General features: G+C 57.2%; 105 protein-coding genes and 2 tRNA genes (1 of these 107 only partly in view). 57 read left to right on the top strand and 50 right to left on the bottom strand.

What is annotated here, in order from left to right; all coding sequences use genetic code 11:
• The 3 genes from E0486_RS03855 to E0486_RS03865 all read right to left on the bottom strand — a co-directional run.
• On the bottom strand, window positions 1-750 hold a 750-nt coding region (locus E0486_RS03855), incomplete at its 3' end, for an IS3 family transposase (RefSeq protein ID WP_131850825.1).
• The gene (locus tag E0486_RS03860) at window positions 729-1019 is read right to left on the bottom strand and encodes a transposase (protein ID WP_131850826.1); all 291 of its coding nucleotides are present in this window, start codon (window positions 1017-1019) and stop codon (window positions 729-731) included. The genes E0486_RS03860 and E0486_RS03855, both read right to left, overlap by 22 nt.
• 51 nt (window positions 1020-1070) lie before the next feature.
• Complete coding sequence (locus E0486_RS03865) at window positions 1071-1940, bottom strand: hypothetical protein (RefSeq protein ID WP_131850827.1); 870 nt, start codon at window positions 1938-1940, stop codon at window positions 1071-1073.
• Window positions 1941-2271: 331 nt separating this feature from the next.
• Between E0486_RS03865 and E0486_RS03870 the strand changes: the two genes are divergently transcribed.
• Window positions 2272-2832 (top strand): recombinase family protein, encoded by a 561-nt coding sequence (locus tag E0486_RS03870; RefSeq protein ID WP_131850828.1) that lies wholly within the window; start codon window positions 2272-2274, stop codon window positions 2830-2832.
• 305 nt (window positions 2833-3137) lie between these two features.
• Here the strand turns inward: E0486_RS03870 and E0486_RS03875 are convergent, their stop codons facing one another.
• From E0486_RS03875 to E0486_RS03890, 4 genes are all read right to left on the bottom strand, one after another.
• Window positions 3138-5330 (bottom strand): DUF3987 domain-containing protein, encoded by a 2193-nt coding sequence (locus tag E0486_RS03875; RefSeq protein WP_131850829.1) that lies wholly within the window; start codon window positions 5328-5330, stop codon window positions 3138-3140.
• 192 nt (window positions 5331-5522) lie between these two features.
• The gene (locus E0486_RS18740) at window positions 5523-5837 is read right to left on the bottom strand and encodes a hypothetical protein (RefSeq protein WP_165917182.1); all 315 of its coding nucleotides are present in this window, start codon (window positions 5835-5837) and stop codon (window positions 5523-5525) included.
• Between the two features lie 864 nt (window positions 5838-6701).
• The gene (locus tag E0486_RS03885) at window positions 6702-7859 is read right to left on the bottom strand and encodes a site-specific integrase (protein WP_131850831.1); all 1158 of its coding nucleotides are present in this window, start codon (window positions 7857-7859) and stop codon (window positions 6702-6704) included.
• A 115-nt stretch (window positions 7860-7974) separates the two neighbouring features.
• Window positions 7975-8048: transfer RNA gene (locus tag E0486_RS03890), tRNA-Pro, on the bottom strand.
• A 106-nt stretch (window positions 8049-8154) separates the two neighbouring features.
• On the opposite strand from E0486_RS03890, the gene E0486_RS03895 reads away from it, so the two are divergent.
• The gene (locus E0486_RS03895) at window positions 8155-8751 is read left to right on the top strand and encodes a TrmH family RNA methyltransferase (RefSeq protein ID WP_131850832.1); all 597 of its coding nucleotides are present in this window, start codon (window positions 8155-8157) and stop codon (window positions 8749-8751) included.
• Window positions 8744-9226 carry a TlpA family protein disulfide reductase gene (locus E0486_RS03900; protein WP_165917183.1) on the top strand — a complete coding sequence of 161 codons (483 nt, stop codon included), beginning with the start codon at window positions 8744-8746 and terminating at the stop codon, window positions 9224-9226. Before E0486_RS03895 ends, E0486_RS03900 begins: the two co-directional genes overlap by 8 nt.
• A 47-nt stretch (window positions 9227-9273) precedes the next feature.
• Here the strand turns inward: E0486_RS03900 and E0486_RS03905 are convergent, their stop codons facing one another.
• The 10 genes from E0486_RS03905 to E0486_RS03950 all read right to left on the bottom strand — a co-directional run bounded on the left by E0486_RS03905 (window position 9274) and on the right by E0486_RS03950 (window position 18421).
• On the bottom strand, window positions 9274-9873 hold the full coding sequence (locus E0486_RS03905) for a thioredoxin family protein (RefSeq protein ID WP_131850834.1): 600 nt from the start codon (window positions 9871-9873) through the stop codon (window positions 9274-9276).
• Window positions 9874-9942: 69 nt separating this feature from the next.
• Window positions 9943-10908 (bottom strand): YihY/virulence factor BrkB family protein, encoded by a 966-nt coding sequence (locus tag E0486_RS03910; RefSeq protein ID WP_131850835.1) that lies wholly within the window; start codon window positions 10906-10908, stop codon window positions 9943-9945.
• The gene (gene mltG, locus E0486_RS03915; RefSeq protein WP_131850836.1) at window positions 10908-11942 is read right to left on the bottom strand and encodes an endolytic transglycosylase MltG; all 1035 of its coding nucleotides are present in this window, start codon (window positions 11940-11942) and stop codon (window positions 10908-10910) included. The genes E0486_RS03910 and mltG overlap by 1 nt, the downstream gene beginning before the upstream one ends.
• A gap of 70 nt (window positions 11943-12012) precedes the next feature.
• Window positions 12013-12336, bottom strand: a complete 324-nt coding sequence (gene secG / locus E0486_RS03920) for a preprotein translocase subunit SecG (protein ID WP_131850837.1) — start codon at window positions 12334-12336, stop codon at window positions 12013-12015.
• Window positions 12337-12345: 9 nt separating this feature from the next.
• Window positions 12346-13209 carry a hypothetical protein gene (locus tag E0486_RS03925; protein ID WP_131850838.1) on the bottom strand — a complete coding sequence of 288 codons (864 nt, stop codon included), beginning with the start codon at window positions 13207-13209 and terminating at the stop codon, window positions 12346-12348.
• A 19-nt stretch (window positions 13210-13228) separates the two neighbouring features.
• Window positions 13229-13762 carry an LPS assembly lipoprotein LptE gene (gene lptE / locus E0486_RS03930; RefSeq protein WP_131850839.1) on the bottom strand — a complete coding sequence of 178 codons (534 nt, stop codon included), beginning with the start codon at window positions 13760-13762 and terminating at the stop codon, window positions 13229-13231.
• Between the two features lie 131 nt (window positions 13763-13893).
• The gene (locus tag E0486_RS03935; RefSeq protein ID WP_131850840.1) at window positions 13894-15156 is read right to left on the bottom strand and encodes a sigma-54 interaction domain-containing protein; all 1263 of its coding nucleotides are present in this window, start codon (window positions 15154-15156) and stop codon (window positions 13894-13896) included.
• A 9-nt stretch (window positions 15157-15165) separates the two neighbouring features.
• Window positions 15166-16578, bottom strand: coding sequence for a tRNA (N6-isopentenyl adenosine(37)-C2)-methylthiotransferase MiaB (miaB, locus tag E0486_RS03940; RefSeq protein ID WP_131850841.1), 1413 nt, complete (start codon window positions 16576-16578; stop codon window positions 15166-15168).
• Between the two features lie 396 nt (window positions 16579-16974).
• Window positions 16975-17487 (bottom strand): hypothetical protein, encoded by a 513-nt coding sequence (locus E0486_RS03945; protein WP_131850842.1) that lies wholly within the window; start codon window positions 17485-17487, stop codon window positions 16975-16977.
• Between the two features lie 157 nt (window positions 17488-17644).
• The gene (locus tag E0486_RS03950) at window positions 17645-18421 is read right to left on the bottom strand and encodes a (Fe-S)-binding protein (protein WP_131850843.1); all 777 of its coding nucleotides are present in this window, start codon (window positions 18419-18421) and stop codon (window positions 17645-17647) included.
• A 233-nt stretch (window positions 18422-18654) separates the two neighbouring features.
• Here E0486_RS03950 and E0486_RS03955 point away from each other — a divergent pair, with 233 nt between their 5' ends.
• From E0486_RS03955 to E0486_RS03975, 5 genes are all read left to right on the top strand, one after another.
• A complete protein-coding gene (locus E0486_RS03955; RefSeq protein ID WP_131850844.1) occupies window positions 18655-19695 on the top strand; it encodes an ATP-grasp domain-containing protein in 1041 nt (346 codons plus the stop codon).
• An 18-nt stretch (window positions 19696-19713) separates the two neighbouring features.
• Complete coding sequence (locus tag E0486_RS03960) at window positions 19714-20433, top strand: LysE family translocator (protein WP_131850845.1); 720 nt, start codon at window positions 19714-19716, stop codon at window positions 20431-20433.
• 10 nt (window positions 20434-20443) lie between these two features.
• The gene (locus tag E0486_RS03965; RefSeq protein ID WP_131850846.1) at window positions 20444-20938 is read left to right on the top strand and encodes a DinB family protein; all 495 of its coding nucleotides are present in this window, start codon (window positions 20444-20446) and stop codon (window positions 20936-20938) included.
• A 108-nt stretch (window positions 20939-21046) separates the two neighbouring features.
• Window positions 21047-21478, top strand: coding sequence for a hypothetical protein (locus E0486_RS03970; RefSeq protein ID WP_131850847.1), 432 nt, complete (start codon window positions 21047-21049; stop codon window positions 21476-21478).
• A gap of 101 nt (window positions 21479-21579) precedes the next feature.
• Window positions 21580-21867: a DUF2752 domain-containing protein gene (locus tag E0486_RS03975; protein ID WP_165917184.1), complete on the top strand. Its 288-nt coding sequence runs from the start codon at window positions 21580-21582 to the stop codon at window positions 21865-21867.
• Window positions 21868-21977: 110 nt separating this feature from the next.
• On the opposite strand, the gene E0486_RS03980 is transcribed toward E0486_RS03975, so the two are convergent.
• Window positions 21978-23321: a 4Fe-4S dicluster domain-containing protein gene (locus E0486_RS03980; RefSeq protein WP_207906194.1), complete on the bottom strand. Its 1344-nt coding sequence runs from the start codon at window positions 23319-23321 to the stop codon at window positions 21978-21980.
• A gap of 44 nt (window positions 23322-23365) precedes the next feature.
• Between E0486_RS03980 and E0486_RS03985 the strand changes: the two genes are divergently transcribed.
• Window positions 23366-23875: a phosphoribosyltransferase family protein gene (locus E0486_RS03985; protein ID WP_131850849.1), complete on the top strand. Its 510-nt coding sequence runs from the start codon at window positions 23366-23368 to the stop codon at window positions 23873-23875.
• A gap of 325 nt (window positions 23876-24200) precedes the next feature.
• On the opposite strand, the gene E0486_RS03990 is transcribed toward E0486_RS03985, so the two are convergent.
• Window positions 24201-25190: a DUF2279 domain-containing protein gene (locus E0486_RS03990; RefSeq protein ID WP_165917185.1), complete on the bottom strand. Its 990-nt coding sequence runs from the start codon at window positions 25188-25190 to the stop codon at window positions 24201-24203.
• 86 nt (window positions 25191-25276) lie between these two features.
• Here E0486_RS03990 and E0486_RS03995 point away from each other — a divergent pair, with 86 nt between their 5' ends.
• Window positions 25277-27001, top strand: a complete 1725-nt coding sequence (locus E0486_RS03995) for a phospho-sugar mutase (RefSeq protein WP_131850851.1) — start codon at window positions 25277-25279, stop codon at window positions 26999-27001.
• Between the two features lie 59 nt (window positions 27002-27060).
• Here E0486_RS03995 and E0486_RS04000 read toward each other — a convergent pair whose 3' ends face one another.
• Together E0486_RS04000 and E0486_RS04005 are read right to left on the bottom strand one after the other, a co-directional pair.
• Window positions 27061-27999: a toxin-antitoxin system YwqK family antitoxin gene (locus E0486_RS04000; protein WP_131850852.1), complete on the bottom strand. Its 939-nt coding sequence runs from the start codon at window positions 27997-27999 to the stop codon at window positions 27061-27063.
• Window positions 28000-28136: 137 nt separating this feature from the next.
• Window positions 28137-28733: a methyltransferase family protein gene (locus tag E0486_RS04005; protein ID WP_131850853.1), complete on the bottom strand. Its 597-nt coding sequence runs from the start codon at window positions 28731-28733 to the stop codon at window positions 28137-28139.
• A gap of 63 nt (window positions 28734-28796) precedes the next feature.
• On the opposite strand from E0486_RS04005, the gene E0486_RS04010 reads away from it, so the two are divergent.
• The 12 genes from E0486_RS04010 to E0486_RS04065 all read left to right on the top strand — a co-directional run bounded on the left by E0486_RS04010 (window position 28797) and on the right by E0486_RS04065 (window position 43365).
• Window positions 28797-29453, top strand: coding sequence for a protein-L-isoaspartate(D-aspartate) O-methyltransferase (locus E0486_RS04010; RefSeq protein ID WP_131850854.1), 657 nt, complete (start codon window positions 28797-28799; stop codon window positions 29451-29453).
• A 127-nt stretch (window positions 29454-29580) separates the two neighbouring features.
• Entirely contained in the window at window positions 29581-30621 is a 1041-nt protein-coding gene (locus E0486_RS04015; RefSeq protein WP_131850855.1) for an RtcB family protein, read from the top strand.
• Window positions 30622-30783: 162 nt separating this feature from the next.
• On the top strand, window positions 30784-33222 hold the full coding sequence (locus E0486_RS04020; protein WP_131850856.1) for a penicillin acylase family protein: 2439 nt from the start codon (window positions 30784-30786) through the stop codon (window positions 33220-33222).
• Window positions 33223-33229: 7 nt separating this feature from the next.
• Window positions 33230-33592 (top strand): hypothetical protein, encoded by a 363-nt coding sequence (locus E0486_RS04025; RefSeq protein WP_131850857.1) that lies wholly within the window; start codon window positions 33230-33232, stop codon window positions 33590-33592.
• Window positions 33593-33604: 12 nt separating this feature from the next.
• A complete protein-coding gene (locus tag E0486_RS04030; protein ID WP_131850858.1) occupies window positions 33605-36073 on the top strand; it encodes a DUF5686 and carboxypeptidase regulatory-like domain-containing protein in 2469 nt (822 codons plus the stop codon).
• Window positions 36074-36106: 33 nt separating this feature from the next.
• Complete coding sequence (locus tag E0486_RS04035) at window positions 36107-36442, top strand: hypothetical protein (protein WP_131850859.1); 336 nt, start codon at window positions 36107-36109, stop codon at window positions 36440-36442.
• 98 nt (window positions 36443-36540) lie between these two features.
• Entirely contained in the window at window positions 36541-37596 is a 1056-nt protein-coding gene (gene trhO, locus E0486_RS04040) for an oxygen-dependent tRNA uridine(34) hydroxylase TrhO (protein WP_131850860.1), read from the top strand.
• A gap of 56 nt (window positions 37597-37652) precedes the next feature.
• Window positions 37653-38183 carry a hypothetical protein gene (locus E0486_RS04045; RefSeq protein ID WP_131850861.1) on the top strand — a complete coding sequence of 177 codons (531 nt, stop codon included), beginning with the start codon at window positions 37653-37655 and terminating at the stop codon, window positions 38181-38183.
• Window positions 38184-38219: 36 nt separating this feature from the next.
• Complete coding sequence (locus E0486_RS04050) at window positions 38220-40637, top strand: TonB-dependent receptor (protein ID WP_131850862.1); 2418 nt, start codon at window positions 38220-38222, stop codon at window positions 40635-40637.
• A 43-nt stretch (window positions 40638-40680) separates the two neighbouring features.
• Window positions 40681-41535 carry a heme/hemin ABC transporter substrate-binding protein gene (locus tag E0486_RS04055; protein WP_131850863.1) on the top strand — a complete coding sequence of 285 codons (855 nt, stop codon included), beginning with the start codon at window positions 40681-40683 and terminating at the stop codon, window positions 41533-41535.
• Window positions 41535-42599, top strand: coding sequence for a FecCD family ABC transporter permease (locus E0486_RS04060; RefSeq protein ID WP_131850864.1), 1065 nt, complete (start codon window positions 41535-41537; stop codon window positions 42597-42599). Before E0486_RS04055 ends, E0486_RS04060 begins: the two co-directional genes overlap by 1 nt.
• Entirely contained in the window at window positions 42592-43365 is a 774-nt protein-coding gene (locus tag E0486_RS04065) for a heme ABC transporter ATP-binding protein (RefSeq protein WP_131850865.1), read from the top strand. The genes E0486_RS04060 and E0486_RS04065 overlap by 8 nt, the downstream gene beginning before the upstream one ends.
• Before the next feature lie 51 nt (window positions 43366-43416).
• On the opposite strand, the gene E0486_RS04070 is transcribed toward E0486_RS04065, so the two are convergent.
• Entirely contained in the window at window positions 43417-44340 is a 924-nt protein-coding gene (locus E0486_RS04070; RefSeq protein ID WP_131850866.1) for a phosphoribosylaminoimidazolesuccinocarboxamide synthase, read from the bottom strand.
• 202 nt (window positions 44341-44542) lie between these two features.
• On the opposite strand from E0486_RS04070, the gene E0486_RS04075 reads away from it, so the two are divergent.
• Window positions 44543-47476 carry a TonB-dependent receptor gene (locus E0486_RS04075; RefSeq protein ID WP_131850867.1) on the top strand — a complete coding sequence of 978 codons (2934 nt, stop codon included), beginning with the start codon at window positions 44543-44545 and terminating at the stop codon, window positions 47474-47476.
• 384 nt (window positions 47477-47860) lie between these two features.
• Here E0486_RS04075 and E0486_RS04080 read toward each other — a convergent pair whose 3' ends face one another.
• Complete coding sequence (locus tag E0486_RS04080) at window positions 47861-48850, bottom strand: hypothetical protein (protein WP_131850868.1); 990 nt, start codon at window positions 48848-48850, stop codon at window positions 47861-47863.
• A gap of 118 nt (window positions 48851-48968) precedes the next feature.
• Here E0486_RS04080 and holA point away from each other — a divergent pair, with 118 nt between their 5' ends.
• The gene (holA, locus tag E0486_RS04085) at window positions 48969-49973 is read left to right on the top strand and encodes a DNA polymerase III subunit delta (RefSeq protein WP_131850869.1); all 1005 of its coding nucleotides are present in this window, start codon (window positions 48969-48971) and stop codon (window positions 49971-49973) included.
• A gap of 23 nt (window positions 49974-49996) precedes the next feature.
• On the opposite strand, the gene ribF is transcribed toward holA, so the two are convergent.
• The gene (ribF, locus tag E0486_RS04090) at window positions 49997-50923 is read right to left on the bottom strand and encodes a riboflavin biosynthesis protein RibF (protein WP_131850870.1); all 927 of its coding nucleotides are present in this window, start codon (window positions 50921-50923) and stop codon (window positions 49997-49999) included.
• A gap of 152 nt (window positions 50924-51075) precedes the next feature.
• Here ribF and E0486_RS04095 point away from each other — a divergent pair, with 152 nt between their 5' ends.
• Together E0486_RS04095 and E0486_RS04100 are read left to right on the top strand one after the other, a co-directional pair.
• Entirely contained in the window at window positions 51076-52242 is a 1167-nt protein-coding gene (locus E0486_RS04095; RefSeq protein ID WP_131850871.1) for an AIR synthase-related protein, read from the top strand.
• Between the two features lie 21 nt (window positions 52243-52263).
• Window positions 52264-52953 carry a cell division ATP-binding protein FtsE gene (locus tag E0486_RS04100; protein ID WP_131850872.1) on the top strand — a complete coding sequence of 230 codons (690 nt, stop codon included), beginning with the start codon at window positions 52264-52266 and terminating at the stop codon, window positions 52951-52953.
• Here the strand turns inward: E0486_RS04100 and E0486_RS04105 are convergent.
• The 5 genes from E0486_RS04105 to E0486_RS04125 form a co-directional block, all read right to left on the bottom strand.
• Complete coding sequence (locus tag E0486_RS04105) at window positions 52937-54052, bottom strand: glycosyltransferase (protein WP_131850873.1); 1116 nt, start codon at window positions 54050-54052, stop codon at window positions 52937-52939. The two genes, E0486_RS04100 and E0486_RS04105, sit on opposite strands and share 17 nt — an antisense overlap.
• The gene (locus tag E0486_RS04110) at window positions 54042-55142 is read right to left on the bottom strand and encodes a glycosyltransferase family 4 protein (RefSeq protein WP_131850874.1); all 1101 of its coding nucleotides are present in this window, start codon (window positions 55140-55142) and stop codon (window positions 54042-54044) included. The genes E0486_RS04105 and E0486_RS04110 overlap by 11 nt, the downstream gene beginning before the upstream one ends.
• On the bottom strand, window positions 55139-56011 hold the full coding sequence (locus E0486_RS04115) for a Gfo/Idh/MocA family protein (RefSeq protein ID WP_131850875.1): 873 nt from the start codon (window positions 56009-56011) through the stop codon (window positions 55139-55141). Before E0486_RS04115 ends, E0486_RS04110 begins: the two co-directional genes overlap by 4 nt.
• Before the next feature lie 77 nt (window positions 56012-56088).
• On the bottom strand, window positions 56089-58680 hold the full coding sequence (locus tag E0486_RS04120) for an outer membrane beta-barrel protein (protein WP_243697369.1): 2592 nt from the start codon (window positions 58678-58680) through the stop codon (window positions 56089-56091).
• Window positions 58681-58831: 151 nt separating this feature from the next.
• A tRNA-His gene (locus tag E0486_RS04125) sits at window positions 58832-58908 on the bottom strand.
• A gap of 27 nt (window positions 58909-58935) precedes the next feature.
• Between E0486_RS04125 and E0486_RS18745 the strand changes: the two genes are divergently transcribed.
• Both E0486_RS18745 and E0486_RS04130 read left to right on the top strand, forming a co-directional pair.
• A complete protein-coding gene (locus E0486_RS18745; protein WP_165917186.1) occupies window positions 58936-59097 on the top strand; it encodes a hypothetical protein in 162 nt (53 codons plus the stop codon).
• A gap of 41 nt (window positions 59098-59138) precedes the next feature.
• Window positions 59139-61292 (top strand): carboxy terminal-processing peptidase, encoded by a 2154-nt coding sequence (locus E0486_RS04130; protein WP_131850876.1) that lies wholly within the window; start codon window positions 59139-59141, stop codon window positions 61290-61292.
• Window positions 61293-61418: 126 nt separating this feature from the next.
• Here E0486_RS04130 and E0486_RS04135 read toward each other — a convergent pair whose 3' ends face one another.
• Together E0486_RS04135 and E0486_RS04140 are read right to left on the bottom strand one after the other, a co-directional pair.
• Entirely contained in the window at window positions 61419-61943 is a 525-nt protein-coding gene (locus tag E0486_RS04135; protein WP_131850877.1) for a DinB family protein, read from the bottom strand.
• Between the two features lie 72 nt (window positions 61944-62015).
• Entirely contained in the window at window positions 62016-63746 is a 1731-nt protein-coding gene (locus tag E0486_RS04140) for a S8 family peptidase (protein WP_131850878.1), read from the bottom strand.
• Between the two features lie 85 nt (window positions 63747-63831).
• Between E0486_RS04140 and E0486_RS04145 the strand changes: the two genes are divergently transcribed.
• Window positions 63832-64281, top strand: coding sequence for a YciI family protein (locus E0486_RS04145; RefSeq protein ID WP_131850879.1), 450 nt, complete (start codon window positions 63832-63834; stop codon window positions 64279-64281).
• A gap of 84 nt (window positions 64282-64365) precedes the next feature.
• Entirely contained in the window at window positions 64366-64503 is a 138-nt protein-coding gene (locus E0486_RS18750) for a hypothetical protein (protein ID WP_165917187.1), read from the top strand.
• Between the two features lie 128 nt (window positions 64504-64631).
• Here the strand turns inward: E0486_RS18750 and amaB are convergent, their stop codons facing one another.
• The 9 genes from amaB to panC form a co-directional block, all read right to left on the bottom strand.
• Window positions 64632-66158 carry an L-piperidine-6-carboxylate dehydrogenase gene (gene amaB / locus E0486_RS04150; protein ID WP_131850880.1) on the bottom strand — a complete coding sequence of 509 codons (1527 nt, stop codon included), beginning with the start codon at window positions 66156-66158 and terminating at the stop codon, window positions 64632-64634.
• A 12-nt stretch (window positions 66159-66170) separates the two neighbouring features.
• Window positions 66171-68093, bottom strand: a complete 1923-nt coding sequence (locus tag E0486_RS04155) for a TonB-dependent receptor plug domain-containing protein (protein WP_131850881.1) — start codon at window positions 68091-68093, stop codon at window positions 66171-66173.
• A 522-nt stretch (window positions 68094-68615) separates the two neighbouring features.
• Entirely contained in the window at window positions 68616-69431 is an 816-nt protein-coding gene (panB, locus tag E0486_RS04160) for a 3-methyl-2-oxobutanoate hydroxymethyltransferase (RefSeq protein ID WP_131850882.1), read from the bottom strand.
• Window positions 69432-69558: 127 nt separating this feature from the next.
• On the bottom strand, window positions 69559-70461 hold the full coding sequence (locus E0486_RS04165) for a Ppx/GppA phosphatase family protein (RefSeq protein WP_131850883.1): 903 nt from the start codon (window positions 70459-70461) through the stop codon (window positions 69559-69561).
• The gene (gene ppk1, locus E0486_RS04170; protein ID WP_131850884.1) at window positions 70442-72535 is read right to left on the bottom strand and encodes a polyphosphate kinase 1; all 2094 of its coding nucleotides are present in this window, start codon (window positions 72533-72535) and stop codon (window positions 70442-70444) included. The genes E0486_RS04165 and ppk1 overlap by 20 nt, the downstream gene beginning before the upstream one ends.
• A gap of 20 nt (window positions 72536-72555) precedes the next feature.
• On the bottom strand, window positions 72556-73044 hold the full coding sequence (rfaE2, locus tag E0486_RS04175) for a D-glycero-beta-D-manno-heptose 1-phosphate adenylyltransferase (protein ID WP_207906195.1): 489 nt from the start codon (window positions 73042-73044) through the stop codon (window positions 72556-72558).
• On the bottom strand, window positions 73001-74047 hold the full coding sequence (locus E0486_RS19065) for a lysylphosphatidylglycerol synthase transmembrane domain-containing protein (protein ID WP_131850886.1): 1047 nt from the start codon (window positions 74045-74047) through the stop codon (window positions 73001-73003). Before E0486_RS19065 ends, rfaE2 begins: the two co-directional genes overlap by 44 nt.
• A gap of 49 nt (window positions 74048-74096) precedes the next feature.
• Window positions 74097-74441: an aspartate 1-decarboxylase gene (gene panD, locus E0486_RS04185; protein ID WP_131850887.1), complete on the bottom strand. Its 345-nt coding sequence runs from the start codon at window positions 74439-74441 to the stop codon at window positions 74097-74099.
• Window positions 74442-74535: 94 nt separating this feature from the next.
• Complete coding sequence (gene panC / locus E0486_RS04190; protein WP_131850888.1) at window positions 74536-75378, bottom strand: pantoate--beta-alanine ligase; 843 nt, start codon at window positions 75376-75378, stop codon at window positions 74536-74538.
• Window positions 75379-75468: 90 nt separating this feature from the next.
• Between panC and E0486_RS04195 the strand changes: the two genes are divergently transcribed.
• The 7 genes from E0486_RS04195 to E0486_RS04225 all read left to right on the top strand — a co-directional run bounded on the left by E0486_RS04195 (window position 75469) and on the right by E0486_RS04225 (window position 82364).
• A complete protein-coding gene (locus tag E0486_RS04195) occupies window positions 75469-76284 on the top strand; it encodes a glycogen/starch synthase (protein WP_131850889.1) in 816 nt (271 codons plus the stop codon).
• Between the two features lie 28 nt (window positions 76285-76312).
• Window positions 76313-77815 carry a DUF4270 family protein gene (locus E0486_RS04200; protein ID WP_131850890.1) on the top strand — a complete coding sequence of 501 codons (1503 nt, stop codon included), beginning with the start codon at window positions 76313-76315 and terminating at the stop codon, window positions 77813-77815.
• A gap of 73 nt (window positions 77816-77888) precedes the next feature.
• Window positions 77889-79139: a methionine adenosyltransferase gene (gene metK / locus E0486_RS04205; RefSeq protein ID WP_131850891.1), complete on the top strand. Its 1251-nt coding sequence runs from the start codon at window positions 77889-77891 to the stop codon at window positions 79137-79139.
• 59 nt (window positions 79140-79198) lie between these two features.
• On the top strand, window positions 79199-79690 hold the full coding sequence (locus tag E0486_RS04210) for a hypothetical protein (protein WP_131850892.1): 492 nt from the start codon (window positions 79199-79201) through the stop codon (window positions 79688-79690).
• Between the two features lie 20 nt (window positions 79691-79710).
• Entirely contained in the window at window positions 79711-80478 is a 768-nt protein-coding gene (rlmB, locus tag E0486_RS04215) for a 23S rRNA (guanosine(2251)-2'-O)-methyltransferase RlmB (protein WP_243697370.1), read from the top strand.
• Window positions 80475-81338, top strand: coding sequence for a hydroxymethylglutaryl-CoA lyase (locus E0486_RS04220; RefSeq protein ID WP_131850893.1), 864 nt, complete (start codon window positions 80475-80477; stop codon window positions 81336-81338). The genes rlmB and E0486_RS04220 overlap by 4 nt, the downstream gene beginning before the upstream one ends.
• Window positions 81339-82364: a GSCFA domain-containing protein gene (locus tag E0486_RS04225; protein WP_131850894.1), complete on the top strand. Its 1026-nt coding sequence runs from the start codon at window positions 81339-81341 to the stop codon at window positions 82362-82364.
• A 38-nt stretch (window positions 82365-82402) separates the two neighbouring features.
• Here the strand turns inward: E0486_RS04225 and E0486_RS04230 are convergent, their stop codons facing one another.
• Window positions 82403-83014: a MiaE family protein gene (locus E0486_RS04230; RefSeq protein WP_131850895.1), complete on the bottom strand. Its 612-nt coding sequence runs from the start codon at window positions 83012-83014 to the stop codon at window positions 82403-82405.
• Between the two features lie 201 nt (window positions 83015-83215).
• Between E0486_RS04230 and rpsO the strand changes: the two genes are divergently transcribed.
• The 9 genes from rpsO to E0486_RS04275 all read left to right on the top strand — a co-directional run bounded on the left by rpsO (window position 83216) and on the right by E0486_RS04275 (window position 93956).
• Window positions 83216-83485, top strand: a complete 270-nt coding sequence (gene rpsO / locus E0486_RS04235) for a 30S ribosomal protein S15 (protein ID WP_131850896.1) — start codon at window positions 83216-83218, stop codon at window positions 83483-83485.
• Window positions 83486-83636: 151 nt separating this feature from the next.
• Window positions 83637-86081 (top strand): polyribonucleotide nucleotidyltransferase, encoded by a 2445-nt coding sequence (pnp, locus tag E0486_RS04240; protein WP_131850897.1) that lies wholly within the window; start codon window positions 83637-83639, stop codon window positions 86079-86081.
• A gap of 105 nt (window positions 86082-86186) precedes the next feature.
• On the top strand, window positions 86187-86993 hold the full coding sequence (prmA, locus tag E0486_RS04245; RefSeq protein WP_131850898.1) for a 50S ribosomal protein L11 methyltransferase: 807 nt from the start codon (window positions 86187-86189) through the stop codon (window positions 86991-86993).
• 75 nt (window positions 86994-87068) lie between these two features.
• Window positions 87069-87716: a glycerol-3-phosphate 1-O-acyltransferase PlsY gene (gene plsY, locus E0486_RS04250; RefSeq protein WP_131850899.1), complete on the top strand. Its 648-nt coding sequence runs from the start codon at window positions 87069-87071 to the stop codon at window positions 87714-87716.
• A gap of 91 nt (window positions 87717-87807) precedes the next feature.
• Window positions 87808-88623, top strand: a complete 816-nt coding sequence (locus E0486_RS04255; protein ID WP_131850900.1) for a M48 family metallopeptidase — start codon at window positions 87808-87810, stop codon at window positions 88621-88623.
• A 187-nt stretch (window positions 88624-88810) separates the two neighbouring features.
• Window positions 88811-89275, top strand: a complete 465-nt coding sequence (locus E0486_RS04260) for a hypothetical protein (protein WP_207906196.1) — start codon at window positions 88811-88813, stop codon at window positions 89273-89275.
• Window positions 89276-89447: 172 nt separating this feature from the next.
• Window positions 89448-90638, top strand: a complete 1191-nt coding sequence (locus E0486_RS04265) for a glycosyltransferase family 1 protein (RefSeq protein ID WP_207906197.1) — start codon at window positions 89448-89450, stop codon at window positions 90636-90638.
• Between the two features lie 31 nt (window positions 90639-90669).
• Window positions 90670-92859 (top strand): sugar nucleotide-binding protein, encoded by a 2190-nt coding sequence (locus E0486_RS04270; protein ID WP_131850902.1) that lies wholly within the window; start codon window positions 90670-90672, stop codon window positions 92857-92859.
• A gap of 14 nt (window positions 92860-92873) precedes the next feature.
• Window positions 92874-93956 (top strand): aldose epimerase family protein, encoded by a 1083-nt coding sequence (locus tag E0486_RS04275; RefSeq protein WP_131850903.1) that lies wholly within the window; start codon window positions 92874-92876, stop codon window positions 93954-93956.
• A 57-nt stretch (window positions 93957-94013) separates the two neighbouring features.
• On the opposite strand, the gene galK is transcribed toward E0486_RS04275, so the two are convergent.
• Window positions 94014-95180, bottom strand: a complete 1167-nt coding sequence (gene galK / locus E0486_RS04280) for a galactokinase (protein WP_131850904.1) — start codon at window positions 95178-95180, stop codon at window positions 94014-94016.
• Window positions 95181-95390: 210 nt separating this feature from the next.
• On the opposite strand from galK, the gene E0486_RS04285 reads away from it, so the two are divergent.
• Entirely contained in the window at window positions 95391-96536 is a 1146-nt protein-coding gene (locus tag E0486_RS04285; RefSeq protein WP_131850905.1) for a cellulase family glycosylhydrolase, read from the top strand.
• Window positions 96537-96918: 382 nt separating this feature from the next.
• On the opposite strand, the gene E0486_RS04290 is transcribed toward E0486_RS04285, so the two are convergent.
• From E0486_RS04290 to E0486_RS04300, 3 genes are all read right to left on the bottom strand, one after another.
• Entirely contained in the window at window positions 96919-97170 is a 252-nt protein-coding gene (locus E0486_RS04290; RefSeq protein WP_131850906.1) for a hypothetical protein, read from the bottom strand.
• Between the two features lie 139 nt (window positions 97171-97309).
• Entirely contained in the window at window positions 97310-99445 is a 2136-nt protein-coding gene (locus E0486_RS04295) for an elongation factor G (protein WP_131850907.1), read from the bottom strand.
• Between the two features lie 82 nt (window positions 99446-99527).
• Complete coding sequence (locus E0486_RS04300) at window positions 99528-99905, bottom strand: hypothetical protein (protein WP_131850908.1); 378 nt, start codon at window positions 99903-99905, stop codon at window positions 99528-99530.
• Between the two features lie 219 nt (window positions 99906-100124).
• Here E0486_RS04300 and dnaG point away from each other — a divergent pair, with 219 nt between their 5' ends.
• The 4 genes from dnaG (at window position 100125) to E0486_RS04320 (ending at window position 103707) form a co-directional block, all read left to right on the top strand.
• Window positions 100125-102149 (top strand): DNA primase, encoded by a 2025-nt coding sequence (gene dnaG, locus E0486_RS04305; protein WP_131850909.1) that lies wholly within the window; start codon window positions 100125-100127, stop codon window positions 102147-102149.
• A 249-nt stretch (window positions 102150-102398) separates the two neighbouring features.
• Window positions 102399-102872, top strand: a complete 474-nt coding sequence (locus E0486_RS04310; protein WP_207906198.1) for a hypothetical protein — start codon at window positions 102399-102401, stop codon at window positions 102870-102872.
• A 16-nt stretch (window positions 102873-102888) separates the two neighbouring features.
• Complete coding sequence (locus E0486_RS04315; protein WP_131850910.1) at window positions 102889-103095, top strand: hypothetical protein; 207 nt, start codon at window positions 102889-102891, stop codon at window positions 103093-103095.
• Between the two features lie 81 nt (window positions 103096-103176).
• Window positions 103177-103707, top strand: coding sequence for a YceI family protein (locus E0486_RS04320; RefSeq protein ID WP_131850911.1), 531 nt, complete (start codon window positions 103177-103179; stop codon window positions 103705-103707).
• 62 nt (window positions 103708-103769) lie between these two features.
• Here the strand turns inward: E0486_RS04320 and E0486_RS04325 are convergent, their stop codons facing one another.
• Genes E0486_RS04325 through E0486_RS04335 form a run of 3 tightly spaced genes read right to left on the bottom strand, consistent with a single transcriptional unit; the run spans window position 103770 to window position 107418 of the window.
• Window positions 103770-104750 carry a YpdA family putative bacillithiol disulfide reductase gene (locus E0486_RS04325; protein WP_131850912.1) on the bottom strand — a complete coding sequence of 327 codons (981 nt, stop codon included), beginning with the start codon at window positions 104748-104750 and terminating at the stop codon, window positions 103770-103772.
• A 9-nt stretch (window positions 104751-104759) separates the two neighbouring features.
• A complete protein-coding gene (locus E0486_RS04330; protein WP_131850913.1) occupies window positions 104760-105491 on the bottom strand; it encodes a YqjF family protein in 732 nt (243 codons plus the stop codon).
• A gap of 37 nt (window positions 105492-105528) precedes the next feature.
• Window positions 105529-107418, bottom strand: coding sequence for a PKD domain-containing protein (locus E0486_RS04335; RefSeq protein ID WP_131850914.1), 1890 nt, complete (start codon window positions 107416-107418; stop codon window positions 105529-105531).
• 66 nt (window positions 107419-107484) lie between these two features.
• On the opposite strand from E0486_RS04335, the gene E0486_RS04340 reads away from it, so the two are divergent.
• On the top strand, window positions 107485-108672 hold the full coding sequence (locus tag E0486_RS04340; RefSeq protein WP_131850915.1) for an acetyl-CoA C-acyltransferase: 1188 nt from the start codon (window positions 107485-107487) through the stop codon (window positions 108670-108672).
• A 105-nt stretch (window positions 108673-108777) separates the two neighbouring features.
• Here E0486_RS04340 and E0486_RS04345 read toward each other — a convergent pair whose 3' ends face one another.
• A complete protein-coding gene (locus tag E0486_RS04345; RefSeq protein ID WP_131850916.1) occupies window positions 108778-109104 on the bottom strand; it encodes a SemiSWEET family sugar transporter in 327 nt (108 codons plus the stop codon).
• 65 nt (window positions 109105-109169) lie between these two features.
• Here E0486_RS04345 and E0486_RS04350 point away from each other — a divergent pair, with 65 nt between their 5' ends.
• The gene (locus E0486_RS04350; protein ID WP_131850917.1) at window positions 109170-110156 is read left to right on the top strand and encodes a pyruvate dehydrogenase complex E1 component subunit beta; all 987 of its coding nucleotides are present in this window, start codon (window positions 109170-109172) and stop codon (window positions 110154-110156) included.
• Between the two features lie 398 nt (window positions 110157-110554).
• The gene (locus E0486_RS04355) at window positions 110555-111718 is read left to right on the top strand and encodes a sigma-54-dependent transcriptional regulator (RefSeq protein WP_131850918.1); all 1164 of its coding nucleotides are present in this window, start codon (window positions 110555-110557) and stop codon (window positions 111716-111718) included.
• Here the strand turns inward: E0486_RS04355 and E0486_RS04360 are convergent.
• On the bottom strand, window positions 111715-112590 hold the full coding sequence (locus E0486_RS04360) for a MerR family transcriptional regulator (RefSeq protein ID WP_131850919.1): 876 nt from the start codon (window positions 112588-112590) through the stop codon (window positions 111715-111717). The genes E0486_RS04355 and E0486_RS04360 overlap by 4 nt on opposite strands.
• A gap of 96 nt (window positions 112591-112686) precedes the next feature.
• On the opposite strand from E0486_RS04360, the gene lepB reads away from it, so the two are divergent.
• The 3 genes from lepB to E0486_RS04375 form a co-directional block, all read left to right on the top strand.
• Window positions 112687-114237: a signal peptidase I gene (gene lepB, locus E0486_RS04365; protein WP_131850920.1), complete on the top strand. Its 1551-nt coding sequence runs from the start codon at window positions 112687-112689 to the stop codon at window positions 114235-114237.
• A 103-nt stretch (window positions 114238-114340) separates the two neighbouring features.
• Window positions 114341-114826, top strand: a complete 486-nt coding sequence (locus E0486_RS04370; protein ID WP_131850921.1) for a cytidine deaminase — start codon at window positions 114341-114343, stop codon at window positions 114824-114826.
• Between the two features lie 83 nt (window positions 114827-114909).
• Window positions 114910-115098: the start of a DUF1444 domain-containing protein gene (locus tag E0486_RS04375; protein WP_131850922.1), read on the top strand. Its footprint extends 792 nt past the window's final position; only the first 189 of its 981 coding nucleotides appear in the window; its start codon is at window positions 114910-114912; its stop codon lies beyond the right edge, outside the window.

The following is a 115098-nucleotide window of genomic DNA, read 5'->3' on the forward strand; positions in this document are numbered from 1 at the left end:
TACAAGTTCATTTCCATCTTCTGCAGGGTTCAGATAAACGTGATTATACTTCAGTGACTTCCAGAACCGCTCGATCCAGATGTTGTCCGTTGCCCGTCCTTTTCCATCCATGGATATATTGATTCTGTTCTTTTCCAGGTACTGAGTCCAGCCGGCGCAGGTGTACTGAACGCCCTGATCAGAGTTGATGATCTCCGGCGCTCCATGCTCCGCGATCGCCTCCTGCAGCACCTCCAGGCACCAGCGCGCCGCCAGTGAGTTGGAGATGCCCCATCCGACGATCTTGCGGCTATACACGTCGATGATAGCCGTCAGGTACATGAAGCCCCGCCGCATCGGGATATAGGTGATGTCGGTAGACCATACCTGGTTGGGCCGGCTGATATCCAGCCCGCGCAGCAAATACGGCTTTATGAACACCTTCTGGCCCATTTTAGTGAGGTTTCGTCTGCGGTAGATGGTTTGGTGACCCAGGAGTCGGAACAGCCGCCGGACGCGCTTTGGACCAACCGGATAGCCACGGTCGCGCAGCAGGTGCACCACCGATAAGACCCCTTCGGTTGGGTGTTCCAAGAGGTGGTGGTCCATGAGCTGCATCATTTTCAGATTCTCGGGCTTCTCCGGGCGCGGCTTGTAATAGATCCGGCTGCGGTTCACCGCCAGCAGGGCGCACTGCCGGCGTACCGACAGCTTCCTGGAGCGGGGCTGCACCAGTGAGGCACGCGTCGTCAGATCCCCAGTTTCCTGCAACTTTTTTTTAGAAACTCATTTTCGACGCGGAGCTGCCCGATCTGGGCATAGAGCTCGCGGGTGTCTACGGGCTCGCCTTCCGTGTCGGAAGACTTTTCAAAAACAGCGCTCATGTTTTCCAGGAACTCCGACTTCCAGCGCGAGATCATCACGGCGGATACTTCAAATTTTTTGGAGAGCTCAGCGAGGGTTTGCTGGTTCTTGATGGCTTCCAGTGCTACTTTAGCCTTGAACGCGGGGGTGAATTTGCGGCGGGTCTGCTTCTTCATTTGAGGTAGTTAAAAGTACATCCTTTCTTAACTTAACCTCTGGTTTCAAATTCAGGGAGCATTATAATCATCATTGTAGTAATCGTTACCTAATAGGCTTACAGGGTTTTCATAAACAGACGGCTTTCTATCGAATAAACGCAAATACCCTTCATAGAACTTATTGATATGCACAGCCGCGTTATTTCGGAAAAAAGCCACCGCTTCTACTTCTGAAATAGCTCTGTACTCTTTCTGCAGCTCCTGCTGCTTCATCCAATTTTCATTAAATGGCACCCATGGCCCAAGAATAGCCTTTTTTGAGTAACCATGGATTACAAGTTCTCTTCCACAATGTTCGCATATATAGCAACTATGCTCTTCTTCTTTTCGTTGAATAACATCGTTTCGTTGTGTAGCTAAACATCCATGTATGTATAGTTTATAACGTTCTATTTTTAGTCGAGAAGCCACCTTGCTATCAATTGTGTACAAGGAAGTATCATCTGGAAATTCTTGAATGACAATGCAGTTTGAATCAATAAAATGTCCTCCAGTTAAAAGCAAACTTCCATTGCCTCTACGCACAAAATCAAAGTCTTCAGAACCTCTATAGGTTGACCCTTCATAGAAATACTCCCTCGACCTGTAGTATAAATGTCGAAGCGACAAATAGTAGTATCTTTTGTACAGCTCATTAACATCCCCAATACCGCCAAACAAACTTTCGTTCAGGGCAGCGAACTTTCTTATTTCCAACCTCTTTTCTTTTGCATCCAGCTTGCACAAAGAAGCTAAGGAAGAAAACGCCTGCATTGAGTGGTAAAAATAGTTGCCAACATATTCTTGCGATGAGTGCCTGATAAAGCTATCCGTCGACTTAATAGCATTATCTAATGCGTCTGAATTAAAAAAATGTTCTTTGCTGAGCTTTTTTTCCATGACACGTTTTGTTCAGATCAGGTTTTGGATCTCAATTACACTGTTGGACGGAGTACAATTTAAAAAAACTATCGATTGGACAGGGTTTAACCATTTTCCTTTCCTCACAGTAAAGGTTTGTAGTGTATTGAGTAGGTCTAAGTAGAGTTGGCCTTTTTGATAGAGGCAGTGTTGTCGGTGTCTGTAAAGAAAACGACCGATTAAATGCCTTGACATGATAGGAAGGTTACCCAACGAGGAATCAGGCGTTACCGAGTAAATTTACTCAGTAAATTAATCTACGTAAAGAATTGGTATATTTGGATGAGTTGTTTTACTAAAACCCATCCATATGCTAATTGGCTACGCACGTGTCTCCACCCAAGACCAAGTTCACCATCTGCAAACCGACGCTCTCACCGCAGCTGGCTGCGAGAAGATCTTCACCGACAAAGTGAGTGGTACGGTTGCTGAACGCCCTGGGCTTTCGAAGGTCAAAGAGCAACTGCGAAAGGGCGACACTCTTGTAATCTGGAGGCTGGATCGACTGGCGCGGTCTTTACAGGATCTGATCACCTGGATGAAGTACTTGGAGGGGGAGGGTATAGCCCTAAAGAGCCTTCAAGAGAATATTGATACCTCAACGGCTACTGGCAAATTAGTCTTCCACATATTTGGCGCCCTATCTGAGTTCGAGCGTTCTCTGGTGGTGGAACGCACGCGACATGGCCTTGCAGCAGCAAGAGCAAGGGGTCGGGTAGGGGGGAGACCGAAAGCATTGGACAAGGATAAGCGGCAATTGGCCGTCAACCTTTACAATGAGAAGAAGCATTCAGTGGAGAAGGTTTGCCAGTTGGTTGGAATTTCAAAGCCCACCTTATATAAAATAGTGCGCGAGGCACAAGGGGGGTGAGATAAATCATTACGTCCCACTTCTGAGTTTCTTCTCCATTCGGTTGAATTAATGCCTTTAGCTCAGACTTTTTGTGGGGCGATTTGCTTGTAGTGCAATGCCAGAGCGGTTTTCTGAAGAATTGCCGATTCTTTGACCGCGGTAAATTAGTATGCTAATCAGCTTCTTTTTACCCCTTTTTTCTGTGGTTTTGAAGGGTTTTGCCCTGTGGAATTGGAAACTTGGCTTTGCAAAAGTTGCAAACTTTGCAACGGGGGAGAGGAGAAAAGGCCACTTGTGTGGCCTTCCATCACATATGGGAGTAGTCAAACCTTTTGGTATGTACCGTTCCCCTCCTTAGACAACTTACCTTCATCAACAAGTAGCTTCAAGTAGCTATCCGCCGTTCTGGGCTTAATTTTGAGCGTGCTGGCTTTTTCAACAGCTTCAGCCCTGGAGAAGCTTTGTGGTAATACTTTAAAAAGCTTGTTCAGGAGGGGGTTTTTAACAGCGTCCGATTTCTTCGGCAACCTGCTCATTACTACAAAGGCATGATGTAATACTGTTTCAACGATCTTCTCAGAAAGTCCGAAATCCAGTTCACTACATAAGTAATTTGGTTTGACGTCTTCAGTGTCGTACTGCCTAAGGGCAGAAAGGATCATAGCAATTCGGTAGCGGATCAACCCCATTCGGTTGATCACACTTTGTCTGTATGCATCCTCGCCATAAATGATACGGTAAAAGGAGGTTAGCATGTCGAAGTAATCATTATGTCTATCCCATTGGGAGGAGCTGAAATGGAACTCTGTTCTGTTCTCTTCATGGAATTTGATGATGTCCATCACCTTCAAAGAGAGTGCTTTGAAAAAATCGTCCCTATTGGCGACCTTCTTACCAGGTGAAACATCCTTCCAGTGCACTGCTTCCTCAAAAATATAGTACATGAATCGACTGAATAGACCGTCCTCTATTGATCTCACTAATCCTTGAAGCTGCGAAGGGGTGCCAGAAATCGCAATTGATAAGCGGGGTTGGTGTAATTCATTCAGGCCGCCCTTGCCTTTTCTGTTAATGCCAACCCATTCATGATGGAATCCCCCGCGCATAATTTCGGAATACGACCCCCAATCCTGCTTTAGCGATGAGGAGATTGTGTCTGCTTCTGTTTCGAATAGCATTACGCGTTCTTGCGATTGCACCATCCTTTCGATAAATGCGGCCGACGATGAATTGCCAGGTATATAAAAGATCATTTGTTTCGGCTCGATTGGAAGGTCCATCTTTTCTATTCCATCAATGCCTTTATTTGCCCTGTACTCCATCAATTGCTCTTCGTACTCCGCCATCGCCTTTCGGCCTTCCTCTACCAACCTATTATGGTATTCCTGGCCCAGAGCTTTAGACTGGACCAAGATTCCTTTGCCACTGGCAGGCGGTGCAATAATGAAAACATACAAGTTGGGATAGACGGTTTTACCATCGTAATTGCCCCAGAAGTTGATAAGACAGCCACTGAATACGCCCAAACTGGACAAGAAAAGCATATCTCGCTCCCTGCTGTTGGTGATTACTTCCGTAGCCCTTTTGAGAATTTGAGGCAGGTCTTGATAGACTTCATCTCGCAAGAATGGGGTGGCTCTTAGGCTAAATTGCCCATCAAGGACGCTCAATTTAAAAAACGATGGCATGCTATCGAACTCGTCAGCATTGATGTATGCGCTTTCAATTGCTTTGAATGTTTCACCTTCATCAAGGTCAAATTGTGTTGGTATATAGCGTTCAACTTCCCGCTGTTCAATGCCAAACTTATTGCAAAGGCATGCAAGTTTGAAGATGTAATTATTCCGATTACCCACTTGGTATTGCTCCCGCTGGTCCAAGTACGCTGCGCAAGCATCAATTAACGTTTCAAAGGCGGATGGTTCTTCACCGCTATTGACTTCGTATCTCTCGCCTTCACCTGTAGAAGGAAGATTATCAAAACAGAAGGTTTCTGCGTTTGGATTGTAGTATGCATCAGGATCATGGGATAGAAAGCATAGCCGTGCAATATCTTTTCCCGAAGGATCAACACTAAGAGCTGTTGCTTTTTCGTAATGTATGGCGACTTGCCTGAAGCTATTTTCGTGACTCTCCTTTTCTCCATTGGTTTTTACCAGGACTTTAATGCCCTGTCCAGATGGACTTTTGAAAGAAAATAGCGTGAAGGGTATGCTCTGTAGGTATACCAAAGCTTCGGTAACGTCTTCCACATGATCAAAATCCAGAACGACGATTTGGCTGTAGGAATGGAGATTCTCTTTCTTTCTGTATTCCTTGAATACTCCTGAAGGAATGAAAGCAGGTAGCTTTTTCTTCAATGTCGAAGCATCCTCTTTGTTGCCCAACGCAATCAATTCGCGAAGCTTCTTGATATGTTCGTAAACAGTTCCTTCTCGGACCAGCCTCACGAGTTCGTTGATTGAAACCTCTCCTTCGGTTTCGACCAGGTTCTTGACTAAACTAAATAGGATCATGGTTTTGATCTTTGGCAGGCAATAGTCGGCCTTGCAAACATTGCAATGTTTGCAAAAGCCCTTTCCCTACTATGTTAGTGTATTAATAATGCCCCGTGCTCCTTTGCCAGATTGGAGTCACTTTAAAAACAGGCTGATGCGAAGGGGAAGAAAGTGCAGCTGGTACAATCACGAAGCCAGCTGCGGCTTTCATTAAGCGCGAATTTCAATCTTGTGGTCACCAGAGTTGATATCAGCATAAAAGTTATCGACCGTGTAATCCAAGACATCCTGAAGGTCGTTGAATCGGCCACCAGATAGAACCAGTTCGATTACTTCATCTCCAGAAGACTTCGAGATTGTGACTTCGCCATCATCTTTTGAAGTTCCTTTCTGAAGGAGAAATTCACCTTTCCAAAGGAGTAGGCCCCCTTTTTCAAATTCTTCAAACAGGGTCTCCACTGGCCAATGGATGAAATCGTTACCCAGTAGGTCTTCGAAATAGTCCTTGTTTATATACAGCCCCATGTCAAATGTTGAACATTCGACTGTATAGTAGATAATTGTCTTGCCACATTCTGGGCAAAATCGACGTCGCCTACATAGTGTTAACCCGTGTTGGTTCATGTAGATTTCTTGCCTGAGGCTCTTTGGCACAAGCTCTCTGACCATTTCTGTTGTTTTCCTTAGTAGAAGGGGGGCATGACTCTCTGATCCGTTCATGTTACGAATTGTTTTTGTTTTTAGGTTTTTAGAAAAGTGTTTAAGTTGAAGTGTTCGGACGCAAGAGTTCCATTCACTCATTTTGCTGAATGGAATGTCCAGTTAGTGAGTTTGTCTCGCATACTAAGATGTAGTAGATATATGCCCTATAACTTGAGATAAGGTCAGGTAGACATTCTCCGACGAAAGCCATTTAACTACAGGCTTAGGACACAAAGTTGAAAGGATGCTAAGCGGTAACTCAACTGCTGGTTGAAATTACTGTTTATCTTATTTTATGGGTTAATATTTCTCTTTACATAGCGTTCGATTTTGATAGATCAAAAGTACGAACCAAGCACATTCTATCCAAATCTGAAAATGGCAAAAACATTCATAACTCATTGATTGATACCACCAAACATACGCATGTTTTTAATAATATGTACGTCAATTTCGTAATGTAACAGCAGTTGGAAATCAACAAATTGAGGTCGCTTACGAGCGCATTGTTGATCACTTTTGAAATCCGTGGTTGAAATTTCGCCGTACAAAACTCTGTTTTTACGTGTTTGTAATCGCTTGATTATCAATAAAAAAATTTTTAGGAGATTTTTCTTCGCTGGTTCTTTGTCAGATGTCAACGACCTGTCCATAAGAGTGATCGCTGATTCATGTATTTAAAAAGTCTTAATGATCTTGGTCGGATCCTTTTCTTAAATCTGGCACCGAACTCGGTAAGCTCACTTGGTGGGTGTAGGTTCTTAGCGTAGTTATGGGGTTATTGCCGAGCAAAAAGGCGGTCATCACTGGTGTTAGACCAGCGTCAATGCAGCGGCTTCCAAATGTGTGTCTGCAAGCATACAGGTCCCGATCCTCAATGTTCAAAGCCTTCAAGATGGGTTTAAATACCCGTCGCTGGAACATGCGATCATCGATGGCATGCCCTTTCGGGGAGTAGAACACCAAGTCGTCAGGCTGCTTGTGAGCCATCTGGAGCGCCAGGATCGCCGCCAAATCAGGAGAGAGTGGGATGGCCCTCTCTTTCCCGTTCTTGGTGGTTTTTCGTACGCGCACGCCTGCATTCGTGCTGGTAATCCCGCGGGCCAGCACTTCGTTGATCAGCACTACCTTCCGCTGCATGTCAATGGATTTTACGCGAAGGCCGACAGCTTCAGCGTTGCGCACGCCAGTGGCGAAAATGAAGTACAGGAACGGGTAGTAGTGGGAGTGTTTGAACCGAGAGCTGGCAGGACACGCAGAGTCGGTTCTAACTGCCTCCAGGATCTGATGGATCTCATTCTCGGTGAACGGGACCCTCTTGCGGTTCTGGGCTTTCGACGTGCGCTTCGGACGCACCTGTTCGAATGGGTTCTGCAAAACCTTCCCGCTATCCTTCAACCAGGAGTAGAACTTGGACAGCATCGTCAGCCGACGGTTGTACGTCCGTTCGTTGATCTTCTCCGCGTTGAAGTGTTTTACTGCATCTGGAAGATGAAAGTTTCCCCAACGCTTCACCATGTTGCGGAGCGCCCAGTAATCTACTTGCTTTTCGCAGTCGCGATTGAGGTAGTCGGTCACCCACTCTTCCAAAAGTTGGTGGGGCAGAAGGTGTCGCGGAGCGTTACGGACCTGGCCTTGGCCGTAACGCGTGAGCGTTACGTCGAAGGAACCGTTAAGTATGTCCGACTCGATCTGCACCGCGACCTTACGGGCAAGTTTGAGGTTAGGGGCGGAATAAGTATACAGGTTCAGCGAGTATCGCTTACCTCCATATCTCCACCTCAGCCTTATCCTGTTCTTGTCTTGATCGATACTGACCGAACCTTTTAAATTTCTGCGACCCATTTGCGACCCAATTTTGAACGAAATGGATCATTCAGTAGGTAACCAGGCTCGCTATACCATCAAAAAAAAGAAGCGGAAACGTAAGCCTGTGCTACATTTCCGCTTTCTATGTTCGTCGGGTGGACTGGATTCGAACCAGCGACCCCTTGCACCCCATGCAAGTGCGCTACCGGGCTGCGCCACCACCCGAACCGGGTATTCGTTGAAACGTCTTGCGTTGTTTCAGCGACGGGGTGCAAATTTAGGGATTTTCGATATTAAAAAGTTCTGCTGAAAGATTTTCTTTGCAGAGATTATGACAAACGAACGCCGCGCCCGCATCGAAGCCGTCCTGTCGAAGCGTCAGAGCAACCTCACGGTGGTGCTCGAGAACGTATTCGACCCGCACAACATATCCGCCGTGATGCGTAGCTGCGACGCCGTGGGCATACAGGAGATCTACGTGCTCAACACCCGCATTCCCCGTCACAAGAAGTTCGGCGACCGCAGTTCCAGCTCCGCCAACAAATGGTTGACAGTGCACCAGTTTACCGATGCCGCCGCCTGCTTCGCAGAGCTGCGGAGCAAGTACACACGTATATTAACAACGCACCTTTCTTCCGATGCCGTAAGTTTATTCGAGACGGATCTCACCGTACCCACTGCCCTTGTGTTCGGCAACGAGCACGCCGGTGTCAGCGAGGAGTTTCTGGCGTTTTCGGACGGCAACTTCATCATCCCACAGGTGGGCATGATCCAGTCGCTCAACATCAGCGTGGCCTGCGCCGTAACGCTTTATGAAGCGTACCGGCAAAAGTCCGTGGCCGGCCATTATTCCGAATCGGGACTGCGCACCGGGCTCCAGGAGCAGCTCGCACAACAATGGGGATTGTATGAAGAAAATAATGACTAAGCTTTTCCTTTGCCTCGCCTTTGCTGCCATCAGCGTCACAGCCGTCGCGCAAGGCACGGTAGTTCCGAAATGGAAGATCGGCGACCTGGAGCATTACATGGATACGACGTCCGTGCCCACGGTGATCAACTTCTGGGCAACCTTCTGCAAGCCCTGCATCGCCGAGATCCCGCACTTTCAGGAGCTGACGGCCCAATACAAAAACGAAGGCGTCCGACTGTTGCTGGTAAGCCTCGACCTGCCGGAAGATTATAAGAAGATCCCGGCCTTTATGCAAAAGCGCAAGGTCACGGCACCGGTAGCTTTTTTAGATGAGAGCAATGCCGACCTGTTTTGCCCGAAGGTGGACAAAAGCTGGTCGGGAGCGCTGCCGGCGACGCTCTTCCTCAACAAGCGCAGCGGTTACCGGCACTTTATAGAGGAACCGCTCACACGAGCGCAGTTGGAAAACGAATTGAAGAAATTGGTTCAATAAAAAATCCCCCCGCTTTCGGCAGGGGGATTTTCTATATCCGAATGTTTTTACTGCACACGCTTGATACCGCAGCCAACCGACCGTGAGGTTTTCACGGCGATGTCCTTTCCCTGCGTCAGCTCGTCGATCGCGATCTGCAGGTGCTTGCGTCCCACGGCTTCGGCATTGGCCGGGTTGTCGTCAATGGCGCCGTGGTACACGAGCTTACCATCCTTGTCGAACAGGAAACACTCGGGTGTGCGGGTGGCGCCAAAGGCATCGGCGATCTCGGAGTTTTGATCCACGACATAGCTCCATTTGTAACCCTGCTCTTTAGCGTAGGCTTTCATTGCATCGTAAGAATCGTCATCACCGCGCTGCGCCTCGTTGGAATTGACCAGGATAACGCCTACTTTCCTGCCCTGGGCATAGCTGCCGATCTCCTGCGTCCGTTTCTGGTTTTTGACCACGAAGGGACAAGTGTTGCAGCTGAACATCACCAGCAGGCCGTTGCTGCCGCGGGCTTCCTGCAAGCTCAGCTCGCGCCCGCTGACGTCTTTCAGCTTGCTGTCCGCCTTAGGGATCGGTGCGCCGATTGGGAGTTCGGTAACCGTGCGGAAAGCAAAAAGCAACACCGCTGCCAGTACGAAAAGACCAGACTTTTTCATGTGTACGTGTTTTAACTGGTTGTAAGTTCGGGAAAAGCGCGCAGCCGGCAGTCGCCGCTGGTGTAAAATTCAGGACAGCAGGTCTTCGTGCGGGGCCTTCAGGGCATCTTCCGCCTCGGCCCGCGCGCGCTTGAGGTTCACCAGGGTCACATTCAGCTCGAAGCCGATCAGCAGCACCAGCGAGTTGACGAAGATGAGCGACATGAGGATGAACACGGCGCTGATGGAGCCGTACAGCTTATTGTAGTTGGAAAAATTGTTCACCCAAAACGTTACCAGGGTGGTGGCGAGGATCATCAGCGAAGTGGCAAATACGGAGCCGGGCGTGATCAACGGCCATTTTTTCGTTACCGCCGGGCCATGCCGGTAAATGAAGGAGACCGACCAGAAAGCCAGCAGCACGATGATGATCCAGCGTGTGTTGGCGATGATGCCCCGCACGTGCCCGTTGCGGATGCCGATCCATTTGAGCACCGCGCCCTGCGCCACGAGCAGCAGGATGCAGGTGAAGATGGTGAAGAAAAAGATCATCGTAAGCCGCATTGCCGTCTTGCGTTTCTGCAGCCCCGTAGGCTTGCCGAATCCTTCGTAGTTTTTGTCGAAGGAACGAAGAATACCCATCATGGCATTGCTGGAGAAGAACATCGCCAGCAGCAGACCAAAGGAGAGCAGGCCATTGCGCGGGCGTTGTAAAAAGTCGCGCAGGAAGCCGATGATGACCGAGTTGTTCTTTTCACCCGGCACAATATCGCGGATGATGCCGAACAGCTCGCGGGTGAACTGTTTCGAGATGGGCAATAGCGGCACCAGCGTGAACAGGAACAGCATCGTAGGCGGGATGGCCATGAATACGTTGAACGAGATCGCCGCGGCGCGCTCCGGCAGGCTCGTGCGGCCGAGTTGCCGCTTGAAGGCACCCGTGATCTCGAAGAGCGAGAACTCGCGAATGCCCGGCACATAAGCGTGCTTGCTGCCTTCGATGACCGAATTCAGCGGGCGGCTCATGCGGCGGCGGATATGCAGGGGAGAGGCCATCAGGAACTTTTACCGTTTTTAATGGCCTCCTGGCGGTTGAGCGCTTCCTGGTAGGCTTTTGCTTTCTGAAGGTGCTCTTCGTAGGTAGTGCTAAACACATGGGTGCCGTCAAACGCGGGGCTCGCCACAAAGTACAGGTACGTGGTTTGCGGAGCATCGAGCACGGCGTCGAGGGTTTTGCGCGAAGGCGTGCAGATCGGGCCCGGGGGCAAGCCGCGGCTGCGATAGGTATTGTAGGGCGATGCAACGAAGAGGTGCTTTTCGTAAATGCGCTTCAGCGTAAAGTCGTTCAGGGCGAACTTGATTGTAGGGTCGGCCTGCAGCGGCATACCCTTCGCTACGCGGTTGAGGTACACGGAAGCTACATTGCCTTTTTCAGCCTGTGCGTTCGTTTCTTCTTCCACGATTGAAGCGACGGTGTAGGCCTCTTCGGGAGAAAGGCCATGGGCCCGGGCTTTGGCAATACGCTCCTTCGTCCAGTAGCCGGCCGACACGTCGGCAAACTTGCGCAGGATCTCGCGCGGCCCCGACGTCCAGTAATAGGTATAGGTGTCGGGGAGCAATATCGTCAGGGCCTGCTCGGGCGTCACCTTGAAGGCACGCATCGAATCGGGGTCGTTGAGGAAGCGCATCATTTCGGCCGAGTCAATCTCGAATTTGCTGCCGCACATTTTGGCGATGTCGCCGCGGGTGCGCACCTTGTTGATGGTGAGCTTCACCGGCGTCTGGGTCCCGTTGCGCAGGGTACGGACCATGCGGTAGAGGCTGGTGCCGTTGGCGAACTCGTATTTGCCGGCACGGATATGGTCCCAATAGCCGAGCTGGCCGGCCATCCATTCAAAGAAGCGCGGGCTGCTAACGATCTTGTTCTTCCGGAGTGAATCGAGCACGGCGCCGCGGGTGGGCGCGTCGGAGGCAATGTAAAGCGTGGCGCGTTTGCCGCTGAAGCCCGTTCCCGAGCCAAAAAGGAGCCAGCCCGCCGCTACCGCCAGCAGGAACACGATGCCGAACAAAATCAGTAAGATCCGTCTCATACGGGGGTAAAATAAATAAAAAACCCTGCCGCTCCGGCAGGGCTTTTCCTAAGATTATGTTAGTGCCTGCTTAACGGCCGGGAGCCGGAGCGGGCGCAGTGGCCGGACGCTGCGTAGATGCCGGAACGGAGCCGTTGCCTACGTCGAGGCGGCTGTCGTCGGCCTGGCGGCCACTGATGAAAAATGTCGAAGTAAGGCAAAGCACGGCGATCAGGGCGGCGAAGATCCAGGTGCCTTTTTCGAGCACGTCGGTCGTTTGCTTCACACCCATGAACTGGTTGCTGAGGCCGCCCACGTTACCGGCGAGACCTCCGCCCTTGGGGTTCTGAACCAGCACAAAAAAGCCCAGGATCACACTGGCCAGGACAATCAGAATAAGGAACAAGGTGGTCATACTGTGGGATTATGCGTTGAGGCTGTTGATTTTGTCCGCAAAATAAGCACTTTTTGCGGGATGAAGCAAACTTAATTTACGGTAGATCTCGGCGGCTTTTTTCCGGTTTCCTTGCTTCAGCCATACTTCCGCCATCGATTCGGTAACGATCTCCGACTCCTTGACCGAGTGGCTCGCCATGTGCTCCACGCCCGCTTCCGCACGGGCGTCGGCGGGCGCAGCGGCTTCCGGCGTAATGCGCTTCATCGTCTTCAGCCAGTCCGTAAAGCTCTTGAGCTGCTTGCCAAACTTATCGGTACCCACTTCCTCGCGCGAGAGGCGGATGCCCTGCGATGCGAAATAGTCCACCGCATGGAAAGGACCAAAGCTCAGCTCACCTACCGGGGCTGCATTGAGGTTGATACCGGCCAATCCGGGCAACGGCGCCTCGTCTTCTTCCTCCACATCAACTTCGTGCTCTTCGATCGAGGTAGGGGTCTCGTATACGTCGGATACTTCCGCTTCCGGCGCCACAGGCTTCACGATCAGTGCCGTTTCGGGCTCGGGCTCCGCGGGAACTTCGGTAGTTAATCCGGAGACTTCCGGCCCGGCAACGGAGTGCGCCAACGACACCTCGTTTTCAAGGGCGCCGATGCCGTGCTCGGGGCGGTGCAGGAAGAACTCAAAGCTCACCGGGTCGTGGAAATACAGTTGCGCCTTCTGGTACTGGCGGCGGTATTCTTCCGAGGCGGGATCAAACTTTTTGAGCAGCAGGAAATGTGCCGGCGCGAAGTAGGGATATTGCGCCGTAAGCTGTCGCAGTTCTTCAACGCTGCAATCGGCAAAAGACTTCTGGAAAAGCGATTCGGAAAGGCGATTCATCGGCGCTGCCATGCCGCCAAATTAGCACAGTTTACCAATTCGAGAACAGGCGGTTGAAAATATCATCGGCAAGGCCGTTGAGCATCTGGTCGAGCAGGGCCGCCTCGGCCTGCTGCAGGCTTTGCGTGGCCGAGAAGTCGAAGCTGCGGCTGACGGTCTGCTCCTGCGGCACCGCGTTGGCCGTGCGGTTGTTGGTGAGACTCATGCGCACCGTTACCGTAAGGCGGTTGAGGGTGCTCGTACTGTTGTTGCCCACCGCCGATGTGGTCACTGAATAATCGGTTACCGTGGCGGCCACATCGTAGTCGGCGCGGTCGTCGTTGGTGAGGCTGAGGCGCGTTTGGTTCTGCACTTTGCGACGAAGGCGCTCCGACAGGTTGGGCGCCAGCTGCGGGTTCACATAAGGCGCCACGTTGTCGAACTTCTGGATGCGTATCGTGCGGATGGAATCGGGGATCGATACGTCCCGGAACGAATACACGCCGCAGCCGCTGTTAACGGTGCCAACGAAAGCCAGTACAAGTGCCAGCAGCAGGGGGATCGTGATCTTCTTCAGAAAGCGCATCGGTGTAAAGCTAGTAGAATGTGGTGATCCGTTATCCGGTTCATCTGCTAATCATCTGCCAATGTGATGAATGGCTTTGGAAAGGATCGTCCATTACCACACAGGAACCGGTTACTTGATCAGCAGTTTCATTATTCGTCAATATTGTATTCCTTCAGCTTCCGGTAGAGCGTCCGCTCGGAAATGCCGAGGTCGGAGGCTGCGTCCTTACGCTTGTTCTTGTGCTTCTTCAGCGCTTTGATGATCAGCTCCTTTTCCTTGTCCATGATGTTGAGGCTTTCTTCCACCTCCTCGTGATCGTGGATCCCGTCGTGCACCAGCACGGGCTGCACGGGCATCCCCGGGTTGTGCGGCACCAGCACCGGTTGCAGCGGGCCGTCGCCACCGCTGTGCGCCGGCATATGGTGGGTTTGCAGGTCCTGCAGCTCGCGGAACAGCCCGGGGTTTTGCGCCAGGGCCGACGGGTTTTGCAGGATCTCGCCCATCAGCTTTTTGAGCTCCGTCACATCGCGCTTCATGTCGAAGAACAGCTTGTAAAGGATCTCCCGCTCATTACTGAACGCACCCTCGCCGGTGCTGCCGTGAGAGGCGAGCACAGGCAGCCGATTCATGTTGGCCTCGGGCAGGAAGCGCTCAAGCTCCTGCGACGAAATGTTTTTTTCCGACGCGAGTACCGAGATCTGCTCGGCAATGTTTTTCAGCTCGCGCACGTTGCCCGGCCAGGTATAATTCATCAGGCGTTGGCGCGCGCCTTCATCGAGCTGGATCGGCGTCGTTTTGTAGCGCTCGGCAAAGTCGACCACAAACTTGCGGAACAGCAGCGGCACATCTTCCTTACGGTCGCGGAGAGCGGGCACGCGGATGGGGACGGTATTGAGACGGTAGTAAAGGTCTTCGCGAAACTTGCCGGCCTGCACTTGGTCCAGCAAGTCGCGGTTGGTGGCGGCGATGACGCGTACATCGGTCTTCTGCACTTTCGAGGAACCTACGCGGATGTACTCACCGGTTTCCAGCACCCGCAGCAAGCGGGCCTGCGTGCCCAGCGGCATTTCACCGATCTCGTCGAGAAAGATGGTGCCGCCGTTGACCGTTTCGAAATAGCCCTTGCGCGTATCTACCGCACCTGTGAAGGAGCCCTTTTCATGGCCGAACAGCTCCGAGTCGATCGTGCCTTCGGGGATGGCGCCGCAGTTGACGGCGATAAAGGGATTGTGCTTGCGTGCCGACAGCGAGTGAATGATATGCGAGAAGGCTTCCTTGCCCACGCCGCTCTCACCGTTGATCAGTACCGTCAGGTCGGTATTCGATACCTGGGCCGCCACTTGCAGGGCGTAGTTGAGGGCAGGGGAGTTGCCGATAATTCCGAAACGGTTCTTAATGCTTTGCTGGTCCATGGGCTGTAGTTAAACGATCGTTCCTAAAAGCGTGGCCTGGGTACATTCCTGCACCCGCACGTTTACATAATCTCCGGGCTTCAGATCGTGCGCACCTTTCGGGAACACGATCACTTTATTCTGCGAGCTGCGGCCCATCCAGTCGCTTTCGGAGCGCTTGGACGTAGCCTCGATCAATACTTTAAAGGTGGCGCCGAGGTCGCGCTGGTTGCTTTCCAGCGAGAGGCGGTTTTGCACGGCAACGATTTCCGCGAGGCGGCGTTTTTTGACGTCTTCCAGGATGTCGTCGGTATAGCGCCGTTGGGCCAGCGTGCCGGGGCGCTCGCTGTAAAAGAACATATAGCTCATTTCGTAGCGGGCGAATTCCATCATCGACAGCGTGTCCTGGTGGTCTTCCTCGGTCTCGGTGCAGAAGCCCGCGATGACGTCGCTAGAAAGGGCGCAGTCGGGCATCAGTTCCTTGATGCGGGCCACCTTGGCGGCGTACCACTCGCGGGTGTAGGTGCGGTTCATCAGCTGCAGCACACGCGTGGAGCCGCTTTGCAGGGGCAGGTGGATGTATTTGCAGATGTTCTCATATTTCGCCATCGTGTGCAGCACGTCGTCGGTAATATCTTTCGGATGCGAGGTGGAAAAGCGCACGCGCAGCCCGGGCGAGATGAGCGCCACCTGCTCCAGGAGCGCGGCGAAGGTTACCGGGGCGGCGTCGTCGGCCACGTAATGATAGGAGTCTACGTTCTGGCCCAGCAGCGTCACCTCGCGGTAGCCGCCCTCGAAGAGCGAGCGGCATTCGGCCAGGATGGAAACGTGATCGCGGCTGCGCTCGCGGCCGCGGGTGAAGGGCACGACGCAGAAGGAGCACATATTGTTGCAGCCCCGCATGATCGATACGAAGGCGGTGATGCCGTTGGAGTTGAGGCGCACCGGCGCAATGTCGGCGTAGGTTTCCTCGCGGCTCAGGAGCACGTTAACGCCCTTCTGGCCAGCATCGGCGTCGGAAATGAGCTGGGGCAGGGTGCGGTAAGCGTCGGGACCCACCACGAGGTCCACCAGCTTTTCCTCCTCGATGAATTTAGCCTTGAGGCGCTCGGCCATGCAGCCCAGCACGCCCACGAGCATGGAAGGGCGCCGGCGCTTCAGCTTCCGGAATTCGGTAAGGCGTTTGCGCACCGTTTGCTCGGCTTTTTCACGGATGGAGCAGGTGTTGAGCAGGATCAGGTCGGCCTCTTCCCAGTTGCGGGTGGCGCCGAAGCCTTCCTCGGCCAGGATGGAAGCGACGATCTCGGAGTCGCTGAAGTTCATCTGGCAGCCATAGCTCTCGATATAAAAATGGCGCTTGGCGCCCACAGCTTCGACGGCCGAGGGGGCAAAAGCCTCGCCCTGGCGGGATTCGTCGATCACTTTCTCGGTCAATTCCAGCATAACAGCAAAAAATAGGAAGCAAAGATAACGCTTACTTCGAAAATAGTGACAAAGTGGCAGATAATTAGGGTGGCGCTGTACGTTTTTGCCGAAGTGGGGAGTAGGAATTCAAAAAATGGCTAAAAATGGCCGTCAGTGGGAAAATTCACCCAAAACCAACGTAGCCGTCAGTGGCGGCATGCTTTCCAACGCGTTTTCAGCCTTCCTGCGCTTGGCGCGGACCTTTCCAACGCATCAGAAACCGTCGCGTCGCTGGCGCGAAGCTTTCCAACCCGTCAAAAACCCTCCCGCCAATGGCGCGAAGGCTTAAAACGTGTCAGATTTTCCCACGCCAACGGCGCGGGACGGTACCATACTCCTGAAATGACGGCTCCGCTGGCGCGGAAGCGAAATGCATTATTGGTTACTCAGCGCAAAGCGCCCGGCGATCCAGCTTTCCTTCACCGGGACGATCCAGTTCGCTTCCAGTTCGGCTTTGCTGGCTACGGTGTTGTTGAAATAGAGGGTGTCAGGGCCGACGAGTCCGGCGGTAAGCGCCGGCTGCAGTTGCGACAGGGGGATGGTCTGAATCTTTTCCTTCACGAAAAAGGCCAGGTGGGTGCGGTTGAAGAAGTCGACGTTGAATTTTTCCCCTGCCTGCTTCACGAACCGCACGGAGGAATCGGTGCTGCAACCCGATACGCCGGCGGCGGTCTCATCGGCCATCAGCACGAGAAACTGTCCGAAGAGCAAGGTGCCCCAGCATTTCACTTTGGCGCCATGCGAGCGCCACTCGGCGAGAAAGGCCTCCAGCATCGGCTCCAGCTCCAGGGCTTCCGACAGGAACAGCAGGCGGTTGCTCTGGTAGATCCAAACGCGGCTTTCGGGAGCGAAATCTTCGGGCAGGTGCTGGTGAAAATCGAGATTCATGGCGCAAAGTTAGGAAGTCGGAACAAGAGAAAGAACGCAGATCCCGCAAGCGGGACACGCGGATTTAATAAGATTGGTTATGATTTGCTGACGCACGCAAGTATATCCGCGCTCATCGTAAAAAATCATAAAAATCTGCGTTCCTTCTCTCTTTTCCTCAGGCCATTGAGCGCACGACGAGTTCGGCCACATCGAGCACCTGCACGGATTCTTCCTTTTCGGCGTTCTTGACGCCGTCGGTGAGCATGGTATTGCAGAAGGGGCAGGCAGCGGCTACGATGGAGGCGCCGGTGTCGATGGCTTCGGTCGAGCGTTCGAGGTTGATCCGGATGTCGCCCTTTTCTTCCTCCTTGAACATTTGGGCACCGCCGGCACCGCAACAGAGACCGTTCTTGCGGCAGCGCTTCATCTCCACCAGTTCGGCGTCGAGGGCTTCGAGCACCTGGCGCGGGGCTTCATAGATATCGTTGCCGCGGCCGAGGTAGCAGGAGTCGTGGTAGGTGATCTTTCGGCCCTTGAACGACTCACCTTCTTTCATGCGGATTTTTCCCGCCTGAATGAGTTCGTTGAGGTAGGTGGTATGGTGCACCACTTCGTAGGTGCCGCCGAGCACGGGGTATTCGTTCTTGAAAATGTTGAAGCAGTGCGGGCAGGTGGTCACGATCCGCTTGATGCCGTAGTTGTTCAGCGTCTGGATGTTCTGGTAGGCCATCATCTGGAACAGGAACTCGTTGCCGGCGCGGCGGGCCGGGTCGCCGGTGCACAGCTCCTCGGGACCCAGGATGGCAAAGGAAACTCCCACCTTGTGCAGGATGGTGGCGAAGGCTTTCGTGATCTTTTGCGCGCGCTGGTCGAAGGAGCCGGCGCAACCCACCCAAAACAAAACTTCGGGGCTTTCGCCCGCCGCCATCAATTCAGCCATCGTCCGTACCATAGAGAAAAGGTTTGATGTAGGATGTCGGATAGCTGATTTGCAGGCACACCGAAATCATACGTGGTGCCAAAAATAAGAGGTTTATCAGTCTATTGGTCTATTTGCCCATTAGTAAAGCAAACCTGGAAAAATTGCTCGCTCAAAAAAACAGGTGGTGCAGAACCCGCTTACCAATAAACTAATCAACCAATAAACCAATTACCCACCAACGGGCTACATTTGCCCACCGTATCATGAGTAAGTTCCTCGCACGCCTCCGCAACTGGGAGCAATGGCCGTTCTGGCTCCGCTACCTCAACATCACCCCGATGTGGCTGTGGTATGGCATCCGGGGCGGATCGCCCTGGTTCTTTACGCCGTCCAATCCCACGCTCACGTTTGGCGGCTTCGAAGGCGAAAGCAAACGCGAGATGTACGAGCAGCTGCCGCCCGGCTCGTTTCCCGACACGATCTACATCGCACCCGGCACCCCTTTTGCCGACGTGGAGCGCCAGGTAGCGGACAGTCCCATCCGGCTACCGTTCATCGTGAAACCCGACGTGGGCATGGCGGGTATCCTGTTCCGAAAGATCTTCTCCATGGAAGAACTGCAGGCCTACCACGAAAAGATGCCGGTAGAGTACGTGGTGCAGGCGCTGGTGCCTTACCCCGTGGAATTCAGCATCTTTTACTATCGTTATCCCGGGCAGGAGCGGGGCACCATCACGGGCTTTTTGCAGAAAGAACCCATGAGCGTTACCGGCGACGGCCGCTCTACGCTACTGGAACTGATCGGGCGGCATCCCAATGCGCAATTCCGGGTGGAGGAGATGAAGCAAAAGCACGACGTGAAGCAGGTGCTGGCGCAAGGGGAGAAGCTGTTCCTGACCTACGCCGCCAACCTCAACCGCGGTGGTGTGTTCATCAACCTGCACCGTGAGATCGACGAGCCGCTGCACCGCCTCATGGACGGCCTCAACCTGTATTCAAAAGAATTTTACTACGGGCGCTACGACCTGAAGGCCGCTTCGCTGGACGACCTCCGCGCGGGCCGCAACTTCCTGCTGCTCGAATACAACGGGAGCGGTGCCGAGCCCAACCACGTGTACCAGCAGGGTATGACCCTGCGCGCGGCCCACGCCGAGATCCTGCGGCACTGGAAAGTGCTGTACGAGATCTCGAAGATCAACCGCCGCCGCGGCATTGCCGCATGGCCGCTGATGAAGGGCTGGCGCTTCCTGCAGGGCGCCAGGGTCCATTTCAAATTACTGAAGCAGTTGGACGAACAGATCTAACCCTTATTTTCGGCCCCGATGCATCAATTGCTCCGCATATTCCTCACCGGGATGTTCATCTCCTTCCTGGGATCGCTGCCGCTGGGTACGCTCAACGTGGCTGCGATGCAGATCGCCATTTACAAAAGCATTGCCGCCGGCCTTTGGTTCTCTTCCGGCTCGCTGACCGTGGAAGTGATCTACGTGCGGCTGTCGCTGGTAGCGATGGACTGGGTGCGCAAGCAAAAGCGTCTTTTCCAGATCCTCGAATATGTAACGCTGGCCATCATTGTGCTGCTGGCCGTATCGAGCTTCTGGGCGGCCGCCCACGCGAAGGCAAGCGAAGTGCCGGTGGAGCCGCTCTACCTGCGCAGCCCCCTGCACCCGTACCTGCTGGGCCTTGTGATGAGCGCCGTTAACCCGGTGCAGATCCCTTTCTGGTTTGGCTGGAGCACCGTGCTGTTTACCAAGAAGATCCTGCTGCCGCGCAACGACCATTACAATACCTACATCACCGGGATCGCGCTGGGAACGCTGTTCGGCAACTTCGTGTTCGTGTTTGGCGGGCATGCCATCGCCGGCAAGATCAGCGGCAACCAGCACATCCTCAACTGGGTCATCGGGGGCATCTTTACACTTACAGCCCTCATACAGGTGTACAAGATGTACCGCAACCGCGGCGCCGTGCACCGCCTCGAGCACCCCGAAGAACAAACGAAACCTTTCGAAGACGAGATCGACCAGATTCAACAAACGTAAACCACCTTATATGATCAATCAGACCTTACTGCCCGAACTGAAGCAGGAAGCTGCCAACACGAAGAAAATGCTGGAGCGCATGCCGGCCGATAAGTGGGACTGGAAACCGCACGGCAAATCCTTTTCGCTGGGCAAGCTTGCCAACCACGTAGCCGACCTCCTCAACTGGACGGCCTTCACCATCGGCAGCGACGGTATCGACTGGGCGGAGTTCAAGTACCAGCCCGAAGAAGCCACCGATGCCGCCGGTCTCGTGGCTATTGCCGACAAGCACCTGCAGGCTTCGGTAAAGGCGCTGGAAGAAGCCAGCGACGAGCAACTGATGCAGCCCTGGACGATGCGCAGCGGCGATCAGGTGTTCTTCACCATGCCGCGGATCGCGGTGATCCGCACGTTCGCCATGAACCACCTGATCCACCACCGGGCGCAGCTGTCCGTATATCTACGGCTGCTCGACATCCCGGTGCCGGGGATGTACGGTCCTACGGCCGACGAGGAGATGTAACGAGCAAGCGCCCCCGGGCGCTTTTTTTTTGGCGCTTCCCCGAAAACCGTATGGCAGAGCCCGGAAAAAACAGTATCCTTGTGTTTTACCAAAACCCAACTAACACTTATGGAGCAACAACCCGCTTCGAATGCCTACAAGACGGTAGGCATCATCGGCCTCGTACTGGCCTCCCTCGCTTTCGTTTTCTCCTTTGTTCCCTGCCTGGGCATGTATGCCGTATGGCCCGGTGTCGCCGGCGTGATCCTTTCGATCATTTCGCTGTCGATGGCCGGCAAGGTGAATGCCGGTAAAGGCATTGCCATCACGGGTCTTTGCCTCGCCGTTGTCGGTACAGGTGTGGCCACCTGGCAGTTCTTTGCCCTGAAAAAAGGTATTGAAACCATCGACACAGCGATCAAAGCGGCTGCCGCCGACACCAGCAAATGGCAGGTGAAGATCGATGAGTCCGACACCTCGTTCTCCATCGACGCCAGCACCCAGCAAGCCATCGATTCGATGAACAACGCCGCACAGCCCGAACCCGCCGCTGCGCACTAAAAATGGATCGATACAGTTACCGATTACTGAATCTGTTATTGGCCGGCATTACAGGAACTCTTTTCCTGTATGCCGGTTTTTTTTATAACAGCTCCGGCTCCGTGCGCTGTGTGTACCGGCGGGCGCTGGGCCGCGACTGCGTGACCTGTGGGATCACCCGTTCTTTCCACGCCTTTTTGACCGGGCACTGGCAGGAAGGGCTGGCGTTCAATTCGTTCGGGCTTCCGCTGTTCCTGTTTTTTGCGCTGCAGTTTGCAGCCCGTGTGTCGCTGTTTGTTGCCGCCCGCCGTTACGATGGCTACCCCGGCCCTTTGCCCCGCTGGGACGCAGCACTGTCGGCGACACTCTTCCTCGTGTTATTCTGGCCGCTGATCGCGGCGCAAGCCTGATCCGTGCGCACGTGTTGTCCGGAAATAAAGAAAGGATGCCTTAGGCATCCTTTCTTTCGCTACAGGCGTCAGCGCTCACGCCTCACGCCTGACGCCTGACGCCTCACGCCTCACGCCCCCTGCTGCTCATTCAGCTCCAGCGCCCAGTTCGCACGGTCGTCGGGACTGAATTTCCAGGGCGCGAAGTTGTTCTCCACGTTGCTGTACATCGCGTTCCATTCGCCGGGCTGGTTGGATTCTTCCAGGGCGAGGTAGCGCTTCAGCTGGTTGATGATGTGGAGCGGGTCGATGAGTACGGGGCACACCTGCACGCAGGCCTGGCAGGAGGTGCAGGCCCAGAGTTCCTCGGTGCTGATGTAATCGTGGAGGAGGCTCTTGCCGTCGTCCTGGAACGTTCCGCCGTTCGCGGCCGTATGGGCGCCGATCTCTTCCATGCGGTCGCGGGTATCCATCATGATCTTCCGCGGGGAAAGCAGCTTGCCGGTCTGGTTGGCGGGGCAGGCCTGCGTGCAGCGTCCGCACTCGGTGCAGGTATAGGCGTCGAGCAGGTTCTTCCACGTAAGATCGGGCACATCCTTGGCGCCGAAACGCTTATGGCCTTCTTCGGCCGGGGCGTTGGCAGCGGCGCCGGGATCCATGGCGTAGAGCACCTCGCGCTGGATCTCGGGCATGTTGACCATCTGCGCCTGCGGCTTCAGGCGGGCGAAATACGTGTTGGGAAAGGCCAGGATGATGTGCAGGTGCTTGGAATAGGGGAGGTAGTTGAGAAACACGAAGATGCCTGCGATGTGCAGCCACCAGGCGCCGCGCTCGATGACCAGCAGCGTGCCGACACTCAGGTTCTGAAACAGCGGCGTGATGATGCCGGAGATCCAGAAGTTCGTCTGCACGTCGCGGTAGTGCCCGTATTGCTGCAGCTGCAGCGACTTGTCGGCCGCGTTCATGAGGAGGAACAGCGACATCAGCACGATCTCGAACGTGAGGATGTAGTTGGCGTCGCTGCGGGGCCAGCCGGCCAGTTCTTTCATGTTGAGGCGCTTCACGCGGACCACGTTGCGGCGGAGGAGGAACACGACGCAGGCTGCCAGTACCGAGAAGGCCAGGAATTCAAAGAAGTTGATGACGAAGCTGTAGAAGCCGCCGAGCCAGGGGGCAAACAGGCGGTGCGTGCCGAAGATGCCGTCGAGCACGATCTCGAGAATTTCTACGTTGATGATGACGAAGCCGGCGTACACGATGAAATGCAGGAAGGCCACCATCGGCTTGTCGAACATCCGCTTTTGCCCGAAGGCCAGCAGCAGCATATTGCGCCAGCGGGCGCCGGGGTTGTCTTTGAGGTCTTCCTCGCGACCCAGGTTGATGTTCCGCCGGATCGTCGTTACCTTTCGGGCGAAGATCCAAACGGCTGCGGCGGCGAGAAGCACGAACAAGAGTTGCTGGAAAAGCTGCACCATCGGAGATTCTTTTTAAGCTAATTTAACCGCCGTAAAAGTAACAGATGGCTGCCGATATTGCTGCAAAGAATTCGATCCTTTCCGCCGACGCCGCAACGCGCCGCATTCGTCGTATGGCTTTCGAAGTGGCCGAGCAGCACGTGGATGCCGAAAGCCTCGTGCTGCTCGGCATAGAGGGCAACGGCACCATCGTGGCCACGCAGCTGGCGCAGGAGCTGGCCACCATTCTCCCGGTGCCCGTAACTACCGGCACGGTGCGCATCAACAAAAAAGCGCCGCTCGATGCCCGCCTCGACCCGGCGATCCCGCTCGAGGGCCGCGTGGTGCTGCTCGTGGACGATGTATCGAACACCGGCAAGACGCTGCTCTACGCCTTACGGCCGCTGCTCGAATTCCAGCCCCGCGCCATCCGCACCCTCGTGCTCGTTGAGCGCGCGCACAAGCTCTTTGCGGTGCAACCGGATTTTGTAGGATTGTCCGTGTCGACCACCTTGCAGGAACACATAACGGTGGAAACGGATGGCCAAACGATTACCGGCGCTTTTTTGCATTGAGGACGGACGGCGCATGCCCATCCACCGCATCGGGTCTTACCGTTGTCGCAAAATACCCCTGTTGGTGCATTTTGCGACAGCCGGCGTGACGTTATTGCAGGTCGGCGCCTGTTTGGTGCAAGTCGGCACCTGTTTGGTGCGGGTCGGCATGACGTTATTGCAGGTCGGCGGCTGTTTGATGCAAGTCGGCATCTGTTTGCTGCGGGCCGGCAACGATTTCGTGCCTGTCGCGAACCGTTTGACGCGGGGCGCCGGCTGTTTTACGCTGCCCGGCGTCTACGGGGCTCGCAAAGACATCAGGCTTGCAACGCAGGCTGAATGCCGGCTAAAAATGCAGCCAGTGGCCTTTTACCGAGCCGTTGGAGAATTCCAGTGCCGGCGCCGGGAACTTGAGGATGTTTACCGAATAAAAGATGCTGCGCAGCAGCTTGCTCCTCGTGCGGATCTGCGTCAGGTCGATATCGGGTGCGAGGTACCACTGGCGGTAGCGCCTGATGTCGCGCCGGTCGAACGTCAGGGCGCCGTCTTTGGTGGCCGTGTTGTCGAAGCCGCCGTACATCCCGTCGGCTCCATAGCCAACCGATAGCCGGAGCCACTTCGGCAGGTTCCAGGCCTTCGGAAGCGGGAAGGAAAGCCAGTAGGTTTGGGCGTTGTAGTCTTTCAGCAATTTGTTGGGCAGTGACGTTCCGTAAAGTGCGCGGGCCCGTTCTTTCAGTTCAGCCGGGTAATCGTAGACGTGCGAAGAAAATTTGAGCCGGATCTTTTGTTCCTTCCAGGTCAGTTGCTGCCCCGCAAAGAGGGCCGCGCCGAACAGGTCGGCACCGGCGTCGCCCCAGCTCCAGCCCCATTCCGAGGAGCGGCCGTCGAGGTATTCGATGCCCAGCATGAAGGCCAGCCCGGAGCCGGCAGCCAGCAGCGTTGCGCCCCTGTTGCTATACCCCGACCAGCGCCAGAGCCCGAAGCCGATATGGCTCATCGAGTACACCGCCCAGGCATGCCCGGCCTTGTCCATTTGCTGCCATTCGGCCACGTCGTTGAAGCTGTGAAAAGGGGAGCGGGGATAATCTTTGTACCAGGCCTGGCTGAGGCCGGCCAGCATGCCACCGTAGATGCCCACGCCCATACCGTCCACGATCCATTTGCGTCCGGGATACGCGTTCGTGGCAGGCTTCGCCGCCACCATCTGCGCCGCGGTAAACCGGTGCGACTCCACCGCTACCGCACCAACGCGCCCTTTGAGCGGCGCCAGTGCCGTATCCTGTGCCTTCGCTGCCTGGAGCAGCAAGCTGAAAAAGACGAACCATAACTTCTTCACGCACCAAATGTACATACCTGTAAATTCGCAGCAGCCGGTACCTTTACCGGCTCTTTACATACCGGTTAAACGAAAACCCACGGAATATGGATGCAGCTATAGAAAAGAAAGTACAATCCTGGCTTGACGGCGCCTTTGACGACGAAACGAAAGCGGCCATCCGCGACCTCCAGGCGTCGCATCCCGACGAACTGGCTGACGCCTTTTACCGCAACCTCGAATTCGGCACCGGTGGCCTCCGCGGCATCATGGGCATCGGCACCAACCGTATGAACAAATACACGGTAGGCATGGCCACGCAGGGCTACGCCAACTACCTGAAGAAAAGCTTTCCCAACGAGGAAGTACGCGTGGCCATCGCACACGACTGCCGCAACAACAGCCGCTTTTTCGCCGAAACGGTCGCCAACGTGTTTGGCGCCAACGGCATCAAGGTCTTTCTTTTCGAGGAACTGCGCCCGACGCCGGAGCTCTCGTTCGCCATCCGCCACCTTGGTTGCAAAGGCGGCGTAGTGTGCACGGCCTCGCACAACCCGAAAGAATACAATGGCTACAAGGCCTACTGGACCGACGGCGGCCAGCTGGTGCCCCCGCACGATAAAAATGTGATCACCGAAGTAGAGGCGATCGCCTCCGTTTCGGACGTTAAATGGAGCGGTGGTGAGCACAACATCACCAGCATCGGCGCCGAGCTCGATGCCGCCTACCGCCAGATGGTGAAAAGCCTTAGCGTGTACCCCGAAGCCATTGCCGCGCAGTCGGACCTGAAGATCGTTTATACATCCATCCATGGTACGGGTATCAAGATGGTGCCGCAGGTGCTCGCCGACTTCGGTTTCCGCAACGTGCACATCGTGGAGGAGCAGGCCACACCCGACGGCAACTTCCCGACGGTGGTGTACCCGAACCCCGAAGAAGCCGAGGCCATGAGCATCGGTCTGAAAAAAGCGCAGGAACTCGATGCCGACATCCTCTGCGGCACCGACCCCGATGCCGACCGCGTGGGGGTGGGTGTAAAAGATCACCACGGCAACTGGGTGCTGCTGAACGGCAACCAGACCGCCGTGCTGGCGTTCAACTACATGATGGAAAGCCGCCGCGAAAAGGGCATTGCTCAGCCGAACGACATGGTCGTGAAAACCATCGTGACCACCAACATGATCGACGCAATCGCGGACGCCTTGCAGGTGAAATGCTACAACGTGCTCACCGGCTTCAAATGGATCGCGGAACTCATTCGCGGCAAGGAAGGGCAGGAGCACTACATCATCGGCGGCGAAGAAAGCTACGGTCTCATGATCGGCGACCAGATCCGCGACAAAGACGCCGTTTCCGCCGTGGCCCTGCTTTGCGAGATGGCCGCCTATGAAAAGAACAAAGGCCGCTCACTTTTCGGAAAGCTCATCGACCTGTACGTGCAATACGGCTGCTACCGCGAGCACCTCATCTCGATCACCCGCAAGGGCATGAACGGGCAGCAGGAGATCGCCGATATGATGGAGCGCTTCCGCAACAACCCGCCGCAATCGCTGGGCGGCGTGAAAGTGGCGCAGCTCCTCGACTACCAGAAACAGGTGGCTACCGACCTCGCATCGGGCGGCACCACGCCCATCACGCTTCCGAAGTCGAACGTGCTGCAGTTTGTGCTCGAAGACGGCAGCAAGGTGAGCGCCCGCCCCTCGGGAACGGAGCCGAAGATCAAGTTCTATTTCAGCGTGAAAGCACCGCTGGCCTCCGCCGGGCAGTTCGACGAAGTATACGGCGGGCTGGAAGGAAAGATCGACGCGATCGTGAAAGACCTGGGCGTGTAAGCACCCCGATCGAAATAGCAAAAGCCGGGCCTGTGCCCGGCTTTTGTCATTTGCTGCGGTTACAGCGTAACGCTCAGGACGATATGAAAGGACTTGTGCCCTTTCATATCCCAGGGGCTCATCCGGCGCAGCGCGCCCTGGATCCGCTGGAAGATGATCGGGTCGGGGAGGTCGGAGGTCCGGATATTTTTGGCCACACCTTTTTCCGTCAGGTCGAATTCGATCCGGATGGTAATGTTGTAGGTGTCGGTTTCGCTTTTGAGATTGTCGGCACGGTAGTGCAGCGCTCCGAACAGGTATTCGTTGAAGGCGCGCCTGCCGCCGATGTATTCGGGCTCACCGTTGCCTTGCGACGCACCCGCTTCCTCCATCTTTTTCTTGATGTACGCGCTCCGGGTATCTTTCAGAACCTTGCCGGAAGCATCGCTGATGTATTCATATTCCAGCGCACCGGTGGCGGCGTAGCCCCGCATTTCCGCGGCCTTGCCTTCGATGCTGGATTCAAACAGCACGACGCCCTCCGGAGAATAAGTACGGTTTTCTTTCCGGCCCGCCGTGTCGGTGCCCGAAAAGCGCAGCAGGTAGCCGCTTGCGGCATATTCCCAGGTGTAGGTAGCGCGGGGCGCGCCGTTTTCGTACAGGATCGAATCGGTGCGCTGGCTGTCTTCGTTCCAGTAGCGCCACCAGCCCGCTTCCTGGCTGTGGATGTAGTACCCTTGCTGGCTCTTCACACCGTTGTCGTGAAAAAAGGTGCAGGGGCCGTCCAGCACCTGCAGGCTGCTGTCGAAAAAGCCATGCAGGATCTTGTTGCCGCTGGCAGCGTCCAGGAGCAGCAGTTCCCAGTGTTCGCCCTGCTGGCGGCCCACACCGGTAATCGGGGCCGTGCTGTCGCTGACGACCTGCATTTGTTCGTTGAAGTGGAAAGTGCGGAGCTCTTGCGCACCGGAGGTCAGGCTGCTGCCCAGGGCAAGCAGGAGGATAAGCAGTTGGCGGTTCATGAGCCGCGAAATTATTGCATCGGGCGCAAATGGAAAAGTGCCCCGCCGGGGGCACTTCACACGTAAAGGATGGACTTAGTTCTTTACAATCCCTTTTCAGGTTTTCTAAAGTTAGGGAAAGTCGCGCAATAAAAAGTTCATCCGGCTCGGCGGCCGGGTGCCGGCCATACCCGCGGTACCCTCCGGGCATATTGCTCGTAGGCAGCACCAAACTCGAGCCGGAGCTTGGCTTCCTCGTAGCGAAGGGCCAACAGGGTATAGCCGTGCACCACGACGTTCATCACCAGCAGGGAGGCGTAGGGAAACAAACCAAAGAGGCCCCAGATGGCGAGGAAGGTGCCCAGGTACAGCGGGTGGCGCACATAGCGGTGCACCCCATCGATACGCAGCTCATTGGGCACCTCGCTGTGCTGCACGAGGCTCCGGAGCCCGCTCAGGCTCAGGAAGTACTTCCGGATGCAGATGCCCATCAGCGTGGTGCCGGTAATGGCCAGCAGGCCTCCCGGAATGCGCCAGAGCGGCCCCAGCAGCAAGGGCGAGCGAAGGCGCAGCTGGAACCACAGCACCGCTACAAGGCTGAGGAAGGCGAACGCTACATAGGTACTGCGGTAATAGGGGCGTAGCGCGGGTAGCCGGGCAAAGAGCGCACGCTTGAGCCGACCGCTTGCCAGCACACTGTGGAAAACGCCGTACAGGGTCCAGAAGAAGCCCAGCAGGATATGGTTTTGCAGCATTGTCAGAAAATATTGTTGAGCTCGGCACAAGGCCACCTTTACCAGTGCTGCTATCTTTGTGCCATGAGGAAGTTTGAGGATACGTATCGGCACATGGGACTGCGTAAAAAGCTGGTGGAGTTGCTGCGTTCGAAAGGTATCCAGAATGAGGCCGTACTCGAAGCGATCAACAAGATCCCGCGTCATTATTTCCTGGATTCCGCTTTTGACGAAGTAGCGTATGAAGACCGCGCTTTCCCGATCACCGCCGGACAAACGATCTCGCAGCCCTATACCGTTGCCTACCAGACGCAGCTGCTCGACGTCAAGCCTTTCCAGCGGGTGCTGGAGATCGGAACCGGCAGCGCCTACCAGGCTTCTGTACTCGCAGAACTCGGTGTGCAGGTATTCACCATCGAGCGCCAGAAATCTCTGTTTGAAGCAACGAAGCAGTTTACCTTCCTGCGCAAATACCCGAATATCAAATTCTTCTACGGTGATGGCTTTGAAGGATTGCCCACTTATGGTCCCTTCGACCGCGTGCTGATCACCGCAGCAGCGCCTTTTATCCCGCCCAAACTGGTGGAGCAAATGAAGCCCGGTGGCATCATGGTCATCCCGGCAGGTGAAGGCGACATCCAGGTGATGAAGCGGATCATCAAGCAGGAAGACGGAAGTATCAAAGAAGAGACCTACGACAAGTTCAGCTTTGTGCCCATGCTGGAAGGGAAAAATGGTTAATTCGAGGTATAGGCCCTTCGTTACCGTTCAGTACTTTTGCCCCGGTCTTTGCTGAGACTGTTGACAAGCGCGCCTCCAGCGGCTGCTCCCTGGCGCGCTCCCTTTTTTCATTCCTAAAGAAGTCGTTATGAAAACGAGCTACTTTACGGACCGCAGCGGCGTGGAGCAGAACGCCTTGCAGTCCCTGCGCCGGTTCGAGGCGCAACCGGCGATTCAAAGGATCGCCGTCTTTCCCGACATTCATTATTGCTCCGAACGCTCGATACCCGTGGGTGTGGCCTTCCGGACCACGGATGTATTTTTTCCACTCGTAACTGGGAAAGATACCGGCTGCGGCGTTGCCTACGGGCGTATTCCGAAGAAGGACCTCAGGCGTCCATTCGATAAAATGCGCCACTACCGGGCCTTTGAGCGCGCAGTACACGGCATGACCGATGAAGGTCTCGGCGGCGGAAACCACTTCCTGTCGCTGGAGGAATCGGACCAGTATTTCTACGTGATCGTGCATACCGGCAGCCGCAACCTGGGCATTCACCTGTACCAGGAAGCCGTGGCCCTTTTGCAACAGCACAACCCGGGACAGGATTGGCTTCCGGTCGAATACGCAAGCGCCGGATGGCGGAGCGTCTACGACCGCGTTTTGCAGTATGCGACCGCGCGTCGCCGTGAATTTGTTGAAAAGGCCTTTGCTTTCCTCGACAGAAACAACTACCTCGCCGGCGGATCGTTCACCTGGGCCGATAGCCAGCACAACCTGCTGGAGTTTACCGAAGCAGGAGTCATCCACCGGAAGGGCAGCACCCAATTAACGGGAGCCGGGGAAGTGGTCATACCCCTGTCCATGAGCCGCGGCTCGCTGATCGTGCGGGCAAACACCTGGCACGCTGCGTTGGAAGCGTCTTTGCACAGCAGCGCTCATGGTGCCGGTCGCCGGCTGAGCCGCACCGACACGCTGAAGCATTGGTATTCGCTGAAAAAGTCGGACAAAGACGCCTACCGGGCCCGCTTCCCGGAGTTGCTGAACCGCCGCGGCGCGTTCGACAGCAGCATCCTGCAGGAGTTCGATTTCGCCTACAAAGATTCGGCGGAGCTGCTGGCTACACAGCCACAGCTCCTTAAAGTGGATGAAACCCGCCCGATGCTGACGGTAAAAAACACCGGTATGTAAAAGATCCCCGCCTTCGCGCGGGGATCTTCCTGTTGCGCCCGCACGGTTTCGCCGTCCGGTACTCCCATTTCGGCCTTTGACATGTGTGCTGCACCGTTGTTTGTGGCGCTGAGCGCGGCCGAAGCGCCAAACTCTGCTTATCTTGTCGGCGAACACTGACTTATGCGAATCGTTCCTTTTGTTGTTTCCACGCTCGCCACGGTGGCGCTCGTGTTGGCGCTGAACCGGAAGTGGGGCCAGGCGCCCGCCATGGGCGCCTTCTTGAGCCCGCAACAGGGTTTCTGGCAAAACGCCGAGCCCGCCGATTTCGATTACAACGCCAACGTTACCCTGCCGGGACTGAAAGGCAGGACCAATGTATATATAGACGACCGCCTGGTGCCGCACGTTTTTGCCGAGCAGGAGGAGGACGCCTATTTTGTACAGGGATACCTGCATGCGAAATTCCGCCTCTGGCAGATGGAGTTCCAGACCATGGCGGCCGCCGGCCGCCTGTCGGAGATCGTGGGCGAGAACCCGGCCCTACTGAAATATGATCGTGGCCAGCGTCGCCTGGGCATGGTGTCCGGGGCTGAAAAGACCCTGCAGGCCATGGAAGCCGATGCCGAAGGCAAGAAATATTTCGATGCCTATACGGCCGGTGTCAATGCCTGGATCGAAGGAATGACGGCTGCGCAGCTTCCGCTGGAGTACAAGATCCTCGGCTACAAGCCGGAGCGCTGGAGCAACCTGAAAACGGCGCTGTTCACGAAGGCCATGGCCAAAGACCTCGCAGGTACCGAGCGCGACCTCGAGTTTACCAACGAGCGTTCCGTGCTTGACCTGGCCCAGATGCGTATGCTGTACGGCGACCTTTCCGATTCATCGATGCCGATCGTGCCGAAAGGGACGGCCTTCGCCGCCCCGGGCATCGTACCGGTGAAGCCCGCCGGTGCCGATTCCGCTTATTTCGGCAACGACAGCTCGCTGCGCGTCCATCCCATTCCGCAACCGCCACGCGAGAACGGATCGAACAACTGGGCACTTGCCGGAAACAAGACTGCAAGCGGGGCGCCGATCCTGTGCAACGACCCGCACCTGAACCTCACGCTGCCCTCCATCTGGTTCGAAATGCAGCTGCATACACCTACGATGAACGTCTATGGATGCACCTTTCCCGGCGCACCCAGCGTGATCATGGGCTTCAACGACAGCATCGCCTTCGGCACCACCAACGCCATGCGCGACGTGCGCGACTATTACCGCATCCGCTTCCGCGACCGCTCCAGAAAGGAGTATTGGTACCAAGGACAATGGACAGCCGCGCAGCTGCGCATGGAGGAGATCCGCGTGGCGGGCGGCGCAACCGTTCACGATACCATCGCCTATACCGTTTTCGGCCCCGTGCTCTACGATGCCTCTTTTGAAAGCGAGTTGCCCGGCAACGAAGCCCTGGCCTGCCGGTGGACCGCGCAGGAAGGCTCCAACGAAGGCGCGCTCTTTTTCGGGTTGAACCGGGCTAAAAACTACGACGACTACCGCCGCGCGATCAGCCTGCTGAAGACGCCGGGGCAGAATGTGATCTTCGCCAGCAAGAAGGGTGATATCGCCATCTGGCAGCAAGGCAAGTTTCCCGCGCGCTGGGAAGGGCAGGGGCTCTACGTAATGCCGGGGGAAGACGACAGCTATGCCTGGCAGGGATTTATCCCGGAAGAAGAAAACCCGCACGTGCACCAGGACAGCGGATTTGTGCAAAGTGCCAACCAACGCCCCACGGACAACACCTACCCGTATTTCATTCCCGGCAATTATATCACACCGAGGGGCATTACGATCTACAACACGCTGCAAGCAGCGCAGGGCGCCACGCCGGAAACGATGATGGCCCTGCAGCAAAGCACCTTCAACAGCCTGGCGCAGGATGCCGTTCCCTTCTTTCTTCAGTTCCTCGACCGTGGCCAGCTTAATGCCCGCGCCAATGCATTTTACGACGAACTGGCCGGATGGGATTTTTACGAACGCGGCCCCTCCAACACACCCACGATCTACCACACGTTTCTGGATACGCTGAAAAACGCGCTGATCGGCGATGAACTCGCACGGGTGCAGGGTCCAACCACCTGGCCCGACGAACAAACGATGATCGAAGCACTGTTGCGCAATCCCGAAGCTCCTTTTGTGGACGATATCCGAACACCTGAAAAGGAAACGCTGGTGCGGCAGGTGCTGCTGTCTTTTCAGCATGCAACGGCGGCCTTGCAGCTTCTCAAGAGCTCAGAGCTGCCCTGGATGCATCAGAAGAAAGCCGCCATCCGGCACTTGCTGCGCGACAGCTTCTTACCGTTCTGGCACAAGAAGCTGGACGTGGGCGGCAGCAACGCTACGCCGAATGCCATCACACAATACCACGGTCCCAGCTGGAGGCAGGTAATCCAGTTGTCAACACCGACGGTCGCATACGGCATTTATCCCGGCGGCCAGAGCGGCAACCCGGGCAGCCGCTTTTACGACAACTTCACCGACGACTGGGCGCGGGGCAAATACTACACGCTGTGGCTGATGGCCGAGTCGGAAGCCTCCGACCGTCGCGTTCGCTGGAAAATGACCTTCAAACCTTCATAACCGTTCTATGCGCTTCCTGGTTTCTGTATTGCTGATCGCTCTTCTTTCGTTTATTGCCGGCCGTTACTTGCCCTGGTACAGCCTCGCGTTTGTCGCTTTCGGCGTTGGCGCCTTCGTGCCCCAACGCCTCCTGCGCGCCTTCCTGTCCGGATTTTTAGGAATTTTTTTGCTATGGTTCCTGCTGGCCCTGTGGCTGGATACCCGGAATGAACAATTACTTTCGCAACGCGTCGCAGAGCTGCTTCACCTGGGTCAATCGTCGGTATTGCTGCTCCTGGTCACCGGGCTGGTGGGCGGGATCGTTGGCGGACTGGCGGCCCTGAGCGGGGCTTCGCTGCGCGCAACGCCGGTGACCAAAGCCGGTATTTAACCAACACTGTTTATGCGTTCAATTCTTGCAACCCTCCTCCTGTTGCTGGCCGGCTTTGCCGTGCAGGCACAGAAAGTAACCGGTAAGGTCACCGATCAGCAGGGGCAGCTGCTGCCGTATTCATCCATCCAGGTAAAGGGCAGCGGCATCGGGGCTACGGCCAACGCGCAGGGCGTTTTCTTGCTGCGCCTGACGCCGGGTGAATACACCATCACCTGCCAGCATGTGGGTTACCAGCAGCAGGAAAAAACGATCACCCTGGGCAAGGAAGACCTGGAGCTGCACTTTCAGCTGCCACAACAGCAACTGACACTAAGTGAGGTCATCGTAAAAAAAGGCGAGGATGCCGCCTACGAGATCATCCGCCAGGCCATTCGCAAACGGCCGGTCTACCGCGACGAATTGAAACGGTTTACGACACAGGTGTATACAAAAGGCCAGTTCCGCCTCCGCGATTTTCCGAAAAAGTTCATGGGCCAAAAGGTCGACTTCGAAGACGGCGACACGAGCAAGCGCAAAATGCTGTACCTGTCGGAAACCGTTGCCCGCTACTCGGTGGAGCTGCCGCGGCAGTCGAAAGTGGAAGTGCTCGCCACCAAGGTGAGCGGACAGTCGGATGGCTTCGGCCTCAGCGCACCGCGCATGTTTTCGGTTTACGACAACCTGGTGACGGTGGGCACGGGCCTGTCGCCGCGCGGCTTTATCTCGCCCATCTCCGACAATGCCCTGCATTACTATAAGTATAAATACGAGGGCTCGTTCATGGAGAACGGCAAGATGGTGAATCATATCCTCGTGATTCCGCGCCGCAAGTTCGAGCCCCTGTTTCAGGGATATGTGAACATCGTGGAAGACGAGTGGCGCATCCATTCGCTCGAGCTGGTGACCGTAAAGGCCTACGGCCTGCAAACCCTTGATACGCTGCGGATCCAGCAACTGTATGTGCCTTCCGGCACCGGCCCCTGGGTGCTGCGCAGCCAGGTGGTTTATCCCACCATCAAGATGTTCGGCTTCGACGGCTTTGGCTCCTTCGCAAATGTCTATTCCGATTACAACCTGAACCCCGATTTCCCGAAAGGCTATTTCGACAATACGATCCTGCGCTACACGGACTCCTCGAACAAGAAGACCGAAGATTATTGGGCGCAGACACGGCCCATCTCGCTCGAGCGCGAGGAAGTGGAAGACTATCGTAAAAAAGACAGCCTGGAAAAGCTGCACAACTCACCAGCCTACCTCGATTCGCTGGACCGCGTGCGCAACAAGATTTCCCTGCAAAGTCTTGTATTGACCGGCCAGACCTTCAGCCGCGAAAAAAAGCGCACCTCGCTTTATGTCTTCCCGCTGCTGGGCACCTTCAGCTACAACACGGTGGAAGGTTTCGTGGTCGACGCAAGAGCCACCTACACCAAGCGGCTGGATACGTTCAGCATGAGCCGTCGTTCGTTCAGCATCACTCCCGAGGTTCGGTACGGGTTCAGCAACCAGCACCTCAACCCGAACCTGACGCTCAACTACCGCTTCGGGCAGAAGCGCTTCCGGAGCATCACGGTAGCAGGTGGCTCCGACGTGTTCCAGTTCAACAACGACAAACCCGTCAGCGAATTTCTCAACACGTTTACCACGCTTTGGGACAATATCAACCGCCTGAAGATCTATGAGGCCCGTTTCCTGCGGCTCAATTACGAGCAGGGGCTGGAAGATGGTTTCCTCGCCAATGTGGGCCTTCAATACCAGGACCGGATCCCGCTGGAGAACACGTCCGACTACGTGTTACGCGACAACAAGGAGCGGCTGTTCACACCGAACTTTCCCGATCCGTTCACCGACAGCAACATCACGCGGCATCAAGCCTTTATCCTGTCGGCCGGACTTCGCTGGCAACCGGGCACGCGCTACGTGGAGTTCCCGAATCGCCGGATCAGCATCGGCTCGCGCTACCCGGTATTTTCGGTCAATTTCATACAGGCCCTCCAGGGGCCGATGGGAGGCGACGTGCAGTATAGCAAATGGAATTTCGGTGTCGCCCACAGCATCAACCTCCGCCTCGGCGGACGCATGAATTACCAATTCCAGCTGGGCGGCTTCCTCAACAAGGATTCGCTGCAATCGCCCGACTACATTCATTTTAAAGGAAACGCCACGCGCTTCAGCGAGTCGTATGCCGGCCGCTTCCAGCTGGTGACGCCCTACTATTTCAGCAACGCGAGCAAGTTTTACACGGCCCTCTTTTTCGAGCACCATTTCAATGGCCTGCTCACCAATAAGATCCCGGTGATCCGCAACCTGAAGTGGAACCTCGTTGCCGGCGCCAACGCCCTTCACTATGCGCCGGGGCGCACGTATTTCGAGCCGTTCGTAGGCCTGGAGAACATCCTGCGGATCTTCCGGTTCGATTATATTATGGGCTTTGAAGACAATGGCATCCGCCGACACGATTTTCGTCTTGGATTTTCGTCCGGGTTATTTGGACGGCGATAAGGAAGTCGTAGTTTTGCGGCAAACCTTCAACCTATGTCCCTTAGCCACACCATGCTGCAACCCGCGGCACCAACACCAACACCCGCCATTTCCACCCAGACGCCTTCGCTGCTGGCCGCCATGGTGCTGAGCGTATATGCCGCCCAGCTCAGCCGTCGGAAAATGCGCCGCCTCAAACGCCGCGCGTTGTGGTTGCTGGCGAAGGCGCAGCTGCGTTCCTTCTTTCGCCGCGACAGCGGCCTCTCCACGCGCACGCTCCTGTACATCCTGCTTGGGCTGATTGTCCTGATCCTGGCCTTTACGTTCCCGGTGCTGGCCCTGATCGTACTGATCGCCGCCGTCATCTACCTGCTCGTAACAAACCGTTAAGAGGCGCGCGCTGCCGGCCGGAAGTGTTATCTTTGCGGCGTTTCCGCCCCGCGGAACAAGCTTTGTTCACCCTGCAAGTGTCCTGAAAGTTTGAAACTATGCCCGTACTACACAACCGCGTCTCCAACGAGGAGCTGAAGCAACGCATGCTCGCCGAAACCGAGCCACGCAGCACGATTTCTTTCTATTGTTATTTCCCGGTAGCCGACCCGCAGGCTTTCCGCGATGAGCTGTACCTGCAGCTGAACACCCTACAGGTGTTCGGTCGCATTTACGTGGCGGCGGAGGGCATCAATGCGCAGGTCAGTGTACCGGAATCCAGATTCAGCGCCCTGCGCGACTATCTCTATTCCATCGGTCCGCTCAACGGGCTGCGCCTCAATGTAGCCGTGGACGATGACGGGAAGTCGTTCTGGGTACTCCGCATCAAAGTGAAGGAAAAGATCGTTGCCGACGGGATCGATGACCCGGCATTCGACATGAGCCGGCGTGGGGATTATATCGCCGCCGAAGACTTCAACCGCATCATCGACAATCCCGATACGGTGGTAGTGGATATGCGTAACCACTACGAATACGAGGTCGGGCATTTCGAGAAAGCGCTGGAAGTGCCTTCCGACACCTTTCGCGAGCAGCTGCCGATGGCGGCGGATATGCTGGAAGGGCAGGAAAACAAGACGATCGTGATGTATTGCACCGGCGGTATCCGCTGTGAAAAGGCCAGCGCCTATATGCTCCACCGCGGGTTTAAAAAGGTGTATCACCTCGAAGGCGGCATCATACACTACGCCAACCAGATCCGCGAAAAAGGCCTGGAGAGCAAATTTCACGGCAAGAACTTCGTTTTCGACAACCGCCTCGGCGAGCGCATTACCGAAGAAGTGATCGCTCATTGCCACCAGTGCGGCAAGCCGGCCGATACGCATACCAATTGCGTCAACGAGGCCTGCCACCTGCTGTTTATCCAGTGCCCGGAATGCCAGGCGCAGTATGCAAATTGCTGCAGCCGCGAGTGCCAGGAGTTTACGCTGCTTCCCCGCGAACAACAGCTGGAGCGGCGCAAGGGACTCGAGAAAGAACACAATATCTTTCACAAGTCGAAAGCCAGACTGCGCCCGAAGCTCCGGGAACTGGGGCGCAAGCTGGAAGAATAAGGAATTACGAATCATTCAAAGGCCCACCCCGGGCCTTTTTGCTTATTTTGCGCAGAATGCGCCGCCTCCTTGCTTTTTGCTGTGTACTGCTCCTGCTGTTGACGCTGGGTGGCCGCTCGCTCTTTTTCGAGCTGCGGTTGGCGGAGCTGCGCACCGAGATGCGTACGGCTATCGCCGAGGGCACCAGGCCCGCATCGGTTGCGGTTTTCTCTTTTTCAGCAACCGACAGCGCCCGGGTTCATTGGCTGGAAAACGGCCAGGAATTTGAATGGAAGGGGAAGCGGTACGACGTGCTCAGCCGGCGCCGCTCCGGCGAAAAAACGCTGATCCAGGCGATCCCTGATGACCGGGAGACGGTGCTGGTAGCGGGTTTTCGCCAACAGCAAGGGAAGAGTGGCGGCCTGCCCGCCTCGGTACTGCTGCTCAAGCTTTCGGGAATGTCGTACCTGGCGCCTTCAACCCTGGAAACCATTCCGGCTGAAACGACCATCCTTTCCGTACACAATCGCCGTTGCCGGCAGTTGCTGCCGCAAACCTATCGATCGCGCCCGGGCCGGCCACCGCGGACGCAGCCTGCATTTTCCTGATCGAACCCTACTTTTTCCCGAAACAAACAACTGTTCATGAAGCATTTGCTTTTGAGCGCCGGCCTGCTGGCCTGCGCCACTATTTCTTTTGCACAAACTACCGGCAAGGGCCGGGTAATCGATAACGATACGCAGGAGCCGCTCGCCGGAGCCAACGTCCTGGTCAATGGCGTTCGCCTGACCACTGATGCCAAAGGCTATTTTACCTATGACTGCAAGCCGGGTTCCCGCTTCTCCGCAACGTTTGTCGGCTATGCACCGTATGAAACGATGCTGTATACCTGCGCCGATGATGTGACCCTTGGTCTCGTTCGCAACGATGGCCTGTTGAACCAGGTGGAGATCACCGCTACCTCGGCGCAGAACAAGAACCTGCTATACCAGCCCTCGTCCATCACCAAGCTGGCTCCGCAGCAGCTGCAACGCAGCACCGGCCTTTTTCTCGACGATGCCATCAATGCAAACGTACCGGGTGTACAGATGCAGCGCCGCGCGGTTTCTTCGGGCCAAACGATCAACATCCGCGGCTACGGCAACGGCACCCGGGGTGGGAACGGCGTTTCTTCCAACTTCGACATACAGGGAGTGAAAGTTTACCTCAACGGGATACCGGTAACGGATGCAGAAAACATCACGGTGCTCGACGACATCGACTTCGGCTCGATCGGCAACGTGGAAGTGGTGAAAGGCCCGGCCGGCTCACTCTATGGCCTGGCCATTGCCGGCGCCGTTAACCTCCGCACCGTGCGCCCGGAGGCCGGGAAGTCCTCCGTCGGGCAGCAGCTACTCCTCGGCAGCAATGGGCTGGAGCGCTATACGACCACGTTCCAGCACGGCACCCAGCGCTCGTCGATCCTGCTCAACTACGGGCACCAGGAGTCGAATGGCTTTATGCCGCACAATGCATCCCGTAAAGACTTTGTCAACTTCGTGGGCGAGTTCAACCCGAGCGAGAAGCAAGGGATGAGTGTGTATGCCGGCTTCAGCAACAGCTACGACCAGCGGGCCGGCGAGTTGACCATTGGCCAGTACGACACGCTCAACTTCACCGGCAACCCGGCGTATATCAAAAACGACGCGCATTCGCACGTGCTGAGCGTCCGCCTGGGCTTTACGCACACCTATGCGTTCTCCAAAAACCTGAATAACACGACCACGCTGTTCGGCAGCGGCGTGATGAACGACGCCAGCTCCGCCGGCGGCTGGACCGACAAGGTGCCGGTTAATTTCGGACTGCGCTCCACCTTCCAGACACGCTTTTCATTGGGTAGAAATGTGACGCTCACCGGTCTCAGCGGCGTGGAATCCCTCAACCAGCGCGCGCAAACCCTTGGCTACCCGATGGTGGCCGACAGCGCTAACCTGGCGGGCTACAACCGCATCGGCGCCATTCGCAGTAATGTGGCGACGAAGACCGGCAACAACTCCCTGTTTTCAGAATGGACGCTCGCCCTGCCTAAGGACTGGTCGTTCACCGCCGGATTGGGCTGGAGCCAGATGCTCATCGAGCTCAACGACCGGCAATTCAACGTCGCCAACAACCGGCCCAACAACCGTCCTGCCGACGTGTTCCGCAAAAATTACAGCGGGCTCCGGGCGCCGCACTTTGCCGTCAACAAGGTGATCGCCGGGAAGTACTCGGTGTTTGCTTCGTACAGCACGGGGTACAAGGCGCCGATCAGCTCGTATTTCTACATTCCCTTTGTGAGCGGTACCGTGGGAACGGGCGAGGTGAATGTCAACCTCGAGCCCGAGAAAGGACAGCAGGTAGAAGTAGGCACCAAGGGCTCGCTCTTGCGCGGACGACTGCAATATGAGTTCACCTACTTCCATTCGGACTTCCGGAACAAGATGACCACGAACGCGGTGCCCGGCCCGAATGCTGCTACCTCTTATACCTACGTCACCAACGGCGGCAACCAGGTGCAGGACGGTCTTGAGGCTGCTATCCGCGTGAATGCCGTGCAGAATGCCTCGGGTTTCTTTACACAGGTGGCGCCCTTCGCCAACGTAACGTGGATCTACGGACGGTATAAAGATTTCCAGTTCGAGCGCTTCCGCGTTGCGCCGAACAACAACAAGGACAGTGTCATCGATTGGAGCGGCAAGCGCGTTGCCGGGTTGCCGCCGGTTATCTACAATGTGGGTGTGGATGTGGTAACGCGTCCCGGTCTTTACGCCAACGTGTACTACGCGCACCGTGATGCCGTATACCTCACCTCCGACAACCTGGAATCGCAGCGGGCCTCCGCATTCGGGCTGCTCAACGCGAAGTTGGGCTTCCGTCATTCCTTCGGACAGCACCTCAGTATGGATGCGTTCGCCGGCGGGTCCAACCTGACCGGTGAAAAGCACTATATCATGGTATTCATCAACCAGCTGCCGGATGCATATGTTCCGGGACCAACCGATGCCCAGTGGTTTGGCAGCATCTCGCTTAAGTATCATTTTTAACGCAAACAGCGGTGGCCCGTAAGGGTTGCCGCTTCTTTTTCTTATGAAAAAAAATCATTGGATCGTTATTCTCGCACCGCTACTATTCGCCTGCGGCCGCTTTCAGAACAAAAGCGAAGGCGCCGGCGGTCAGCGGATCGTGTGCGTATCGAAGCAACTCACCGAGTTCCTGTTTGCGCTGCACCAGGGCGATAAGATTGTGGGCGTTGACCTGAGCAGCACCTTTCCCGAAGAAGCCAAAAAGAAAACGACCGTGGGGTATCACCGGCACCTGAGCGCCGAAGGCATTGCCGCCCTCGACCCGACGCTGGTGGTGCACCAGGGCGATGTTGCGCCTGCAGAAGTGATGACGCAACTGGCACAGCTCAAGATCCCGGTAAAAGTGTACCCCGCAGGAAGCTCGCTCGACAGCGCGAAGGTTGTGTTGAGATTGCTGGCAAAGGAGTTCGGACAGGAGCGTATTGCGGACAGCCTCAACCGGCAGCTCGATGCCGACCTGGCAGCCGCACAAGCACAGGTGGCCCGGTACCCGTCGAAGCCCCGTGTGCTGGTGATCCATTTCGGGCAGCAGCGCAACCAGTACTTCGTGATCGGAACAAGAGGTGCAGCGAAAAAAATGATCGAGCTGGCAGGGGGGGAGCAGGCAGCCGATACCAGCGGTTTCCGCAACCTGAGCCCGGAGATCATCGTAAAGCTTCAGCCCGATGTGATCCTCGCCACTGACTTTGGTTGGGACCGGCTGGGCAGCCAGGAGAAGCTACTGGAGCTGCCCGGTCTGGCGCTGACGCCAGCTGCAAAGACAGGCCGAATCTACCGAATAGAAGAGCACGACCTCCTTTATTTCGGTCCCCGCACGGGAAAGAACATTCAAAAGTTAGCCGAAATTATTCATCGTTGATGAACAAGCTGCGTATCCTGCCGCTTCCGTATTTCTACGGACTCCTGCTGCTCCTGCTCTTGCTGCTCTTTGCCTGGTCGCTGGGAGTGGGGGCGGTGCCAATCCCGTTCGCCGAATTGCCCGGGCTGCTCCGGCACCATGCTGCTGGTACGGGCAAGGTAAACGCCCTGCACGAATCGCTTTTTTTCCAGATCCGCTTGCCCCGCAGCCTGTTGTGCCTGCTGGTAGGCGCTTCACTTTCGGTGTCGGGAGCGCTGATGCAGTCGCTGTTTCGCAATCCCATCGTGGAGCCCGGCCTGGTAGGCACCTCGGCGGGCTCGGCGCTGGGCGCAGCCTTGCTCATTGTGCTGGGACAACATGCGTTTTTCAGCAACTTATCCGGGCTCGGCTTTTTGCTGGCCCCCACCTGCGCGTTCATCGGGGGCATGGCCGCAACGCTGCTTGTCTATTATTTCTCCGCCTCGGTCCGCCGCGTCAACGTGGCGGTGATGATCCTCGCCGGCGTGGCCGTCAACGCGCTGGCCAATGGTGGCACCGGATTCCTGGCCTACATCGCCCGCGATCCGCAGGCGCGGTCCATCACGTTCTGGAGCCTTGGCACGCTGTCGGTAGCCAGCTGGAAGATGGTGGGCATCGTTTGTATTTCTACAGTGACCGGCATCGCGCTGGCGCTGCGGCTGGCCCGGCCGCTCAACGCGCTGCAACTAGGCGATGCGGAAGCCCGCTACCTGGGTGTGCGCACCGAACGCCTCAAGTTTTCGGTAATGCTGGTCAACGCGCTGCTGGTAGCGGTGGCAACCTCTATGGTGGGCATCATCGGCTTTGTGGGACTGATCGTTCCGCACCTGCTGCGGATGCTCCGTGGGTCGGACAACCGATTCCTCGTTGCCGGTTCGGCCCTGCTCGGCGCCTCGGTGTTGCTCGCCACCGACATGCTGTGCCGCGTGCTGATTGCCCCGGCCGAAATGCCCATTGGCATTGTGACGGCCTTTATAGGCGCGCCGTTATTCCTGTACCTGCTGGCCCGCGCACGCGGCGGTGGAAAAGGAGGTTTTTATGCTTGAGACGCTGTCTGTTCAGTATAACGTAGGGAAAAAAGAGCTGCTCGCTTCGACCAACCTTTCTTTTGAAGCCGGCCGCTTCCACGTGATCATGGGTCCCAACGGTGCCGGCAAATCGACACTGCTTCAACTCCTAGCCGGCGAGCTGAAGCCTGCCGCCGGCACGGTTACACTCGACGGTGCCGACCTGCGCCAGTATTCGCAACTGGAACTCGCCAGGCGCCGCGCTGTGTTGTCGCAGCATTACGCATTGCAGTTTCCGATTGCCGTTCGCGAAGTAGTTCGGCTGGGACGTTACCCACATGCCGGAAGCCTCTCGCGTGCAGCCGAGGAGCAACTGATCGACAACTGCCTTGAAGCCCTCGATATGCTTTCTTTTACCGTTCGTGACTACACGACACTTTCGGGCGGCGAAGCGCAGAAGGTGCAGATGGCGCGCGTGCTCGCGCAATTGGGCGGAATCGAAGCTACCGGAAAGTTGTTGTTCCTGGACGAACCGGTATCCCACCTCGACATCCGTTTCCAGCACCGGCTTTTACAGGCAGCGAAGCAGCTCACCGATCGTGGAAATACGGTCGTGGCCGTGTTGCACGACGTCAACCTCGCGCTGCGGTATGCCGATCGGCTCCTGTTTATGAAAGAGGCGGCTGTGCGTTATGACCTGGCGCATCCGGGTTCACTTACACACGAAATTCTTTCCGGTGTATTCAGCGTCCAGGCACGCATTCTGAGGCAGGAGGGGCACGCCCCGGTCGTTATTTTCGAATGAAGTGGGCCGCAAAGGCATTTGCCCTGCTTTCGATCAAAAGGTAAGGGAGCGCTAACCGGCGGATAGCTGCTTTTGTATACGCGCAAAGACCTCGGCCTCACTGAGCGCTTGCGGAACAAAGGTTTGTCCTGTCACCTTTTCATACAGTTCCATATACCGCTCGCTGATTTCCCGGATCCATTCGTCGGACATTTCCGGAACGACCTGTCCTTCCTTTCCCATGAATTCGTTTTGGATCAGCCACTCCCGCACAAACTCCTTGCTCAGTTGCTTCTGGTGCTCGCCGCGCGCCTGGCGCCCGTCAAAGCCGTCTGCGTGAAAGTAGCGCGAGGAGTCCGGGGTATGAATCTCGTCCATTAGCACGATGTTACCTTCAAAAAGTCCGAATTCATATTTCGTATCGGCGAGGATCAGTCCCTGCTTCCGGGCCAGCTCGTTGCCACGGGCAAAAAGTGCCAGTGCGTAGGTGCGGATTTGCGCCCATTGTTCCGGCGTAGCGAGTCCCTGTACCAGCAACTCTTTCTCGGAAATATCTTCATCGTGCCCTTCGTCGGCCTTGGTGGAAGGCGTGATGAGCGGCTCGGGGAAAAAGTCGTTCTCGCGCAGGCCGTCGGGCATCAGGGCGCCACAAAGGATGCGGCCACCGCTGTTGTAGGTGCGCCAGGCATGGCCGCACAGGTTGCCCCGCACCACCACTTCGATCTTAAAAGGTTGGCAGCGCTTGCCGTAAGCCGCATTGGGCGCCGGTGTGGACAGCAGCCAATTCGGGCAAACGGCGCGCGTGGCTTCCAGCATGTAGGCCGCCAGTTGGTTGAGCACCTGGCCTTTGAAGGGAATAGGACGGGGGAGGATCACGTCGAACGCGGAGATGCGGTCGGACGCGATCATCACGATGTTCTGCTCACCTATATAATATACATCGCGGACCTTACCGCGGTAAAACCCGGTTTGTGCGGGGAACGTATGGGGTGCCATGCCCCGAAATTAGGACCGTGTCGGTAGAAGGTGCTCTTTCATCTTTGCACGTCATCAGGCGCACGGTGGAAATAAAAATTTTAACACATTGGCTTTCCTGTGTATTTTTCCGCCCGAAAACTATGTGCCTCAAAGGGTTCGATCGAACTCCAAGTGGCGCGGAGAAACAACCTATGTTGTTCCAAAACAAAATCAATCATTTATGAGAAAAAGCTTGCGCTTAACGTCCACTTCCCTGGTGGCCGTGCTGTTCTCGCTATCGGTGTCGGCACAAAACGTAACCGTTACCGGAAAGGTGAAGAACAACAACTCCAAGGAGAACGTACCCGCTGTTTCCGTCACGGTGAAAGGAGCCTCACAGGGCGCTTATACCGACGACAACGGAAATTTCCGCCTGACGGTGAACAAACTGCCCGTGACCCTGATCGTTAGCTCGGTAGGCTTCGAGAGCCGCGAGGTCACTGTTTCGAGCGCTTCGCAAGCCCTCGACATCGACCTGATGCCCGCCTCGGTGCTGGGACAGGAAGTAGTTGTGTCGGCCACCCGCGCCCCCGAGCGCATCCTCGAAACGCCGGTGACTATTGAGCGCCTCGGCAGCACCACGCTCCGCAACGTGCCCGCCCCGAGCTACTTTGAGGCGATCAACAATCTTAAAGGCGTGGACATGCATACCGCCTCGCTCACGTTCCGCACGGTAACAACCCGCGGCTTCGTAGCCAGCGGCAACACCCGCTTCAACCAACTGATCGACGGTATGGACAACCAGGCCCCCGGCCTGAACTTCTCGGTGGGCAACATCATCGGCCCCTCCGACCTCGACATCGACAACATGGAGATGCTCTCCGGCGCTTCCTCGGCCCTCTACGGCTCAGGCGGTATGAACGGTACGCTCCCCATCAACACCAAGAACCCCTTCAAGTTCCAGGGACTAAGCTTCCAGGTGAAGCAGGGCATCATGCACCTGCAGGACCGCAATCAGAAGCCTTCTCCTTACTACGACTGGTCGGCCCGCTACGGCAAGGCCTGGAATGAAAAGTTCGGCTTCAAGGTGTCGGCTCAATTCATCAAGGCCAATGACTGGCAGGCTTACGACTACGACAACGTGCAGCGCACGAGCGTGGTAAGCAAAGTAGTAGGCGGCAACCGTACCACCGATCCGAACTACGACGGTGTGAACGTGTACGGCGACGAAACTTCCGCCAACCTGCGCCTTGTTTCGCAGCAGGTGGAAGGTGGTATACGCGCCGGCGTTCTTGGTGCTACGGGCGGCACAGTCGATCCGAACAACATTGCGGCGCAATACCTGTCGCTGTTCCCGACGCCGAACGCTACCAACCTGAGCGCATTCCTGAGCAACCCCGCAATCCCGGCCGCCCTGCGCCCGACGCTGGCCCAGTTCATCCCGCTGTATCTCGAGAACCGCAACGGTGCTGTAGCCAACCAGAACGTGTCGCGCACGGGTTACAATGAGAAAGACCTGGTGGACTACAACACCATCAACTTTAAAGGAACCGCCGGCCTGTTCTACAAGATCACGCCGCGCATCGAAGCTTCGCTCAACACCTACTGGGGTACGGGTACGACGGTTTATACCGGCGCGGACCGCTACTCGCTGAAGAACCTGCAGATGGCCCAGCATAAGCTGGAAATCCGTCACCCGAACTGGTTTGTTCGCGGCTACACGACGCAGGAGAATTCCGGTGATTCGTACAACGCCACCGTTCTCGGCCGTATCATGAACGAGCGATTTAAGGCCAGCACCGGCGCTTCGGGCTGGTACACGCAATACGCCGTGGCGTATGCACTCAGCCGCTTCAACGGTGCGTCTGATTATCAGGCACATGGTCTTGCGCGCAGCAATGCCGACCAGGGTATGCCGATGCCGGGCACACCTGCTTTTGAAGCCCTGAAGAACGCTGTTGCCAGCGCTCCGATCGGTAAAGACCCGCAGGTTAACGGCGCCAAATTCCTCGACCGCTCCGACCTATGGGCTGCCGAAGGCCAGCTGAACTTGTCGAACCTCGCCGGCTTCTCCAACCTCGTCGACGTGATCGCCGGCGTACAGTGGAAGCAATACGTACTCAACTCGCAGGGCACCCTCTTCGCCGACACGACTGGCGTGCTGAAGCCTTCCGAGATCGGTGGCTACGTGCAGTTGAAGAAGGCGCTGTTCAATAACATACTGACCCTGACCGCTGCCGGCCGCTACGACAAGCACACCAACTTCGAAGGCCGCTTTACGCCCCGCGTGACTGCCGTGATCAAGGTGTTCAAAGACAACAACATCCGCCTGTCGTACCAGACGGCTTATCGTTTCCCGACCAACCAGGATCAGTACATCAACCTCAACGTAGGTTCCGGCCTGCTGGTGGGTGGCCTGCCCTCGTTCCAGTCGTACTACGGCCTCGACAAGAGCAGCAGCCCGGGTTATACGTCGGAGTCGGTGATCGCCGCCCGTACGTCTTCGGATCCTTCCAAGCTGGTTCCTTACCAGTATAAGGAGCTGAAGCCCGAAAGCGTTACTTCTTACGAGATCGGTTACAAAGGCGTAGCTGCCAAGCGCTTCTTCTACGATGCTTATGCATACTACAGCCAGTATAAAGACTTCCTTGGCCGCGTGGCCGTGGTGCAGTCGCTGACGGGCTCGCCCGCCGGTGCCCTCGACCCGAGCTCCGCTTCTTCGCGCAACATTTCCTACGTACAGAACTCCGACCAGCAGGTGAAAGCTTTCGGCTGGGGTGTGTCGGCTGAATTCAACATCGTTCGCTCGTACTATATCTACGGCAACGTGTTCTCCGACGAGCTGAAGGACGTTCCCGAAGGTTACATCACCTTCTTCAACGCTCCGAAGTACCGCACCAACCTCGGCGTCCGTGCCGATAATGTTTGGAAAGGTGTTGGCTTCAACCTCGTTTGGAAGTGGCAGGATGTGAACAACTACGAAGGCACCTTCGTTAGCGGCACGCTCCCGGCTTACCACACGATCGATGCCCAGCTGTCGTACCGGGTTCCGAACACCAAGTCGGTGTTCCGCATCGGTGCCACCAACCTGGCCAACCAGTACTACCGCAGCGGCTACGGCAGCCCCTACGTCGGCGGCCTGTACTACGCTTCGTTTGGTTACAACATCTTCTAGCCCCCAAAGGGGTACGTAGGCTCAAGAGCTTCTACGTACAGAAATTTCGCTTAGCTAATAATCATGTAAAAGCCCGGTTCACTTTGTGATCCGGGCTTTTTGTTCCTGTTAAACAGCCTTTTGCTGGCTTTGCGATCAAAGGGAACCTCTCTGACAAAGGCATACATTTCCGGAAAGGATAGGGAATGGGTGCATCCAAAGCCGTTGCACAGTTCTAGGGATTGGCGGTGCCACCCATACATTAGTTACACCCATATAGCGCCGGTCGCAGGAAGCCTACGCCTATCTGCTTACCAATTTACCAACAGGCCAAACAACCAGTAAACGAAAGGCCTGCTCTTGCGAGCAGGCCTTTATCAGAGGAGGAGTGAGGATTGTCAGAGCTTATCCGAAGATGCCGCCCTTCTTCAGGCTGCGGGTACCTTCGGCGATCTTGAAGCCATTCTGGTAAACTTCGATCTTGTAGTCGCCGATCTTGAAATCGGGGCGACGCAGGGGAACGCTTACGTTCTTGCGGGTGCCTTGCTCATAGTCGACCGTGGTCTTGAACGAGAAGGGGCGGTCGCCGTCGTTGCGGGTTGTCAGTGTGCCTGAGCCCAGTGCGGGGTCGGTTACCACCTGGCCGTCGGGGCCGGTTACCACTACATACATATCGGCGGGGCCGGAGCGGGCTACACGGTTCTCCACGTCAAAGGAAATAACGAGCTTATTCACGCGCTTGGCGGTAGTGGTTTCTTTCTCCTTGCCGTTGCGACGCTCGTCGATGGGGTGGATCTGGATGTTGGAGGCAGAGAAGGTCGAGGCTACATCCACGGTCTTGGCGAGCTCTTCACGCTCGGCCGTGCTCGTTTGCAGGTTGGATTGCAGCACCGTCTTTTCTTCTGTCAGTTGTGTGTTTGTGGCGGCCAGCTGTTGGTTCTCGCCATTGAGGCGGGCCACTTCAGCTTCGAGGTTGGCGATCTTGCCGTTGAGGGTCGAAATCAGGCCCTTGGCGCGGCTCAGCTCACCCTGGGTAGCATTGCGCTTGCGCAGGATCGAGTTGATCTCGTTTTTCAGCCGACCGATCTCGCTGTTATTGGTCGCTACCTGGCCCTGGAGGTTGTTGTTGTTGCCGGTGATCGAGTCGAGGCGCGTCAGCGCGTCGTTGTAGAGCAGCTGCACGGAGTCGCGGGCGGTCATAGCGTTGCTTGCCTGCGAGGTGGTCATGGTGATCTTCTCGTCCGACTCATTCTTCGTTTTCAGAAAATAAGCCCAGGTGCCCAATAATCCGGCGGCCAATACGCCAATCACTATATTTTTGACATTGTTATTGGTGGTGCGCACCGGACGGTTCTGTTGCGGTTCATTTGCAGACGGATAATTTGTGTTCGCCATCGTGAATCGATTTAAGGTTAAAATTGAGGGTTTCTGGTTAAGTGTGTGTCTCGATTTTTGCACAGGTAATACAAAACCGTGCCAGAACCCCGGTAGGTTGCATCCAGGAATGTGAATTATGAAGGCAGAAAAGATCATCTCCGACATTAAGAAAGGACAGACCAAACCCGTGTATTGGCTGGAAGGCGAGGAGGAATTCTTCATCGACCAGGTGATGAATTACGCGGAGCATTCGATCCTGTCGGAAAGCGAAGCGGGCTTTAACAAAACCGTCTTTTACGGGCGCGATACCGACTGGGCCACCGTGGTCAACGCCTGCAGGCGCTACCCGATGTTTGCCGAGCGGCAAGTGGTTTTGTTAAAGGAAGCCCAGGCCATGCGTGACGTGGAAAAGCTGGAGGGCTACATTGAAAAACCGCTGACCTCAACGCTGCTCTTCGTGGCCTACAAGGGCAAGAAGGTCGACGGCCGGACGAAGCTCGCAAAAACCCTGAAAGACAAAAGTGTACTGCTGACGACGAAGAAGCTGTACGACAACGAGCTGCCGGCCTGGACCGAGGAGCTGGTGCGCAGCAAGGGCTTCAGCATGACGCCCAAAGCCCTGCACCTGCTCATCGACCACATTGGCAACGACCTGAGCCGCATCGGCAACGAGATTGACAAAATGACGCTCAACCTGGCCGGCCGTACCAATATCACTGAAGACGATATCGAGCAGTTTGTCGGGATCAGCAAGGAATACAACGTCTTTGAACTGCAGGACGCACTGGCCCGCCGCGACTTTTACAAAGCCATGCGCATTGCTACCTATTTCGAGCAAAACCCAAAGGCAGCGCCGTTGCCCTACGTTCTGCCCCTGCTGTACGGTTTCTTTGGAAAGCTGCAGGTGGTGCACAGCGCACCTCCCGGACAGGAAAAAGCGCTGGCTGCTGCCATCGGCATCACCGAATGGAAGCTCAAGGAATACACACAGGCCGCCCGGCAATACAACGCTCAATCGGTGGAAAAGAACATCCTCCTGCTCAACCAATACAACCTCAAAAGCATCGGTGTAGACAATGCCGGAGCCGACGATGGTGAGCTGCTGAAAGAGCTGATCGTAAAGATGATGGTAGAGGCTTAGGTGCTGCAGCAAAGAGACGCTCGTCACGAACCCTTCAGTGCTGCCAGCGCATTTACCTTATCGAGGTGCAGCTGTTCCTTCAGTGCATCGAGAGATGTATATTTTTCCTGCGGACGCAGGTAGCTGTGTACCTCTACGCGAAGCTGTTCTTCGTAAATGTCTTTATTAAAATCAAACAGGTTTATTTCCACGCGCTCCACGACGTCGTTGAGCGTAGGCCGCTTGCCGATGCTGAGCATACCGCCGATCGTATCCTTGTGAAGCGTAGCCGTAGCTGCGTATACACCTTCGCCGAGACGTATCTTGTCGGAGTCCGTGTAGGAGAGGTTGGCGGTGGGATAACCGATTGTGCGCCCCAGCTTGTCGCCATGAATGACGGTGCCCTCGAAGGAGAAGCGGTATCCCAGGAGTTCTTCAGCCGCCGCCACGTCGCTTTGCTTCAGCGCCTGCCGGATCTTGGTGGAAGAAACGCCGATGGAATGAACAAGCTGCTGCGGTATCTCGATCAGCTGGTAGCCGTAGCGCGCCTGCAGCGCTTCGAGAAGTTCATAGCCGCCGCTGCGGCCCTTTCCGAAGCGATGGTCGTACCCAATGATCAGTGTATGCGGGTGAAAGCGTCCAACAAGGAAGTCGCGCACATAAGCATCGGCTTCCTGGGCAGCGAATTCGGCATTGAACGGAACCACCACGAGATGGTCAACCCCGAGCGACTCGAGCAACGCCGCTTTTTCGGAAAGGGTGGTGATGAGCTCGAGCGAAGCGCCCTGGACGATCTTGCGCGGGTGCGGGTCGAAGGTGATCACGAGGGTTTCGCCACCGCAGCGATCCGCTGCCTGCCGTTGGGCCCGGAGGATCTCCCGATGTCCCAGGTGCACGCCATCGAACGTGCCGATCGTAACGACCGCATTCCGGAAGGGGGGCAACTGCTCCAGATCATAATGCACCTGCATGGCCGCGAAGTTAAGTATTGGTGTATTAGTCTATTGTTCTATTGGTCTGATAGTAAAACGACGATCGGGTTGACGCCCGCATAAGCTGTAGTGTGACTTCCTTACCCATAGACCGGTAGACGAATAGACCATTAGTCCATTACCTTTGTGCCATGTCGCTTTATTCGCAACGCGGAGTTTCCGCACAGAAGGAAGACGTACACGCGGCCACCCGCAACCTCTCGAAAGGCCTGTACCCACGCGCCTTTTGTAAGATCGACCCCGACCTGCTGGGGGGCGATGCGGACTGGGTTAACGTCATGCACGCCGATGGCGCCGGCACCAAAAGCATCCTGGCTTACCTGTATTGGAAAGAAACCGGTGACCTTTCTGTTTGGAAAGGCATTGCGCAAGACGCCATCGTGATGAACCTCGACGATATGATCTGCACCGGCATCTACGACCGGATGCTCTATTCTTCCTCCATCGACCGCAACAAGAACCGCATACCCGGCGAGGTGCTGACGGCCCTGATCGAGGGCACGCAGGAGTTTCTGGATGGTATGGCGGCCCTCGGCGTACACATTGCCTTCCTGGGTGGCGAGACCGCCGACGTGGGCGATGCGGTGCGCACCGTTACCGTCAACGGCACGATGGCCGCCCGCTGGCGGCGCCATGCCCTCATCACCAACGAGCGAATCGCCCCTGGACAGGTCATCGTAGGTCTCGCCAGCCATGGCCAGGCCACTTATGAAACCGGGTACAACAGCGGCATCGGTTCCAACGGCCTTACCAGCGCGCGCCACGACGTGCTGCACAAGCATTATAAAACCTTCCCCGAAACCTTCGATGAAACCCTTTCCGAAGAAGTCATTTACATCGGCAAGCACCGGTTGACCGATTCGATCGATGCGGCTGGTGCGCTGCGATCGGTAGGAGGGTTGTTGCTTTCGCCCACGCGCACATTCGCGCCGGTGGTACGCACACTTATCGAAGCGCATTTTGAAGACATATATGGCATCATCCACTGCAGCGGTGGCGGCCAGACAAAGTGCTTTAAATACATGCCCGACGGGCTGCGGGTGGTGAAGGACAACCTGCCCGCGCCCCCGGAAATCTTCCGGCTCATCCAGACATCCAGCGGCGCCGACAACCGCGAGATGTACCAGGTGTTCAACATGGGCACGCGGTTGGAGGTGTATACCAATGAGCGCGTGGCGGTAGCCCTGGTGGCCATTGCCCGGCACTACGGGATCGACGCCCAGGTGATCGGCCGCACCGAAGAATCTGTTAAAAAAGAACTGGTGCTGCAGGTTGCCGGCACCGAAATTCGTTATTGATTACCTTTCCAAAAATCAGCTATGCCGGAATCCATCATCGAGCTCAGGAACGTGAATATTTACCAGGGCGACAGCCAGGTGCTGCGCGACGTGAACATTACAGTGAACCGTGGTGAATTCGTTTACCTTGTCGGCAAGACCGGCACCGGTAAGTCGAGCCTTCTTAAAACGCTTTACGGCGAATTGGCCCTCCGCGAAGGCGAAGGCACAGTGAACGGGTACGATCTCCGTAAGCTCGACTGGAAAAAGGTACCCTTCCTGCGCCGCAGCCTGGGTGTGGTGTTCCAGGACTTCCAGTTGCTCACCGACCGCAATGTGAATGAAAACCTCAAGTTCGTGCTGAAGGCAACCGGCTGGAAGGACGAAAAGCTGATGGATGAGAAGATCGCGGATGTGCTCGACAAAGTGGGCCTGAAATCGAAGGGCTTCAAGATGCCTTTCGAGATGTCGGGTGGCGAGCAGCAACGCGTGGATGTGGCACGGGCCCTGCTCAATTCCCCCAAGCTGATCCTCGCCGATGAGCCCACCGGCAACCTCGACCCTGAGACTTCCGACGAGATCATGCAACTGCTGTTTCACATCTCGCGCGACTACGGCACGACGATCGTGATGGCCACGCACGATTATATTGTGATCAACAAGTTCCCGGCGCGGATGCTCCGCACGGAGCACGGCGGCGTTATCGACAATGCGTCTATAGCCATACATTAAGCTGCGCGGCATTGTGCCGGTTGGAATACACCGCTGCAACCTGCCGGCGCCGCTCCCGTATTTCTTCAGTAAACGGCTCCTCCCACAAGGTCTCCACCGCCGCGCGGAACTCAGCTGGAGTTTCGGCCAGCGCCACAGCGCCCGCGAAGGCCGTTCCGGCAATTCCCGCCACATTGGTCAGGCAATGGCGCCCGCTGAAAAGCGCGTGCAGTAGCTTGAGCTTAAGTCCCGTGGTATTGAACGAAGGCAGCACATGCACATGCGCGTCGCGCACCAGTGCTTCCATCTCTGCTTCAGAAGGGCCGTCAATGATGCGGATTTGCGGATGGCCCGCAGCCGCTTCCCGCAACAGCGCCGGCGCGCCCTTTCCGGCAATCACAAAAGGAATGTTGCTGCCCGCAAATACATGTTGAATAAGCCACAGCGCCGCCTCCCGGTTTTCGGAAACCTCCAGGTTGCCCTGGTACAGGCAAAATGAGCCGCGCCCGGGAGCCCCGGTAAGTTCCTGCCAGGGTGTGAAGGAAGGAATGAAGGGTAGGCTGGTAAATCCGTAGCGTTCCTGCAACTGCGCAATGTCGGTATGCGACACGCAGGCCATCGGCAGGTCTTTTGGCAGCGATGCCTGGAAGGAGTGAAGCAGCCGGCTTTCGACGCGGTAGTAAGCCCGCTTCCAGAAATTCTTTTCATTGGCTGCGAGCCCTTCGTAATAAGCCGCTTCATCGTTGTGCATCCGCAACAACACTTTCCGCGTACCGTAGAAATGCGGTAGAAGGCCGGCACAATGTACGCCTTCAAGCAGCACCGGCGCATCATCTGCCTGCAGCCGCCGCAGCAGCTCCAGGTTGTTGCGCGAGCCGGTGATGTACGGCTGCTTTTCCCACAGGCTGGCGAAAAAACGCTTACGCTCATACCGGTGTATTTCGGTGCAAAATGGCTCCAGGCCGGCAACGCCGCGTCCCGCGCGGTAATCAAAATAGTGCAGGATGATCGTGCGTCCGCTTTCAGCCAGCGCCCTTGCCTTGTAAAACATGTCGATGGCCCCGCCGTAATTGGGCGGCGCGGGTGCGTCGAGGCAAACGAGGTGCAGCTTACCGGCCACGTTGAAATGCTTTGGCGTAAAGATCCAGCAATACGGGCGACTCCGCGTCCCAATGCCAGTGTTCGCGGGCCTTCAACGCATTTTGGGCCAGCCGTTCATACAGTGTCGCATCCGACAATAAGCGGTTCACCGCGGCCGCGATGGCAGCGGGCGTTAGCTCTGTTACGAGAAGCGCCACTTCGTATTGCTCGTTCAGCCGACGGTATTGCGGGTAGTCATTGGTCACCAGCGGAATACCGGCCTGCACATAATCGAAATACTTGTTTGGGAGGCAATAAAGCTGGTTGAGCCCCACGTTCTCGGTGAAGTTGATCCCGATGGTAGCGCCCTCTGTAAAGGCGCCCAACTCCTCCGGCGGCAGCATGCCGCGCAGGTCGATCTTGTCTTCAACGTTCCACGCGCGAATCAATCCCCGTAATTGCTGCATGAAGTTGCCGTCGCCGCAAACGACCAGAGGCAGGGGCACATCGCGCCAGGCCGGCACGATGGCTTCGAATCCACGGGCCTCGTTCACCGCGCCCTGGTAAAGCACATACTTGCGTTCCCCAACAGACCGTGGCGGTGTTTTCCTGGGCCGGGGCATATTCCGCACAACGGCAAAGCGCCGGCCATAGCGCTCTTCAAAGATTTGCGCGATTTCTTCACCAACGGTGTAGCCGTAGTCCATCCGGCGCACCGCGAAGCGTTCAATACGCAGCCAGGCGCGTTGTACAGCGGGACGGCTGCGTACTTCCTTCATCTCGGTAAAAAGCTCGTGCGCATCGTAGAATTTCACGGCACCCTTACAACCGGCAACCAAAAAGGCCGGGAGCACTGTGTCGAGATCGGCCGCGCAAACGGCATCAAAGCCCCGGAACAGGAGGAAGAAAAAAAGCCGCAGGTTGTATTCGGCATAAAACAGCGGCCCTTTGTTGAACAGGCAGCGCAGGCGCTTCTGCGTATAAGGCTTGCTGTTTAATGGTCTTGAATGGGACAGGCGCCTTCCGACAAGCGTCACGGCGTATCCGGCCTCCGCCAGGGTACTGCTGATGCGCTGCATGCGCTGGTCGTAAGTGAGGTCATTGGTTACGGTCAGGATCAGGCGCTTCATGCCTCGCTAGCTTGGAGTCGGGTGTAAATTCGGTCAATGAACTCCACCACGCGTAACGCACGGAATGCATCGAGCCTGCCATCGGCGGCCCCATCCAATACAGAAGGAAGGCGGTCGGCCAGGCACTTCGAAAGGCCCGGATCGTTCATTGCAATACCGGTCGGCTCAACGCTGGTAACCTTCAGCTTGTCCTGCTCGAATATGCCGCGAACGACCAGTGATCCGTGCTCGCCTTCGAGCGTTACTGAAAAGCCGGAATGGTTCGCTTCCGCCTGCGCACCGACGGTCCAATCGAGGAACGCGGTACCGCCGCTTTCCAGTGCAAACTGCGCGTGTCCACTTAGCTCGAGGGCATCGGCATCGGCGCTTCGCTCGAGGTTTCCGCTCACTGATTCGATGGGTCCGAGAACGGTGGTCAAAGCTTCGGCTAGCGGGTAGAAAAGGCCGTACAGATGGCCACCGTCGGGAAACCGGTTGCCGCCCGGAATATTCGTAGTCCGTGCCCAGGCATGAACGCTGCGCAGAGTGCCCAGCTCGCGCGCCGCCTGCCGCCAGAAGCGGCTGCAGTGGTTGATCACCAGCAGCTTGCGGCCGGTATACTTGGCCGTTTCCAGGATCTGCCAGGCCGCCGAGGAAGTGAGGCAAAGCGGCGCGTTGCAAACTACGTCCCGCCCGGCCTGCAGCGCCTTGATGGCGTACTCGGCATGCCATCCCGTGCGGGTATGGAGCCAAACAAGCGGCGCTTCGGATGCGGCGAGCAGTTCGTCGATATGCGCAAACGAAGACGGCGCGTCGCCTGCCGCTACGGCAAACGCATCACGGGTATCGTCGGGCATCGGAAGGTCCTGGACAAGAGCAATTCGGTACATGCTTCAAAAATAGTCCTTCCCGGCATGAAAAACCCCGGCGCGGGGCCGGGGTTTTTGGAAGGTGCAATCAGGGACAGTTACATACCTACGCCCGTGTCTACGCCGGCATCTTCCTGGCGCGTGTTCTTGCGCTTGAAGAGCGTCGCGTCCATCTTACCGAAGCGGTAGTTGAAGTTGAGGCGGAACACCTGCGGGTCGCGGCGACGCAGCACGTCCTGCACAAAGCCGATCGACTCGGTGTGGGCATCGTACTTGCGCGTGCGGAGAATATCATTGACGTTGAGCGAAAGCGATGCTTTACGCTCCTTTAGGAACTCGAAGCGAAGCGCGGCATCCACACCGAAGTTGGGGCGGATGTAGCCCTGGGCCGCGGAACCACCGCCACCCATCATGCCACCAAAACCGCCGCGGCCACCGCCACCGCCATTGGAGCCACCCGGAGCGGAGATGATCTTCGACGTGTAATCGCCCGATAGCTGCAGGCTGAAGTTCTTCGGCAGCTTGAACTGGTTGTTGACCTTGGCGAAATAGCTGACGAAGGGATCCTGCGAAGGCTGGTTCACCACCTCGATCTTCGAGGTAAACAGGTTCAGGTTCGTGGTCAGGTCCCACCACTTCGTCACTTTGTTGCGCGACACGAGCTCGAGGCCCGATACCCAGCTGCGGTTGGCGTTAATGAACGTGTTGACGTACACATCGCGCTTTAGGAACGTATCCGGCTCGATCTGCTGAAAGCGGGTGATGAGATCGTTTGTGTTCTTGAAGTAAGCAGAGGCAATAATATTATCGCGGTTCTTGAACGTGTGTGCGAAGGAAAGTTCGAGCGAGTTGGTAAACTCGGGCACCAGCGCCGGGTTGCCGCGGCTGATATTGAGCGAGTCGCTGTAATCCGTGTAGGGGAAAAGCTGGAAGAAGTTGGGACGGTTGATCCGGCGGCTGTAGTTCAGCTGCAGGTCGCTGAAGTCGGTCAGCTTCTGGCTCAGGAACAGGCTCGGGAAGAGGCTCACGGGAAACTCGGTGCGGAACGACTGCTTGCGGTTCAGCACCCCTTCGTTGGTGGAGCTTTCGGCACGCAGGCCAAGCTGGTAGCCGAAGGATTTTACTTTACCTGAATACGTACCGTAGGCAGCAAAAATGCGCTCCTGGTTCGTGTAATACGTTCCGGTGGTTTTGCCGCTGAGCGTGTAAGCAATGTCGCTCACGATGTCACGCACCTGCACCCGGGCGCCGGCTTCGATCTTGGAAGTAGCGGTGAGCGGGTTGGCATAGTCAGTCTGGAACACCACCGTTTGGTTGGAGCCCGAGATGTTCTGCACCTGCGTGTAGGCGCCGAGGTTTTGGTAGTCGGGCGACAGGCGGATATTCTGCGAGTTGATCACGCTTTCATTCTCGTTGTGGCCTTTATTGTAGTTGACGTCGGCGGTCCACTCATGGCCGGCCTTGGGGAAGTTGTGCTTGAAGCTCAGCTGGGCGCCCATATTCCGGAAGCGGTTCACGCCTTCAGTGAAGCGCGGCGTGGACAGCACCGTGTCGGCCTGACCGGCCTTGCGGAGGATCGTATTAATACGGGTTTCAGTTTCGGGGTCCATACCGCCGCGGGCACCGCTGATGCTGGCCGAAATGGTGTTGCGGTTGTTGAGGAAGTAGTCGAGACCGGCACGGCCGAAGCCGAAAGCGCCGCGCATCGTGCTGCTGTCCTGCTGGCTGAGCAGCGACTGGAAGCCGGCACCCGTAGTGCTGCGCTCGGTTTCACCCGAAGCGATCGACTTGCGCTGGTTGACGTTTGCGCTTGCGAACACATTTACCTTATTCTGACGCACGTTGATGTCGGCGCCGCCGCCAAATCGGCCACGAGAGTCGACCGAGGCACGCACGTTGCCGGCGTAGCCCACGCGCTTGTTTTTCTTCAGTACGATGTTGAGGATGCCCGCGGTACCGCCCGAGGCATCGAACTTGGCCGACGGGTTGGTGATGATCTCAATGCTTTCGATCGCATCGGCAGGAATCTGCTCGAGGGTCAGGTTCGTGGGGCGGCCGTCCACGAATATCTGGGGCGCGTTGTTGCGGAGGGTGACGTTACCGTCTACATCCACGGCCACGGAAGGCACGTTGCGCATCACGTCTACAGCGGTGCCGCCGGCCGAGGTAATGTTACGGTCTACGTTAAACACCTTGCGGTCGATGCCGAGGGTGAGCTGCGGGCGCTGCGCGGTCACGGTGACGTTGGCAAGCTCCTGCTGATCTACCTGCAGCTTGATGTTGCCGAGGTCTTTATCAATAGCGTTGATGAAGGCGTTGGGGTCGTTGCTGCCCTGGGGCCGCTCGAATTGCACACGTTGCTCGAGCTTTTTATAGCCGATGCCGGTAACACGAAGCGTGTACTGGCCGAACACCGGCACGTTCTCGATGCTGAAGTCGCCGTTGGCGGCCGTCAGCTGTCCGCCGACCACAGCTTCCTTGCGTTGCTTCGTCACGGAGTCCATGCGCATGGTGACCAGCACCACGGAAGCGGCTTCCACGCCTTTGTTCGACGCGTCGACCACGCGACCGTAAAAGCGGCCGTTGGCCATATTGGCGCGGCCGCCGCCGGTTCCCGCCCCAACGGGCCGGTTTTGGGCCATGGCGGCAATGCTGAGGAGGAAAAGGGACAGAAGAGTAATGAGTCTCATGATGTGCTATTCGGATTGAAGGCGCAAAAATAGCCGGAAGAGCCCGGCCAGAGGGGATTTGTTAACTATTATTAACTATCGGATACCGGGGTGGCGGCCCTGCTTTATGAGCGGCAAGGGCAAAAGAAAACCCCCGCGTTGCGGGGGCGTTTGGGGTGGCTAACCGGGCTCGAACCGGCGACCTTCGGAATCACAATCCGACGCTCTAACCAACTGAGCTATAACCACCGTCTTGCGGGATGCAAAAATAAGGGAATGAACCATTTCGCACAAAAAAAATCAAACTTCTTTATTGCCCGGACAACCGGATACTGTCATTCACCGGCGCTGCCTTCCGGCATCCTTGCTGCGGCCCGCTCATCAAAAACGTTTGTTAAGTATAAAGACCGTACCGGCGCTGCATCGTTTTTGCTTTAAATTTGAGAACTATGCCTCCGGCACTTAAATCACTATTCAGCATGAAAAGACTACCCATTCTGCTAACCTTGTTGGCGGCCGGGATTTTCCTGGCTACCCGCAGCCTCGGAACCGGAACTGCCGCACCTCCCTCCAAATATGAACGCATCCTTCAGAGCGTGGGCGAAATGCTCCGCCAGGGCCACTATAGCCCCAAGGAGATCAACGACGACTTCTCGCGGCAGGTATATGTGAAGTATTTCGAAGCCATGGACCCGGAGAAGAACATTTTTCTCGCGGAAGACCTCAAGACCCTCAAGCGCCACGAAACCCGCATCGACGACGAGATCAAGGGAGCACCGGTGGAATTCTTCCAGGAGGTCAGCGCCCTGTTCAACAAACGCATGAATGAAACCCAGAAGATCTACCAGGACCTGCTGGCCAAACCTTTCGACTTTTCCGTGGACGAATCCATCGTAGCCGATTCGAAAAAGACCCAGTTTGCGAACACGGAGGCCGAGCGCCGCGAAGCCTGGCGCAAGAAGGTAAAGTATATGGTGCTGGACCGCTACACCGAGCTCCTTGACAACCGCGAGAAGAACAAAGGCACCAAAGACTTCGTGGTGAAGACCGACGCCCAGCTGGAGGCTGATGCCCGCGACCGTGTGAAAAAGGTACTCGACCGCATCTACCAGCGTTACGCTAAGACCTTTGACGACGACAAGCGCTTCGCGCTCTATGTAAACACCATCACGCAACTCAACGATCCCTATACCGAGTTCTTCCCGCCTGTGGAGAAGCGCTACTTCGACGAGCAGCTGAGCGGTACCTTCTCTGGTATCGGTGCCTCCCTGCAATACGACGAAGGCAACATCAAGATCGCTACGCTGCTCACCGGCTCTCCGGCCTGGAAATCGAAGCAGGTAGAGGTGGGCGATGTGATCCTGAAAGTAGCCCAGGGCAAGGACAGCAGCAAAGCGCAGGACATTGCCGGCTTTGAAGTGGAAGATGCCGTAAAACTGATCCGCGGTAAGAAGGGCACCGATGTAACCCTGACTGTGAAGAAAAAAGACGGTACCGTTAAGAACATCACCCTCACCCGCGATACGATCCAGCAGGACGAGACTTACGCCCGCAGCGCTGTTGTGGAGCAGGGCGGTTCCAGGATCGGCTATATCTACCTGCCGGAATTCTACGCCGACTTCGACAACCCCAACGGCCGCCGCTGCGCAGTGGACGTGGCTGCTGAAGTAACGAAGCTGAAAGAAGCCAAAGTGGACGGCATCGTGATCGACCTCCGCAACAACGGCGGCGGCTCGCTCTACGACGTAGTGCAGATGGCCGGCCTCTTTATCGAAGATGGTCCCATCGTTCAGGTCCGCGACCGCCAGGGCAAGCCCATGGTGATGCGCGACAAAGACCAGGGCGTTCTGTACGACGGTCCCCTCGCTGTGATGGTCAACGAATTCAGCGCCTCGGCCTCCGAGATCTTCGCAGCCGCCATCCAGGACTACGGCCGCGGAGTGATCATCGGTTCCACGAGCACCTATGGTAAAGGAACGGTGCAACGCGCTATCGGCCTCGACCCGGAAACGAATTTCATGAGCTCCAACAGCGACCTCGGTTCCCTGAAGATCACGCTGCAAAAGTTCTACCGCATCAACGGTGGTGCCACCCAGCTCAAAGGCGTGGTGCCCGATGTGGTGGTGCCCGACCAGCTGGAAAGCTACAAGTACCGCGAGCGCGACAACGACAACGCCCTGCCCTGGGACGAGATCAGCAAAGCCAGCTACAAGCAGTGGAACGGCGGCTACGATCTCCAGGCAATTAAGAACCTGAGCAACGCGCGCATCAACAGCAATCCCGTGTTCCAGCAGATCAAGCGAAATACCGAGGTGATCGCTGCCCGCAACGACAAGGAATACTCCCTCCAGATCGACAAGTTCCGCGCCGAGCAGCAGGAACTACGCACGCTGGCCAAGCAGACCGACAGCCTCATCAAGGCAAACAAGGAGCTGGCCATCAACTACCTTCCCGCAGACCGCACTCGGATGGCGGAAGACAAGAGCAAAGAGGAACGCTACAACCAGTTCCTGAAGGACCGCAGCCGCGACATCTACCTGGATCAGGCCGTTAAAGTAGTGGCCGACATCCGTAACCAGCAGTCGCTGGCGCGCACGCCCCAAAAGGACAAGCAGCCCGTTAAGACCTTTTAAGATCAATGACGATAGAAAAAGCCCCCGCCTGACGTGGGGGCTTTTTTATTGAATGGAGCCGGAAGAAAGTCACCGGTCCGATCAGTTGTTCAAACGGGCGGAAGGCTGTTGGGGACAGGAAAGGTATCAACCCAAAGGGATGGCGAGGTACCGTTCTTCCAGCACGCTTTTATGATGCAGGATATGCCCGGCCAGGATATAGCCGATACCGTACACGTAGATCGGCTTTTCATTGGCGGTGCCGGTTCGCTCCAGCTGCGCATCGGAAAACGATAGGAACAGGGAGTCGCTGCCGTCTAGCACCGATTCGAGTTCGGCAAGCAGCGAAGCCGGGCTCCGGCGCGCCGCTTCGGAATATTCCGCGAAGGTATTCTCGTCGAAGCCGGGGAGGGGCGTGCCTCCGTTGCGGGCAAAGGTCAACGCCCGGTAAGCAAACACGCGCTCGGTGTCGGTCAGGTGCAACACCAGTTCCTTGATGGTCCATTTGCCAGGGGCATAGGCAAAGTCCCAGCGTTCGTCGGGCAGCGCACGCAGCAGGGGCAGCAGCACATCGCGGCGATGCTTCAGGGCAGCCGAAAGGTCAAGGTGGGCCACCTGGGCAACATAGCGGTGGTAATATTCGGGAATACGGTCAAGTTGGAGCTGCGGCATGGTATGCGGTTTAATGGCTAAAATAAAAAACCCCGGCGCATTAAGGCCGGGGTTTTCGATAAAAGGTAATTGTCAGAAAGTTTTGACGGGCTCTTTCTTCACCTTGGTTTTGTTACCCTCGGTCTTTGTCTTCGTCTTGCCTTTGTCGTCCTTCACTTTGATCTTGTTGTCTTCCACCTTGACCTTCACGCGGCCGGAGCTGACGGCGTCGGCCAGTTTCACCGCTTCGTAGGCATTCACGATTCCGCCGGTGCGGCTCAGCTTGTCCAGTGTAACGGGCTCTTCGCCACCGGGCTTAGGTGTCGTGATCGTGGGCTTGACCACGCTGTTCTCGAGTACATACTTTACCTGTACGGCATTCAGGTTCGGGTAGTAGGAGCGCACCAGAGCGGCGATACCGGCCGTAACCGGCGAGGCCATGCTGGTGCCCGAAAGGTTTCCGTAAACGTCGCCGCCCGGGAGCGTCGAATAGATGTTCTTACCGGGGGCGAAGAGGTCAGTGCTCTTAGTGCCGTAGTTAGAGAAGTCGGCGGCCAGCCCACCGTTCTTCGGGTCGCCGGAAGCGTCTACCACGATCCAGCTTTGGGCACGGGTACCGTTGAGGAACTCCGGCTTGGGGAAGTTGCGGGCGGTATCGATGTTTTCATGGCTGTTGCCGGCTGCCTGCACCAGCAGCACACCCTTGCTCTGGGCATAGCGTACGGCCTCGTCGATAAAGCGCTTCTGGGGCGACACGGCCTTGCCGAAGCTCATGTTGATCACCTGCGCGCCATTGTCGGCAGCGTAGCGGATGGCCAGGGCTATGTCCTTGTCGTGCTCATCGCCGTCGGGCACCGCCCGCAGCGACATGATGCGCACGTTGTCGGCGATGCCGTCGATGCCTTTGCCGTTGTTGCGAACGGCGGCGATAATGCCCGATACGTGCGTGCCGTGCAGCGGGGTAGTAGCCATCACGTCGTTGTTGCCGTAGCTGCGGTCGTTGATATCGTCTTCATTGTCTCCGGTCACATCGCCGCGGTAATTCTTCGGCGGCGCTTCCACCCATTCCGCCATGCGTACCTTTCCTTCGATGTACTCGAGCAGCATTTTATTCGAAATGTATTCCACCGAATCGTTGCCGGCGAAGATCTGCGAGAAAGCACCCTTGGCCTGGCGGACCATGCCGTTGTCGGTGCGCAGCTTGCGCAGGTCGGATGCAGTGTATTCATCGCGACCCACAGCCTTGCGCAGCAGGGAGTCGTACATCTGCACCACGGGCAGCATCTGTCGGTAGCCCTCCACTTCTTCTTTGTCCACCTTGCCTACAAGGTCCGATTTGGCTCGGAGCCAGATGCGGTAGTCGGCCAGGTCGGCGCCGCTGAGCGTCGTGCTGTCGGCGTTTTCGAAGCGGGCCTTATGCTTCCAGTAAAAGCGAACGCCTTCATAGGAATCTTCGGTCACGTTGCGGCCGTCTTTTCCGCCGAGGAAGTTCCAGCCGTGGATGTCGTCCACATATCCGTTCTTGTCGTCGTCGATGCCGTTGCCGGGAATTTCATTGGGGTTCGTCCAGAGCACGGGACGCAGGTCTTCGTGCGTAGTGTCGATACCGGAGTCTATCACGGCCACTACGACCGTTTTGCTCTTTTTCCCTTGCAGAAAATGATACGCTTTGTCAAGGCTGATGCCGTAGTAGCCGTCCTGGGTCCGGTCGCGGAGATGCCAGCCATTGGGTGTCGTTGTTTTCTCCGAGGTCTGCGCATCGGCGGTGAAGGTGACACCTGCTGCCAGCGCGAACAGCAGGAGCTTGGAGTAAGTTCTTTTCATGAATCGTTTCGGGATTGAATTCTAAAAGTAAGGCAAGGACCTCAAAGGGTTTTGTGAAATGTGATGCCCGCATTATCTTACTTCCATGAAGAAGATCTGGATCGCATTCCTGCTGCTCGCATCGGTGTCCGCACAAGCACAGCATACCGGCTACGATAAAGCGCTTGCCGACTCCCTCGGCGCCGACGAATACGGAATGAAGATGTACGTGCTGGTGCTGCTCAAAACGGGACCCGCAACCGCTGTCCCGAAGGCGGCCACCGACAGCCTGTTCACCGGGCACATGGCCAATATCGGGCGGCTCGCCGCGCAGGGCAAGCTTGTTTTGGCCGGCCCGATGCGGAAAAATGAGCGCGGCCTCCGCGGCCTCTTCCTCTTCAACGTGCCAAGTATCGCCGAAGCGCACGAATTGCTAAAGACCGACCCCGCCGTAGCCGCCGGGCTGCTCGATGCGGAATTATACGAGTGGTACGGGTCGGCAGCCCTGCCCACCTACCTGCCCAACCACGAGCGGGTGCAGAAAAAAAGACACTGACGGCCACCGCTTTGGGAACGGCGGGTTGGTTAACCCGTAATCCCGGCCGGACGCCTTCCCCGGAGCTTTTGTACCTTACCGCCGATGAACGATCCGCGGCCTCCTTCGAAATTCCGCACCTGGCTCAAGCGTATTGGCTGGGCCGGTTTTTTCTTTTTCCTCATCAAAGGGCTCATCTGGCTGTACCTTATCCTCTTCGTCAAGGAAAAGCTTTCCCGGTAGCAGTTAATTGGTAGCGGGCTCGCCGAAATTGCTTGTCGCAATAAGCAGCTCCAAAAACAAAGAGAGGTCGTTTCGTAACGACCTCTCTTACCAATTTACCAATAAACCAATAGACTAATAAACGTTCACTACAGGTCGAACTTGATGCCTTGTGCGAGGGGCAGTTGCGTGCTGTAGTTGATGGTGTTCGTCTGGCGGCGCATGTACACGCGCCAGGCGTCGGAGCCGCTCTCGCGACCGCCACCGGTTTCTTTTTCACCACCAAAGGCCCCGCCGATCTCGGCACCCGAGGTGCCGATGTTGACGTTGGCAATACCGCAGTCGGAGCCGGCCGACGAGAGGAAGGATTCCGCCTCGCGCAGGTTGAGCGTCATGATGGAGGAGGAGAGGCCCTGGGGCACGCCGTTCTGGATGGCGATGGCCTCTTCCAGCGTATTGTATTTCATCAGGTACAGGATGGGCGCGAAGGTTTCGTGCTGCACGATCTCGAAGTGCGGTTGCGCTTCAGCCACGGCGGGCTTCACGTAGCAGCCGCTTTCATACCCGGCGCCGTCGAGCACGCCGCCTTCCACCAGGAAGCGGCCGCCTTCGGCCTTGCATTTTTCGATGGCCTTCTGGTATTGCTCCACGGCCCCCTTGTCGATCAGCGGACCCACGTGGTTGTTCTGGTCCAGCGGGTCGCCGATGCGCAGCTGCTTGTAGGCGGCCACCAGCTTGTCGCGGAAGGCGTCGTAGATCGATTCGTGGATGATAAGGCGGCGCGTGGTGGTGCAGCGCTGGCCGGCTGTTCCTACGGCACCGAATACGCAACCCACGATCGCGATATCGAGGTCGGCGTCTTTCGAAATGATGATGGCATTGTTACCACCCAGCTCCAGCAGCGAGCGGCCGAGGCGGGCGCCCACGGCGGCACCAACGGCCTTACCCATGCGGGTGGATCCGGTGGCCGATACGAGCGGAATGCGCGGATCGTTTGCGATCTTCTCACCAATGGCGGCTTCGCCGATCACCAGGCCACACACGCCTTCGGGGACGTTGTTGGCCTGGAACACTTCGCTGATGATGTTCTGGCAGGCAATGGCGCAAAGCGGCGTTTTCTCGGAAGGCTTCCAGATGCATACGTCGCCGCAAACCCAGGCCAGCATCGTGTTCCAGCTCCACACGGCCACCGGGAAGTTGAAGGCGGAAATGATGCCGACGATACCGAGCGGGTGCCATTGCTCGTACATACGGTGGCCAGGACGCTCGCTGTGCATCGTGAGTCCGTGCAATTGGCGCGAAAGACCCACCGCGAAGTCGCAGATGTCGATCATTTCCTGCACCTCGCCGTAGCCTTCCTGCAGGCTCTTACCCATTTCGTAGGAAACGAGTTTGCCCAGGGGCTCCTTGTACTTGCGCAGCGCTTCACCCACCTGGCGCACGATGTCGCCGCGCTTCGGTGACGGATACATCCGCCATTCCGCGAAGGCTTCCTGCGCTTTCTTGATCACCCGCTCATAGGCTTCCTCGTTGGCGAGGGTCACCTTGGCGATCTCCTTGCCGTCGACAGGCGAAAACGATGAAATTTCCTTACCCCCGCCGGCGATCCACTGAGTGCCGGTGCTGGCTCCTGCGTTGGAAGCCTTGATGCCGAGGGCTGCTAATACGTCCTGCATAACAATCGATTTTTAGAATTTGAATTGCGCGCCTGCCTGGATCCAGCGGCCGGGCATTTGTGCGCCCAGCAGGTCGCTGTATGTCTTGTTGAACAGGTTGTCCGCCTGCACAAAAACACCCAGGCGCGCGGGCAGCACAAAGAACTGTGCTTTTCCATTCAGCACAAAATAGTCTTTCGCCAGTTCGGCCTTGATGGCCGATGCGCTTTGGGCGGCGGCGCGTTCCTTGTAAAGCGCCGTGAAGCCCAGCTCCAGGCGGCGCGTGCTGTAACTGATGCTGCCGTTGACGAGGTATTTCGCAAACGACGTGAGGTAAAAGCCCGCAACGCCGTTCTTGCTTTCCGCCTCGGCCCACGTTAAGCCGGCCGACGCCTGCAGCTCGGCGCCCTTGCGGGTGCGCTTCAGGTATTGCAGGTCCAGTTCGCCACCGCGGATATTAACGTCAGCAAGGTTTTGAGCCAGGGCATAGGCGCCGCCCGGTACGAGGTTGTCGCGGCGCGGCATCTGCGCGTAGGGGGTCGTTACGTAGTCGATGAGCCCGGTATGCAACCGGTTGAAGTACGTGCCCGACACCCGGAATCCCTTCCCCAGGAACAGGTCGCCACCAGCCTCGAGTGCCGTAGCGCGTTCGGCGGAAAGATCGGGGTTGCCGATGCGGCCGCTGGGCACGAGTGCTTTATTGTAGTTGTTGTAGCGTTCGGTGAAGTCGGCGTCGCGGATGGTTTTGCCCGCGCTGGCGCGCAGCTGCCAGGCCTTTTTGCGCAGGGAAACCGACAATTGCGGCACCAGCTCGAAGCCGCGGCGCTCGTGCCAGTCGAGGCGGAGGGCAGGAGCCACGCTGAGCCCCTGCGCACCGGTATAGCTCAGCGCCGTAAAGCCCGCAACTTGCTGTTCCTGGTGGTTGCCGCGGTCGTTGGAGCGGATGGAGCGGTTGTTGAATTGCAACCCGCTGGTCAGCACCGTGTGCGCACCAAAGCGGTGCTCGTCGCGCGCGGCCAGCTGCCAGAGGCCGCTCTTGTTGTTGTTGGCCGCTCCGAGCGTATTGAACTCAAACCAGTCGGTCGTGTATTTATAACCCGCGTCGAAAAGCACGCGTTCGCGGCCCTTGCTGTAGGCGAGCGACAGCTGGTTCCAGTTTGTTTTTACCTTTTCCTTCGAAGTGTCGGACGCAAACGTGGTATAAAAATTCTGCGCGGCGAAATCGCGCACATCATACGACGAACGCAGCGCCAGGCGCCAGTACTCGTTGAAATGATGCGCTACCGATGCCGACGCCGTGGTATTGTGAAAATACCCGCGGATGCCGCGTTGCTGCACCCCTGAGGCATTGTTCGTGAGCAGGCCGCCGGCAACGGTCGTCTTTCCGGTACCGTAGTACCCGCCCAACTGGCCGTTCAACAGCCCGTACTGGCCGGCCGACAGCCGCGCGCTGCCGCCTTTGGAGCTGTCGCCTTTTTTGGCGGCGAATGACTTTGTAATGATCTGCACCACGCCGCCCACGGCTTCGGAGCCGTATTGCGCGGCCGCGGCGCCTTTCAGCACTTCGATCCGCTCGATCTCGGCGGGGGCGATGGGGAAATACGTGGCAAAGTGACCGGAGAAGGGATCGTTGACCCGTAAACCATCGACGATCACCAGCACCTGCTGAAAGGTGCCGCCGCGCAGCACAATGTCGCTCTGCGCGCCCATCGGCCCGCGCGCCTGGATCTCGATCCCCGGCACATAGCGAAGCAGTTCGTCGATGCTGCTGACGGGCAGTTTCTGGAAGCGGGCCCCGTCGATCACCAGGAGGTTGCGGCCGGTGCGGGAGCTGTTGAGCGGGGTAAAGTTTGCGGTCACCGACACGGGGTCGAGCTCTATGCCTCCTTCCTGTGCCTGCCCGGACGCTGCGGTACCTACCAGCAGCGCGAAAGCGGCCATCTGCAATCGTTTCATGTTTTGGCTTTTGCGCGGCGAAGATAGCTTGAACGGAACGTTCGTTTGTAGTTTGGAGTTTGTAGTTTGGGGTTTGTAGTGGCGAAACCACAATTGCGGGCGACAAAACCGCATTCATTTTCGCGTCCCAGGCGGCAGCAGCAGGCGCCCCCGCGATGACCTTTGTCGGCTTGCGATCTCCGGTGACCGAATGACAATGCTCCGGAATGGCGCGGTTAGGATCGCTGAAGGGTTTGCAGGGACCGCTGCAACAGTTGCAACGACCAAAAAGGGGCTTGCAACGATCGGCTAAGGCGTAACAAGGAAGTCTGAATGGTTTGCAATGACCGTGAACGGGGTTACTATGACCAACGAATGGCTTGCAGCGGCCGCTGAATGAGTTGCAACGACGAACTAAGTCGACACAATGACAGTTGGGCCTGTCGCAATGTCAAAAAAAGCGCACGTAGGGCTCTGCGTTTGCATATGTAACGTGCTGAACGTCAAAGGAAGAAGGCTCCTGAAACCGGCTACCGGCTACGGCTAGTAAGATTCCGCCTCTGTGGGAAAGCCGCCGCTTTTCACATCGTCGATATATTGCTTGATGGCGCCGGTGACCTGTTCGTGCAGGTTGAGGTATTGGCGGAGAAAACGCGGGCGGAATTCGGTGTTGATGCCGAGCATATCGTGCATTACCAGCACTTGCCCGTCGCAATGGGCGCCGGCGCCGATGCCGATGGTGGGCACGGTGAGGCTGGCCGAAACTTCTTTTGCCAGCGCCGCCGGGATCTTTTCGAGCACCACGGCAAAGCAGCCGGCTTCCTGTAGCAGCAGGGCGTCGCGCTTCAGCTTGGCAGCCTCGGCTTCTTCCTTGGCGCGTACGTTATAGGAGCCGAATTTGTAAATGGACTGTGGCGTAAGCCCGAGGTGCGCCATGATGGGAATACCGGCCGAAATGATGCGGCGCACCGAATCGATGATCTCCTCGCCGCCTTCCATCTTGATGGCGTGCGCGCCGGTTTCCTTCATGATGCGGATGGCCGACGCGAGGGCGATGTCGCCGTTGCTCTGGTACGAGCCGAAGGGCATGTCTACCACGATGAGGCAACGCTTCGCGCCGCGCACCACCGATTGGGCATGGTAAATCATCTGGTCGAGCGTGATGGGGAGCGTGGTTTCGTGGCCGGCCATAACGTTGGAGGCCGAATCGCCCACGAGCAGCACATCGATGCCGGCGCCGTCGATGATGCGGGCGAAGGAAAAGTCGTACGCCGTCAGCATGGAGATCTTCTGGCCATTGGCCTTCATCTTCTGCAGGGTGGCGGTCGTGATGCGTTTTACTTCGGCGGCAGCTGACATGGCATTCGTATTTCGCGCAAGGTAAGAAAAGGTACTTTAGGACGTCATTGCGAGGGCTGGAGCGAAGCGCAAGCCCAAAGCAATCGCAATGACGGGACGGCGAGGGGATGCGCAATGACGCTATATGTCACAGCCATCGGGCCTGTTCGTTCTTCGTAATATCGTCGTACAAGGAGTGAATAAGCCCGTCGGCAAGACCGATCTTGGGCACGAAAATGTCTTCGGCGTCGGCCCAGCGCATGACGTTGATGTAGATGAGCAGGGCCGGCACGATCACGTCGGCGCGGTCTTCACGGAGCTTGTAAAGTTGCATCCGCTGGCGAAGCGTCATCGAGCTGAACTCCTTGTAATAGTTGCGCAGCTGCTCCAGCTGCAGCGGCTTGCCTTCTTTACGTTTGGAGAGAGAGAAGATCTTGTTGATGTTGCCTCCCGAGCCGATGCAGGTTACGTGCGGGTGCCCCTTCGTTTGTTCCTTGATATAGCTGCGCATGCTTTCCCAGGCCGACTTGTCTACCTGGTCTTTCAGGATGCGGATGGTGCCGATGTTGAACGACTCCTTGAATACGAGCTGGCCGCGGCTGAAAAAGGTGAGTTCGGTAGAGCCGCCACCCACGTCGATGTAGAGGTAGGACTCGAGGTTGTTGAGGTTTTCCGCGATGTGGTTTTCATATACGAAGCGTGCTTCCTCGCCGCCCGAAATAACCTCGATACGGATGCCGGTGCGCTCTTCGATGCGCCCCAGCACTTCGTTCGCATTGGCCGCGTCGCGCATTGCGGAGGTGGCCGCGGCCCGCAGGTGGCTCACTTCGTATACTTCCATGAGCAGTTTGTAGCTCTCGATGGTCTTCAGCATCATGTCGGCCCGCATCTGCGAAATGCGGCCCGTTTCGAACACGTCGAAGCCGAGGCGCAGGGGCACGCGCACAAGGGCCATCTTGATGAAATCCACCTTTCCGCCCGGCGCCATCACGACGTCGTTGATCAGCAGGCGGCCCGCGTTGCTTCCAATGTCAATTGCTGCCAGTCTCACGTTGCAATTCCATTTTATGGTGTAAGTAATTATAGATCTCCACCTGCGCGCGGATCGGCGGCTGGTGTCCCTGCGGCACGTAAAGGTTGTTGAGGTCGTTGTCGAGCACGCGCGCCTTCACGTTGTCCTGTAGCTGTATCTTGATGATGTCCTGCAGTTCTTCTTTAAGGCGCTCGTCGAGGATGGGGCAGGTAGCCTCCACGCGGTGATCGAGGTTGCGGGTCATCCAGTCGGCCGAGGAGATAAAATATTTCTCCTTGCCGCCGTTGTGAAAGATCCACACCCGCGCGTGTTCCAGGTAGCCGTCCACGATGCTTACCGCCGTTACGGGTTTCACGAAGCGCTCATTTTCCGAAAGCATGCAAAAGATGCCGCGGATGATCAGCTTTACTTCCACCCCGGCGCGGGCGGCTTCGTAGAGCGCATCGATGATCACTTCGTCGGACAGCGAGTTCATTTTCGCTACGATCGAGGCGGGACGGCCCTTGCGGGCAGCGCGCACCTCGGTATCGATCATTTTCAGGATGGCCTTGCGGGCGAACACCGGGCTCGGGATCAGCGTGGTGCAGGCCTTCAGGAAGTGCGTCCCGGTCTTGTGGTGCTCGATGTAGTTGAACAGCCGGTTCACGTCCGACATGATCGAGCGGTTCGACGTAAGCAGGCAGTGGTCGGCATACACCTTCGACGTGCTTTCGTTGAGGTTGCCGGTGCTCACGAACCCATAGTGGATGATGCGGTCGTGGAGCCGCTTGCGGATCAGGCAGATCTTGGCGTGCACTTTCATGTTGGGAATGCCGATCAGCACCTTCACGCCTTCGTCTTCGAGGCGTTCCTTCCATTCGAGGTTGGCTTCTTCCTCGAAGCGGGCGCGCAGCTCCAGCATCACGGTCACCTGCTTGCCGTTGCGGACTGCATTGATGATCGCGTTGACAATCTTGGAGTTCTTCGCCAGCCGGTAGCAGGTGATCTTGATCGCCGTCACATCGGGGTCGATGGCGGCCTCGCGCAGGAGGTCGATCACCGGGTTGAAAGAATGGTAGGGAAAGTGCAGCAGGATGTCGCGTTCCAGCACCGCTTCGGTCACGCGCTGCTCTTCAAGCGCCGGGTGGTTGAAGGGTTTTCGCGCCGACCCCTGCCCGCTGAACACGGAGGAGGGGAAGTCCATGAAGTGACGGAAGTTGTGGATCCGCCCGCCGGGAATGAGGTTGTCGCGCTTGGTGAGGTTCATGCGCCGGATGAGGTATTCCAGCAGGCCCGGGTCCATTTCTTTGTCGTATACAAAGCGCACGGGTTTGCCCTTGCGCCGGTTCTTGAGGCCCTTCTCGAGCTTTTGGATCAGGCTCGTGGCAATGTCGTTGTCGATATCGATCTCGGCATCGCGGGTTACCTTGAACACGTTCGACTGGTACTTATCGAAGCCGAAATAGTTGAAGATGGTGGGCAGGTTGAAGCGGATGACGTCTTCGAGCAGGATGATGTGCTTTTCGCCGTCGGGTGAGGGCAGCGGGATAAAGCGGTCGTTGAAGCGCGTCGGCACTTCGATGACGGCGTATTTACGCTTGAGCGCGCTTTCCTGCTTCGACAGCACCACGCCGAGGTAGATCGATTTGTCGCGCAGGTAGGGAAAGTCGGGGATGCTTTCGATCATCAGCGGGATCACGTTGGCGCTGACCTCGTTGTCGTAGTATTCTTCCACGAACTGACGTTGCTCTTCATTGAGGTCACGGTCGGAAACGAGGAAGATCTTCTGGGCCTGCAGCTCCTGCACGATAACGTCCCAGATGCGGTTGAATTCGGTTTGCTGGTTCAGCACGGTCATCTGGATCTCCTCGAGGATGGCCTCGGGATCGTCTTCCAGGTGCATGCGTGCTTTGCTGCCGTACTGGATCATCCGCTTGAGCGTGGCTACGCGGACACGGAAAAACTCATCGAGGTTATTGGAGAAAATGCCGAGAAAGCGGATGCGGTCGGGAAGGGGCACCGCCGGGTCGGCGGCTTCCTGCAGCACCCGCCCGTTGAAGGACAGCCAGCTGATGTCGCGAGGGATGATCTTGCGTCGTAAGGTTGTGCTCATGATCTAGGGGTTGCCGGGCCTCAGGGGCGCAGCTTTTCAATAATGCCGGTCGTGGAAAATCCTTGCTTGATGGGGTTGATAACGACCCGTCCGCCGGCGGCCTGGACCTCGGCGGCGCCGGCGATATCTGCGACCTTGTAATCCCCGCCTTTTACTAAGACGTCGGGCAGGAAAGAGGCGATGAGCGCGCGCGGCGTATCGGTGTCAAACACCACCACGGCGTCTACCATCAACAACGAAGCCAGAACAGTGGCGCGGCTGTCGGTGTCGTTTACGGGGCGACCTTCACCCTTGAGCCGCTTTACCGAAGCGTCGCTGTTGAGCCCCACCACAAGGTAGTCGGCCTCGGCCGCAGCGGCGCTCAGCGAGGCGATATGCCCGGCGTGGAGGATGTCGAAGCAGCCGTTCGTAAACGCGATGGTCTTACCCAGCACGCGCCATTGGGCTACCTGCCGCTGCAGCTCCTCAGGCGTCAGTATTTTGTTCCGGTACGATAGCGGGGCTCTCATGTTTGCGGTTTTTATTGTGGTGGGAGAGGTAGGCGAAGCAGGCGACGCCGCCGAGCAGGATGACCAGCGTTTGCACCGACCAGAGCAGCCAGCCAAGGGCATTGCCGATCGTATCGGGATCGAGACCGTACCAGCCCATGAGCCGGGCCACGATCAGCGGGTAGGCACCGATCCCGCCAGGGGTAATGACCATGCCCAGACTGCCCAGCACGAGGGTGCTGAGGCCACCGCCGACACCCAGCGGGCTTGTTTCCTGCAGGGCGTAGATACCGATGGTGGTACCGGCCAGGTAAAGCGCCCACATAAGCATCGTTTGGAAAACGAAGGCGCCCTTTTGCCTCAGGAACCGGATGGAACCGAGGCCGTGCGCAATACCCGAGATCACCTGCCGCACCTTCCCGATAAAGTCGATATGTCCGAAGCGCTTCAGCGCGAAGAACAGGATACCAAAAAAGAGGATGACGCTGCCGGCGAGGATGATGATCTTACGCATCGAGGCATGCCCCGAGCCGTCGTTGATGAACACGGAGAACATCTCGCGGATCGGCGCGCTGATCACATGCCCCTGGAACACGAACGCGGCAACGAAGGCGATGACAAGGCACAGCACGTCGACGGCGCGCTCCATCACGATCGTGCCTACGAGCTTGTCTACGCGCAGCTTTTCATAACGGGAAAGAATGGTGCATTTCATCACTTCGCCGAGGCGCGGCACCGCCGCGTTGACGAGGTAGCCGATCATGACGGCGGCGAATACATTGAAGTTGCTGGGCTTGTAGCCGAGGGGCTCCATCAGGACCTTCCACCGCAGGGCCCGGCTGTAATGGGCCAGCACCAGCAGGATGAGCGCCGGGAAAATAAGCCAGTGGCGCGCCCGCTGCACCGCTCCCTTGATGGCCTCCCATTCTTTATGGTGAATGTCCTTCACCGACAGCCAGACGAAGAAGAGCCCCAACCCCAGGAAGAACAGGTATTGAACGATGGTCAGCACGGGCTTCTTCATACGGCAATATAAACCCGGCCCGGAGAAGGGCCAAGGATTTCACAGGGCCTTACAATTTATTGCCTTCGCGCGGAAACACGATGAAGGGCTGGAACGACTTCGCTTCCGTGAAGTCCATCGACGCATAAGAGATGATCACCACCACGTCGCCGACCATGCCCTTGCGGGCGGCAGGGCCGTTGAGGCAGCACACACCCGAGCCGCGCTTGCCCTTGATCAGGTAGGTTTCAAGACGCTCGCCGTTGTTCACGTTGACGACTTGCACCTGCTCGTTTTCAATAAGGTTAGCGGCGTCCATCAGGTCTTCGTCCAGGGTCAGGCTGCCCACATAATGGAGGTTGGCCTCAGTGATAACGGCGCGGTGTACTTTGGATTTTAAAACGGTAATTGTCATGGCGCCGCAAAGATAAAAGGTTTCATCAGGTTTAGCCAGGTTCAGTCAGTTCCCGGAACGTCAGCAACATTGGTTTGCAGTAACCTTTCTATACCTATTCCATTACCATATTATCGATGAGCCGCACCGGTCCGAGAAAGGCCGCTGCCAGCACAACGGCCGGCTTTTGCCCGTCGAGCTTGGGCAGGAGCGTGTCGGGCTCGCAGATGGCGATGTAATCTACCCGGAAGCCCTGTACTTCCAGTGCCGCAGTCGCTTCCGCTTCGAGGCTACGGTTGTCGCCGGTACCAAAACGCGACCGTATGCCTTCGAGGACACGGAAGATGGCTGTTGCCTGCCCACGCTGCGCGGCATCGAGGCGCAGGTTGCGGCTGCTCATCGCCAGCCCGTCGGACTCCCGAAGGGTAGGGGCGATGACTAGCTCGGTTTCCGATTCTTTGCCTGTCAGCTGGAGCAGGCGGCGGAGCACCATGCATTGCTGGAAATCCTTTTGCCCCAGGTACAGCCGCTGCGGCCGCACGATGTCGAGGAGGCGTTCCACCACTTCGCATACCCCCTGGAAATGGCCGGGGCGGAAGGCCCCTTCGAGCACCGTCTCCACTGGTCCAAGGTCGTAGTGCTTTTTTACGTGTGCGGGCGGGTACACCTCGGACACTGAAGGCAGGAAGAGGGCGTCGCAGCCGGCGCTGAGCAGTTGTTCGACGTCACGGTCGATGCTGATGGGGTAATTGCTGTAGTCCTCCGAATTGTTGAACTGCGTGGGGTTGACGAAGATGCTGCACACCGTGCGCGCGTTGTCGGCGCGCGACCGGGCAATGAGCGAGAGGTGGCCTTCGTGGAGGGCGCCCATGGTAGGTACGAAGCCTACGGACAGGTGAGCGGAGGCCGTATCAGACAGCCAATTGCTGAGGTCCCGGGCGGTTTTGAAAATGATCATGGAAGCAGCGTAGTTTCAATATCCGGACGGCATTGGCTGGAATTAGTTACCTTTGCAAACCTTTTAGAAAGGCTAAACCCGGGTTTAACAATGTCAGCAAAGAAAAGAATTTTATTTATTGCCAACGAGATGTCGCCCTACCTGGAGCTGACAGAATTCTCCGAGATCGTGAACCGACTGGCTATCAAAGCCAACGACAACGGCTTCGAAGTGCGTTGCATCATGCCCCGGTTCGGCACGATCAACGAGCGCCGCCACCGTCTCCACGAAGTGGTGCGCCTCTCGGGGATCAACGTTTCGGTTGACAACGAAGACTTCCCGCTGCAGATCAAGGTGGCTTCGCTGCCCAATGCCCGCCTGCAGGTTTATTTTCTCGATAACGAAGACCTGTTCAAGCGCAAGTTCGTTTTCACCGACGAAAACGAGCAGTGGTTTGAAGACAACGACCTGCGCACCGTATTCTTTTGCAAAGGCGCCCTGGAGACCGTCAAGAAATTCGGCTGGCCCCCGGACATCATTCACTGCAGCGGCTGGATGACCTCGCTGATCCCCGCCTACCTGAAAACCGTTTATAAAAAAGAGCCCGTGTTTGCCCACAGTAAAGTGGTGTACACCATCGGTCAGAATACCTTTGAAGAAGGCCTCGGCGCCGACTTCATCGACAAGGCGCTCATCCACGCGTCTCTCAAGGAGAAGGATCTCGAAGCGTTCAAGGATGGCAGCAATACGGCCTTATTCAAGGGCGGCGCTACCTATGCCGACGCGATCACCTTCGGCTCCGAAGACGTGGATCCGGCGCTGGTGGAAGCATTCTCCAAGGTGCGCGGCAAGAAGACGCTTCCCTTTAATGCTGAGTCTGATTTAACAGACTATTTACAGCTCTATGTCGATCTTGCGGGGAAGTAGGCCTCTCTTTAAAACCAAAAACGTTCGTGTGAAGAAACTTAGCTGGCTGCTGCTTCCGGCAGTCTTGTTCCTGACCTTTAGCCTTGGTATTCAATCGTGCCGCAAGATCAACGAAGCCACCGAACTGGGCGGCGACCTTATCCCGGTGGTAGATAATATCAATACGTTCGAGACCTTTCTCGACGTGGAGACCGACAACAGCACCTGGAACGGCAACACGGTGGTCGCTCCGAACGACGCGGTGGCGCTGGGAGCCATTACCAACGATCCCGAATTCGGCAACACCCGCGCCGACCTTTACTTTAACTACGCTCCTTCCATTTACGGTGTCAGCAACTTTCCGTTCTACAACCGCGACTCTGTCGTAGGTGTCGATTCCACGGTTTTGTCGCTGCGTTATATTACGTCTTACGGCGACACCACGAGCAACCTGCAGGTGTCGGTATACGACATTCCGCCCACCTCCAGCTTCCGCGACAGCTCCACCTACAGCACGCAGGCCGCCGACATCGACGTGGATCCGTCGCCGCTCGCAACCGCCACGTTCCAGCCGCGGCTGCTGAACGACAGCATGACGCTCATCCGCAAGCGCGACACGAGCAAGGTGGCCAACGTCCTCCGCATCAAATTCGACAACAGCCAGCCGGCGCAGAACTTTGCGGCCAACCTGTACGCCGACAAGACCGATTACCAGAATTATACTAACTTCTACGGCACCCACCGCGGCATCGGCATCCGCTCGGCCAGCACGGGCAATGCACTGACCTACTTCAACCTGCTGGACACCACGGGCACGAAGATCACGGTGTATTTCCGCGTAAAGCGCAATGGTGTCATCGATACTACGTCGGCTTCTTTCTACCACGGCATCATCAGCGGCGGGTACGTTTCCACGTATACTTCCGCGGACTCCTCCACCCTGAAGGGACGCGGCACGCAGGCCAACATCATTCGCCGCACGCCCGGTGGCAACTGGCTTACCTACCTCAACAATTCTTCGACCAACGAAGACAAGGCATTCCTTCAAAGCGAGCCCGGAAGCGCCATTTACCTGCGCATCCCTGCACTCGATACGATGAGCAACAAGCTCGTGCACCGCGCCGAACTTGTGGCCTCTGTGCTTCCTTCGGCTAATGACAACATCTTTGCCGCACCGCCGGCGCTGTACCTTGGACGCCGCTCCGGCGACTCCGTGCTGCAAATCCGCGACGACTCTTTATCTGCCGTATTAACGAGCAACGGGGCGGTCAACACCTCGATCTTTGGCGGCGACCTGAAATCTGACAACACGTACCGTTTCGGCATGACGCTGTATGTGCAGCAGATCCTGCTCCGCCACGTCAGCAACGACCCGCTGAAGCTTTTCGCACCGTATAAGGTGCGGGTGGCCGACGCCCGCCTCGGTAAATTCGGGCGCTCCATTATCCGGCTGCCGCGTATCGCTTACGGACGCACCGTTCTCGGTGGCGGCGCCCATGCCGACCCGGCCAAGCGCCTGCGGCTGCGGATCATTTATTCGAAGCTTCCATAACGCGTTTCAAGTAATTCAACAGGGTGCTATATTTGCACCCTGTTTTCTTTAAATCCATCAATTACCGCCACCAATGCCTTACCTCTTTACTTCTGAGAGCGTATCGGAAGGCCACCCCGATAAAGTTGCCGACCAGATCTCCGACGCCCTGATCGATCACTTCCTTGCCTTCGACCCCCAATCGAAAGTTGCCTGTGAAACCCTGGTGACCACCGGGCAGGTGGTGCTGGCCGGCGAAGTGAAATCAAAAGCCTACCTCGACGTTCAGGAGATCGCCCGCGGCGTGATCCGCAAGATCGGCTACACCAAGAGCGAATACATGTTCGAAGCCAATTCCTGCGGCATCTTCTCGGCCATACACGAGCAATCCACCGACATTAACCAGGGTGTTGACCGCCAGAAGAAAGAAGAGCAGGGCGCCGGCGACCAGGGGATGATGTTCGGCTACGCCTCCAACGAGACCGACGACTACATGCCCCTGGCCCTCGACCTGGCCCATAAGCTGCTCATCGAGCTCGCCGCGCTGCGCCGTGAGAACAAGCAGATCAAGTACCTGCGCCCCGACGCCAAAAGCCAGGTGACGCTCGAATACGACGACAACAACCGCCCCGTCCGCATCGACGCCATCGTGGTGTCTACGCAGCACGACGAATTCGATACCGATAAGAAGATGGCCGAGCAGATCCGCAAGGACATCATCAACATCCTGATCCCGCGGGTAAAGGCCAAGTACAAGAAGTACGCGAAACTGTTCAACAACGACATCAAATACCACATCAACCCCACGGGCAAGTTCGTGATCGGCGGCCCCCACGGCGACACCGGCCTCACCGGGCGCAAGATCATTGTTGACACCTATGGTGGAAAGGGTGCGCACGGCGGTGGTGCCTTCTCGGGCAAAGATCCCTCCAAGGTAGACCGCTCGGCCGCTTACGCTACACGCCACATTGCCAAGAACCTCGTGGCAGCGGGCGTGTGCGACGAAGTGCTCGTACAGGTTTCCTACGCCATTGGGGTAGCCGAACCCACCAGCATCAACGTCAACACGTATGGCACGGCCCACGTAGATATGACGGACGGTGAAATCGCCGAGATCGTCAAAGGCATCTTTGATCTGCGTCCGTACTTCATCGAGCAGCGCCTGAAGCTTCGCAACCCCATCTACAGCGAAACCGCTGCTTACGGCCATATGGGTCGCAAACCCGAGGTCATCACCAAGACCTTCGTGCAGCCGGGTGGCAAGACCATCAACAAGAAGGTAGAGCTGTTTACCTGGGAAAAACTGGACTACGTTCCTAAAGTGAAAAAAGCTTTCGGTCTGTAAACCGATTCCAACTTTTGAAAAAGCTTCCGTTTGCGCGGAAGCTTTTTTATTTTGGACCTATGAACCGGAAACTGGTACTAGCCTTCTTCCTGATGATAGCCATGGCGGTCACGCTGCAGGTACAGGGCAGGGCGCTGTCGCGCCATGCGGCCGCTGGTATCCTGGCGCTGGAGTTCGCCTGGACGGAAGACCGGTTCCAGGACCTGATGTACCGTTGGCTCCGGGAAGATGTGTTGACCAACCTGTGGCTCGACTTCCTGTTCATCCCGGCTTATGGCTGGTTCTTCCGGCTGGCGGCACAAGCGCAGGGGCCGCGCCTGTCCGCCGCATGGGCAAAGCGCTTCGCCTGGCTTGCTGTAGTGGCCTGCCTGTGCGATGTGTGCGAAAACGGTTTGCTCCTGGCCCGCGTGTACCATGAAGTGCGGCATGGCCTGCTTGTTCCGGCTGCTCTTTTTGCGGCAATAAAATTCGCGCTGTTGCTGTGCGTGTTGCTGTTCGTTTTGTATGGTCTTATCGCGGGCCGTAAAGCGGCGGTGCCTTCGGTTAGCTGACGCGGGCTTACCTTTGCCCGGTGAAAAATTTCCGCTCCCCGCAGCGTCCGAAAAAGAATATGTTGCTGGCTGGCCGCAACGCCATCCTCGAAGCCCTTTCCGAAGGCCGCGCAGTCGACCGCATCTATTTACAGAAAACAGCACCCTCTGCACTGCAGGGAGAGCTCCGCAAGGCCTCCGAGAAACACGGCGTTCCGCTCAACTACGTCCCGGTAGAGAAGCTCAACGGCTTCAACCTCGGGGAGCATGGCGGCTGTGTGGCCCTGCTGTCGCGGGTGCAGTACCACGACCTGCAGCAGATCATTTCGTGGGTGGTAGAGAAGGGCGAGGCCCCGCTGCTGCTCATCCTCGATGGTGTGACCGACATCCGCAACATTGGTGGTATTGCACGCACAGCCTGGAGTATGGGCGTTCAGGCGCTCGTGATTCCCGACAAGGGCGTGGGCGCACTCAATGAAGACGCCGTGCTCACCTCGGCGGGTGCGCTGGAACACATCCCGGTATGCCGCGTCAATAGCCTGATGAAAGCCGTCGACGAGCTGCGCCTCAACGGCATCCGCGTGCTGGCTTCGGAAATGACGGCGGAAAAGAAAATTTTCGACCTCGACTTCCGCGAGCCTGTGGCCATCGTAATGGGCGGGGAGGAGCGGGGCATTCACCCGGCGCTGATGAAGATCTGCGACGAGCGCTTTTCGATCCCGATGCCCACCGAGTTTGAATCGCTTAACGTATCGGTGGCTACCGGTATGATCCTTTACGAAGCCATGAAACAACGTTTGACGACATGAGTGCGACTCCCGAACTGAAGATCGTGGAATGCCCGCGCGATGCGATGCAGGGCTGGAAGACTTCTATCCCTACAGCCAAAAAAGTTCAATACCTCAATACCCTCCTTCGCGTGGGTTTCGACACGCTGGACTTCGGCTCTTTCGTGTCGCCCAAAGCGATACCGCAGATGGCGGATACGGCGGACGTGCTGCCCCAGCTGAACACAGCAGCCACGCGTTCGAAATTGCTGGCCATCGTGGCCAATGTACGCGGCGCCGAAAGCGCCGTTTCGTATGCGCCCGTACGTTACCTGGGCTTTCCCTTTTCCGTATCGGAAACCTTTCAGCAACGCAATACCAACGCGTCGATCGCCGAAGGCCTGGACCGCGTAAAAGAGATTCAGCAGCTTTGCACGGCCAACGGCAAGGAACTCGTTGTGTACCTTTCGATGGGATTCGGCAATCCATATGGCGATCCGTGGAGCGAAGAAGTGGTGCTCGAATGGGCACGCACGATCGCGGCGCTCGGTGTTCCTATACTATCGTTGGCCGACACGGTGGGCTTAGCCACACCGGAACAGATCGATGCCGTTACCCGCCATGTGGTGGAAGCGCTTCCCGGCAGCGAGATCGGGGTGCACCTGCACGCCAGTGCCGACGGCTGGCGCGAAAAAGTGGAAGCTGCCTACGAGGCCGGCTGCCGCCGATTCGACGGCGCACTGAAGGGTATCGGCGGGTGCCCGATGGCCAACGATGCGCTGGTGGGCAATATGAACACTGAATGGCTGATCCGCTATTTTTCCGAAAAAGGCCACAACCTGCAGCTCGACGCGCAGGCGCTTGAAGAGGCGCTACAACTGGCCAACGAAATCTTCGTATAGATGGAATTCATGCTGCCTGTGCGGATCCCCGATCCCGGTGTGCGCCTGGCGCCCGGCGAGCGGATCCTTTCTATCGGTTCCTGCTTCACGGAGCATATCGGCACCGCGCTGCAGGACCTGAAGTTCCGCGTGCTCCAGAATCCCAACGGCATCCTGTTCGACCCGGTTTCGGTTTGCCGCAGCCTCACCTCGTACGTGGATCCGCAACCCTACGGCCCCGCCGACCTGTTTGAACGGGAAGGCGTCTGGCACAGCTGGAACCACCACAGCCGCTTTTCGGGAACAGACCCCGACGCTGTGCTGGCTGGTCTCAATGCGGCACAGGAAGAAGCCGGCCGTTTCCTGCGCGAGGCCGACTGGCTGATCATTACACTGGGTTCTTCCTTCAGCTACCGACTGGTGCACACCGAAACCAAACCCAAGCAACCCCTCGCTGCGGGCGGGGGCGTGGCCAATTGCCATAGGGCACCAGCGGCCTGGTTCCGCAAGCACCTGCTGGGCATTGACGAAACCGTTGAAGCGCTGGACAATACCCTCCACCGCCTGTTCCGTTTTAACCCACGGCTCCGATTCCTGTTCACGGTGTCCCCCGTGCGTCATATCCGCGACGGGGTAGTGGAAAACAACCGGAGCAAGGCCCGCCTGCTTGAAGCGGTGCACCATCTTGTAGGCAAGTTTGACCGGCTCTACTATTTTCCTTCTTACGAACTGGTGATCGATATTCTGCGCGACTACCGCTTTTATGCCGAAGACCTGGTGCACCCCAATTACCAGGCCACCGGCTTTGTGCTGGAGCAGTTCCTGAAAACGTTTACCACCGAGGACACCCGGCTGCTGCTGGACGAGATCCGGAAGCTCCAGGGCGCCCGCCGGCACAAGCCGTCCTTCCCCGATACAGGGGCGCACCGGAAGTTCCTGGAAACGCAGCTGCAAAAAGCAAGGGAATTGCAGGAACGCTATCCCGGGCTGGACTTTTCGGAAGAAATCAGCTACTTCGGGTCCGTTCCTCCGAACCACGTTATGTAACGGGTATTGCCCCTAAAGGGTATTAACGAAGGGGCGGGTCAATGGATCCGATCGCCGCGCACCGGAAGCGTCCTTAAAACTTTTGCTTCGTATTCCAGCCATTCCAGCCAGCGCGCACGGACCATTTCTTTAGGCAGGTAGGTTTCCGCCAGCTCGATAAACAGGGTATAGTGCCCGGCTTCACTTTCCATGAAGCGGCGGTAGAATTTGCGCAGGTAGGCATCCTCAAGCCCCTCGCTGAGCCGCTTAAAGCGTTCACAGGAGCGGGCTTCGATCAACGCCATGAGGAGCATCCCGTCGAGAAACCGCGGGTCTTCCGGACCGCCTTTCGTTACAAAGTCGAGCAATGCATTCACATATAGATCCTTGCGCGGCTTGCCGAGACGAAGCCCCCGCTTTTTCAGCTCGGCCAGCACGAGGCGGAAATGGCCCCATTCTTCCGTAACGATGGGGGAGAGGGCCGTAACCACCGCCTCCCGGTCGAAATAGCGCTGGATAAGCGAAATGCACGTAATGGCTGCCTTTTGCTCGCACCAGGCGTGGTCGGCGAGTACGTCTTCGAGCGAAAGGGCGGCGAGGTTCACCCAGCGTGGATCGGTGGGGAGCTCGAGGCCGAGGATGGCCCGGGTGTCGTCGGAATAGGGTTCCATTGCGCCAAAATTAGCGCGTCGCTGCGAGCCGGGCGGAGCAAACTCCAGGCCGTGAGGCCGTTTTCGTGTTGTTACCCGAAAGTCCTGACCTTCAGTCGTTTGATTGGATTTGGCGGGTAAGGGTAAATCTCCTTACCTTTGCACCTCAAATAAGTAACCAGTAATGGCATCCAATGGGGATGCCAGACAAAAATCGAAACAATGCCTTTATCGAAAGAAAAGAAAGCCGGCATTTTCTCCCAGTACGCCGGTAGCGAAAAGAACACAGGTTCCATCGAAGGCCAGATCGCCCTCATCACCGAGCGCATGGCCCAAATTTCTGCGCACCTGCAGCAGAACAAAAAAGACTTCTCCACGCACCGTGGACTGATGCAATTGGTTGGTAAGCGCCGTCGCCTGCTGAACTACCTGCAGAAGCACAACCTCGAAGGTTATCGCAGCCTGATCGAAAAGTTAGGTATCCGCAAATAAGTGAAAGCCCTTCCCGACCCTCCCGGCTCAGGGAGGGCTTTTTGCTTTTAAGGCGTCCTGCCTTCGCTTACGTGCGCCTGCACGTTTCACTAACCCCGCCCGGGGTCCCGCCGTAATCATCAAAACCGCTCCGGGCCTAAATTTCAACAAGATGTTGACCCAAAAATTTTCTAAAACCTTTGACATCGGTGGTGGCCGTGAAGTCACGATCGAGTCAGGTCGCCTTGCCCGCCAGGCCGACGGTTCCGTAACCGTGCGCCAGGGCAACTGCGTGTTGCTTGCCACCGTCGTGGCCACCGAAGAGCCGAAACCCGGCCAATCTTTCTTCCCCCTCTCCGTGGATTACATGGAGAAATTCGCCTCCGCCGGACGCATCCCCGGTTCCTTCTTTAAGCGTGAAGGTCGCCTCAACGACTACGAGGTGCTCACCTCCCGCCTGGTGGACCGCGCCCTGCGTCCCCTGTTCCCCGAAGACTACTTCTGCGAAGTGCAGGTGATCATCACCCTTGTTTCTTCTGATCCCGAAGTAATGCCCGACGCAATGGCTTGCCTGGCTGCTTCGGCCGCTCTCGCCGTTTCCACCGTGCCCATCCAGGAGATCATCTCCGAAGTGCGCGTCAGCCGCATCAACGGCCAATACATCATCAACCCCACGCGCTCGCAGATGCTGGAGTCTGATATGGACTTCATCGTTGCCGCCACCGAGAAGAACATCATGATGGTGGAAGGTGAAGCGAAGGAGTGCAGCGAAGAAGACCTGATCAAGGTGATTGAGCTCGCCCACGACGCCATCCGCATCCAGATCAAGGCCCAGGAAGAGCTCCGCGACGCCGTAGGCGTTGGCCCGAAGCGCGACTACCCGAAGCCGGAGCAGGACGAAGCGCTGCGTGCCCGCGTAAATGCACTTGGCGAGAAGCGCATGGCTGAAATTGCCCGCGCCAACCAACCGAAGGCTGACCGCAAAAATTCGTACAAGCAGGTAAAAGACGAAGTGATCGCCGCCCTTAAAGCGGAGGCCAACCTTCCCGAAGGCGAAGACCTGCCCGAAGCAACCAAGAAGCTTGTAGGCAACTACATCAGCGACCTGCAGTACCACACCGTGCGCGACATGATCCTCACCGACCGCATCCGCCTCGACGGCCGCGGCCTCGACCAGGTGCGCCCGCTTGATATGGAAGTGGACGTACTGCCCGGCCCCCACGGCTCGGCCCTGTTCACCCGCGGCGAAACCCAGTCGCTGACCACGGTGACCCTCGGTACGCCGCTCGACGAGCTGCTGATCGAAAGCGCTGCCAAGTCGGACTACTCGAAATTCATCCTCCACTACAACTTCCCGCCGTTCTCGACTGGTGAAGTGAAGTTTCTCCGTGCGCCCGGCCGCCGCGAAGTGGGCCACGGCAACCTTGCCCTCCGCTCGCTGAAGCAGATGATGCCCGGCAGCGAATACTCCTACACCGTGCGCGTGGTAAGCGACATCCTCGAGTCGAACGGTTCTTCGTCGATGGCAACGGTTTGCGCCGGCTGCCTCGCCCTGATGGACGCCGGTGTGCCTTTCAAAAAGCACATCTCCGGTGTGGCCATGGGTCTGATCAGCAAAGGCGACCAGTTTGCCGTACTGACCGATATCCTCGGCGACGAAGATCACCTCGGCGACATGGACTTTAAAGTAACCGGCACCCGTGATGGTATCTGCGGCGTGCAGATGGATATCAAAGTAGACGGCCTGTCGATGGACGTGATGCGCCAAGCCCTGGAGCAGGCACGCCGCGGCCGGATGCACATTCTCGAAGCGATGGAGCAGTGCCTCCCGGCACACCGCGAAGATGTGAAGCCGCATGCCCCACGCACCGTGAAGATCTACATCGACCGCGAGTTCATCGGCGCGGTGATCGGACCCGGCGGCAAGATCATCCAGCAGATCCAACGCGAAACCGGTACGACCATCAACATCGAAGAAAAGAACGACCAGGGCGAAGTAGCCATCTTCGGCGCCGTGAAAGAAGGCGTGGACAAGGCGCTTGCCTGGGTGAAAGGTATCGTGGAAGTTCCCGAAGAAGGGGGCGAATACGAAGGCAAAGTGATCTCGATCATGCCCTATGGCGCCTTTGTAGAATTCATGCCCGGAAAGCAGGGACTGATGCACATCTCCGAAGTGAGCTACAAGCGCCTCGAAACCCTCGATGGCGTGCTCAGCGAAGGCGAGATGATCAAGGTAAAGCTCATTGGCGTTGACCAGAAGACCGGCAAATTCAAGCTGAGCCGCAAGGCCCTGATGCCGAAGCCCGAAGGTTTTGTTGAGCAGGAGCGCCGTGAGCGCCCCGATCGTGGCGACCGCCGGGATGATCGTGGTGGCGACCGCCGCCGTGATGACCGTGGCGGTGACCGTCGTGATCGCGGAGACCGCCGCGACGACCGTGGTGGCGACCGCCGCATGGAACGCAACGACCGCCGTGAAGAGCGCCGCGAAGCCCGCGGTGGCGAAGGCGATCCGCGTCCCCAGCAGGAGCAATCCAACGGTGGCGAACAACCGCAGCAGCAACAGCCGTCTGCCGGCCAGAGCAGCCACCCCGAGCTCGGCCCGGATGATATGCTTTAATTATTGAAACGAGTATACGAAAGGCTGTCTCCGGGCAGCCTTTCTTTTTATGGGTGATGCCTGATGGCTGCAACCTGAGGGAGCCCTTTCAAAAAAGAAAACACCATGAACCATATCCTGGTTACAATAGCCGCCGACGCTGCACAGCAGGAAACGATCATCGGCCTCCTGTCGGACACGGCTACCGGTTTTGAGCAGCACGACGAACAGATCCTTGCCTACTTCGAGGAAGGGTCGTTAACGCCGGAAGAACTTGCGGACTTACTCCGGGACTATACTTTCCAGACGGAAACGGTAGGGGAGCGCAACTGGAACGCGGAGTGGGAAAAGAATTTTCCGCCCGTCATCGTCAATGATTTCGTAGCCGTGCGCGCACATTTCCACGAGCCCATCGAAGGCGTTCGGCACGAGCTGCTCATTACGCCGAAAATGAGCTTCGGCACCGGCCACCACGCTACTACCTGGCAGATGATGCAGGCTATGGAGCGCCTCGACTTCCGCGGCAAGCGCGTGTTCGACTTCGGCACCGGCACCGGCGTGCTGGCGATCCTGGCCGAAATGCTGGGCGCCTCGAAGGTGCTGGCCATCGATAACGATGTTTGGAGCCTCGAGAATGCCCGTGAAAACTGTGAACGCAATGCTTGTTCGAAAGTGACCGTTGCCCTGAGCTCGGACATTCCGGAAGGAGAGCAATTCGACATTGTGCTGGCCAATATCAACCGCAACGTGCTGCTGCATTATGTTGATTTTTTGCAAAAAGCGGTTGTGCCTGGTGGTTACCTCCTGCTGAGCGGGCTGCTTACCGAAGACCGGGCGGTCATTGAGGAAACCTATGGCCGCGCTGGATTTTTGGTTGAGTATTTCAGTGAACGGGCTAATTGGATCTCCTTAGGTTTTGTTAACAAATTATAAAGGCTTCGGCCGATTTAACACGGGTGGGTCGGCCGATTGCCCTAATTTTGGCAGCACCTTCAACTTGCCTTGCACATGAATGAATTATTGTTGATCCTGGTGGCCTACCTCCTCGGGAGTATCCCGACTGCGGTATGGACGAGCCGATACTTTTTCGGGATCGATATCCGCGACTATGGCAGCGGTAATTCCGGCGCCACCAATACCTACCGCGTACTCGGCTCCAAGTGGGGCACATTTGTAATGATCGTCGACATGCTGAAAGCCATCGTAGCCGTCAAGCTCGTGTTTTTCATGCCCTATGCATTCAAAGACGACCTCTACCTGGTGAACATGCAACTTGGTCTCGGCCTTGCAGCTGTACTGGGCCATATTTTCCCGATCTGGGCCAATTTCCGTGGCGGTAAGGGCGTTGCCTCCCTCTTTGGTATGGTACTCGGCATCCAGCCCAACGTGGCGCTCTGCTGCGTCGGGATCTTCATCCTGGTGCTGTACCTCACCCGCTGGGTGTCGCTGAGCTCGATCCTGGCCAGTGTAGCCTTCCCGATTTTCATTCTTTTCATCTTCAATGAGCCGGAAGACCTCTACCGTATTTTCGCCGTGGCGGTGGGGATGCTTGTGCTTCTGACGCATCAGAAAAACATCAACCGCATCCTGAAGGGCAACGAAAGCAAAGTGCCGATCCTGAAACACCGCGACCGGCGCCGCCGGATCCGTAAATAAAATGTTATTGCAGGGCCCCGCTACCGCGGGGCTTTTTGTTGCGGCTTACTTGGTATCATTCTTGAACCGGCCTGCATCTAAAAGAGACGATATGAAGATCTTAAAGACCGTTACGGCCTTATTCATCAGTGCGGCTATGATCGTCGGATGCGCCAAAAACCCGATCACCGGCCGCAATCAGCTTAACCTGGTTTCGGAATCCGAATTACAGGATATGGGTAACCAGCAATACCGGCAGTTTCTCTCCACGGCACGTGTGGTGAGCCCCTCGGCCGACCGCGATGCCGAGATGGTGCGTCGCGTAGGACAGCGCCTCGTTAACGCAGTAGTGGCGTACCACAAGCAAAACAAGATTTCCGACCGCCTGAATGGCTACCAGTGGGAATACAACCTGGTTGCCGATAAGCAGGTCAACGCCTGGTGTATGCCGGGCGGCAAGATCGTGGTGTACACCGGCTTGCTGCCGGTAACGCAGAACGAAGCGGCCCTGGCGGCTGTTATCGGCCACGAGATCTGTCACGCCCTCTTCCAGCACGGCAATGAGCGTATGAGCCAGGGTATGGTACAGCAGGGCCTCGGCACGGCACTTTCGGTGGCCGTGAGCAACCGCCCCGCAGCCACGCAGAACCTGTTCCTCCAGGCTTTCGGCATCGGCTCTACCGTGCTCGGCACGCTTCCCTTCTCGCGCAAGCAGGAGTCAGAGGCCGACCACTACGGACTCATCTGGATGGCCATGGCGGGCTACAACCCCAACGAAGCACTGGCCCTCTGGCAGCGCATGGCATCCCAGGGCGGCGCGAAGCAGCCCGAATTCCTGAGCGATCACCCCGCCGATGATACGCGCATCCGCCAGATCAAGCAATGGCTGCCGGAAGCGATGAAATATTACAAGCCCGTCGGTCGCTAAAAACAGCTTTCGGTAGGATCTCCAGCAGCTTAACAGAGGTCCTGCCGGGCAAAACCCCGCCTTGGGCGGGGTTTTTCTTTGCTTCAACCTTGTACATATGGTGATTTTACACTACTTTTGCAATCTGTTTGTGTGAAAAACCCCGCCAAAACCCTCCACTGCTTGTTCATAAAACCCGGAAACAATTATGTCACAAACAATCGTAGAGAAGTTACAGCTTAAGAACGAAAAGACGATATTGATCCAAGGCCTCCCTTCCTCCATCGAAAAGCAGTTTGCCAAATTATCGTTCGCAAAGAATCTCACGCCGCTGCTCCGCACACGTAAATTGGATTTTGCTCTTGTTTTCGCTGTTAACGAATCGCAACTGAACAACATTCTGCAGGACATTATGCCGGCTCTCAAAGACGAAACCCGTCTCTGGGTAGCACACCCGAAGTCGACGTCCAAGATTTCTACCGACCTGAACCGCGAAAGCAGCTGGAACAAACTGTTAACGGCCGGTTACGAAAGCTCGGAACAAGTAACGCTCGACCACGTCTGGAATGCCGTCAACTTCCGGAAAGCCGAAGTGCTGGAAGTACTGGAAGAAGTGGTTGAAGTTGTGGTAGCGGCCAAGCCGTCCCGTAAGCGAAAAGCAGTCACCGCATAGAATAACAGCCCCTTAACGAGGGGCTTTTTCTTTGCTGTTTTCCGAATTTGTACACGTACGGATGCGTTGAAGCGCAGAGGAAATAATTCTACACGGATCAGCAATGACTTCGTCAGCCTCTGCTCTGCCCCCCTGTGCCTTTCGTTGGCATGTTAATAGTAGCAATAGGAGCATGACGAACACTCCAACCGCCACATGGCCCAACATCAGCACGATAGACCTGCTTTGCTTTTCGCACCTGCGCTGGAACTTCGTTTACCAACGACCACAACACCTGCTTAGCCGCTTTGCGAAACACACGCGCGTTTTTTTTGTTGAAGAACCGATCTTCCACGATGGCGCCAACCGTCTGCAGATCAACGAGACGGTAAAAAATGTGTTCGTAGTTGTTCCGCACCTGCAGCACGGTCTCGCGGAGAATGATGTGCTCGCGGCCCAACGCGAACTGATCAACGATCTCATCTCGGTCATGGAGATAAATAAATACCTCAGTTGGTATTATACGCCGATGGCACTGCCGTTCAGCGATCACCTCGAGCCTGCGGCAACCGTGTACGATTGCATGGACGAACTTTCGGCATTCAAATTCGCACCCGTTGCACTGAAGGAAAACGAGCAGCGACTGCTGCGCAGGGCCGATGTCGTCTTTACCGGCGGCTACAGCATTTACGAAGCGAAGCGCAACACGCATGCGCACATCTACCCGTTCCCGAGCAGTATCGATCGCGACCACTTCGCCGCCGCACGTTCCATCGAGCAGGATCCGGCCGACCAGGCTTCGATCCCGCATCCGCGCTTTGGATTTTACGGTGTGATCGACGAGCGCTTCGACATCGACATGATCGGCACTGCCGCTACCGCACGCCCCGATTGGCAGTTTGTACTCATCGGACCCATCGTTAAGATCGACCCGGCTTCGCTGCCCCAGAACCCCAACATCCACTACCTCGGAGGCAAGGATTACAAGGAACTGCCGCACTACCTCGCCGGCTGGGACGTAGCGATCATCCCCTTTGCACAAAACGAATCGACACGCTTCATCAGCCCCACAAAAACGCCGGAATACCTCGCCGCCGGAAAGCCCGTGATCTCGACGCCGATCCGCGACGTCGTATCACCGTATGGCGACAACGCCCTGGTGCATATTGCTGCCAACGCAGATGAATTCGTGAATGCCGGCGACGCCCTGCTGGCCAGCCGCGATCATACTTCCTGGCTGCAGCGCGTGGACCAGTTTCTCGCCGGCAACTCCTGGGACCGTACCTGGAGCGAGATGGCGCAACACATCGAAGCCCGTATCGTTTCGCGCCACAGTATAGCCCGCGAAGCAGATGCTTCCTTCGCTTCTACCCAGTCGCTTTAAGCGACGTTTTTGCTGAACGAAACACTACCGGATGGGAGTCAAACAGCCTTCAGCCGGTGAACCGGAATTATGGGGCGGCCTCGAATGCACGATCAACCGTGTAGGCGACCGTTACCTCGACCAGTTTGCCCTGGCTAATCTATACGAACAACCGAATTCGGAGCAGGTGGCTACCCTCGGCGTCCGGAAGCTGCGCTTTCCCATACTCTGGGAAAAGCATCAGCCGGAGGCCGGGGGGGCGATCGATTGGAGTTACACGGCGGCCCAGCTGGACTACTACAGCGGGCAAGGTATCGACATCATTGCCACACTGGTGCACCACGGTAGCGGTCCCCGTTTCACCAACCTGCTCGACGAACGCTTTCCCGAGCTGCTTGCCGAATACGCAGAAAGCGTAGCTCGCCGCTTTCCCCGGCTGGAATATTATACGCCGGTCAATGAGCCCCTCACTACCGCGCGCTTCAGCGGGTTGTACGGGCTTTGGTACCCCCATCGCCGCGACAATGCCAGCTTCCTGCGCTGCCTGCTGAACGAACTCAAGGGAACCGTGCTGGCCATGGCTGCGATCCGCCGCATCAACCCGGCGGCGAAGCTGCTGCAAACCGAAGACCTGGGAAAGGTATACAGCACCCCGCTGCTTCGCTACCAGGCGGCTTTTGAAAACGAGCGCCGCTGGCTCACGTTCGACCTGCTGTGCGGGCGCGTGGATGAAAGGCATGCGCTCTGGGATTTTATCCTTGGACACGGGATCGAAGAAGCCGACCTCCGCTTCTTCCTGGGGCATCCCTGCCCGCCCGATATCTGCGGCTTCAACTACTATGTGACCTCGGAACGTTTTCTCGACCAGGATACAAAGCGGTACCCGCACCTGAAAGCCGGTGGGAACGGGCGCCACCGGTACGTGGATGTGGAAGCCGTGCGGGTGCCGGTAGAGGAGCCTATGGGGCCATCCGTATTATTACGGGAAGCCTGGGAGCGGTACGCCCTTCCTATGGCCGTTACCGAAGTGCACCTGCATTGTCACCGCGAGGAGCAGCTCCGCTGGTTCCGCCATATCTGGAACGAATGCAGTGCATTGAAGCGGGAGGGACTTGACTTGCTGGCCGTTACCACCTGGGCCCTGATGGGTTCCTTCGGCTGGAGCAAGCTCCTTACCTGTACGGAATGCGATTACGAGCCCGGGGCCTTCGACATACGTAGTGGCGCGGCCCGCCCCACGGCGCTTGCGCGCTACCTGCAGTCGCTGAAGCAGGAATCTGCCGACGAACACCTGGCAACAGAGCCGGGCTGGTGGCAGCGCGAAACCCGGTATTATCACAAACACCTGCCCGCGCCCACAGAACGCTTCAAACTGCAGCGCAAGCGCCGGCCGATCCTGATCATCGGCAAGCGCGGAACGCTCGGGCAAGCTTTCGCGCGCCTGTGCAGCGAGCGCTCGCTCGATTACGTGCTGGCCAGCCGGCAGGACTGCGATATTGCCTCGGCGGCTTCTGTGGCCGAGGCCCTGGACCGCTTCCGGCCCTGGGCTGTGGTGAATGCTGCAGGCTTTGTGCGGGTAGATGAAGCGGAGGAAGAAGCCGACGCCTGCTACCGCGAAAACAGCGAAGGTCCCCTGCAGCTGGCGCTGGCCTGTGCGGAACGCGGGCTGCCGCTAGTGAGCTTTTCCTCCGACCTGGTGTTTGACGGTAAAAAAGACGGCCCCTACGTGGAAAGCGACCCGGTGGCACCGCTGAACGTATACGGGGCGAGCAAGGCCCGCGCCGAGCAGTTGGTGCAGGAGGCGTATCCGGAAGCGCTGATGGTGCGCACGAGTGCGTTCTTCGGCCCCTGGGACCGCTACAACTTCTTTCATTGGGTGGCGGAGGGCTTGCGCGATGGACGGCCGCTGCGTGTGGCCTGCGACCTGCTTGTGTCACCTACCTATGTGCCCGACCTCGTGCATACAGCGCTCGACCTGCTGATCGACCGGGCCGGGGGCATCTGGCACCTGGCCAACAGCGGAAGCTATACCTGGGCGGAGCTCGCGGCGCTGGTGGCCCGGCAGGAGGGACTGGACCGGTCGCTGCTGGAGCCGGTGCCGGCCATTGAAATGGGCTATCCGGCATGCCGGCCGCACAACAGTGTGCTGGGCACGGAACGCGGAGCCTTGCTTCCCGATGCGGGGAACGCGTTCCATCGCTATTTTGCAGCGAAGACCCGGCACGTGGAATTGATCGACTAAACAGCACCCCGCACATGGCCCTTACGCACAGCGACCCGCAGACAGCGCTCGACGCCGCCGCTTTCAACAAGGATATTTCCGGAAAGCAGACCGCCCTTTACTGGCTCAGCAACGGCACGGTCCAGGCCGCGGTGACCAACTACGGCGCCCGTCTCGTGGCGCTGTTCGTACCCGACCGCGACGGGGCCCTGCGCGACGTGGTGCTCGGATTCGATAACATCGATCAGTACGTTAAAGACGGCGACTACCACGGCGCCATCGTGGGTCGCTATGCCAACCGCATTGCCCGCGGGCGCTTTTCACTCGACGGAAAAGAATACGCACTGGCCATCAATAATGCACCCAATCACCTTCACGGGGGTATCGTTGGTTTCAATGCTGTTGTGTGGGACGTGCTGTCGGCCGACGACCGGGTACTGGTGCTCCGCCATGTGAGCCCGGATGGCGACGAAGGCTACCCCGGCCGGCTCGAACTGACCGTGCGCTATACGTTGGAGGACAGCAACCGCCTGTCGGTGACGTTCGAAGCGACCACCGACGCACCGACCGTACTGAATGTGTGCAACCACGCTTATTTCAACCTGAACGGGCAGGGGAGCGGAACTGCCATGGATCATACCCTTTTTGTAAATGCCGGTCACTATACGCCCGTGGACGAGTTCCTGATCCCTACCGGCGACCTCGCCTTCGTTACAGGGACGCCCTTCGATTTCAGCACTCCTGCGCGCATCGGGGAGCGGGTGGACAACGATCACCCACAACTTTACCATGGCGCAGGCTACGATCATAATTTCGTGCTGATCGACAGCGGGGAGGAGCTGAAGCTGGCGGCTGTGGCCACCGGCGATAAGAGCGGCATCCAGTTGGTCATTCACACTACCGAGCCCGGTATCCAGCTCTATACCGGCAATTACCTGCAGGCCAGCAAGCGACTTAAATACGGCCTTACGGACGAACGGCGTTCCGCCTTCTGCCTGGAAACCCAGCACTTCCCCGACTCGCCGAACAAGCCTGAATTCCCTTCCGTAGAACTACGGCCCGGGCAGGCTTTTTATAGCCGGACCGACTTCCGCTTTCTCGCCGTGGAAAACAAATAACACAGCATGGAGACTGTTAGCAAAAGAGGCAGCACTTTCGTACTGCCTCTTTTCATTTTATAAACGGACAAGCGACGAGCCGTCGCCGATCTGTACAGTAATGGGGGTTAATTCCAGCCCGGTGGCCTCATGGTATTTCGGCGCCAGGCCCGCAACAAGCGCATCGATGGCATCTTCCCGAACGATGTTGAGGGTGCAGCCGCCGAAGCCGCCGCCCATCATCCGCGCGCCCAGCACCGCGTCGTTTTCGCGTACCGCGTTTACGAGGAAGTCAAGCTCCTTGCAGCTCACTTCGTATTCATCGCTGAGGCCGCGGTGGGTGCGGTACAGCTTCATACCAAGCTCCACGAGGTCGCCGCGCTCCAGGTCGGCACATGCGGCCAGGAGTCGCTCGTTTTCTTCTACCACGTACTTGCATCGGCGGTAGATGAGCTCGTCCTGCTGCTGCAACACTTCCTGCAGCATCGGCATCGTCACGTCGCGGAGGCTTTTGACCTCCGGGAAGCGTTCCTGCACCATCGATACACCGGCCTCGCACTGCTGGCGGCGCACGTTGTATTCGGAGGAGGCGAGGGAATGCTTCACATTCGTATTCAGCAGGAGCAGCTTGTAACCCGCCAGGTGGCAGGGCACATAGCGGTAGTCCATCGAGCGGCAGTCGAGTTGCACTACGTGCTCGGCCTTTCCGAAGGCGGAAGCAAACTGGTCCATGATGCCGCACATAACCCCGGCGTATTCGTGCTCGGCCTTCTGGGCGATGTAGATCAGCTCTTCGCGGGGCAGGCCTACTTCAAACAGCTCGTTCAGCCCGAAAGCCGTTGCGCATTCCACGGCGGCCGATGAAGAAAGCCCTGCGCCGAACGGCACCTCGCCGTCGATCACGAGGTTGAAGCCGCCCAACCGGTGGCCGCGTTTGTGAAACTGGGCCACCACGCCGAGGATGTAATTGGTCCACTGGCCGGGGCGGGGGGCGATGGTATCGAGAGTGGTGCTGAAGCGGTCGTTGAACTCCACGGCCCGCAGCTCGATGCGGTCGTCGTTGCGACGGGCCAGGGCCACGTACACTGCCTTATCGATGGCTGCGGGCAGTACATACCCTTCGTTGTAATCCGTGTGTTCGCCGATGATGTTGATGCGACCGGGAGAGCGGGCAATGAGGGTGGGCGCGCCCCACTCTTCGGTATAAATGGAGGCAACTTTTCGGGCGATCGGACTGTTGTTCATCTAAAGAATTCTTTAAGGTTTTTAACGGGTAACGAAGCGCTGTTTGTACCCCTTCTGAACTGTAAAAATCGGGCCTGTATGCCCAACCCGCAAAAACCTTTTTTCACCGATAATTAGGGCCTTTTAAGCCTAATTCAACATCGGCCCCGCAGCCCTATTCGGTTACTTTGCGTCATCATCAGGAAACAATAAAACGGACCCTTTACCACCATGCAACCTCTTGTACCGAACGCTTCCGCAACGACCGTTCAAGACCCCGAACTGAGCTACCGCTGGTCTGCCGAGAAAGCAGCCGAATGGCAGGAAAAGAACGGCTGGCTCGTTGGCTGCAATTTCGTTCCCAACAACGCCATCAATCAGCTCGAGATGTGGCAGGCCGAAACCTTCGATCCCTTCCTCATCGACAAAGAGCTCGGCTGGGCCGCCTCTTTGGGCTTTAATACCGTGCGTGTGTTCCTGCACCACCTCCTTTGGGAGCAGGACCGCAAAGGCTTCCTCGAGCGCATCGATCTTTTCCTCGATATCGCCCGGAAGCACGGCATCCGCGCCATGCTGGTGCTGTTCGACGCCGTGTGGGATCCCAACCCGAAACTCGGCAAGCAGCGCGCACCCAAGCACAACGTTCACAACTCCGGCTGGGTGCAGTGTCCTGGTTTTGATGTGCTGAATAACCCCGACCGTTACGACGACCTGTACGATTACGTGCACGGCGTGGTCAACCACTTCAAGCACGACGACCGCGTGCTGCTGTGGGACCTCTACAACGAGCCCGACAACATGAACCTCGGTTCGTACAAAGACGACAATTATGTCCTGCATAAAGCGGAGCTTTCGCTCGAGCTGCTGAAGAAGACCATCCGCTGGGTGCGGGGCATCGGTCCCGACCAGCCCATCACCATGGCACCCTGGCAGGAAGGGGAAAACTGGGAATCCGAACACACCGCGTCGGTGCTCGATAACTATATGTTCACCCATTCCGACGTGATCTCGTTCCATTGCTACGCCAACCGCGACGGTATGAAGCGCCGCGTAGAACAGCTGAGCCGCTTCGGCCGCCCGATGTTCTGTACCGAATACATGGCGCGTCCCTTCGGCAATACCTTCCAGGAGATCCTGCCGCTGTTTAAGGAATATGGTGTCAACGCGTACAACTGGGGTTTCGTGGCCGGTAAATCGCAGACACACTGCCCCTGGGACAGCTGGCAGAAGACCTACGACCAGGAGCCGGAACTCTGGTTCCACGACATCTTCCGCGCCAACGGCGAAGCGTACCGCCAGGAAGAGGTGGATTTCCTCCGCAGCTTTATCGCCGAGGCGAGAAAGAACCCGGAAAAGATGACCCTGGCGCACGCCTGACCGGGTCCCCCGAAAAACTAGTCAGCCCCCGCCATTCGGCGGGGGCTTTTTCGTACCTGTACCGGGGGGGAAACATGCCGCAGCTCTATCCGGAGGGCCCGGACCAACAAGCGGAACTTTCCGATGCCCCTGCCGGCGCGTCCGGACCCCTGTCCGGAATATTCCGGATCGATAGCCGGATGATCCGGATCCCCTTCCGGAACATTCCGGAGCCATACCGGGAACGTCCGGACCTATGAGCGGAACTTTCCGGAACCATGCCGGGAGTTTCCGTCCCTACAAGCGGCACGTTCCGGGACCAGTCCCGGACGGTCCGGCTCCCCGGGGCGATAAAAAAAGCAGGTCCGGGGGACCTGCTTTATAGGGAGTTCGTTTTTCTGGTTTAGTTGCGGAGGTTGTACTTGTAGAAGCCTTCGCGGTGTAGCACCGACTGGGCCGGGATGTTGGTCAGGAGCGAATCCTTGACCAGCTTTTCCACCAGGCGGATCTGCTCGAAGTCTTCGCTGGCCTGCGAGATCAGCTTCAGGCTTTCGATCTTCATGATCGCCCGCTTGCTCGACTTTTGGGTCTGACGCTCAAGCCAGGCACTCTTCTCGGCCAGGTACAGCTGGTGGTTACGGAAATAGGCATGCATAGGTAGAAGATTTTAATTAATGATGAGACTTGCTTGTGGGAAACAAGTTATATCATAAAATCAAAAAACACTACCTCCAATAGCCTCAACCGTATTTTTTGAGGTTGAATGCCCCCTTTCCGTGGTTAAAAACCCGGCTTTAAGCAAGTGCCTCCTGCTCTGTTTTATGGTAGGCGTCCGTCAGTCGTTTCTGTGCGTCGTAGGCCATGGGGATATACTCGGCAAAGCGCATCGAGAACTTGGCGCGTCCCTGTGTGATGGAGCGAAGCGCTGATGAGAAGTCGTTCAGCTCGGCCAGTGGCACGCGGGCGCCGATCTTCTGGAAATGGCCTTCGCTTTCCATGCCCTCCACCAGTCCGCGCCGGCTCTGCAGCTCACCCATGACGGCGCCGGTGAGGTCGTCGGGACAAAGCACATCCACATGGTAGAGTGGCTCCAGCACCTGCGGATCGGCGTTGCGGAACGCTTCGCGGAAGGCCATGGTGCCTGCGATCTTGAAGGAGATATCGTTGGAGTCGACCGCGTGCATCTTGCCGTCGAATACACAAACCCGCACGTCGCGCACATAAGAGCCGGTGAGCGGACCTTCCTGCATTTTTTCCATGATCCCCTTGAGGATGGAGGGCAGGAAGCGGCTGTCGATGGCACCTCCGACGATGCAATTGTAATAGGCCAGCTTGCCGCCCCAGGGCAGGTCGATGAGCTCGCGGCTGCGAACGTTAAGCCCGGCCGGATCGGGCATATCTTCGGTCCAAGGGTCGATGCGGAGCTGCACTTCGGCAAACTGTCCGGCGCCGCCCGACTGCTTCTTGTGGCGGTAGCTCGCTTCAGCGCCGCGGCGGATCGTTTCGCGGTAGGGGATGCGCGGCCGCTCAAAACGCACGTCGAGGCGCGCGCCGTTCTCGATCTTCCATTTGGCCACGGCCAGGTGCATGTCGCCCTGGCAATGAATGAGCGTTTGCCGGAGCTCGGGCGAAACTTCCACCAGCAGCGTCGGGTCCTGCTCGCGCAACTGGTGCAGGGCAGTAGCCAGCTTTTCCTCTTCGCCCTTCTTCACCGCTTCGATCGCCACGGTCATGTTGGGGGCCGGGAAGGCAATGGGCGCCAGCTCCAGGGGGCGCCCCTTCGCGTGCAAGGTATTGTTGACGTGCGTGTTCTTCAGCTTCAGCGTGGCGCCGATATCGCCGGCCACCAGCTCGTTTACCGGGATGCGCTTGTTGCCCTCCAGCAGGAAGAGCTGGGTGATCTTCTCCACGACGCCGTTGGCTTCGTTTACAAGCTCCAACCCCGACCGGACCGTGCCGCTGAACACCTTAAAGTAGGAGAGGTCGCCCACGTGTGATTCGGAGACCGTTTTGTACACGAACAGGCATACTGGCCCGGTTGCTTCGCAAGGGAGCGATTCGCCGGCCCTCGTTACCTGCGGGGGCAACTCATTGGCGCTGGGACAGACGTTGTCGATAAAGCCCATCAGGCGCCCGGAGCCCATGTTGCGCTCGGCGCTGAGGCAGAACAACGGGAAGAGCTCATGCCCGATCATAGCCTTCTTCAGTCCGGCCTTGAGCTCATCTTCCTCAAGCTCGCCCTTGTCGAAATAGTGTTCCATCAGTGTTTCGTCCACGGCAGCAACGGCTTCCACCAACTGGCGGTGCAGGGCTTCGGCGCGCTCCCGCTCCGCATCGGGGATGGGCAGCTTTTCGGGCTTACCGCCCGTGTCGCGAAACTTATAAAGGGTCATTTGCAACACGTCTACGATCTCGTGAAAACCAGCACCCGTTTGCAGCGGGTATTGTACCGGCGTCACCCGCGGGCCGAAGTGGTCGCGGGCTTCCTGCAGCGTACGTTCGTAGTCGGCCTTGTCGTGATCGAGCTTGTTGATGGCGAAGATCATCGGGGTGCGGAACTGCTCGGTGTATTCCCAGAGCACGTCGGCGCCGACCTCCACTCCATTGACCGCATTGAGCAGCAAAACGCCCGTGTCGGCTACGCGGAGCGCTGAAAGCACTTCCCCCACAAAGTCGTCGTAGCCCGGCGTGTCGAGGATGTTGATCTTGTAGCCCTTCCACCGGGTGTGCATCAGCTTCGAAAAAATGGAGTTGCCGCGTTCGTGCTCCAGCTCGTGGTAGTCGCCCACGGTGTTTAATTCAGGGACGGAGCCGCGGCGGTTAATGAGCCCGGCTTCAAACAGCATGCATTCCGCCAGCGAGGTCTTTCCCGAACCGGCGTGCCCAAGCAAGACGATGTTCTTGACGTGGGCGGTATCGAATTCAGCCATAACGGAGGTTTTTAGGTTACCGAAATAAGGGGTCGCATCCTGCACGGGCAGGATGGAAGGGCCGGAAAAAAAGAACGCTACCTTAACAGTTGGTAGCGTTTACAAAATCCCGGAAGTCACCCCTGAGTTGCTGGAGGGTATTTTCCAGCACCAGGAAGGCGTCGAGCAAGCGCTCGTGTTCCGTGTAGGTATCATTTGATAGGTTGTCGTTCTGAGCACGCTCGTAAGAAACGCGCCGTTCATGCTGCTTGATCTCCTGCTTGAGGTCGTGGATGTTGATCAACTGGATGTGAAACTGGTTGTCGAAGTGCTCGAGTTCGACAAGCTGGTCCTTCGCCGTCAGCCGGGCGGATTCCTGTAACATTTTTTTACATTCCTGGAATTCGTCGCGGTAATTGCGAAGGATCTGCCGCCATTCGGCGGTTTCGGAAGTGAGCTGTGCGAGATCGGTCTGAACCATGGGAAGAAGGTTTTAAAGGGGGTTAAAAAATCTGGCTTCTCTTCCTCACTGATGCTTTAGGATGGTGCTTTAAATTTAGCGCGGGCGCCGTTAAACTAAGAAAATTTTGTTTGATGAAAAAACGTTATATTATTCGGCTCGGCCCCGTTTTCGGGCCCCGAGGACCCGTTTGAACAGTCCCGCATTCTGCTATGGGTCCGCTATCTTTGCTCCCCCTTCATGATCACTCCGCAAACAATTCAGGCTATCCAGGACCGCGTCGACGTGCTAGATGTCGTCGGAAACTTCGTGCGACTCAAACGCCGCGGCGCCAACTACCTGGGTCTGTGCCCCTTTCACAACGAACGCACGCCTTCCTTCACCGTATCACCAGCGAAGGGCATCTACAAGTGCTTCGGCTGCGGCAAGAGTGGCAACTCGATCTCCTTCGTGATGGAGCACGAGAAGTTCACGTACGTGGAAGCCATGCGCTGGCTGGCCGCCCGCTACCAGATCGAGGTACAGGAAACGGCGGTATCAGCCGAAGTGCGCGAGCAGCAGCAAACGTCGGAGAGTCTTTACATCATCAACAAGTTTGCGCAGCAATTTTTCGAGCAGCAACTGTTCGATACGGAAGAAGGTCGCGCCAGCGGTCTCAGCTACCTGGAGTCGCGGGGCTTTACCGAAGACACCTTGCGCAAGTTTGGCGTGGGCTACAATCCCGATAAGCGCGACACCTTCGCTTCCGCCGCCTTCAACCAGAAATACAACCGCGAGCTGACACAGAAGGCCGGCCTCATCGCCTTCCGCAACAACGAGTGGGTCGACAACTACCGCGACCGTATCATCTTTCCGATACACAACCCGAGCGGCCGCATCATCGGATTCGGTGCCCGACTGATCAAGAAGAACGATAAGGCACCGAAATACATCAACACGCCTGAAAACGAGCTCTATGTCAAGAGCAAGATTCTTTACGGACTATACTTCGCGCGCCAGGCCATAGACAAGTTCGACGAGTGCCTGCTCGTGGAAGGCTACACCGACGTGTTGTCGCTGCACCAGGCGGGCGTAGAGAACGTGGTGGCCTCGGGCGGCACCTCGCTCACTACCGAGCAGTTGCGGCTGATCAAAAAATACACGAAGAACCTAACGATCGTATACGACGGCGACGGGGCCGGCATCAAGGCGGCCCTGCGCGGCCTCGACATGGCCCTCGAAGAAGGCCTCAACGTAAAGCTCGTACTCGTGCCCGACGGCGAGGACCCCGATTCGTATGTACAGAAGGTCGGTGCCAATGAGTTCCGCAACTTCATTGCCCACAACAAGAAGGATGTTGTACTGTTTCAGCTTGAAGTGTCGCTGCGCGACGCCGGCGATGACGCTGCGCGCAAGGCAGCCGTAGTGAACCAGATCGCCGAGACCATCGCTAAAATCGACCGGGCCGAGGATTTTACCAAGCAGCAGGATTACATCCGGCTGTGTGCGCAGCTGCTGCGCATCGACGAAAGCGGCTTCACCAACCTGGTGAACAAATTCATCCGCGACCGCATCGTGAAGCAGGAGCAGAAGCTTCCCTTCGAGGAAGCCAATGCCCTGGCCGACCATACACAACCAGCGGAGCCGCCGGCGCTCGACGATCATACCTTCCAGCTTCTTTTCAAGAACGAGCTGCAGGAACGCGAGATCGCGCGGGTGCTGATTGAGCATGGCGTCAAGCACTGGAACGACCAGATGATCGCGGAGTTTGTGCTGCACGAATTGCCCGAAGACGAGCTCTTCGAGAACCACACGGTGCTGAAGGTGATCCACGCCTTCCGCGACCTGCTCGCCAATGGGCAGTTGCCCGACAAGAACGTGTTCATTTATCACCCCGACTCGGAGCTGAGTGCCTTCGCCGTGTCCTTGCTCCAGTTTCCATACGAAGAGAGTAAGTTTTGGAAGTCGGAAGCCGCGCAATCTTCCGGGTACCAGAAGTCGCTGTTCGAGCAATCCTGGGATGGGTTCAAAAGTACCGTCAATAAAGAGAACCCGGATAAGCTGGGCTCGTACCTGCTCACGCAGCGCGACACCACGCACCAGGAAGTGGAATCCGCACTGGTATACCTGAAGCTTCGCCAGGTGCGCCGCCTCCTGCTGCAGAACCAGGCCGACCTCGAAAAGGCGCCGGCAGATCAGCAAATGACGCTGTTGCTCACCCACCAAACCCTGAAGCAAATGGAACGCGAGCTGACAGATAAGACCGGCACCGTCGTGATCCGGTAGCCGGGTAAAACTAGGCACGCAGATTTGATACGATTTCGGATCGGAGCAGCGATGATTTCCATACGATCGATCCGTAACCTGATTTCCGCTGTTCAGGCAAAACAATTCAGGCCCACGTTATCGAAATCTGTCGCTCGCCGTTGAGCTTTCAACAATTCCCCTTCGTCAGAAACCCTTCCGGAGAAGCCAGCCGCCGGCCGACGCTGGGCGAAGTCGGCACGGTTTTCCGCCCGTTCATCAAAAACAGTTATGCGTACTTCCGACGTATTGCTGAGCGGCCTTGCGGGTGCGGGCCTGCTCACGGCTACTCACGAGACCTTGAAGCGCGGCGTACCCGCTGCACCGCGGATGGACCTGCTCGGGATGCAGGCCTTGCGTAAGCTGATCGCCGGCGCAAAAGGTCAGCAGCCTTCATCAGGTAAACTCTTTCTATATACGATGGCGGGCGACCTGCTGGCTAACGCTATCTATTACAGCATCGGCGGTATCAACAACCGCAATGTAGTCTTGCGCAGTGCGCTGCTTGGCTTTGCGGCCGGGCTCGGCGGTGTTTTCCTGCCCGGACCCATGGGGCTGGATGAAAAGCCGAGCAGTAGAACTACGGCCACAGCGCTGATGACCGTCGGTCTTTATACATTGGGTGGACTGGTGACGGGACTGGCATTGAAATGGCTGCAAAGAAAACGCGCGCCGAAACACATCCCCGGCTCGCTCATTCTGTAACCCAAAAACCAATCATATGTCAGGACGTGGCGACAACAACAAGCGCGGCAGCTCCGGTGCCGGCGCGTCCAACCAGAGCGGCCAGGCCGTTCCGCCCGAGGAAGGCAAAATGAATCATGGAAAGCAGACCGGCGGCCAGCCATCCACGCCGATGGGCCGCGGGCGTGAGCAGGACGCACAGCGGAATACCAGCATCAAGGACCATAAAGGGGAGCGCAGCTGACCGGTAAGAATTATTTGGAGGGAAAATGTTCCGTGGCTAGGTTTGGTGTTATAACATCGACTCACTACTAAAACCTTCAGTATGGCAATTACCTGGAAGCTGGATCCCACCCACAGCGAAGTGCAATTCAAAGTACGTCACCTCATGATCACCACGGTGACCGGCTATTTCAAAAAGTTCGACCTCGAAGTAGATACCGAAAATGATGACTTTACAACGGCCTCCCGGATTCAGTTCTCGGCGGATATCGACTCCATTGATACAAACAATCAGCAGCGCGACACGCACCTGAAGTCGGCCGATTTCTTCCATGCCGAAGAGCATGAGCAGCTCACGTTTGTTGGCCACAAGTACGAGAACAGCGGCGACGAAGCAAAACTGCACGGCGACCTCACCATCCGCGGCGTCACGAAGCCGGTAACGGTTGACGTGGAATATGGAGGCATCGTGGTGGATCCCTATGGACAGACGAAGGCGGGCTTTACGGTTTCGGGTAAGATCAGCCGCAAGGAATTCGGCCTTACCTGGAGTGCTGTTACCGAAGCAGGACAAGTGGTGGTCAGCGATGACATCAAGATCCACGCGGAGATCCAGCTGGTGAAACAAGCCTAAGAAATTTTAGATCGCAGATTCACCTGAATGATTATTAAGGGCCGCAGTGCCCTTTTTCTTTGCTATTTCTTTGAATCAGGCAGCCGTGACCGGATATCCGCCAGGATCTTCACCGCGTGCTCGCGGGAGTTTTCGATAAATAACCGGTGCGTGTTCATCCCGCCGCAAATGACGCCCGCAAGGTAGATGCCGGGCCGGTTTGATTCGTGCGTCTCCGCATTGAGCTGGGGCTGGCACACCGCATCGTCGCCGAGGCGGATACCGAGGTGACGCAGGAACGGAAGGTTCGGCTGGTACCCGGTCAGGGCGAGCACCAGGTCGTTTTCGATTGAAACGGGCCCGCCGGGGGTTTGTATTTCTACGGTCCGCTCCGTGATTTCCGTTACGTTGGAATCGAAGTAGGCCTTGATCGACCCTTCCTCGATGCGGTTGATGATGTCGGGACGAACCCAGTATTTCACCCGCTGCCCGATCTCCGTTCCGCGGATCACCATGGTCACCTGGGCGCCTTTGCGCCAGGTTTCCAGCGCCGCATCCACGGCTGAATTTTGGGCGCCTACGATGAGCACTTTCTGGAACGCGTAATAATGCGGGTCGTCGTAGTAGTGCTTCACCTTTATTAGGTCTTCGCCCGGGACGCCGAGGCTATAGGGGATATCGTAAAACCCGGTGGCGATCACCACGAAACGCGCCCGGTAAGCGCCTTTTGACGTCCGCACAATAAAGCCGTCCGCATCATCATCCACCGCGGTCACTTCTTCGAATAGACGGAGGTGCACCCGCCGGTCCTGAACCACCCGCCGGTAGTACTCCAGCGCTTCGGCGCGCTTGGGCTTTGGCTGGGTAGTCACGAAGGGGACGCCCCCGATCTCAAGCCGTTCGGAAGTAGAAAAAAAGGTCATATTGACCGGGTAGTGATAAATCGAATTGACCACGGTACCTTTTTCCAGTACCAGGTGATCGATTCCGAGCCGCTGCGCTTCCAGTGCACAGGCAATACCGATGGGACCGCCGCCGATGATAACGAGTGTATGCTGCTCCACCGTGGCAAATTAGGTTTTTGCCAGCTCGATGCGGTCGCCTTTCATCACCTGTATGGGCGATCCTTCCGCCAGGAAAACCGAACGCGGCTCTTCCCGCAATGCTTCAGCAAACCCGGCACCGTAAAGGCGGGCCACATCGCAATGAACGGCGTAGCGCTCCACGGCGTGTACCTGCCAACTGGGGTGGGCTACCTGGTAAGTGCCGGTGCACTGATCGCTTACCTGCGTGTAGCCCCAGTAATGTTCGGTAATGAACTCCTCTTCTGACCCGGGCAGCAAGGGTTGCGCCTCCGCCCGCGCATCGGCGCTCAGGTAGTTCCATTCGCCGTTGAGCAGCCATTCGTAGGAAACCCGCAGTACACCTTCCTCCTGTTTCCAGCTATGCCGCATCGGGTAGCGCACATAATTTTCTCCGTATAAGGTGTTGGCCACCCAGGCGATAGCGCGCCGCGGAACGATCTCCTTGAGAAATACCACACCGCGCTTCCAGGTGCCATTTTCCTTATAGCGCACATAGAAACGCAGGTTCACTTCTTCGAAGGTCCGATGGCCGGGAATGGGCACACCGAGTACCCGGGTTCCGGCAAACAAAAAGCCGACAAGGCTGGCGTAGTGCACACCGTTAAACGTATCGAGCTCGGTGCGGCAGGGTAAGTAAGGCTTCAGCAGGGCCGGATCTACGGCATAATTGGCCATCAGCAGGTTGCGCCATTCGGCGGAAAGAAATACGCGGGATGCCATGGGTTGAAATTGAAACCAAAGGTAGCCCCGGGCCACGCTAGCGCATCAGCAACACCGTGCCCTTCCGGGTCTGCACACCGTCGTGGCGAACAAGCCGGTATTGGGCCGCCCACACATACACCTGGCTGCCGTCCTTGCCGACCAACGTATCGCCGTTCCAGGATTGCATCGGGTTGTGCGTTTCGAAAATGAGCTGGCCCCAGCGGCCGTAGATGCGGAGTGTATAATCTGTTAGCGCGCCGCGGTTGCCGAGCGGACCGAAGCGATCGTTCCGCCCATCTCCGTTGGGTGTAAAAGCGGTTGGGAAGGAAACATCCGAACAATCGACGGTCACCTGCAAAGCAGCGCTGTTGCGGCATCCGTCGCCGTCCGTCACTTGCACACTGTAACGCCCCGTTTGGTATACGCGGTATGCAGGAGCGCTGCTGCCATCCTGCCATTGGAAGGTGGAAAATGGCCCGGGAGCAGGTTGAAGCAGCAGCGTTTCACCGGCGCAAAGCACCGTGTCGTGGCCGATAGTGACCAGTAGGTCGGTATCGTCGCCGATGCTGAAGCGGGAGGTATCGGCACAACCATAGGCGTCGGCAATGGCCACCGTATAGGCGCCGGGGCGGAGGCTGCTGCTGGTTCCCGAACCGGTCGGCCCCGCCGGCGACCAGTTGTAGTTATACGGTCCGGTACCCCCGGCAGGAATGATCGTGGCTTTTCCGTTCGGCCCGCTGCAGCGGGCGTCTTCTACCGACTCAGTGTGGGTGACCGGCGTCGGGTCGCTGAGGGAGTTGCTGGCACGTACCGCACATACGTTGGTGCCGCGGATGTCGACGGTATACAGCCCGGCGCCAAGACCGGTGGCCGTGGCGCCCTGCTGCGTGGGCGTGGTAGACCAGCTGTATGTGTAGGTGCCGGCCGGTGTGCTGAGCACTTGGATGCTGCCGTCCTGCCCGCCGGGGCAGCGCACCGGCTGAACCACCTGTGCCGTTACGTCGAGCACGCGGACCGTCTTCGTGATCGTCGAGGTCGCGCCGCCCGGAGCGGTCACCGTCAGCATTACCTGGAAGTCGCCGGCGCTGCTGAACGTGTGGTTGGGATTACTGCTGTTGGATGCGTTGGCCGCGCCGGTTGACGGATCGCCGAAATCCCAGGCGTAGCTGTTTCCGCAGCCAATGGTGACCGGTGTAAATTGCCCGGTGCGGCTGGCGGAGCAGGAAAAGGTATAATCGGCGCTGGCAGGTTGCAGTTCGCCAATCCAGACGTCGTCGATAGCAAAACCATCATAGTCGTTGCAACGGCTGCCCGCGGCAAAGCGAAAGCGGAAGCGCACATTGCTGCGCCCGGCCAGTTGCGGCATGGCATGACCGGCCGGCACCCAACGCCCGCTGCCACCACCCGCCCCACCGGAGCAGGGCGCCGTGGCCTGCACGTTGCCCGACCACCCGTCAGAACCGAGCGTCGTGATGGAGGTGGTGTTGAACCAATTGGAACCGGGGCAGGACTGGTAGTCGGCCTGCGAGCCGAGTGGGAGCCAGTTGCTGCCGCCATCGGTAGAATATTCAAAGGACGCCCCGTCGTACTTGCGTTCGGTTTCCCAAAAAAGCTGGAACTGAACGTAGGGGTGGGGGAGGCTGCTGAAGTCGAAGCAGGGACTCATCAGCCAGGAATTCTCGTTGTCGTTGTAAGCCGTGTATTGCAGCCCGCCGGTGACCCAGCATTTCTGCCCGTTGGCGGCGCCTACGATAACGGGCTTGTGCGGGATGCCCCAAACCCAGTCGCTGGCGTTGCCGCCCGTGACCCAGCCACCGTCGGTCAGTTCAAAATCGGCGGTATAAGGAAAGGTGCTGATGGCACCGGTGCATTGCGCGCCGGCCCGGAACCCGGTGAAAAGGGACGTGAGAATAAGGCAGAATGCAAGCAGGCAGCGGGAAGTCATGTAGTTGAACGCGAATCGCGAAGGTACAGCTAATGCGGCGTATCTTTGCGCCGCAAACAACGCTATATGAATCAAAAGGAAGTTTATATCGTTTCCGCCGTCCGTACGCCGATGGGCTCTTTTGGTGGCGCTCTTAAAGAGGTTCCGGCCCCGCGCCTGGGTGCTATCGCCATCAAAGCCGCTGTAGAGCGTGCCGGCATTTCCCCCGATATGGTCAATGAAGTGCTGATGGGTTGCGTGATCCAGGCCGGACTCGGCCAGGCGCCCGCCCGCCAGGCCGCCCGCTTCGCCGGCCTGCCCGACAACGTGGTCTGCACGACCGTCAACAAGGTCTGCGCCTCCGGTATGAAGGCCATCGCCCAGGGTGCCCAGAGCATCCTGCTCGGCGACAGCGACGTAGTGGTTGCCGGCGGCATGGAAAACATGAGCCAGGTGCCTTTCTACGTGGAAAGCCTGCGCTGGGGGAATAAGTACGGCAACACCGGACTCATCGACGGCCTCGCCAAGGATGGTCTCACCGATTGCTATAGCGGCACCGCTATGGGCAACGCCGCCGATTTCTGTGCTTCCGAAAACCAGATCTCCCGCGAAGAGCAGGACGCCTTCGCCATCGAAAGCTACCAGCGCAGTCAGAAGGCCTGGGAAGCCGGGCAGTTCAACGACGAGATCGTACCCGTAGAAATACCGTCCAAGAAGGGCGACCCTATAGTTGTCAGCAAGGACGAAGAGCCCTTCAACGTGAAGTTTGACAAGATCGCCGGCCTGCGTCCCGCCTTCAGCAAGGAAGGCACGGTGACGGCCGCCAACGCGAGCACGATGAACGACGGTGCCGCCGCCGTGGTGCTGATGAGCCGCGAAAAAGCCGAAGAGCTCGGCATCAAGCCCCTGGCCATTATCCGGGGCTACGCCGATGCGGAGCAGGAGCCGGTATGGTTTACCACCACGCCCAGCATCGCGGTACCGGTAGCGGTTAAGCGCGCCGGCCTCAGCATGAGCGACATCGATTTCGTGGAACTGAATGAAGCGTTCAGCGTCGTGGGCATCGTCAACACCCGCAAGATGAACCTCGACCCGGCAAAGGTGAACGCCTTCGGTGGTGCCGTTTCGCTTGGCCACCCGCTGGGCTGTTCCGGCGCACGGATCATCGTGACGCTGCTCAACGTGCTGAAGCAGAAGGGGGGACGCTATGGCGCTGCCGGTATCTGCAACGGCGGCGGCGGTGCGTCGGCGATGGTCATTGAAAAGGTTGGATAAGGTGAAGAAGGTTTATAACAGCAAAGAAAAGAAGTAAAAAAGGTGTTTTCGCCAGGAAATACGGATACGTCCCGCAGTTGCGGGACGTATCGCTTTATAACCACCTTAGCGTACCAGCTTCGCCTCCATTTCCCTTCGTGGTTCCGAAACCTGTTTGTCTTTCGCTCCCTTGTTCTTGTCGCCGTACTTCACCCGCAGGCCCATCATCACGATATTGACCAGGAGTGAGAACGAATTGGTGACGATGATCGGAAGGTCTTTCCGGAGCACGCCGTACACGATCCAGAGGGCGACGCCGCCCATCAGGGTCAGGAGCATCCCCTTGGACACCTCGGCGGCCTTTTTCTCCTTCAGGGTTTTGATTACTTGGGGCAGGAGCGAAGAAGCCGTTAATATACCGGCAACGATGCCGACGATTTGGGTAGTATCCATGCCGCTCTTTCTTGCAAAACCAATGCTAATTACTGTACATTTGCCACGCTTAATTTTGACAACGAATGAGAACAATCACCTTACGCGAAGCGATCCGTGAAGCCATGTCGGAAGAAATGCGCCGCGACGAGCGGGTATTCCTGATGGGCGAAGAGGTAGCTGAATACAACGGAGCCTATAAAGTGAGCCAGGGTATGCTGGCCGAATTCGGCGCCAAAAGGGTCATTGACACCCCGATCGCCGAACTGGGCTTCACCGCTGTGGCGGTGGGTGCCGCGCAGAACGGACTGCGTCCTGTCGTGGAGTTCATGACCTGGAACTTCGCCGTGCTGGCGCTTGACCAGATCCTGAATACGGCTTCGAAGATGCTTGCCATGAGCGGTGGTCAGATCACCTGCCCCATCGTGTTCCGCGGCCCCAACGGGTCGGCCGGGCAGCTGGGCGCACAGCACTCTACGGCCTTCGAATCGCTGTACGCCAACATCCCCGGCCTCAAGGTGGTGTCTACCTGCGATCCCTACGACGCCAAGGGCCTGATGAAGCAGGCCATCCGCTACGAGGAAGATCCCGTGATGTTCATGGAAGCCGAGCTGGCCTATGGCGACAAAGGTGAGGTTCCGGAAGAAGAATACTACATCCCCCTGGGCAAGGCCGTTGTCAAAAAGGCCGGCCGCGACGTCACGATCGTCTCCTTTAATAAGATGATGAAAGTGGCCATGGGTGCTGCCGCCGAGCTCGAGAAAGAAGGCATTTCCGCCGAAGTGATCGACCTTCGCTCCATCCGCCCGCTCGACTGGATGACCATCCTCGAGAGCGTTAAAAAGACCAACCGCCTCGTGATCGTGGAAGAGCAGTGGCCGTTCGCCTCGGTTTCTTCTGAAATCACTTACCGCATCCAGAAGGAAGGCTTCGATTACCTCGACGCGCCGATCCGCCGCATCACTGCCGCCGACGCCCCGCTGCACTACGCGCCGAACCTCGTTGCAGCCGCGCTTCCCGACGTTTCGCGCACGGTGAAACTTGTCAAAGAAGTCCTGTATTTAAAGAAATAAACAGCTGAGGAGGCTCTTCCTCAGATTGGGTAAAACCGGCTAAAAGTTGCGCACCACTGCGCAACTTTTTCATTTTCATATAGTTGATCTTCAAAAATTTCTGACCAAAAGTTTTGTTTTTCCAATTTTCTGCGCATCTTTGTCTCGGTTTTTCATAGGATATTGGATTTTACACGAGGCTGGATTTCTATCCGGCCTTTTCTTTTGCCCACCGGCTCGGAATGGCGCGAAAAGCCCTTCGTCAAGACACGCGCATGATCGCATTGTGAGGGCCCTGACACCTTCTTATTTTCGCCTTTGTTCCGTTCAAAGCACGGCAATAGATTTGCAGCGCATATCTCATTTAATAAGCGCTTGTTCTTTTTCTAAAAGTCCCGGAACCCATATTAACCGAATCCATGAGCAGTACCATTCTATTGATCGACGACGAAAAGGCTATCCGCAAAACGCTAGGCGAGATTCTCAGTTTTGAAGGCTATACCATTGACGAGGCATCCGATGGCGAAGAAGGGCTGCGCTGCTTCCAGAAAAAGACCTACGACGTAGTCCTGTGCGATATCAAGATGCCCAAGATCGACGGGCTCGAGTTCCTGCAGAAAGCCACCGAGCACAATCCCGATGTGCCCATCATCATGATCTCCGGGCATGGCACCATCGAAACAGCCGTGGAGGCTGTCAAGCGCGGCGCCTACGACTTCATTCAAAAGCCGCCAGACCTCAACCGCCTCCTGGTGACCATCCGCAATGCGAAAGAGCGCTACAGCCTTGTTGGCGAAAACAAGAACCTGCGCCGCCGCGTGCAAAAGGTGCAGGAGATGGTCGGTGAGTCGGCACCCATCAAAAAGATTAAGGATACGATCGAGAAAGTTGCGCCTACCGAGGCGCGTATACTGATCACCGGAGAAAACGGATCAGGTAAGGAACTGGTGGCCCGCTGGGTGCACCAGAAGAGCGCCCGCGCCGAAGGGCCGATGGTGGAAGTAAACTGCGCCGCTATTCCTTCCGAGCTGATCGAGAGCGAACTGTTCGGACACGAGAAAGGTTCGTTCACCTCGGCCATCAAGCAACGCATCGGGAAGTTCGAGCAGGCCAACGGCGGCACGCTGTTCCTCGACGAGATCGGCGATATGAGCCTCAGCGCGCAGGCGAAAGTGCTCCGGGCCCTGCAGGAAGGCAAGATCACCCGTGTAGGCGCGGACAAGGACATATCCGTAGACGTACGGGTGGTGGCCGCTACCAACAAAGACCTGCTTCGCGAAGTGGAGGAAAAGCGTTTCCGCCTCGACCTCTACCACCGCCTGGGCGTCATCCTCATCCACGTGCCGTCTCTCAATGAACGCCGCGACGACGTGCCGCTGCTGGTCAACTACTTCCTTAAAGACATCTGCGCCGACTACGGCATTCCGAAAAAAAGCATCAGCGAAGAAGCCCTTGGCCTGTTGCGCCAGCACAACTGGACCGGCAACATCCGCGAGCTGCGCAACGTGGTGGAAAGACTGGTGATCCTTTCGGGCAAGGCCATCACGCCCGAAGACGTCAACAGCTACGTGTTGCCGCACTAAGGTCCGTTGCGTACAAAGGAGCGGATCGCCTCATCGGTTTTCAGCAACTTCAGGTTGCGGTGAGCCCGTTGTGCAGGTTGCACGGCGCTACCAGAAGCAATAATTAGTTTGTCGGGGTAAGTGGTACAAAGCTTCTCCAGGTAGTCGTCGGCCAGCTCACCGGTAAGGTTGGTGATCAGGTGCAGGTAAAAGATGCCGGCCTTGTCGCGGATCGCCTCCGGCAGGTGAAGCGCCTCGATGTTGGCACCGAGGTAAAACACGGACCAGCCGTAACTGCGCAGCAGGTAATTGAGAAAAAGCAGGGGCAGTTCGTGGTATTCACCGCGGGGCGTGAAGAGCAGGATCGGCGGGTGTTCGGGCTGCCGGCGGGGGAGGGCCTCGGTCTCCGCAATGATCTTGTGCTGGATCAGGTTGGCGGAGAAATGTTCCTGCGCCGGGATCACGTTATTGGTGAGCCAAAGGTGTCCAACCCGTTGCAGGAAAGGGAAGGCCACCTGGAGCACGGCTGCTTCCATTCCTTTTTGGGATACGATCGAATCGAGGCGGGCGCGGAAACTTTGTTCGTCGAAATCAGCCGCCGCGCTGATGAGTGTGAGGATATCCTGCTCATTGGTCACTGGCGACGCTGCCCCGGCGCGCACCGCCTCTTCCATACCGCTGCGGGTGAGGGCGGCGATCCGCGAAACCTTCCAGCCGCCGTGGTACAGGAAGGCAACCTGCAGGAGTAACCGTAAATCTTCGCCGTCGTAAAATCGGTGTTTGCTCTCCTTCCGTTTGGCCTGGAAGAAGCCGTAACGTTGCTCCCAGATGCGCAGGGTGTGCGCCCTGATGTGGCACAGGTTCTCTATATCTCGTATGGTGAAGCGTTCCATGGTGGTCGTAGCGGCCCCCTTTTTAGCAAAACTTTCCGTAATATCGGGCCCGCAACCTATATAAAATAATAATTTTGACCGCCTAAAGAAAAACGGATGTCTTTATCCCAGTTCCTGATCGTGTACGGCATTTCCTTATTGATTTTCCTGCTTCCCGCGCTAGGCCTCCAGCGGCTCTTTCCCAGGGCTGGCCAGCCCGGCTGGAAAGGGCTGGTGCCGCTTTACAACACCTGGGTGATGCTCGACATCGCCAAACGCCCGAAGCACTGGTTCTTTTGGCAGCTGATCCCCGTGGTCGGCTGGTTCATCACCATCGGCATTTATATCGAATTCATCAAGGTATACGGAAAGTGGAGCCTCGGCTCCCACGCGGCAACCGCCCTCACTGCCGGCGGGTACATTTCCTACCTCGGCTACGACGACACGGCCCGTTATATCGGTCCCGAGCGCGTGAAGATGTACAAGAAGCCGGGCTGGCGCGAATGGATCGACGCCGCCGTCTTCGCCATCGTTGCCGCCACGCTCATTCGCATCTTTGTTTTTGAAGCCTACACGATTCCCTCCGGATCGATGGAAAAAACACTGCTGGTGAACGACTTCCTGTTCGTCAGCAAATTCAGCTACGGCCCGCGCCTGCCCAACACACCGCTGTCGATTCCGTTCGTACACAACTACATCCCCGGCACCCGCGCCCGCTCCTACAGCACACTGATCGAGCTGCCCTATGTGCGCTGGTTTGCAGCGCCGGTGAAGCGCGGCGACGTGGTGGTGTTCAACTTCCCGGCCGGCGATACGGTGATCAACCACCCCGATTACCAATCGCTGCGTCCCTATTACGATGTGAAGCGGGCCGCCGCCCTTGGCGACGTGGAGTCGCAGCGCGTACTGAGCAACCCCGAAGAATACCCGATCGTGGTGCACCCCATCGACAAAAGCGACAATTATATCAAACGCTGTGTGGGTGTAGCGGGTGAAACGCTCGAAGTACGCGGCGGCCAGGTGTTCATCAACGGCGTCGCCTCCGAGCCCCCCCCGCGCTCGGAGATCCGCTACCGCGTTGAAACCAACGGCCAGCCGCTCGATGCCGAGATCATGCAGACCACTTATGGTGTTGACCTGAACGATCCGAACGAGGTGGATCCGAAGGGTCAGAACCAATTCGATATGCTGCTTACCAACGAAGGCCTGACGCGGATGAAAGCCGACGGCGTGATCAAAAACGTACGCCCGATCCTTGAAGAGCCCGTCAACGTGCCGGCCAATTTCTGGGGTAATGTGCTGTTTCCTTACGACACCCTGCACAAGTGGACCGTCGACTATTTCGGACCGGTTTGGATTCCGAAGAAGGGCGCTTCCCTGCAGCTCACCCCGCAGAACTACAGCCTGTACGAGCGTGCCATCCGCAACTACGAGCACAATGATTTTTACATGCAGAACGGCCGCTTCTTCCTCAACGGGAAGGAAACGACCACCTACACCTTTAAGATGGATTACTACTGGATGATGGGTGACAACCGCCACGGATCGCAGGATAGCCGCTTCTGGGGCTTTGTGCCCGAAGACCGGGTGGTAGGCAAGGCCTGGATGATCTGGTTCTCCTACGACTCCGGACCGCGGTGGAACCGGATCTTCAAGATCGTAAAGTAATTACCCGATAAATACCTATCTTTAACTGCCCTCCGCGAACCGGGGGGCATTTTTGTCTCCGTACGCGAACAAGAATGCGTTTCAGAAAACAACGACAAAAAGCATGAAAGAAACAAAATTTGAATTCAACTACAAGGTATACGACAGCATCGAGGAGCTACCCGAGCAGGAGCAGTGGCTGCTGAACGAAGCCCGCGAAGTAACGGCCAATGCCTATGCTCCCTATTCGCACTTCCAGGTTGGCGCCGTGGCGCGCCTGGCCAATGGCGAGATCATCACCGGCTCCAACCAGGAGAACGCCTCGTTCCCGGTGGGGCTTTGCGCAGAGCGCGTGCTGCTGGCCTCGGCTTCGTCCGTATTTCCCCGGGTGCCGGTGGATGTGATCGCCATCAGCTACAAAGGCGAAGGCCACGCGAGCGACCACCCGATCTCTCCCTGCGGTATCTGCCGCCAGTCGCTGCAGGAGTTCGAGTCGCGCCTCGGCCATCCCATCAAGCTGATTCTCGGTGGCATGACCGGCGTGGTTTACGTGATCGACAATGCGAAAGCCCTGTTGCCCCTTGCGTTCACCAGCGAGGAGCTGCGCTAGGACGCCTGTAATTTTTACTTCGTAAAGGCCCGGCAGGGCCTTTTTTCGTCAGCGCATTGTAGCTTCGTTGCAAACCACTGCTTATGCGCCTGTGCCTTGCCCTGCTGCTCCTTTTTTCCGTATTGAACGGGTTCAGCCAAAAGATCGCTTACCACCTGCCCGAAGGCCTGGAAGGCCGCATCAGTGCCGCCGAATACAAGCCGATCGTCGACAGTGCCGTGTACCATATCGGAACCCGCTGGAAGGTGCTGCGCGTTGATTCAGGCGTGGTG

This window comes from Flaviaesturariibacter aridisoli, from assembly GCF_004343705.1.
Taxonomy (GTDB): domain Bacteria; phylum Bacteroidota; class Bacteroidia; order Chitinophagales; family Chitinophagaceae; genus Flavisolibacter; species Flavisolibacter aridisoli.

Coding starts and splice junctions, on each gene's coding strand:
- E0486_RS04300 (WP_131850908.1), bottom strand. CDS start 99,905: ATGGTTCAGACCGATCTCGCACAGCTCACTTCCGAAACCGCCGAATGG.
- E0486_RS04315 (WP_131850910.1), top strand. CDS start 102,889: ATGTCAGGACGTGGCGACAACAACAAGCGCGGCAGCTCCGGTGCCGGC.
- E0486_RS04140 (WP_131850878.1), bottom strand. CDS start 63,746: ATGAAAAGAACTTACTCCAAGCTCCTGCTGTTCGCGCTGGCAGCAGGT.
- lepB (WP_131850920.1), top strand. CDS start 112,687: ATGTCTTTATCCCAGTTCCTGATCGTGTACGGCATTTCCTTATTGATT.
- panB (WP_131850882.1), bottom strand. CDS start 69,431: ATGTCAGCTGCCGCCGAAGTAAAACGCATCACGACCGCCACCCTGCAG.
- E0486_RS04120 (WP_243697369.1), bottom strand. CDS start 58,680: ATGAGACTCATTACTCTTCTGTCCCTTTTCCTCCTCAGCATTGCCGCC.
- E0486_RS04290 (WP_131850906.1), bottom strand. CDS start 97,170: ATGCATGCCTATTTCCGTAACCACCAGCTGTACCTGGCCGAGAAGAGT.
- E0486_RS04330 (WP_131850913.1), bottom strand. CDS start 105,491: ATGGCATCCCGCGTATTTCTTTCCGCCGAATGGCGCAACCTGCTGATG.
- E0486_RS04115 (WP_131850875.1), bottom strand. CDS start 56,011: ATGTACCGAATTGCTCTTGTCCAGGACCTTCCGATGCCCGACGATACC.
- E0486_RS04050 (WP_131850862.1), top strand. CDS start 38,220: ATGAAGCATTTGCTTTTGAGCGCCGGCCTGCTGGCCTGCGCCACTATT.
- E0486_RS03910 (WP_131850835.1), bottom strand. CDS start 10,908: ATGGCCTCTCCCCTGCATATCCGCCGCCGCATGAGCCGCCCGCTGAAT.
- miaB (WP_131850841.1), bottom strand. CDS start 16,578: ATGCTGGAATTGACCGAGAAAGTGATCGACGAATCCCGCCAGGGCGAG.
- E0486_RS04370 (WP_131850921.1), top strand. CDS start 114,341: ATGAAAGAAACAAAATTTGAATTCAACTACAAGGTATACGACAGCATC.
- galK (WP_131850904.1), bottom strand. CDS start 95,180: ATGAACAACAGTCCGATCGCCCGAAAAGTTGCCTCCATTTATACCGAA.
- E0486_RS03935 (WP_131850840.1), bottom strand. CDS start 15,156: ATGGACCAGCAAAGCATTAAGAACCGTTTCGGAATTATCGGCAACTCC.
- panD (WP_131850887.1), bottom strand. CDS start 74,441: ATGACAATTACCGTTTTAAAATCCAAAGTACACCGCGCCGTTATCACT.
- E0486_RS03995 (WP_131850851.1), top strand. CDS start 25,277: ATGGATGCAGCTATAGAAAAGAAAGTACAATCCTGGCTTGACGGCGCC.
- E0486_RS04145 (WP_131850879.1), top strand. CDS start 63,832: ATGAAGAAGATCTGGATCGCATTCCTGCTGCTCGCATCGGTGTCCGCA.
- E0486_RS04035 (WP_131850859.1), top strand. CDS start 36,107: ATGTCCCTTAGCCACACCATGCTGCAACCCGCGGCACCAACACCAACA.
- E0486_RS04335 (WP_131850914.1), bottom strand. CDS start 107,418: ATGACTTCCCGCTGCCTGCTTGCATTCTGCCTTATTCTCACGTCCCTT.
- E0486_RS03875 (WP_131850829.1), bottom strand. CDS start 5,330: ATGATCCTATTTAGTTTAGTCAAGAACCTGGTCGAAACCGAAGGAGAG.
- E0486_RS04360 (WP_131850919.1), bottom strand. CDS start 112,590: ATGGAACGCTTCACCATACGAGATATAGAGAACCTGTGCCACATCAGG.
- E0486_RS03870 (WP_131850828.1), top strand. CDS start 2,272: ATGCTAATTGGCTACGCACGTGTCTCCACCCAAGACCAAGTTCACCAT.
- E0486_RS04135 (WP_131850877.1), bottom strand. CDS start 61,943: ATGCCGCAGCTCCAACTTGACCGTATTCCCGAATATTACCACCGCTAT.
- E0486_RS03905 (WP_131850834.1), bottom strand. CDS start 9,873: ATGAAAAAGTCTGGTCTTTTCGTACTGGCAGCGGTGTTGCTTTTTGCT.
- E0486_RS04310 (WP_207906198.1), top strand. CDS start 102,399: ATGCGTACTTCCGACGTATTGCTGAGCGGCCTTGCGGGTGCGGGCCTG.
- E0486_RS04010 (WP_131850854.1), top strand. CDS start 28,797: ATGAGGAAGTTTGAGGATACGTATCGGCACATGGGACTGCGTAAAAAG.
- E0486_RS04265 (WP_207906197.1), top strand. CDS start 89,448: ATGACGAACACTCCAACCGCCACATGGCCCAACATCAGCACGATAGAC.
- E0486_RS04340 (WP_131850915.1), top strand. CDS start 107,485: ATGAATCAAAAGGAAGTTTATATCGTTTCCGCCGTCCGTACGCCGATG.
- E0486_RS04210 (WP_131850892.1), top strand. CDS start 79,199: ATGAACCGGAAACTGGTACTAGCCTTCTTCCTGATGATAGCCATGGCG.
- E0486_RS04095 (WP_131850871.1), top strand. CDS start 51,076: ATGTCGCTTTATTCGCAACGCGGAGTTTCCGCACAGAAGGAAGACGTA.
- panC (WP_131850888.1), bottom strand. CDS start 75,378: ATGATCATTTTCAAAACCGCCCGGGACCTCAGCAATTGGCTGTCTGAT.
- E0486_RS04345 (WP_131850916.1), bottom strand. CDS start 109,104: ATGGATACTACCCAAATCGTCGGCATCGTTGCCGGTATATTAACGGCT.
- E0486_RS04045 (WP_131850861.1), top strand. CDS start 37,653: ATGCGCCGCCTCCTTGCTTTTTGCTGTGTACTGCTCCTGCTGTTGACG.
- E0486_RS04230 (WP_131850895.1), bottom strand. CDS start 83,014: ATGGAACCCTATTCCGACGACACCCGGGCCATCCTCGGCCTCGAGCTC.
- secG (WP_131850837.1), bottom strand. CDS start 12,336: ATGACCACCTTGTTCCTTATTCTGATTGTCCTGGCCAGTGTGATCCTG.
- mltG (WP_131850836.1), bottom strand. CDS start 11,942: ATGAGACGGATCTTACTGATTTTGTTCGGCATCGTGTTCCTGCTGGCG.
- E0486_RS04005 (WP_131850853.1), bottom strand. CDS start 28,733: ATGCTGCAAAACCATATCCTGCTGGGCTTCTTCTGGACCCTGTACGGC.
- holA (WP_131850869.1), top strand. CDS start 48,969: ATGAAGGCAGAAAAGATCATCTCCGACATTAAGAAAGGACAGACCAAA.
- E0486_RS04350 (WP_131850917.1), top strand. CDS start 109,170: ATGAGAACAATCACCTTACGCGAAGCGATCCGTGAAGCCATGTCGGAA.
- rfaE2 (WP_207906195.1), bottom strand. CDS start 73,044: ATGAGAGCCCCGCTATCGTACCGGAACAAAATACTGACGCCTGAGGAG.
- E0486_RS03960 (WP_131850845.1), top strand. CDS start 19,714: ATGCATCAATTGCTCCGCATATTCCTCACCGGGATGTTCATCTCCTTC.
- E0486_RS04000 (WP_131850852.1), bottom strand. CDS start 27,999: ATGAACCGCCAACTGCTTATCCTCCTGCTTGCCCTGGGCAGCAGCCTG.
- E0486_RS04080 (WP_131850868.1), bottom strand. CDS start 48,850: ATGGCGAACACAAATTATCCGTCTGCAAATGAACCGCAACAGAACCGT.
- E0486_RS04070 (WP_131850866.1), bottom strand. CDS start 44,340: ATGGCACCCCATACGTTCCCCGCACAAACCGGGTTTTACCGCGGTAAG.
- E0486_RS04260 (WP_207906196.1), top strand. CDS start 88,811: ATGTCACAAACAATCGTAGAGAAGTTACAGCTTAAGAACGAAAAGACG.
- E0486_RS03980 (WP_207906194.1), bottom strand. CDS start 23,321: ATGGTGCAGCTTTTCCAGCAACTCTTGTTCGTGCTTCTCGCCGCCGCA.
- E0486_RS04025 (WP_131850857.1), top strand. CDS start 33,230: ATGCGCTTCCTGGTTTCTGTATTGCTGATCGCTCTTCTTTCGTTTATT.
- E0486_RS04020 (WP_131850856.1), top strand. CDS start 30,784: ATGCGAATCGTTCCTTTTGTTGTTTCCACGCTCGCCACGGTGGCGCTC.
- E0486_RS03895 (WP_131850832.1), top strand. CDS start 8,155: ATGACAAACGAACGCCGCGCCCGCATCGAAGCCGTCCTGTCGAAGCGT.
- E0486_RS04155 (WP_131850881.1), bottom strand. CDS start 68,093: ATGAAACGATTGCAGATGGCCGCTTTCGCGCTGCTGGTAGGTACCGCA.
- E0486_RS18750 (WP_165917187.1), top strand. CDS start 64,366: ATGAACGATCCGCGGCCTCCTTCGAAATTCCGCACCTGGCTCAAGCGT.
- rpsO (WP_131850896.1), top strand. CDS start 83,216: ATGCCTTTATCGAAAGAAAAGAAAGCCGGCATTTTCTCCCAGTACGCC.
- E0486_RS03985 (WP_131850849.1), top strand. CDS start 23,366: ATGGCTGCCGATATTGCTGCAAAGAATTCGATCCTTTCCGCCGACGCC.
- E0486_RS04320 (WP_131850911.1), top strand. CDS start 103,177: ATGGCAATTACCTGGAAGCTGGATCCCACCCACAGCGAAGTGCAATTC.
- E0486_RS04285 (WP_131850905.1), top strand. CDS start 95,391: ATGCAACCTCTTGTACCGAACGCTTCCGCAACGACCGTTCAAGACCCC.
- E0486_RS04220 (WP_131850893.1), top strand. CDS start 80,475: ATGAGTGCGACTCCCGAACTGAAGATCGTGGAATGCCCGCGCGATGCG.
- E0486_RS04255 (WP_131850900.1), top strand. CDS start 87,808: ATGAAGATCTTAAAGACCGTTACGGCCTTATTCATCAGTGCGGCTATG.
- E0486_RS03950 (WP_131850843.1), bottom strand. CDS start 18,421: ATGGTACGGACGATGGCTGAATTGATGGCGGCGGGCGAAAGCCCCGAA.
- E0486_RS04075 (WP_131850867.1), top strand. CDS start 44,543: ATGAGAAAAAGCTTGCGCTTAACGTCCACTTCCCTGGTGGCCGTGCTG.
- ppk1 (WP_131850884.1), bottom strand. CDS start 72,535: ATGAGCACAACCTTACGACGCAAGATCATCCCTCGCGACATCAGCTGG.
- E0486_RS04195 (WP_131850889.1), top strand. CDS start 75,469: ATGTCAGCAAAGAAAAGAATTTTATTTATTGCCAACGAGATGTCGCCC.
- E0486_RS04100 (WP_131850872.1), top strand. CDS start 52,264: ATGCCGGAATCCATCATCGAGCTCAGGAACGTGAATATTTACCAGGGC.
- pnp (WP_131850897.1), top strand. CDS start 83,637: ATGTTGACCCAAAAATTTTCTAAAACCTTTGACATCGGTGGTGGCCGT.
- E0486_RS03955 (WP_131850844.1), top strand. CDS start 18,655: ATGAGTAAGTTCCTCGCACGCCTCCGCAACTGGGAGCAATGGCCGTTC.
- E0486_RS03865 (WP_131850827.1), bottom strand. CDS start 1,940: ATGGAAAAAAAGCTCAGCAAAGAACATTTTTTTAATTCAGACGCATTA.
- E0486_RS04060 (WP_131850864.1), top strand. CDS start 41,535: ATGAACAAGCTGCGTATCCTGCCGCTTCCGTATTTCTACGGACTCCTG.
- lptE (WP_131850839.1), bottom strand. CDS start 13,762: ATGCGCTTTCTGAAGAAGATCACGATCCCCCTGCTGCTGGCACTTGTA.
- E0486_RS04110 (WP_131850874.1), bottom strand. CDS start 55,142: ATGAAGCGCCTGATCCTGACCGTAACCAATGACCTCACTTACGACCAG.
- E0486_RS18745 (WP_165917186.1), top strand. CDS start 58,936: ATGAACCATTTCGCACAAAAAAAATCAAACTTCTTTATTGCCCGGACA.
- E0486_RS04015 (WP_131850855.1), top strand. CDS start 29,581: ATGAAAACGAGCTACTTTACGGACCGCAGCGGCGTGGAGCAGAACGCC.
- E0486_RS03900 (WP_165917183.1), top strand. CDS start 8,744: ATGACTAAGCTTTTCCTTTGCCTCGCCTTTGCTGCCATCAGCGTCACA.
- E0486_RS19065 (WP_131850886.1), bottom strand. CDS start 74,047: ATGAAGAAGCCCGTGCTGACCATCGTTCAATACCTGTTCTTCCTGGGG.
- E0486_RS03860 (WP_131850826.1), bottom strand. CDS start 1,019: ATGAAGAAGCAGACCCGCCGCAAATTCACCCCCGCGTTCAAGGCTAAA.
- E0486_RS04355 (WP_131850918.1), top strand. CDS start 110,555: ATGAGCAGTACCATTCTATTGATCGACGACGAAAAGGCTATCCGCAAA.
- E0486_RS04275 (WP_131850903.1), top strand. CDS start 92,874: ATGGCCCTTACGCACAGCGACCCGCAGACAGCGCTCGACGCCGCCGCT.
- plsY (WP_131850899.1), top strand. CDS start 87,069: ATGAATGAATTATTGTTGATCCTGGTGGCCTACCTCCTCGGGAGTATC.
- amaB (WP_131850880.1), bottom strand. CDS start 66,158: ATGCAGGACGTATTAGCAGCCCTCGGCATCAAGGCTTCCAACGCAGGA.
- E0486_RS03885 (WP_131850831.1), bottom strand. CDS start 7,859: ATGGGTCGCAGAAATTTAAAAGGTTCGGTCAGTATCGATCAAGACAAG.
- E0486_RS04225 (WP_131850894.1), top strand. CDS start 81,339: ATGGAATTCATGCTGCCTGTGCGGATCCCCGATCCCGGTGTGCGCCTG.
- E0486_RS04065 (WP_131850865.1), top strand. CDS start 42,592: ATGCTTGAGACGCTGTCTGTTCAGTATAACGTAGGGAAAAAAGAGCTG.
- dnaG (WP_131850909.1), top strand. CDS start 100,125: ATGATCACTCCGCAAACAATTCAGGCTATCCAGGACCGCGTCGACGTG.
- E0486_RS03970 (WP_131850847.1), top strand. CDS start 21,047: ATGGAGCAACAACCCGCTTCGAATGCCTACAAGACGGTAGGCATCATC.
- E0486_RS04030 (WP_131850858.1), top strand. CDS start 33,605: ATGCGTTCAATTCTTGCAACCCTCCTCCTGTTGCTGGCCGGCTTTGCC.
- E0486_RS04295 (WP_131850907.1), bottom strand. CDS start 99,445: ATGGCTGAATTCGATACCGCCCACGTCAAGAACATCGTCTTGCTTGGG.
- metK (WP_131850891.1), top strand. CDS start 77,889: ATGCCTTACCTCTTTACTTCTGAGAGCGTATCGGAAGGCCACCCCGAT.
- E0486_RS03945 (WP_131850842.1), bottom strand. CDS start 17,487: ATGAATCTCGATTTTCACCAGCACCTGCCCGAAGATTTCGCTCCCGAA.
- trhO (WP_131850860.1), top strand. CDS start 36,541: ATGCCCGTACTACACAACCGCGTCTCCAACGAGGAGCTGAAGCAACGC.
- E0486_RS03965 (WP_131850846.1), top strand. CDS start 20,444: ATGATCAATCAGACCTTACTGCCCGAACTGAAGCAGGAAGCTGCCAAC.
- ribF (WP_131850870.1), bottom strand. CDS start 50,923: ATGCAGGTGCATTATGATCTGGAGCAGTTGCCCCCCTTCCGGAATGCG.
- prmA (WP_131850898.1), top strand. CDS start 86,187: ATGAACCATATCCTGGTTACAATAGCCGCCGACGCTGCACAGCAGGAA.
- E0486_RS04055 (WP_131850863.1), top strand. CDS start 40,681: ATGAAAAAAAATCATTGGATCGTTATTCTCGCACCGCTACTATTCGCC.
- E0486_RS04130 (WP_131850876.1), top strand. CDS start 59,139: ATGAAAAGACTACCCATTCTGCTAACCTTGTTGGCGGCCGGGATTTTC.
- E0486_RS03925 (WP_131850838.1), bottom strand. CDS start 13,209: ATGGCAGCGCCGATGAATCGCCTTTCCGAATCGCTTTTCCAGAAGTCT.
- E0486_RS18740 (WP_165917182.1), bottom strand. CDS start 5,837: ATGGGGCTGTATATAAACAAGGACTATTTCGAAGACCTACTGGGTAAC.
- E0486_RS04270 (WP_131850902.1), top strand. CDS start 90,670: ATGGGAGTCAAACAGCCTTCAGCCGGTGAACCGGAATTATGGGGCGGC.